Below are 113,383 nucleotides of genomic sequence, written 5' to 3' on the forward strand. Positions count from 1 at the left end.
GGACCTCCTTATAGACGGCCAGCCACCGCTCGTGGCTTGCGATGCTCGCCACTCTCTCGGCATGCGGGCGCGGGAAGGCTCGGGTGCGTCGGGGTGCGATGGCCGATGCGTCGGTGTGGACCGGCGGCAACCGGCGAAGCCGCCCATGGACGGCGAAGAGTCAGCGTTCAAGCATCTGGCGCGTATTGGCGAGCAGGTGCCATCGGTCGGCAACCTGGGTCGCTTGACCAGCGCCGTTGGTGGCGGCACGAGCATATTCGGCGGAGCGATCCCGCGCCACCACGGCGATGCCAGGGTGGTCGCGCAACCAGCCTGCAACAGTGTTGGCGGATCGATCGGCCAGCAGGTCGAGGACACGACGAAGTTCCAGGTCGACGAGGATCGTGCCATAGGTCCGCCCCTTGCGCAGCGCCCAGTCATCCACCCCAACGACGCGTGGCGGTTCAACGGCCGGCAGGGGCAATGCCCGGATGACGCGTAGCAGGCTGTCCCTGCTGACGGGCATTCCAAGCCCACGGGCGAGCCGCGCCCCCGCAGCACCCCCGAGAGCAATCCCGACCCGGCCCAGTGCTTTGGCCAGCCGCCCGGTGCGGCGGGCGTGAGGCTCTACAGCGCCTGCAAAGCGCTCGGCGAACGTGCGTTTGGGGCAGGTCGCTTGCCGGCAATAGAACCGCCGGACCAGCAAGGCAACACGGAGCTCATGCCCAAAGGCCGGCAGGTCGGCAGGAGATCGCCGGTACCGGCTGTGAACCACGCGGCTGACGGCGCCACAGTGCGGGCAACGAGCACTGCCTCGGCGGCTATCTGCGAGAATGACAAGGGAGCCGCGGCTGCCGCGCTCGATCTGAAGCACGCGGCAGCCCGGAAAGAAAGAGAACATCTGCATGCTCCTTCCATGTGGGCAATACCCGGTCTGCTCGCTACCGCAACCAAGACCATCCACGCAAACTGCGCAAGAACCACCGAAACGGGGCAAGATCAAAGCCCGGTTACTCCGACTTGGCGATCATGACGGAACTGATGCTGCGCGGTCTTTCGGCTGGCGCTGCACCAGGATCAGATCACCGCAAGCAGGCCGCCATCGACGGTCAGGGCGTGACCGGTGACGTAGCTGGACAGGTCGGAGCCGAGATAGGCCACCGCATCGCCGATCTCCGACGGCTGCCCCAGACGGCGTAGAGGCGTGCGTTGGCGGAAACCTTCGGCGGCTTCGGCAATGCCGGGGGCGGTGCGCAGCAGCACCGTGTCGATGGTGCCGGGGGCGACGGCGTTCACGCGGATCCCGTCGGGACCGAGCGCATCTGCCAGCGACTTCGCCATCAGGACCACGCCACCCTTGCTGGTCGAATAGGCCACCGTGGTCCCGGCACCGACGATGCCGCCCATGCTGGCCATCAGGACGATGCTGCCGGCCTTGCCCTTCGCCTTCATCTGGCGGGCCGCCGCTTGGGCACCAAAGAGGACACCGTCCAGGTTCACCGCCATCAGCCGCCGGTAGTCCTCCTCCGGCACCTCGGCGCCGTCGGTGCGCAGCGTGATGCCGGCGTTGGCGACGAAGACATCGACGCCGCCGAATTCCTCCGCCGCGGCGACCAGCGCGTCGTTCTCGGCGCGCTTGCTGACGTCCGTCTTCACGAAATGGGCGGGCACGTTCAGCGCCCTGATCGCATCGGCCGTCGGTTCGCCGCCTTCGCGCGGCGTCTCCGTCACATCGGAGACGATCACCGCGCGGGCGCCATGCTCGGCCGCGCGCAGTGCGATCGCCCGGCCGATTCCGCTCGACGCGCCGGTCACCACGACGACCTTGCCGTTCAGAATGTTGCTCATCATGGACCTCGTGGAGGAGAGGAGGGCGCGCCGGATCAGGCCGACACACCGGCGGGCTGGGCCGGAGGCTGAGCTGTGGGCAAGGCGCCCAACTGTTCCAGCAGCTTGTAGAGGTTGGCGACGCCCCAATGCTCGACGATGCGGCCGTCGCGCACGCGCATGGCGTCCACCGTCTCGAAGGCAATGGCCATGCCGGTGGGAGCTATGCCGAGGAACGGCCTCTGGTGGGTGCCGTGATAGGTCTTGAAGGTGGTGACCAGATCGTCGTCGGCGACCTGCCAATGGATGTCCGCATGGAAATCCGGGAAGGCTGCGCGCAAGGCCTTGTACAGGCGCAGCGTACCGGCCCGGTCGGATGTGCCGCCCGGCTGCGGCGTGTGGTCGATGTAATCGGAGGCGAAGAGTTCCTCGAACAGGGCGTAATTGCCGCGGCCCTGGACCTCTTCGGTGTTGAGACGCACGACGGCGATCGCCGCCTTGCTCTGGGGCGTGTTGGACATTGCGGAACTCTCTGTGATGGCGGAAGGTCAGCCGAACAGCTTGGCCGCGGTGAGGGCGACGAGTTCACCCTGGTGGCGGGCACCGCCCAGGTCGATTTCGGACGGCTGGCGGGACCCGTCGCCGGCGGCAACCGTGGTGGCGCCATAGGGTGCGCCGCCGACGATCTCGTCCGCACTCATCTGGCCCTGGTGGCTGTAGGGCAGGCCGACGATGACCATGCCGAAATGCAGCAGGTTGGTGATGATGGAGAACAGTGTGGTCTCGTTGCCGCCATGCTGGGTGGCGCTGGAGGTGAAGGCCGCACCGACCTTGCCGTTCAGCGCGCCGCGGGCCCACAGCCCACCGGCCTGGTCGAGGAAGGCCGCCATTTGCGAGGAGATGCGGCCGAAGCGGGTGCCGGTGCCGACGATGATGGCGTCATACTGCTCCAACTCCGCCACGGTGGCGACCGGGGCGCTCTGGTCCAACTTGAAATGCGCGTTCTTCGCCACCGCTTCCGGCACCGTCTCGGGCACGCGCTTGACGTCCACCGCCGCACCGGCGCTGCGCGCGCCCTCGGCAATGGCGTAGGCCATCGTCTCGATGTGGCCGTAGGACGAATAATAGAGGACGAGAACCTTGGCCATGAAAGCGATCCTTTTCGAGTTTGTGCGGATTGCGGTGGCGGCCTGGGGGCGGAGCCGCTGGTGCCGTGGCAATCCCGCCGGCATGCAGTCACCGTCACGATGCTAAGCGGCCAGGCTAAGGTCACACGACCGACAATTCGTCACCGCGCGGATGACAAAGCGTCAGCTGCGCCCGAGGGTCAGGAGCGCAGATTGGCGAGGTGGAGGTCGAAGGCGCTCTTCATCGTCGCGAGCGGATCGGCCGCCATGGCCGGGGAAACACAGCGTCCCTCGCGGAAGGCCGAGGACAGGCCGTAAAGCTGGGCGCCGCTCGCGACGGCGGCGATGCTGGGATCGGGATCGCCCCTCAGCGCACCCGAGGCCGCCGCAGCACCGAACCATGCGAACCAGTACCCGATCATCTTGTCGATCTGGTGCTGAGCATCCGCCGACCGCGGCAGGTTGGCACAGGATGCGGTGATGATCTGCATGTGGACGGGGTGGGAGTATGACCAGGAGAGATAGGCATCGCCGGCTGCGCGGACGCAGTCCAGGGGATCGGATTCGGACAGGAAGGACGCTTCGACCGCGATCCTCAGGCTTTCGACCGCCTTGTCGACGACGGCCAGCATCAGGTCAGCCCGGTTCCTGAAATGCTTGAACGGTGCGGAAGGGGACACGTTGGCGCGCCGCGCCGCTTCGCGGACGGAAACCCCCTCGATCCCCTTCTCCTGGACGATGTCGAACGTCGCGCTGACCAGCGCTTCTGCCAGTTTGCCATGGTGATAGGGGCGCAGCTCGCTGGCAGGGCGTTGGTTGCGGAGGGTCATCCGATGCTCCGGAGTGCAGCGTCCGATGTCAGGGCCGGGATGTGGCCCGGCTCGAAGGCCCCCAACGGAGTGTGCGTGGCGAATGCATTGCTCGCGGTCCTCAGATGCTTGAGAAGCGCGTCGGTCCTGGCGTTGGGGGCGCTGCCGGGCTGGCGATACACATAGGTGCAGGCGAAGCCCGCATGCCAGTCGCCCAGGATGCGGACCAGCCGCCCCTCCTCCAACTCGGTCGCGGCGACGAAGCGGGGGAGCTTTGCGATGCCGCCGCCCTGAACCGCCGCCATCAGGACCATCATCGGCGTGTTGAAGCTCAGATGTCGGCTGGCCTCAATCGCGACCTTCTGCGTGCCGCGGGTAAAGAGCCAGGGAGTTCGGCGGCGTTCGTTGGTTTCGTCGAGCAGAAGCGTGTGCCCCGCACCGGTCAGCTCCGTCGGTGTCGTCGGCGCCGATTTGGACCGCAGATAGCTGCGCGATGCGCAGAGAATCGATTCGCTCTCTAAAAGCGGTTCCCCGACCGCGCTTGGCCAGTCGGCATCGGCGAGGTGCATCGCCAGATCGAAGGGCCCGGCAGCAGGATCCAATGGCCGTTCCTGCACCTCCAGCCGCAGGTTCACCTCCGGATGGGCTTCGGTGAAGCTGCGGATGACGGGCAGGAGGAAATGGCTGGAGGCGGAATCGGCGTTCAGCCGGATGGTGCCGGCGAGGCAGCCGTTTGACGGCCGTACGGCGCTTGCGGACTGTGCCAGCTGTTCAAGCAGGGGCAAGGTCTGTTCGTAGAACCGGCGGCCATCCTCGGTGATCCGGATTCCTTGCGGTGTGCGATGAAAAAGGCGGGTGCCCAGGCGCTCCTCGAGCCGGCCGATCGCCCGGCTGACTCCGGAGGTCGTCAACCCGACGACCTCCGACGTCCGGACGAAGCTCCCCGTCTCGACAGCGGCGGCAAACACCCCGACGCCGCTGATTACCCTACCGTCGAACCGTGTCATCTGACCTCTCCCGGTCTTTTGTTTGAACCGGCGGCCGACTGCGTTCTTCGACGCGGTCCGGAGCGCGGTCTCTAACCCAGGATAGGGTGCATGCGATCGGCAGGACGGTGCCAGCAACGATCGAACCCGAGTGACGAAACTTTAAAAATTATCTTATTTCAATGCGTTAAGCTTGATCTGGGCTTGGGAAGGCTCACTAACCCCCAACGGAGGCGTTGCCAAAGTAAGCATTTGAACACATTGTTTCCGGCGACCTGCATGATTTGGTGAATGAGGGTTCATGCTCCACTCCACGGCCGTCGTCCCCCGTTCGCCCGGCAAGGGTGAGCATTCCGCTCCGTTGTCGGGTGCATGGCGATGAACACCGAGCCCGAACTCGGCGTCGATATCGGGGCGCTGTCCGCACGGATTCGGTTCAATCCAGAAGACGGCTGCATCTGGCTCGAGCGCGAGCGCATGATGCTCTTGCATCTCTCCGCCTACGCCGCCTTCCGCAAGGAGTTGATCGAGACGGTGGGGCAGGAGGCTGCGAAGCGGATGCTGATGCGCATGGGTCATGCCTGTGGCAGTTCCGACGCGGCGCTGGCCCGACGCGCCCGGCCGGAATCGGACATGCTGACCAACTTCCTGGCCGGCCCGCGGCTGCACGCGATCGAAGGCATGGTGGTGGTGGAGCCCGTCGCCCATTCCTTCGATCCAGCGACGAACTTCCACGCCGGAGAATGGATCTGGCGAAACTCGATCGAGGTCGAGGCGCATCTGAAGGAATATGGCCTGAGCAAGGAGCCGGTGTGCTGGAGCGCCATCGGTCATGCGACCGGCTACACCAGCGTCTTCATGGGCCGCCCGATCTTGTACCGGGAGGTCGAATGTCGGGCGATGGGCCATGCCCATTGCCGCATCGTCGGCAAGCCGGCGGAGCTTTGGGAGGATGGCGCCCGCGACGACCTGCAAAATGGCCTGTGCCTGTCCGAACCATGGAACAGCGACACCGATCAGTGGGAGCGGACGGCCGGTGTCGCGGCTCCGGCGTTGGAATGGTCGGACGGCCGGCTGCTCGGCATGTCGCCGAACTTTGTCTCCACCATGGATCTGATCGGCAAGGTCGCGCCGACCGATGCGCCGGTGCTGCTGGTCGGCGAAGCGGGTGTCGGGAAGAAGGCGAGCGCCCGCGCCCTTCACCGGTTGAGCAAGCGCGCGCGTCAGCCCTTCGTCCATTTCAGCTGTTCGGAGGCGGCCGGCGACGTGCTGGACGCGGAGCTTTTCGGCGTCGAGAAGGGAGCGTTGGCCGGAGTCGCAACGTCGCGCAACGGCCGCGTGGAGCGGGCCAACGGCGGAACCCTATTCCTGGAGGACGTCCATTGCCTCGACGCACGGGCGCAGTCGAAGCTGCTGCGGGTGCTGCAGGCCGGCGAGGTGGAGCGGCTTGGCGGCGGTCAGCCGCGCCCGGTGAAGGTGCGCATCGTCGCAGCCTCGACACCGAGGCTGATGGCGGCGGTGCGGGACGGCTGCTTTCGCGAGGATCTCTATTACAAGCTCAGCGCCTTTCCGATCCGTCTGGCCCCCTTGCGTGAACGGCGGTCGGACATCCCATTGCTGCTGAAGCATTTCGTGACGGAATTTGCCTGCCGTCACGGCAAGCAGATCCGGTCGGTCGCCCAGAGCGCCATCGCCTTCCTGCTGACTTACGAGTTTCCCGGCAATGTCGCCGAGTTGGAGAGCATGATCGAGCGCGCGGTGATCCTCGCACCGGAGGCCGGGACAATCGACCTGTCGCATCTCTCCTCGCCGCTCGACCAGGACAGCCCGCGCTTCTTCAGTGTTTCGCGGGCGGGCCGCCTGTCGATGGGCGGGACCGAAGAGCCGGCGGCGATGGAGAGCGGCCCCTCGTTCGACCAGCTACTTGATGGCAATTTCTCGCTTGAGACCTTCGAGAATGAGATCATCGCCAGGGCGGTCGAGCGTGCTTCCGGCAATCTCAGCGCCGCCGCCCGTGAATTGGGAATGACGCGCCCCCAGCTTGCCTACCGATTCCGCAAGAGCCGCGAGGTGGGGGAGGATGAAGCCAAGGACATGTTCTAGAACAGCAAGGTTCTGTCATTCCGGCGCGAACCCGCCGATCGTCATCCCGCCATCCACCACCAGCATGTGGCCATAAACATAGCTGGCGCGGTCGGAGCACAGCCAGACCGCGGCTTCGGCGACTTCCCGCGGGTGGGCGGCGCGCCCGGCCGGGATCGCCGCAGTGGCGTTGGCGGCAAAGGCCGGATTCTGCGCGCTGTTGGCGACGACCATCGGGGTTTCCGTGAAGCCGGGCGCCAGCGTGTTGACGCGGATGTTCCGTGCCGCGTTCTCCATGGCGGCGACCCGCGTCAGGCCGTGCACCCCGTGCTTGGATGCGGCATAGGCGCTCATCCCGCCGGGGCCGGTGAGTGCGGCCACCGAGGCGGTGTTGCAGATGGCGCCGCCGCCGCTGCGCAGCATCAGCGGCACCTCGTGCTTGATGCCCAGGAAGATGCTGCGCAGGTTGATGCCCAGCACCCGCTCGAAATCCGCCACCGGGTAGTCCTCCACCCGGTGGGTACCGCCGGTGACGCCGGCATTGTTGAAGGCGGCATCAAGACGGCCGCCTTCGCATTCGACATGGGTGAGCAGGGCCGCGACCTCGCTTTCGTCAGACACGTCGGTCCGGCGCACCGACGCGCGGCCGCCAGCCCGGGCGATATGCTCCAGCGTCTCCATGAGGCCCGCCTCGTTCAGGTCGGCCCCGAACACATGCGCACCACGCGCCGCAAAGATCAGAGCCGCTTCCCGGCCGATGCCGGAACCCGCACCGGTGACCAGCGCCACCTTGCCGGTGAAATCGTCCATGATATGCATTGCTGGGCTCCAGCTGTGATTGTGCAGACTGCAACCTGCGGAATCCGCTTACTCGGGGATCAGGACGTGCTTGGCGCCGGCGTCGCCAGCGGCCACCGCCCGATAAGCATCGACGGCCTGCCGCAGCGGCCAGTTGCGGATCACCGGCGGTTTCAGCGTGCCGATGTCAAATCCTTCGCGAAGACGGTCCAGGATCCGGGCCACCATCGGTCCGGTCAGCTTGGCGGTGTCGACGCCGATCAGGCGCAGGCGCTTGTGGTAGAAATCGATCAGGTCGAATTCGACGCGGCGATTGCCGACGCTGGTGATCGCGACATGCCGCCCGTCGAGACCAAGCGACTGCTGGACCTTTTCGAAGACCGGGCCGCCGACCGCATCGAGGGCGATGTCGACGCCCTTCTCCTCCGTGGCGTCGCGCACGGTGGCGACGAGGTCCTGGTGGCGCAGGTCGATCCAGGTGTCCGCCTCCGTCCGCCCGTCTGCGATGTCGGCACCGATGACGCGGGCACCGATGGAGTGCGCGATCTGGGTCGCGGCCCGGCCGACCGCTCCCAACGCCCCGGTGACGAGCAGCGTTTCGCCCTCGCGCAACTGGCCGGCATCGACCAGCGCGCTCCAGGCGGCGACGAAGGGCGCGCCGACGCCGGCGGCCTGTTCCATCGACAGGGTCTTCGGCTTGGCCGAAAGCTCGTCGATCGGGACGACGACGTAGCGCGCGTGGGCGCCGTCGCGGCGGAAGCCGAAGCCGGCCCCGCTGCCCCAGACTTCTTTCCCCTCCCAGCCGTCGCCCTGCACGACCCGACCGGAATAGTCCCGGCCCGGCGTGGCGGGGAGCCGGGGCGAGAAGGCGCCGCCGACGATCTTGACGTCGCTCGGGTTGATCGCCGCCGCATGGACCTCGACGAGGGCCTCGCCGGGACCGGGGACCGGCGCCGGCAGGTCCCTTAGGGACAGGACCGACGGATCGCCGGTCCGTTCGAAACGTAGCGTTTGCATGACGATGTCCTCCGGCCACCACGGAAGCCTTGAACCGTGGTCTTCGGCGGCGGCCTTGAGCGGGGCTTCAGGGGATCAGCAGGAGCAGACCATCGCGGTTGCGCGATGCGACGTCCTCGTGGGCACGGGCGGCCTGGGCCAGCGGATAGCGGCTGAGGCGCAGCGTCCCGAACACGCCCCGGCGGTGGGCGTCAAAGACCTCCGCGCTTGCGCTGGCGAGAAGCGGCCCCCGGACCAGCTGGGCCGTGCTGCCGCCCGACAGGCGGATCCGGCGGCTCGCCAAGGTGTCGCGGTCGACCTCCGGTCGGCCGGATGCGGCGCCGATCATGACGATCTCGCCGCCGTCGCGAGCCGCCGCCACGGAGGTTGGGAAGGTCGCCCGGCCCACGAATTCGCAAACCAGATCGAAGCCGCCGGGGACCATTCGGCGCAGCTGGTCGGCCAGATGCGGATCATGGGAGTCGACGCTGTTGACGTGCGACCCGTTCAGCACATCCAACTTGGTGGCGGAACCGGTGCCGACGACCTGGGCGCCAAGCGCATCCGCCCAGCGCGCGGTGAGCGACCCGACGCCCCCGGCGGCACCCTGGATGAGGACCGCTTCGCCCGGTTCGACGGGATGCAGATGGCGGATCGCCATCCAGGCGGTCAGTCCCTTCGTCATGATTGCGGCGGCATCGTCGAAGGCGGTGTCGTCCGGCAGCCGGATCAGCACCTCCGCCGGGACGTTGCGCAGCTCGGCATAGCTGCCCGGCGCGAAGAAATAGCCGACGCGGTCGCCGACGGCATGGTCCGTCACGCCCGGACCGACCGCGTCGATGACGCCGGCGGCTTCGACCCCGCCGACCGCCGGAAAGGCGGTGTTGAAGCTGCCGTCGCGTAACGCGGTGTCGACGAAATTGACGCCGATGGCGCGCGCACGGAAACGGACCTCGCCTGGGCCGGGCGGGGGGATGTCGTCATCCTCAAGGACGAGCACCGATGGCGGGCCGGGGTGATGGAAACGGTCGACGGCGCTCATCGCGAGGCCAGCCGCGGCTTTGCGCCGGGCTGCTTCGTCGAAGGGTTGGCATCTGACATGGGGCTGTTCCTTGCAGCTGGGGCGCCATTGCGGTCCCGGGGGGCGCCTGGGTTGCGGCGCCGTCGTGGCCGCCGCTGCGGTTGCACGGCTTAGGCGGCGGTGGCCGCCGCGTTCAGCAACTGCAGTTCCCAGGCCAGCGCGCTGGCGCTGGCGCCGCCATGCTCCAGGATGATCTCCGCGGTCCTCGCCGCCTGTTCAGTCCGTGCCCAATCGCGCTGCAGTTCGGAAATGAAGACGATAGTCGTCATCGGGACGGCTCCGGCCTGGACCATGCGGGCGATACCCATCTCGTGGGCTTCCTGGCTGGTGCCGCCGGATGCGTCGGTGACGAAATAGACCTCGTACCCGTCGCCGAGGGCGTGGATCACCGGGAAAGCGAGGCAGACCTCGGTCCACAGCGCGGCGAAGACCAGCTTCTTGCGACCGGTGCGCCGCACCCACTCGACGCAGTTTTCGTCCTCCCAGGTGTTGATGAAGGTGCGGTCGATCGGCGTCTGTTCCGGGAAAACCTCCGCCAGCGGCTTCAGGATGTTGCCGCCGCGGTCCTTGATGACGCTCGTCAGCAGAGTCGGCACTCCGAAGGCCTTCGCCGACTTCGCGAGCGCCACGACATTGTTGATCATCAGTGAAACGTCGATGTTCTTCACGCCGGCGACCTGGAAGGGCTGATGGTCGATCAGTATCAGGGCGCAGTTATCGGGCGTCAGCATGGTGCCGAGGCCGGTCTTTTGAAAGGAGGCGCTGTTCATGATGGGAACCTTCGTCAGGTGATCCGCTGCGGCGCCATCGCCGCCTGGAAGCCGATGAAGGAAACCTACGGGGCAGCGTGTCCTCCGGCGAACGCGGTTTGGTCACGCGCCGTTGCCTGGACGGCAACCAGTGGTCAAAGGGTTCCGGTCTCGGTTTGCACGGTGGTGACGAAGTCCTCGGCTGCACGGCTGACCCAGCCGGCAAGGCGCGGGGCTGTCACCGACTGAACCTCACCCCAGCAACTCTTCCCCTCTCGGCCGGTGGCGCGTGGTGCGCTGGCGCCTTTCATGGCGAACTGGAAGCTGAAAGCTTCGGTCGCTCCCGACCAGCAGAAGCAGGCCGAGCGACGCGGCGACGATGCCGATGCAAAGCATGAGGGCATCTCTCCTGTCGTAACGGTGATCTTGCCCAATCCCCCAGAACAGGAGCGGTCGCGGTCAAAATGGCCGCGACCGTTCCCGGCGGCATCAGGCAGCGAAATCGGTGCCGACCGAGCGGTCCCGCCACGCGGTGATTTCGGCGCGGCGTCGGTCGATCACTCCATTGGCCATCTCCACGGCGTCGGAGCCGGCCAGGAAGTGACGGGGCGGTTCAGGTGTGTTGGCAAGCGCGACCATGGCGGCGGCCAACTTGGCCGGGTCGCCCGGCTGTTTGTGGCTGTAGCCGTCATAGGTGGACCGCTGCTCGGCGGAGTGGGCGGCGTAATCCGCGATCTGCTTGGAGCCGTAGCGAACAGAACTGCCGTCCAGGAAATCAGTGCGGAAGAAGCCGGGCTCGACCACTGTGACGTGGATGCCGAAAGGCGCCACCTCCGGGGCCAGCGAGTCCGAGAAGCCCTCCACCGCGAATTTCGCCGCGCAGTAGACCGAGGCGCCGGCGAAGCCGAGAACGCCACCAATGGAGGAGAGATTCTGGATATGCCCGGACCGTTGCCGCCGCATCACCGGCAGGACGGCGCGGGTGACGTGGAACAGGCCGAACACGTTGGTGGCGAATTGCCGTTCGATATCCGCGGCTTCGATCTCCTCAAACAGGCCAAGCTGGCCGAAGCCGGCATTGTTGACCAAGACGTCGATACGGCCGAAGCGGTCGATCGCCGCCTGCACTGCCGCCGCCGCCTGCTCTTCGTCAGCGACGTCGAGCGTCACCGGCAGCACGCGGTCGCCATGGTCGGCATAGACCGCACGCAGCTGGTCGAGTTTACGGCCGGTGGCGACCACCCGGTCGCCGGCGGCCAACGTCGTCTTCGCCACCTCCGCCCCGATGCCGCGCGCGCTGCCGGTGATGAACCAAACCTTGCTCATGTCCGTCTTCCTTCTTCGCTGGAGAACCGCTTTCGGGTGCGGTCTCGATGAAGAGAGGATAGGGCCGGATGGCCTTCACCCTGTAGAGCGGAGGTCCGGCAGAATTGCACGATCCTCCAGAACTGGTCGTCAGGCTTGGGCGGCCCGCCGTGCGCCTGCATCGTCGCTGGTCATGGAGGTGCGCAGGCGGGCGGCGTCGCGAATGGGCGGGAACCCGAACAGGCGGGCATATTCGCGGCTGAACTGGGATGGACTGCCATACCCCACCGCAAAGCTGGCGCTGGCGGCGTCGGCCAGATTGGCCAGGATCAGCCGCCGCGCCTCCTGCAGGCGCAGCTGCTTCTGGTACTGAAGCGGGCTGAGTGCCGTGATTTCCTTGAAGTGCTGGTGGAAGGCCGATGGGCTCATGTTGGCCTTGGCGGCCACAGTCTCGATGCGCAGGGGCTCGCGGAAATTGTCCTTGATCCATTTGATCGCGCGGCCGATCTGCGCGGTGCGGCTCTCGCCCAGAGCGATCCGGTGGAGAAGGGTGCCCTGGTCGGCGGTCAGCAGCCGGTAGAGCAGTTCACGTTCCACCAGCGGCGCCAGCACCGGAATAGCCTCGGGCGTTTCCAGCAACCGCGCCATCCGGGCCGCCGCGTCGATCATCTCTGCCGTGGCAAGGCTGGCCGTCAGGGCAAGCCCCTGTTCCGTCTGCGGTGGAACCCTCAATCCCGCCTCCAAGATCAGGCCACTCAGCAGTGCCGGATCGAGCGTCAGGCGCAAACAGAGATAGGGGTTCTCTGCCGTCGCCTGCGTCACTTGCCCGATCACCGGCAGGTCGAGCGATACCGCAAGATACTGGCCTGCCCGATAATCCAGAATTCGGTCACCGGCGATGGTGCGCTTGGCTCCGCGCGCGATAAAGCACACGGAGGGCTCATAGACCGCGTGGAGCTGTTCGGTCGGGCTGCCGGCGCGGATCACCGCCAGCCGGGGGATTTGCGTTGGGTGAACGCCGTCACCCAGGTCGGAGGTCACACGGTCCAGAATCAGCGAGAACTCGGTCTCCTTGAACATGGAAGCTCCCGTACCTGTCAATCCGCAGCCCGTCAATCTAGCGTGCAGGCGCCGATGCTCACAGGTCCCAAGGAGGATCGTGCAAACATCGGCGAGGAATGAACCGGAGAGCCGGGCCTTGCCGTTTCCTCAGGGGAACTCAGCGCGGGCAGAAGTTCGAGGTGAGCCGCTGTGCGCTGTGTGCGGAAACCCCGCCGGCGCACAACCCGGACAGTTCGGCCATGAAGGCTTGCACATAGGGCGTACGCATATGGGCGTCGAAGTCCTCACCGGTCGCCCAGTTCTCATAGACGAACCACTGGTTGGGATCCCCGTCGCAACGGTGAACGTCGTAGCGCAGGCACCCGAGTTCGCTCCGGCTTGGTTCGACCAGGGCCAGGAGACGGGCGCCCAGCGCCTCTCCCTGCCCGGGTCTTGCGGTGAAGAATATCAGCTTGGTCAGGACGTTCATTGCGGATCGGCTCTGTGCTGAAATGAAGATGAAAGGGAGAGGGCGCCTCAGCCGGCGGTGACGGTCATGCCGCCGTCGGCCATCACGACCGCGCCGACGATGAAGCTCGCCCGCTCCGACGCCAGGAAGGCGACGACCTCGGCGATCTCCTCGGGCTGGGCGGCGCGGCCGATGGGAGCGGCCTTGCCGTGGTCGGCCAGGAATTCGCGGCCGTTGTCCATGAAGTGATTGAGGATGTTGGTCACCACGTCGCCGACGCCGATGGCGTTGACGCGGATGCCGTGCGGGATCGCCTCGAGCGCCTGGGTGCGGGTCAGCTGCGCCAGCGCGCCCTTCGAGGCGGTGTAGGCGGCGATCCCGGGGAAAGCGAAATAGGAGGCATAGGAGGCGATGTTGACGATGGCGCCGCTCTTCCGCGGCATCATCACCTTCATCGCTTCGCGGGAATGTAGGAAGGCGCCGGTGACGTTGGTCGCCAGGATGCCGTCCCAGTCCTCGCGGCTGGTCTCGGTCAGCGGCTTGTAGATAATGCGGCCGGCATTGTTGACGAGGATGTCGAGCGCGCCGAAGCGCTCCACCGCCAGTTCCACCGCCCGTTCGGCGCTGCCGTCGGTGGCGATGTCGGCGACCAGCGGAACCAGACCCGGACGGGCCAGTTCCTCCACCGCGGGGTTGATGTCCTCCGCGATCACCCGCGCGCCGCGGGCGTGCAGCAGTTCCACGGTGGCGCGGCCGATGCCGCTGGCCGCACCGGTCACGATGGCGACCTTGCCTTCGACTTCGTTTACCGTGTTGAAGATGCTGGTCATGATGGCTGCCTCTTCGTTGCTGGTTCGGGTGCCGGTCAATCGGCCGGCCTGGTCCAGAAGTTAGCGGCGGGGGCCGGCCGGAATAATCGGCCGGGATTCGAATGGCTTGTTCGGATCCGCCGCATAATCGACGGGTGGGCAAACGGGGCTTCTGACATGCGGTCGACTGGGAACGCCGATCTTCGCGCCTTCATCGCGGTTGCCGAGCTGGGCAGCTTCACCCGCGCGGCGGAGCAGCTGGGGCTGGCGCCCTCGTCGCTCAGCCAGACGATCCGTGGGTTCGAGGAGAGGCTGGGCGTGCGCCTGCTGCACCGGACGACGCGCAGCGTGTCGCTGACCGATGCTGGCGAGCGGCTTCTGCTGCGCGCCCGCCCGGCGCTGGCGGAGTTGGACGCGGCGCTGGACGACATCGGCCACTTGCGCGACCGGCCAGCCGGCGTCGTCCGCGTCCGTTGCCTGCGCGCGGTGTACCGGCGCCACATCGAACCGATCCTGGCCGGCTTCCACCGGACCTATCCCGACATCACGCTGGACATTCTGGTGGACGATGCGGTGGTCGACCTCGTCGCATCCGGCTTCGACGTCGGTTTCACCCTGGGGGAGGTGGTGGAGCGGGACATGGTCGCCCTGCGGATGGGCGGCGACCTCCGCCAGATCGCAGTGGCGTCGCCCGACTATGTCGCCCGCCACGGCCGGCCGGAGACGCCGAAGGATCTGCTGTCCCACCGCTGCATCCGCTGGCGCTGGCCGGGCCGCATCGCCCCCTACAATTGGGAGTTCTTCGTCGACGACGCCTGGATGGAGGTGGAGGTGCACGGCCCCCTGGTGCTGAGCGACCAGCGCCTGACCATAGAGGCCGCCGTGCGGGGGATCGGCGTTGCGTTTTGGATCGAGCATGAGCTGAGTTCCCTGATCGCCGACGGAAAGCTGGTCCCCTTGCTGGAGGACTATTGCGCGCCCTTCCCCGGCTTCTTCCTCTGCTACCCGCAGCAGCGCCAGATGGCGCCGGCGCTTCGTGCCTTCATCGATGCCGTCAAGGCGGGATACCCTGCGGCGGATGCCGGTTGCGGGAGGGAAATGACGCAACCGGATGCCCGTCGGTAGTTGGATGACTCCGACCATTGCGGTCGAAAATTCGAACGATCAGCCCTGCTTGATCAGGCTGTGGACCATCAGTGCGCCGCCGAACTGCTGCAGGCGGCCACCTTCGGCGATGCGGCCCAGCGTGATGGGGGCGTAGCCCAGTCGCTCAATCAGCCCGGCCACTTCGGCGTTGGCGCCCTCATCGTCGCCGGACAGGAAGAGAACACGGCGTCCGTCTTGCCGGAGGCCATTCTCCTGCGGTTCCTTCGCCAGAACCGCGGCCGGTAGGGTGTTGAAGGCCTTGACGACGCGCGCACCGGGCACGGCATCGGCGACGATGTGGGTGGACGGCCGGCCGCCCAGCTCACGGGGGGTGAAGGCCGGGAAGTCGATGGCGTTGGTGGCGTCGACGACGATGCGCCCGTTCCAGGCCGGCGCCCCGTGTACGGCATCGCGAACGGCGTCATAGGGCACCGCCAGGATGAGGATGTCGGCGGCGAGCGCGTCCTGCACCGTGGCGGGGACGACGCTCGGCCCCAGATCGTGGGCGAGATCCGCCAGGGTTTCCGGCCCGCGGCTGTTGGCCAGCAGAACCTCGATACCCTTGCGGGCGAACTGGCCGGCGACGGCGGCGCCGATGGCGCCCGAACCCAGGATGGCGTAGGTGGTCATGATGATGGTCCTTTCGAGATAAGAGATTGGATGGATTGATCAGGCCGCGCGGGATGCCGCGGGCTTCGAAGTCGGTTCTGGAAGCGGGATGAAGTCGGTTTCGCCGGGGACGGCGGGGAAGCGGCCCTCGCGCCAGTCCTGCGCGGCCTGTTCGATGCGCTCGCGCCGGCTGGACACGAAATTCCAGTGGATGTGCCGGCGTCCGTCGAGCGGTTCGCCGCCCAGCAGCATCAGCCGGGCCGGACCGACGGCGCGCAGCACGATCTCCGCCCCCGGTTGGAAGACGATCAGCTGATCCTTGCGGAAAAGGCCGTCTTCGGACACCACCTCCACCGTGCCGTCGACGACATAGGCGGCGCGCTCGATATGCTCGGCGTCGACGCGCAGCCGGGCGTCGTCCTGCAGGACGACATCGGCGTTGAACAGATCGGAGAAGGTGTGTGTCGGCGCTCGCCGGCCCAGCAGCGAGCCGGCGATCAGACGCAGGTCGATGCCTTCGCCTTCGATCCGCGGCAGCGCGTCGGCCGCCACATGCTGGAAGCCGGGATCGGTCTCCTCATGCCGCGTCGGCAGGGCGATCCAGCTTTGGAAGCCGAACAGCCGGTGTCCGCTGCGGCGGGTGGCGGGGGCGGTGCGTTCGGAATGGACGATGCCGCGCCCGGCGGTCATCAGGTTCACCGCCCCCGGCTCGATGGTCTGGACGAAGCCCTCGCTGTCGCGGTGGACGATCTCGCCCTCGATCAGATAGCTCAGGGTCGATAGGCCGATGTGCGGGTGGGGGCGGGTGTCCATGCCCTCGCCGGCGGTGAAGGTCACCGGGCCGAAGCTGTCCAGGAAGATGAAGGGGCCAACCGACCGGCGCATGGCCGACGGCAGGGTGCGGCGGACCTGAAATCCGTCGCCGATGTCGCGGACGGCCGGCAGCAGGATGTGTTCGACGCCGGCGGCAGGGCGGACGGTCATGGCGGGAACTCCCGATTTTGGAAGATGCGGCGCCGGGCTGGCTTCTTTGGAAGTGCGGCCCGGCATCGCTGGTGAGGGAAAGCTAACGCCGCTGGACCTTCGGGAAAACTGGGATAAGATGGATCGAAACGTTCGAGAAATTGGAAATGTCAGATCCCGGCACCCCGACCTTCGACCAGCTCCGCGTTTTCCTGACCGTGGTTGACACCGGCAGTTTTGCCGGAGCGGCGCGCAAGCTGGGGCGGGCGACCTCCGTCATCAGCTATTCCATCGCGAATCTGGAGATGCAACTGGGCGTCTCGCTGTTCGACCGTGAGACCACCAAGCGGCCGCAGCTGACCGACGCCGGCCGCGCCCTCCTTTCGGAAGCGAGGACCATCGCCAATGGCATGGGCAGCCTGCGCGCCAAGGTGAAGGGCCTGATCGAGGGGCTGGAGTCCGAGGTGCTTCTGGCGCTCGATGTCATGCTGCCGGCCTGGCGGGTGGTCGATGCGTTGAAGGCCTTCCGCGAGGCCTACCCGACCGTGACGTTGCGTCTGCACGTCGAGGCGCTGGGTGCGGTGACCCAAATGGTTCTCAATCGCGCGGCGACGATCGGCATCAGTGGGCCGCTGGACATGGAGATCGACGGGATAGAGCGGATCGGTGTCGGCTTCGTCGAGTTGGTGCCGGTCGCCGCCCCCTCCCACCCGCTGGCGATGGCCGGGCGCAATCCGCCCGGCGCGGGGCGCGAGCATGTGCAGCTGGTGCTGACCGACCGCTCCACCCTTACGCAGGGCTGGGAATTCGCGGTCATCGGCACGCGCACCTGGCGGCTGGCCGATCTGGGTTCCAAGCACATGCTGCTGCGCGAGGGGATCGGCTGGGGCAACATGCCCCTGCCGATGATCCAGGAGGATCTGGACGCCGGGCGGCTGGTGCTGCTGGACATGCCCGACTGCAAGGGCGGTCCCTACCGGTTGCAGGCCGTCCATCGCACCGACAGCCCTCCGGGTCCGGCCGCGTCCTTCCTGATTTCCCGTTTCGAAAGCCAGACTGCGGAGTCAGAGCGTTCTGTCTTTTGATTGTTCCCATAGCTGCAACGGATTTCTTCCGACCGCTTTGTTTATCGCTCGCATAAGAACGTTTAGCGTCCTTGCATTGACCGGCACGGCAATCCGTTCGCGTCCGGCCCGATCCCGATCTCTCCCAAGGATCCAAGGACGCGGATCATGAGCCAGTCCACTTCCCTCTGCGTCGCCGCCGGCGACACCCTGTCGGCCCTCTCCTGCAAGCTGCACAGCGCCGGCTGCTCCGTTGTCCGCGGGGTGCTCGACCTGCTGATGATGCCGTCGGGCAACCAGCGCCTCCTCAGCTGGCTGGGCAACCACCTGCTGTCGATTGCCGGCCAACTCGGCGGCGGTGCGTCTGACCTGATTCCGGCCCATGCCATGGCTGTCGGCCCTTTCCTGGCCGCCATCGGCTGCGCGGCGATCCTGGCGCTGCGCTCACTCGGCACCGCGGTGATGCTGGCGGTCGTCATGCTGATCGGCGCGCATGTTCTGGTCCTGCAAATGCCGCCGGAACTCGCCGGGTCGATCAAGGGCGTCGAATTCCTGATGATCGCCGGCTTGCTCGCGATCGGCGCCGCTCTCCGCCGCCCGACACACTGACCACATTGCCCCGCTTGACAGGCAATTTATAACTTATAAGATTGGCGCATCGGATGGTCCGGTGCGGCGGGACGTCGCCGGCCATCCGGATCCCAACAAGGAGGGTCGGATGACGACGAGACGGGCAGGGCGCCTTTGTGCGCCCGTAGTGTTCGCCCTGCTGATTGCGTCCAGTTCGTCGCATGCGCGCGACCTGACCGTCGTCGGCTTCGGCGGATCGTTGCAGGACGCGATGCGGACCGCCTATTTCGAGCCCTTTGCCAAACAGGCGGGCACGCCGCTGATCGAGGAGTCCTATACCGGCGGCATCGCCAAGCTGAAGGCGATGCACCAGTCCCGGACGGTCACCTGGGACGTCCTGCAAATGGACGAGAACGAGATGACGCTGGCCTGCGACGAGGGGCTTCTCGAACCCTTCGACTGGAAAAGCCAGTCGAACGCCGCGGACATCATTTCACAGGTCAAGGCGCCCTGCGGTGTCGGCGCCTTCATCTGGTCGAAGGTGCTTGCCTTTGATCCGGCCAAGACCCCCGGCGTGCAATCCTGGGCCGATTTCTGGGACCTCAAGCGCTGGCCGGGCGAGCGCGGCTTGCGCAAGCAGGCGCGCATGACGCTGGAGATCGCCCTGCTGGCCGACGGCGTCGCCCCGGACAAGATATACGAGACGCTGGCCACCAAGGCAGGGGTTGACCGCGCCTTCGCCAAGCTGGACCAAATCAAGCCGCATATCCGCTGGTGGGTCAGCGGCGCGCAGCCGGTCGAATGGCTCGCGGCCGGCAATGTCGTGATGACCTCCGCCTACAACGGGCGGGTCGCCGCCGCGAAGAAAGACGGGCGGATCTTCACCATGCTGTGGACGCAGCAGCTTTATTCCGCCGATTACTGGACAATCCCCAAGGGCACCGACAAGCTGGCGGCGGCCAGGGAATTGGTCGCCCACATGACCAGTGCCGACGCGCAGAAGCGCTTTGCCGAGACGATCCCCTACGGCGTCACCAACGGGCGCGCCTCCGCCCTGATCGACCCCAAGCTCCAGCAGGACCTGCCGACCGCCCCGCAGAACATGGCGGGCGCGCTGATGATCGACACGCCCTTCTGGGTGAACAACGAAGACGAGTTGCAGCAGCGCTTCGAGCGCTGGGTCGCCCAATAGATCCGGGTTCACCGGACCGGGTGCTGAGCCGACCGCAACCCATTTCCGAACAGGTGAGAGTCATGACGCTTCACGCAACGCGCATCGTCGGATGCGCGCTGGCTGCCGGACTTCTGTCCGCGCCGGCCCTGGCGCAATCTCCCGCACAAGCCGAACAATTGACCGTCGTCGGCGCCGGCGGCGTGCTGCAGGACGCCGAACGCGCGGTATTCTTCCGCCCCTTCGCCGATGCCAACAAGGTGCAGCTGACCGAGGATTCCTATTCCGGCCAGATGGCGAAGGTCCGCGCCATGGTCGATACCGGCAGCGTCAGCTGGGACGTGCTGCAGGTCGAACAGAACAGCCTGCTGAGCGGGTGCGAGGAAGGGTTGTTCGAGAAGATCGACTGGACCGGCATCGGCGACCGCGAGGATTTCATCGACGAGGCCTACAGCGAGTGTGGTGTCGGCGCCTTCGTCTGGTCGATGGTGATGACCTACGACCGCTCGCGGATCGCCGACGGTCCGAAGAACTGGGCCGACTTCTGGAACGTGCAGCGCTGGCCGGGCAAGCGCGGGCTGCGCCAGACCGCCAAGATGACGCTGGAGATCGCGCTGCTGGCCGATGGCGTGCAGCGCGGCGACGTGTACAAGCTGCTGGCGACCCCGGCCGGGGTGGAGCGCGCCTTCGCGTCGCTCGACAGGCTCAAGCCGGACATCCTGTGGTGGACCTCCGGCGCCGAGCCGATCGAACGGCTGGCCTCGGGCGACGTGGTGATGTCCGCTGCCTTCAACGGGCGGGTGGCGGCGGCCAACCAAGGCGGGCGGTCCTTCGCGCTCGCCTGGGATGGGCAGGTGCTGGGCGTCGATTACTGGGCGATCCCGAAGGGGGCGAAGAACCGCGCCACGGCGGAGCGCTTCATCGCCTTCGCCAGCCGGCCGGAGTTGCAGGCGCGCTTTCCCAGCCATATCGCCTATGGCGTGACCAACCGCAAGGCGAACCTTGCCGTCGATCCGAATCTGGCCGCCGATCTGCCGACGAGCCCCGCGAACTTCGCGCTGGCGGTCCCGCTCGACACCGCCTTCTGGGCCGACCATGGCGAGGCGCTGGAAGCGCGCTTCGCCAATTGGCGCTCCCGATGACCAGCAGGAAGGAGTGAAGACGCGCATGGCAACCACCACTGAAGCCATGGATGGGCCCGCGGCGCTGGCGCCGCCGTCCCTGTCGTCCCGTGCGAAAGCCCGGATGGTCTCGACCCTGCTTATCGCGCCGCTCGTCCTGTTCCTCACCCTGATCTTCGTGCTGCCCCTGGGCGGCATGTTGGTGCATGCGGTGGAGAATGGCGAGGTGAGCGAGGCGATGCCGGGCGTTGCCGCAGAGATGCGCGGATGGACCGGTGACGGTCTGCCGCCGGAGAGCGCCTATGCCGCGCTGGCCCGCGACCTGAAGGCCGTCTACGGCGACCCCCGCCTGGGCGAGGCGAGCCGGCGCCTGAATTACGAACGCGCCGGCTACCGCGCGCTGCTGACCAAGACCGCACGCGCCGTCCGCACCATCGACCGGCCGCAAGGGGGCTGGACGGAGGCGTTGACCGCCGTCGATCAGCGCTGGGGAGAAGCCGCTACTTGGGCGGCGTTGCGGCGGGCAAGCCCGGCGCTGACGCCCTATTACCTGTTGACGGCACTCGACCTGCGGATGGACGACAGCGGGTCGATCGCGCGGGCGCCGGCGGAGGAGCGGCTCTACATCGACACGCTTGGCCGCACCCTGTGGATCGGCTTCGTCACCACGCTTCTGTGCCTTGTGCTGGGCTTCCCGCTTGCCCATGCGCTGGTCAGCCTGCCGCGCGGTTTCGCGTCGGTCCTGATGGTCTGCGTGCTGCTGCCCTTCTGGACCTCGCTTCTGGTGCGGACCAGCGCCTGGATCGTCGTGTTGCAGAAAGAGGGCGTGCTGAACGGGTTGCTGACCGGGCTCGGCATCGTTGATGCGCCGCTGGAGTTGGTGTTCAACCGCTTCGGGCTCTATGTCGCGATGGTGCACATCCTGCTGCCCTTCATGATCCTGCCGATCCTCAGCGTGATGAAGGGCATCTCGCCCTCCTACATGCGGGCCTCGGCCTCGCTGGGTGCCCATCCGGCGGTCGGCTTCTTCAAGGTCTATCTTCCGATGACGCTGCCGGGCGTCGGGGCGGGCTGCCTGATGACCTTCATCATCGGCGTCGGCTATTACATCACGCCCAGCCTGGTCGGCGGCGCCCGTGACCAGATGACCAGCTATTTCATTGCCTACTACGCGAACACCACAATCAACTGGGGCCTGTCCTCCGCGCTGGGGGCGATCCTGCTCGCCTGCATCATGCTGCTCTACGCGACGGTCGGACGCCTGATCGGCGTCGGCCGCATCGCCGGCATTCAATGAGGTCCCCGCTTCCGGAAGAGAGACCGAACCATGTCCAGTCCGACCCGTGTTCTCCAATACGCCTTCTGCTGCGCGATGATGGTCTTCTTGGTGGGGCCGATCCTGACTGTCATCCCCATCTCCTTCAGCTCGGCCGGCTTCCTTTCCTACCCGATCCCCGGCCTGTCGCTGCAATGGTACGACAAGGTGCTGGCGGCCTCCGGCCCCTGGCTGCCGGCGCTGCGCAACAGCCTGATCGTCGGCACCGGCGCCATGGTGCTCGCCACGCTGCTCGGCACGCTGGCGGCGCTGGGGTTGGCGCGCAACGACCTGCCGGGGCGGTCCTTCCTGCTCGGCCTGCTGATCGCGCCGATGGTGGTGCCGGTGGTGATCAGCGGCGTCGCCATGTATTTCCTGTTCGCGCGGATCGGCCTGACCGCATCCTATCTTGGCCTTATCCTGGCCCATGCGGCGCTGGGCGCGCCCTTCGTCGTCATCACGGTGACGGCGACCTTGCGCAACTTCGACACCACACTGGTGCGGGCAGCCTACAGCCTGGGCGCCTCGCCGGTGCGGGCCTTCTTCACCGTGACTCTGCCGCTGATCCTGCCAGGTGTGCTGTCCGGCGGCCTGTTCGCCTTCATCTTTTCCTTTGACGAGGTGGTGGTGGCGCTGTTCATCGGCGGGCCGGAGCAGCGGACCCTGCCGCGCCAGATGTTCGACGGCATCCGCGACACCATCGATCCATCCATCGTGGCGATGTCGACCCTGCTAGTCGGCGTCACCGTCATCTTCATGGTCCTCCTTGCCCGGCTGGGGCGGGGGGCCGGTTCAAAGCCTGGGAGCAACGCATGATCATCGTTACCGGCGGCACGCACGGCATCGGCCGCGCCTGCGTGGAGCGCCTGACGGGAGAGGGGCAGACCGTCCTCTTCACCGGCCGCGATGAGGCGGCGGGGGCGGACCTCGCCGGCCGCTGCCCGGGCGCCGTCTTCCAGCGGGGCGACGTCGCCTCGCCCGACGACTGCGCCCGGGCGGTCGGGCGTGCGATGGAGCTCGGTGGCGGCCGGATCGACGGTCTGGTCAACAATGCCGGCATGTCGCGCCGCGTCGCCTTCGCCGAGGCGCAGGTGGAGGATTGGGACCAGGTGATGGCGGTGAACGCCCGCAGCGCGTTCCTGTTTACCCGCCTCGCCCTGCTGGGGCTGCGGGCAGCGCGCGGCGCGGTGGTGAACGTGGCCTCGGTTGCCGGCAAGATCGGCGAGGAGGGGCTGGCGATCTACTGCGCGTCGAAGGCGGCGGTGATTGGTATGACCCAGGCGCTGGCGCTGGAGTTCGGCGACGAGGTCCGCTTCAACGCCGTCTGCCCGGGCCAGATCGACACCCGCATGATGCAGGGCATCAAGACGCAGGAGATCAAGCGCCGCCGCCTGGAGCAGCGCATCCCCGCCGGCCGCTTCGGCGCGCCGGAGGAGGTCGCCGACGCGGTCGCCTGGCTGCTGTCGGAGCGGTCGAGCTACGTCAACGGCACCGTCCTGACCATCGACGGCGGCGAGACCGCCGGGATGCGCACCCCGCGCGGCCTGGACGAAGACTGAAGAAACTGCTCCCCGGCGCCGGTCAGGCCGGCGTCAGGGATTGGCCGACCTTTTCCAGATACGGGATCAGGCTCTCGCCGCCGCGGATGATGTCGCGCTCGATGGCGGCCCGCGCGGCGGGGCCGTCATGGGCGCGCAGTGCGGCGATCAGCGCCAGATGCTCGTCGGCGCCGGCGTAATCGTCGTGTTCGACCTCGTTGTAGAACACGTTCAGGATCGGACCCATCGAGACCCACAGGCTTTCGATCTGGCCGACCAGCATCTCCATTCCCGACAGCCGGTAGACCGCGAAGTGGAAGTCGCGGTTGTGTTGAAGCGCCGCGGTGACGTCGCGCGCGCGCTCCGCCGCGTCGAACTTGGCATGGGCCTCGGTCAGGCGGGCGATGTCCTCCGCCGTGGCATGGGCGGCGCCGAGTTCGGCCGCCAATCCTTCCAACGCGATGCGGATGGTGCGGATTTCCAGATAGCGCGACAGGCTGAGCCTGGGCACGCAGACGAAGCGGCCCGATCTCAGCTCCAGCCCCTGTTCGCTGACCAGCCGAAGGCAGGCCTCGCGCACCGGCGTTATGCTGGTGCCTAGCTCGTCCGCCAGATCCTGCATGACCAGCCGCTGACCCGGCTTGAAGCTCCCCGCAATCAGCGCTTCGCGCACTGCCACATAGGACCGCGCCGACAGGTTTCCCGGTTCGATCGGCTGCATTCGCACGACGTCATCTCCTCACACACGGACGAACGGCAGGGGTTGCGCCTTGGGCCCGCCCCTGCCGTCCTATAAGCTATAACACAGAAAAATCAGGCGCCGACGCGCATAGCCGGATGCAACGCATGCAGTGTCTCGGCGATGGCATCCAGCGTGCGGTCGATCAGCGCCTCGTCATGGGCGGTCGACAGGTAGAGGCGCTTCAGCGGCAGGGGCTGGAAGATGAACCGTTGCTCCACGAGCCGCCGGCGGAAGGCGAAGTCGGCGGCGTTGTCGTTGCGCAGCAGGTCCTCGTAGCGCTGGAAGGCGCCCTCGAAGAAGTAGAGGAGCCAGACCGAACCGTAGCCGGCCGGCTGCGCCGGGATCCCCAGCCGCTCCACGATGGCGGACAGGCCGGTCCGCATGCGGTCGCCGAGCGCGAACAGCCGCTCGTATGTGCCCGGCCGTTCAAGCTCGCCGATGGTCGCCAGCAGGGCCGCCAGCGAGGGCGGCGTGCCGTTGAAGGTGCCGCCCATGAAGACGGCGCCCTCGCCCGTCCGCCCCAGCCGTTCCATCAGGTCGGCGCGGCCGGCCAGGATCCCGACCGGATGGCCGGAGGCCACCGCCTTGCCGAAGGTGGCGAGGTCGGGCGTTACCCCGACGATGGACTGGTAGCCGCCCAGCGCGTGGCGGAAGCCGGTGATGACCTCGTCGAAGATCAGCACGGTTCCATGGTCGGCGGTCAGCCGGCGCAGGTCGCGCAGGAAGGCGTCGTGGGCGATCACCGATCCCATATTGTGGGCGATCGGCTCGACGATCACCGCGGCGACCTCGCCTGGATGGGCGGACAGGTAATCCTCCACCGCCTGGGCGTCGTTGTAGGGCAGCACCACGGTGTGCCGCGCGGCGTCCAGCAGGATGCCGTCGCACACCGGGTCGTACCGACCGATGCGGTCGGCGGGCGATTGCACGTTCATGGCGACATAGTCGTGCCAGCCGTGATAGCCGCCCTGGAACTTGATGACGGTCCGTCGTTCGGTCACCGCGCGGGCCAGCCGCAGCGCGTGGTAGGTCGCCTCCGACCCGCTGCTGCAGAAGGCCACCTGATCGGCGCAGGGGATCAGGCGGACCAGCGTTTCCGCCGCCTCGATCTCCAGGTCCAGCGCCGCGGCGCCGATCAGGTCAATGCGTTCGGACACCGTCGTCACGCGGTCGCGCACGGCGGCGGCGCAGTGGCCCAGCATGTTGGCGCCGAATCCGCAGTGATAATCGATATGCTCGTTGCCGTCAGCGTCGTACAGGTACGGTCCGGCGGCGCGCACGAACACATAGGGGTGCGCCAATTGCCGGCTGGGGCTGAGCAGCCCGCCTGGCATGACGGCCCGCGCCCGCGCGGTCAGCGCGGCGTTGTCGGTCTCGATGGGCATGAATGGTCCTCGTCAGGGCTGCCGGGACGGACAGCGGATCGGCCCGTCCCGGCCGGCGGTCTCAGGCCAGGATGTCGCGGATGACCGTCTCGATGCCGGCGGCGTCGATCTGGTAATGGCGGTAGAGGTGCGTCGGCGGGGCGATCAGGCTGTACTCGTCGCGGATGCCGTGGCGGATCAGCACCGCCTTCGTGCCGGCCTCCGCCATCACCTCCGCCACCGCACCGCCGAGCCCGCCGAGGATGTTGTGCTCCTCCACCGTCAGGATGATGCGGGAGCGTTCGGCCGCCGCCAGCACCGCGTCCCGGTCCAAGGGCTTGATCGTGTGCATGTCGATCAGCCCGACCGACAGGCCGGACGCCCGCAACGCCCGCACCGCCTCGCGGGAGGGGTGGACCATGGTGCCGCAGGCGATGATGGTCAGGTCGGTCCCCGTCTCATGCTCGATGGCTTTACCGAACCGGAAATCCGGCAGGTCGTGATAGACGTTCGGCTCCTGCCCACGACCGATGCGGAAATAGATCGGTTCCGGATGGTCTGCCGATGCCTTGATCGCGGCGGCCAGCTGCGGGCCGTCGGCCGGATTGACCACGGTCAGCCCGGCGATGGAGCGCATGATCGCCAGATCCTCGGTCGCATGGTGCGAGGTGCCGTAGAAGCCGAGCGCAATGCCGGCATGGTGCCCGATCAGCCGCACCGGCAGGGCCGAGTAGGCGACGTCCATGCGGATCTGCTCGCAGCACAGCAGGCCGAGGAAGGAGGCGAAGGTCGCAACGAAGGGCATCACGCCGGTGGTGGCGATGCCCGCCGCGGCCGATACCATGTTCTGCTCCGAGATGCCGAACTGGATGAAGCGGTCGGGATATTTGGCCGCGAAGCGGGCGAGGCCATTGGAATATTGCAGGTCGGCGGTCCCGGCCATCACCGGGTGGCCGGCCTCCACCAGCGCCGACAGCGCGTCCGACAGGTAGGACAGTCCAGGTGCGCGGGCATTGAGCTGCCGGTATTGCCAGCTGCCGGGATTGACCGGTCCGGTGAGGGTGGCGGTGGCGGTCATCGGGCGTCTCCCTGGACGATGGCGGGGCCGGCGGGCTGTCCCATGATTTCGGCAATGGCGGCGGCCTCATCCTCCGGCGCCAGATAGCCCAGGTGCCAGCCGGCCTCCCGCTCCATGTAGCCGACCCCCTTGCCCTTCAGAGTCTTGGCGATGACACAGGCCGGCTTCTCGCGGGTCTGGTCCTGCTTCAGCCGGCGGAACAGGGTGGCGAGGGCGGCGACGTCGTGGCCATCCACCTCATGCACCTCCCAGCCGAAGGCGCGCCATTTGTCGGCCAGCGGCTCGATTCCCATCACCTCGTCCACTTGTCCGTCGAGCTGATAGCCGTTGCGGTCGACGATGGCGATCAGGTTGCCGGCCTTCTGGTGGGCGGCGGCCATCGCGGCCTCCCACACCTGCCCCTCCTGCATCTCGCCGTCGCCGAGCATGACGTAGACGTCGAAGCGCCGGCCCATCATCCGGCCGCCCATCACCATGCCAAGTCCGGCGGACAGCGCGTGGCCGATGGAGCCGGAGCTGAAATCCACCCCCGGCACCTTGGTCATGTCCGGGTGGTCGCCCAGCGGGTTGCCGAGCCGGGTGTAGCCGTCCAGCAGATCCTTCGGGAAGAAGCCCCAGTCGGCCAGCAGCGGGTAGAGCCCGACCGCAGCGTGGCCCTTGCCCATCAGGAAACGGTCGCGGTCCGGCCAGCGCGGCTCGCCGTGCCGCAGGCGCATGGCGTCGTAATAGAGCGTCGCGAACAGCTCTGCGCAGGAAAAGGTCGAGGAATAGTGGCCAACCTTGGCGATGGCGATCAGCCGGATCGTCTCCAGCCGGACATGACGGGCGCGTTCCTCCAAATGGGCAACGGTTTCGGGTGCCAGGATTTCGGGCGTCAAGGGGCGGCCGGCGCCCATGGGATCGGGCGCCGGTCCGGCGATGGCGGTCGTTGGCATGGTCATCCTGTCAGCGGATCGGCGCTGGATCGTAAACGGCGGGGTGCAAGGGCGCGCCGAATTGCCCTCGACAACTTATAACTTATAAGATACAGATTGGGAATGGCAAGCGCGACGTTGTTGCCCGTCCCGCCGCGACTCGCGGCCGAACCGCCGTCAGCGCCCCGCACTCACTCCCCGCACTCAGGAAGAGCCGATCCCATGACCAACGCCCTTCGTGCCTTGGACATCGACCTGCATCTGCATTCGCAAACCAATGCCCGTGCCCACGAGGATTGCGGACCGCTCGCCCTGGTACGGGGCGACGGCGTCCATGTCGTGGACGACTCCGGACGCCGCTATATCGAGGGGATGGCCGGGCTGTGGTGTGCGTCGCTCGGTTTCGACGAGGCGCGGCTGGCCGAGGTTGCCGCCCGCCAGATGCGGAAGCTGGCGACCTACCACACCTTCAACCACCGCACGAACGACGCCTGCGTGGCGCTGGCGGAAGCCATCTCGGCCATCTTGCCGATCAAGGGAGGCAAGATCTTCTTCGCCAATTCGGGGTCGGAGGCCAACGACACCATGGTGAAGCTGGCCTGGTACTACAACGCCGCGCGCGGCCGGCCGGAGAAGCGCAAGATCATCAGCCGCACCGGCGCCTTCCACGGCAGCACGGTGATGGGCGCGGCGCTCAGCGGCCTGCCGCATATGCACCGGGCCTTCAACCTGCCGGACCAGGGCGTGGTCTTCACCGCCTGCCCCAACCATGCCCGCGATGCCATGCCCGGCGAAAGCCAGGAGGATTACGCGACGCGGCTCGCCGCCGAGCTGGAGACGCTGATCCAGGCGGAGGGCGCCGACAGCATCGCGGCGATGATCGCCGAGCCGGTGATGGGGGCGGGCGGGGTGATCCTGCCGCCGGAAACCTATTTTCCCAAAATCCAGGCGGTGCTCGCCCGTCACGACATCCTGCTGCTGGCCGACGAGGTGATCTGCGGGTTCGGCCGCACCGGCAACTGGTTCGGCAGCCAGACATTCGGCTTCCTGCCGGACATGATGTCGATGGCGAAGGGGCTGTCGTCGGGCGCCATTCCCATCGCCGCGGTGGCGCTGAGCGACCGCATCTATCAGGCGATTGCCGACCAGAGCGCGGAGATCGGCGTCTTCGGCCACGGCTTCACCTATTCCGGCCACCCGGTGTCGGCGGCGGTCGCGGCGGAGGCGATCCGCATTTATCACGAGATCGACGTGGTCGGCCGCGCCCGCCGGTTGGGCGCCCATCTGCGCGCTGCGCTGGACGAGGCGCTGGCCGGGCACCCGCTGGTCGGCGAGGTCCGCAGCGTCGGCCTGCTGGCCGGCATCGGCCTGACCGCCGACCCGGCGACCGGCCGCGACTTCGACCCCACCCTGCGGGTCGGTGCGCAGGTGGAGCGGCGCTGTCTCGCCCATGGCGCGATCATCCGCAACATGGACGACAACATCGCGCTCTGCCCGCCCTACGTCATCGAAGCCGGCCAGATCGACGCGCTGGTGGAGCGGCTGCGCGCCGCGCTGGACGATGTCGCCGACACGCTATCCCGCGACAGCTTCGCCGCCTGAGGGGACCCGCCATGCCCTATCTCGACCTGCTCGACCAAGCGCGCCTGATCCGGGACGGAGAGATCAGCGCTGCCGACGTGCTCTATGCCACCATTGCCCGCATCGAGGCGGTGAACCCGGTGCTGAACGCGGTCATCCTGCCGCTCTACGATCAGGCACGCGCCACGCTGAAGACGGGGGAGGCGTCGTCCGGCCCCTTCGGCGGCGTGCCCTTCCTGATCAAGGATCTCTACTGCCATGTCAGCGGCACGCCGACCACCGGCGCCTCCCGGCTGCTGGCCGGCGCTGTCGTCGACCATGACAGCGAGTTGATGGCCCGCTACCGCCGCGCCGGTCTGCTGACGGTCGGCAAAACCAACCTGTGCGAATTCGGCACGCTCGGCACGACCGAGCCGGTGCTGTTCGGCCCGACGCGCAACCCCTGGGACATTACCCGCTCCAGCGGCGGGTCGAGCGGCGGTGCCGCGGCGGCGGTGGCCGGCGGCATGGTGCCGGCGGCCCACGGCGGCGACGGCGCCGGGTCCATCCGCATTCCCGCCTCTTGCTGTGGCCTGTTCGGTCTGAAGCCGACGCGGGGGCGTATCACCATGGGGCCCGACCTGGGCGACAGCCTCGGCGGGATGGTCAACGAACATGTGCTGACCATGACCGTGCGCGACAGCGCGGCCCTGCTCGACGCCACCCACGGGCCGATGGCCGGCGATCCCTACAGCGCGGCGCCGCCGGCGGACAGTTTCCTGTCGCAGGTCGGCCGCGAGCCGGGGCGTCTGCGCATCGCCGTCACCGACCGGTCGCTGCTGGGCACCGACGTCGATCCTGATTGCGTGGCGGCGGTGCGCGAGACCGCGCGTCTCTGCGCGGAACTCGGGCACGACGTCGAAATCGCGGCGCCGGTCTTCGACGCCGAGCAGTACCAGTCGACCTACCGCCGCTTCTGGTCGATGACGGCGACGCGCAGCCTGTGGAGCATCGGCCGAGCGACCGGCCGCTCTCCCGCCGCGCTGGCCGACGATGTCGAGCCCTTCAACCGGCATCTGTTCGAGCACGGCAGCCGCATCCTGGCTGCGGACTTCGTGACGGATCTCGCCTGGTTCCACGACTTTGCCCGCATCCTTGGGCGCTTCCTGGAACGCTACGATGTCTGGCTGACACCGACGCTGGGCTCGCCGCCGCCGAAGCTCGGCCATTTCGACGCAGGGCTGCACGGCGGGGAAGCCGTGATGGATCGCTTCATGCAGTTCCTGGCCTTCACCACCTTCGCCAACATGGCCGGCCTGCCGGCGATGAGCGTTCCGCTGTCCTGGAATGCCGAGGGGCTGCCGGTTGGCTCCCAGTTCACCGGTCGCTCGGGCGACGAGGCGACGCTGTTCCGTCTTGCCGCCCAGTTGGAACGCTCCCGCCCCTGGCGGGACCGCCACCCGCCCGTCCACGCCGCTTGATCCCGGAGGATATGATCATGGAAAAGCAGGGATTTGTGGAGTTCGCCGGCGTCCAGAAAAGCTATGACGGGCGCACTCTGGTGATCGAGGGGCTGGACCTGTCGATCCCGAAGGGGGAGTTCCTGACGATGCTGGGGCCGTCCGGCTCCGGCAAAACCACCAGCCTGATGATGCTGGCGGGATTCGAGGCGCCGTCGCGCGGCGAAATCCGCGTGGCCGGCAAGCCGATCCAGAACGTTCCGCCGCACCGCCGCAACATCGGCATGGTGTTCCAGAACTACGCGCTGTTTCCCCACATGACCATCGCCGAGAATCTGGCTTATCCGCTGAAGGTGCGCCGGATGGGGCGGGCGGAGACGGAGCGGCGGGTGACCCGCGCGCTCGACATGGTGCAGATGGGCGCTCTAGCGCAGCGCCGTCCCTCCCAGCTTTCGGGCGGGCAGCAGCAGCGGGTTGCGCTGGCGCGGGCGCTGGTGTTCGAGCCGGATTTGGTGCTGATGGATGAGCCGCTGGGGGCGCTGGACAAGAACCTGCGGGAGCACATGCAGTTCGAGATCAAGCATCTGCATGAGCGTCTCGGCGTGACCATGGTCTATGTCACCCACGACCAGGCGGAGGCGCTGACCATGTCCGACCGCATCGCCGTCTTCAACCGCGGCCGGGTGGAACAGCTGGCGACGCCGGAAGAACTGTACGAGGAACCGGCCACCGTCTTCGTCGCCGGCTTCATCGGCGAGAACAACCGGCTGTCCGGCGTGCTGGCCGACCGGCAGGTCGACCGCGGGACCGTCCGGCTGGAGGGCGGTTCCGTGGTGCAGGCCCGTGTCGCCGCCGGGCTGGAGGCGGGGGCTTCGGTCACCGTGTCACTGCGGCCCGAGCGTGTCCGGCTGGTGCCGGCGGAGGCGGCTGGCGGGGCTGGAGGAGGGAGCGGCCTGTTCGGGCATGTTTCCGAACTGATCTATCTGGGCGACCACATCCGCGTGCATCTGTCGGACGGTCCGGCCGGTGGGCTGGTCGCGAAAATTCCCAACAACGCCGACCATCAGCATGTGCGTCCGGGCGGCCGTTATCGGGTGGAATGGGGACCGGCCGACGCCATCGCGCTACCGGTGGGGCACTGATCGACACGATATTCAGCTGGCGGGGGAGGCGTTTCGGCGCCTCCACACCGTCGGGCAGTTTGTTCAGCGGCGGGCATCCAGGCTAAAGCGGCCGGCACCGAAGGCGACGATCTGCAGCAGGCCGCCGGCGATCGAGATGTTCTTGAAGAAGTGGAAGTACTGAGCGAGGTCGGCGAGGTTGTTGTGGAAGATCACCGCCGTCGCGACCGTGAAGACCGCCATGGCGAGCGCCACCAGCCGGGTCTGGAAGCCGACGGTCAGGGCGAGGCCGCCAGCCAGTTCGACTAGCAGCGCCATCACATAGGACAGTTCCGGCGCTGGCAGGCCGACCGATTGGATGTAGCCGATGGTCATCGTCGGTGCGATCAGCTTGCCATAGCCGGAGACCAGGAACAGGCCCGCCAGCAGGACGCGGCCGGCCAGCGGAGCCGCATCGGCGGCGACCGAAGCCATCGGTAGGAACGAGGTCGAAGCGGTGGGGGCGGAGATGGTCATGTCAATCATCCTTCGTTGATCGGATTTCGGTGTTCGGGGTTTCCGGATCGGCGCTCCGTTTCTTCGTCGGCGCCGGGGATGACAGAGATCTACGCTCCTTCTGCATTCAGGAAAATCGGGATAAAATGGAGCGTAACGTTCGAAAATCTCGACAGGGAGCCAAGCGCTACCACCCTTGCTGCGATTGCCCGGACGAGCCGGGCTGCGTCATACCGGAAGCTCCGGCGGAGCATTGGTCGCGGACTCATCCGCCCCACGCAGAAAGGCGCGGTAGCTCATGGCGTTGTTCGAGAGCACGTTGATCCTGCTTCTGATTGCGGTCCTGCTGCTCCAGCTCTCGCGCCGGCTTTCCGTTCCCTATCCCACCATCCTGTGCCTGTCTGGCGTCGCAGTGGCGGCGCTGCCCTGGGCGCCCAATATCCCGGCACCCGACATCACGCTGGATCCGCAACTGGCGCTGGCGCTCTTCGTAGCGCCGGCCCTGGTCGATGTGGCCTATGACACGCCTTTCGCGGCACTCCGGCGCAACTGGGCGCCGCTGCTGGCCCTGGCGGCGGTGGCGGTCATCCTGACGACCGCGGCGGTTGCGTGGGTTGGCATCGCGCTGGCTGGACTTCCCATCGCCGCTGCCATCGCCATGGGCGCCATCGTGGCGCCGCCCGATGCCGCGGCGGCGGCGGCAATGCTTGGGCGCTTCGACCTACCGCGGCGGACCGTCACCGTTCTACAGGGCGAGAGCCTTCTGAACGATGCGGTCGCCCTGCTGATCTTCAGCGCTGCGGTGGCGGTCCAGTCCGGGATGACGGGCGGCGCCATTCCGGAGCACCTGCTTCCGCAGCTCGTCCTGGCGGTGCCCGGCGGCCTGTTGGTCGGCGTTCTGGTCGGTCGCATCTATGTTCTGCTGGCGCCCCGGCTGGCCGGGACACTCAGCGGCACGATCTTCGAATTCCTGACCACCTTCGGTACTTGGGTTATCGCGGAGCGCCTGCATTTCTCGGCGATTCTCGCCACTGTCGCCTTCGCCATGACGGTCGCGGGATCCGCGCCGGAACGCCAGCCGCCCCGTGACCGTGTCCATTCCTATTCCGTGTGGGAGGCGGTGGTCTTCCTGCTGAACGTCCTGGCCTTCCTTCTGATGGGATTACAGGCAAGGGCGATCATCGGCCGTCTGGAAGGCGAACGTTTCTGGCAGGCGGCCGGCGTCGCGGCGGCGGTGTTCCTAGCGGTGGTGATGGTGCGCGTGGTCTGGGTTCTCGTCTACAACCGTGCTTCCGCTTTCATCTTGCGGCAGCGAGGCGCGGGCGATGTTCCGACGGTGGGGCAGGGGCTGGTGGTCGCCTGGTGCGGCATGCGAGGAATGGTGACGCTGGCCACCGCACAGGCCCTGCCGCCGACCTTCCCCGAGCGCGACCTGATCGTGCTATGCGCCTTCGCCGTTCTGCTCGGCACCCTGGTGCTGCAAGGCCTGACACTGGGACCTTTGATCGTCCGCCTGCGCTTCTCGCCGGACCACTCCTTCGACCGGGAACTGTCCGCCGCTCGGATTGCTCTGATCGATGCCGTCATCGCGGCGCTCGAGGGGCGGGAGGACGAGGCGGCGCGGGCGCAGCGGAATTCTCTCTGGGCGGCACGCGCGGCCACGGTTGCCGGACAGCATCCGCGGGAGGTCAGCGAAAGTGACCGCCTGAAGCGGGACATGATCGCCGTGAAGCGGCGCAGGCTTGCCGAACTGCGTCGCGCGGGTGCCATCGATGACGATGTGTTCCACGCGCTGGAGCAGGAGCTTGACTGGTCGGAACTCGCCTCTTCCCCGCCCGAACGCCTGCAACTCGTGGAAGGGTGAGGGACCGTCAAGCTGTGCGGATAGAAATACCGTAGGGCGATTGGATCGCAACATGCGACAGATTGGAATAGAGTTGTCGCTCAGCGTCCATGACATGTTCGGTAAAGGCCAAATCCTGCCCCCGCAACCACCGACAGTTGGCAGCCCGCTTCCCACGAGGCGGGCTGTCGGCGTTTCGGATCCGCTTCGGCGCACGCCTCCAGGATTGCCAGCAGGTCGCCATGAAGCTGCGCCTCCAGCCCGGCGCCCGAGGGGCAAGGGGACAGCACGACGCGGTCGACCACAACATTCCTCCCCCTGAAGCTGAGGCGTAAAGTTGTAACAAAACGAAAAACATCTCCAATGAGATGTGCCTCAAACCAAACGATCTCCAGCAAACCCGGTGCGGTTCACGGCGCGGGTGCTGCGTTTAAGTCATGGTCTACAGCGCATTCTTGCGGCGATCGGCTCCGGCATCGGCGTCCGACGCGTCCTCGTCGAGCGTGTGCAGGACGGCGCCGGCGGCCAATGTCCGAGCCTCCTCCCCAGCCGGGGCTCCGATCGGACCACTGGCGGGGCCGGTCGCCGTCGCCTCGCCGGCGAAGCGGACCGTCACCTCGCGGTGGGCGAAGCGGATGCCCTCCCGGTGGAACAGGGCGTGGATCTCCTGGAATACCCGCTTGCGGACATCCCACTGGTCGCCGGGACGGGTCATGAACTTCACGCGCAGGATCATCGCCGAGTCCTCCATCTGGATGACGCCCTGCGACTTCAGAGGTTGCAGGAACTTCGGTCCCAACTCCGGATCGTCGAGCAGCGCCTGCCCGAGTTGCTTGATGTGCTTGCGGAGCTTTTCGACATCGGTGTCGTAGGTGATGCGCAACGGCAGCTTCATGATCACCCAGTCGCGCGAATAGTTGGTCAACTGGTGGATCTCGCCGAAGGGAACGGTGTGAAGCGGGCCGCGATGGTGGCGAAGCTGCATCGAGCGCACCGAGATCTTCTCCACCGTGCCGCGGATGGAGCCGATCTCGATGTACTCGCCCTTGCGGAAGGCGTCGTCGATCAGGAAGAAGGCGCCGGAGAAGATGTCGCGGATCAGCGTCTGTGCGCCGAAACCGATGGCGATGCCAGCGACCCCCGCCCCGGCGAACAGCGGTGCGATGTTGACGCCAAGGTCCATCAGCACGCTGAGAAGGATCGTCCCCACGATCGACAGCAAGGTGACGTTGCGCACCAGCGGCAGCAGCGTCGCCAGCCGGCTGGCCGAGGCGTGGCCGCCGCCTTCGTCGCCGGGAATGGTGCCGGGCACCGGCCCCTCGTCCGCGATCCGGCGGTCGATCCAGATGCGGACACTGTGATAGGCGACGTAGCCGATCAGGCAGACCGTCATGATGCTGATGAGCCGATCGGCGGCATCGCCGTGCAGGCGCGGGATGTTCCATACCGACAAGGTCACGGCCACCCCGGCGGCGGCGGCGAGGATGCCGGCCACCCGCCGGGCCAGCGCCTCAAAGCTGTCCAGGGAGGTGGGTTGCGGGAGGCCCGCGGGGTGGGCGCTTCCGTCCGGTGCCGCGTCCTGACCGTCGTCGGCCGGCCGCCATAGGCTCCGCCGCTGGTGGAACAGCCATTCGGTGGCGTAGGTGACGGTGGCGTAGACGGCCAGAATCGCCCCGGCCACCGCGTAGGCGCCGAGCAGCAGCGGCAGCTCGGTCGGCGAGCCCAGGATGAGACGGTTGACCAGCGCTCCCCAGGCGTAGGCGAAATAGACCACCACCACCGGAAACCACAAGCGCAGGCTCAGCCGTTCCAGTGGAGCGACCGTCTTTGCCGGCCGGCCGGCGAGGAACGCACGCTCGACCGTCTGACGGTTGCCATACAGCGCGCCGATTGTCGCCAGCACGGTCAGCAGGCCGCACAGCGCGACCAGCACCGCGTGCGGATCATAGGGCATCCCGAGCGCCTCGAGCCAGATCGTGCCGGTCATCAAGGCGATGCCGAGGGCGCCGCTGGCGGTCATGGCCCTGCGCAGCCGGCGGATTGACGGAGCCAACCCACCGTCCGTCGCCTCATCGGGCGGCATCACCAGCCGCCAGAACAGGGCGATGGTCCAGACCAGCAGATAGCCGGCGCCGGCGAGGATGACGGTCTTCTCGGTCATCGGCGTCGGATCCGGGACAATCGCGGTGACCAGCCCAAACCCGATCAGGGTGGCGAGGATCATGCCTCCCAGCGTCAGCAGCGCGCGGACCACCAGACGGGGGAAGCGGGCGGCCAGCGCCGAGCCGCCCGGTCGTGCTTCGGTGCGTCGCGGCAGCAGGCGTCGGGCGATCAGCCGTTCATAGACAAGATGCTGTGCCCCGTGACCAGCCGCCATCAGGGCAAGCGACAGGGCGATGACCCGCAGGAAATAGCCGGGCTCGCCGGTCGGGCTTTGAGCCGTCAGGGTCGCCGCAATAGCGGTAGGAATTTCAGGCGTGGCACGCAGCCGCATGGAGAGCTTGCCACGGAACCCCGCCATGCGGTCGCGTCCCTGGCTGAGCATCGTCATCATCATCCCATCGGCGGTGCTTGGTACTGTCGTGCCCGGCACTGCCACGGCCGGCGCAGCCGTGCTCGAATTGGAAGCGGCGGTCGACGCCTGCGGCGGTTCCGTCTGGGCCGATGCCGCGGCGGTGGACAGCAGCGCCAGCAGCAAAAGCGGCACCACGGCGAGGAACCGGACCGTCCACCGCGAATGCGAGGGAAAGGCGCGGGGCTTGAGCGAGACGGTCTGCATGGCGGAGCATCCCGATGCGTGGCATTCAACCCCGCCAGAGTAGCCCAGATCGCGCAGCCGGGAAGGGATTCGTGCCGCGACCTGGCGGAACTGCGACGCAGCTTTCCGCCGTGATCGGGTAAGTCTTGAAGTCCAACGCGAAACCGGCCATGGTCGGCAAATCATGATGTCGCCCTTCCGCCATTTCCGCACTCTTCTGCGCGCCGGTCGTGTCCACGCAGGCCCGCCCGCCCCGGATCTGGTCGCCTGAAGCAAGGCTCCCGGACCGTCCGGGGCCATAAGCACTCGCAACATCCACCACAACTGTTCCGGATCGCCCAGACAGGGCGGCCGGGCGTCCAAGTATGATTTGCCGCCGGCTGAGCAGGCGCCCACCGGGAGGCGCGCCGCGCCGCTGGTGCGTGCGATCACCGGCAATGACAGGAAAACCAAGATGCGTTCCGCAGGCCAGTTTCCGCCCATCACCCTCACCGCGATCGATCATGATCGCCTTTCCGGCTTGGCCGAGGCCATCGCCGATACGGTGCCCGATGTCCACGACTATCTCGCGGCGGAACTGGACCGCGCGGTCGTGGTAAGTCCCGGCGAAATCGCCCCATCGGTGGTCACGATGAACGCGCGCGTGACATTCCGGGACGAGGTGGCAGGGCAGGAGCGGACCGTCACCCTGGTCTATCCGCAGGAGGCGGACGTTGCAGCCGGACGGGTGTCGGTGCTGACCCCGATCGGCGCGGCGCTCATCGGCGTCGCCGAGGGGCAATCCATCACATGGTTCACGCGTGACGGAGTGGCGAAAACCCTCACCGTACTGGAGGTCGAGCATTCCCAAGCAGGGGAAGGCGCCGGCACTGCCTGACGGCGGCCAGGTCAGTCCTGTAGCCGGCCGGTCCGCACTCCCGACCACCCGACGATCCTTGTCGCCTAGCTGAAGCGATAGAGGTCGTCGGATGCGCCAGGAGCTACCGTATCCGGACGGCTACTCCTTCGCCTCGAAGCGATAGCGGAAGTCGCAGTGATCGGCGCCCTGCATGATGGTCTGCGTCCGCTCCATCTTGATGCGCGGGTCGTAGCCGGTGCAGAAGGCGGCGTCGCGGTTGCAGGACAGCAGATGTCCGATCGCCCCCAGTCCCATTTCCCGGTACATCTCGGCGTAACGGCAGCGGGTGACGTTGTAGTCGAAATGCGTCTCGTCCTGCCGCTTCACGTCCAGGCGCAGCGCGTCGTCCTTGGTCCACAGCGGCTGAAGATCGGCGAAGCTCTTCAGGCTGGTGCCCTCCGGCTCGGTCACGGCGAAGGACTTGGCGGCGGCCAGGGCGGCCTTGGTGATCGCGGCACCCAGGATTTCCTGAGCCGTGGCCTCGCCCAGCCGGGCGACCATCTCCTCATAGACCGGCTTCAGGATCTCCGCTTCGATGCGGCGGCGTTCCAGAATGCCCATGGACTGGGTCATGACAGGCTTCCTTGCGTCAGGTGGCGTCAATGGGCATGGCCGCCGAGATAGGCCTCGGCAATGCGCGGGTCGTCCCGCAACTGGTCGGCCGGACCGGCCAGCACGATCCTACCATCCTCCAGCACCGCGGCGTGGTCGGCGATGCGCAGCGCCGCGCGGGCGTTCTGCTCGACCAGCAGGATCGACACGCCTTCGGCCCGGATGCGGCCGATCAGGTCGAAGATCTGCGCGACGATCTTCGGCGCCAGTCCCAGCGACGGCTCGTCGAGCAGAAGCAGCGTCGGACGGCGCATCAGGGCACGGGCGATGCACAGCATCTGCTGCTCGCCGCCGGACAGCGATCCGGCATTCTGGCGCAGGCGTTCACGCAGCACCGGGAACATCTCCAGCACGCGGTCCAACTCGCCCAGCCCGACGTCGCCGCCGCCAAGCACCAGATTCTCCCGCACATTCATGTTGGAGAAGATCTGCCGCCCCTCCGGCGCCTGCAGCAGGCCGAGTTGGACGATACGGTGGGCCGGCAGGTTGGTGATCGGCTGGCCGCGGAAGGTGATGCTTCCTTGGCGAGCCCTGTAGATGCCGGACACGGTGCGCATCAGCGTGGTCTTGCCGACGCCGTTCGAGCCGAGCACCGCCACGATGGCGCCTTGGGCCACGTCCAGGCGGACGCCGTGCAGGATCTCCTGCGGCCCCATGGCGACATGCAGGTCCGTGATCGAGAGCAGAGGCGCGGTCATTCGTCCACCCCAAGATAGGCTTCGAGAACAGCCGCATCGCTGCGGATCGCGTCGGGCGTGCCGTCGGCGATCTTGCGGCCGGAAGCCAGCACCAGAATGCGCTGGCAGATGCCCATGACCAGCGTCATGTCGTGCTCGACCAGCATGATCGTCAGGCCCTGACCGTGCAGGCGCTTGATGAAGGCGGCCAGATCGCGCGTTTCGGTGTCGTTCAGGCCGGCGGCCGGTTCGTCCAGGATCAGGAAGCGCGGCCGCATGGCGAGCGCGCGGGCGATCTCCAGATATTTGCGCTGGCCGTAGGGCAGGTTGGCCGCCAGTTCCGCTGCGGCGTGCGTCAGGCCGACCGCCTCCAGCGCTTCCCAGGTGCGGCGGCTGATCTCGGCGGATTGGGCCCGGCCGCCCTTGTGGAAGGGGCCGAAGAGGGCGCCGAACGCCCCCTGCGGCAGCGCGCCGACGGCACCGACCGACACGTTGTCGAAGACCGACATGTTCGGGAAGACGCGCAGATTCTGGAAGGTGCGGCTGATGCCCAGCCGCGCCACCTGATTGGGCTTCAGTCCGCTGATGGTCTTGCCGGCGAAGGCGACCGTTCCGCCGGACAGCGGCGTGAAGCCGGAAATCAGGTTGAACAGTGTGGTCTTGCCCGCCCCGTTCGGTCCGATCAGGCCGACCAGTTCGCCCTCGTCCACATGGGCGGTGACGTCGCCGACCGCCTGCACGCCGCCGAAGCGGCGGCTGACGTTGCGGATTTCAAGAAGATGGGTCATCGCCAGCCGATCCCTTCGCCCTTCCCGTTGCCCTGGCCGGTGCTGCGCCATGCCGCGCCCAATTGGCTGCGCACGAGCCGAAGGGCGGAAACCTCGCCCAGCAGGCCCTTCGGCAGCAGCAGGATGGACAGGAACATCACCAGCCCGACCATGATGTTGCGGAAATCCCCCATGCCGCGCAGCCCTTCCGGCAGCAGGATCAGCAGCAGCGCGCCGATGATCGCCCCCGGCAGGCTGCCCAGGCCGCCGACCACCACCATCGCCAGGATCAGGATGGATTCGGAGAATTTGAAGTCGCCCGGCGAGATGTAGCCGGTCATGTGCGCCCACAGGCCACCCGCCACCCCGGCGAAGAAGGCCGACAGGGTGAAGGCCTCCATCTTCAGCCGCACGGTGCTGACGCCCATGGCGTCTGCGCACTGGTCATCCTCGCGGATCGAGCGCAGGGCATTGCCGTAATAGGAATGGCTGAGCCGGTGGATCGCGACGACCGAGAGCGCCACGACCGTAGCCACCGTATAATAGGCGGCCAGACGTCCGGACAGGCTGATGCCGAACAGCTCGAACCCCCTGGTGACGATGATGCCGTTGGGACCCTTGGTGAAGTCCACCCAGTTCAGCATGACCAGATACAGCATCTGCCCGATGGCGAGAGTCGCGACGGCGAAATAGATGCTGACCAGCCGCATCGTCGGCAGCGCCACCAGGAAGGCGACCAGCGCCGCCACCAGCCCGGACAGCGGCAGCGTGACGGTGAAGCCCAGTCCGAGCTTGGAGGTCAGCAGCGCCGCCGTATAGGCGCCGACGCCATAGAAGGCGGCATGCCCCAGATGCAGCAGCCCGGCCACCCCCGTCACCAGATGCATGGAGGCCGACAGCAGGACGAAGATCAGCGCCAGATTGGCGATCTGGTAGAAATAGCCCCGGTCGAAGCCGGCCAGCAGCGCCGGGAATGCGGCAAAGACCAGCAGCAGGATCAGCGCCGGAACCAGCCAGCCCCGGCGACCGGCGTGATTGGCGGGCGCCGCAGTCTCAAACGCGTTCACGGCGCGCTCCGAACAAACCGTTGGGGAAGAAGATCAGCGTCAGGATCAGGAAGCCGTAGGCCACCATGTCCGACCAGCCCGAAGAGACGAAGGTCGTCGCCATGCTTTCCGAAATGCCGAGGATCAGCGCGCAGATCACCGCACCGGGGATGGAGGACAGGCCGCCCATCACCATGGCGACGAAGGCCTTGATGCCGGGCGTGAAGCCCATGGCCGGGAACACGGCGCCGTAATAGAGCCCCATCAGGATGCCCGCCGCCGCGCCCATCATCGATCCGACGACGAATGTGGTGATGATGGTGCGGTCGGTGTCGATGCCCACATATTTGGCGCCCAGCGGGTTGTTCGACACCGCGCGGATCGCCAGCCCGACGCGGGTGCGGGTCAGCAGATACTGCAGGCCGATCAGCATGGCGGCGGCGACGCCGAAGATGATGAAGTCGCCGGTCACCAGGATCACCGGGCCGACGCGCACCGGCGTGTTGATCAGGTAGTCGAAGGGGACCGAACGCATCTGCGAACCGAAGACGATCTCCAGCGCCTCGCGCACCACGATGGACACCGCCAGCGAGGAGAGCAGGGTCGATTCCCGCATCGCCCGCGACTTCAGCGACGCCTCGTCGGTGAAGCGGCGGAACGGCTTGAAGGCGATCCGCTCCAGCGAGAAGCCCGCCAGAGCCCCGATCGCCAGCGCGCCCAGGATCACCGCCACAATGGGCGGCGCCGTGGCCGAGATCAGCACCAGCCCGGCGAAGGCGCCCAGCGTGTAGATCTCGCCATGGGCGAAGTTGACGACGTTCAACACGCCGAAGATCAGCGTAAAGCCGATCGCCATCAGCGCGTAGGTCATGCCCAGCGACAGGCCGATGGCAAGCTGCTGGAGATAATAGGGATCGAACATGCGGGCTCTGTCGTTGGGGAGTGGGCGCTGGAGATCGGTTGCCGGATCGTCAGTCGGCGACCGGAACGAAGGCGCCGCCCTTGACCTCGACCTTCACCAATTCCTTTTCGGCCTCGCGGTCGGCGCTGAAGCTCGTCTTGCCGGTCACGCCGGGGAAGTCCCTGGTCTGGGCCAGCGCGTCGCGCACCTTCTCGCGGGTCGGGTTGGGCTGGGCCTTCTCCACCGCCGCCAGCATGATGCGCACCGCGTCATAGGCCTGGGCCGGGAACTGGCCGGGGACGGCTCCGTCGGAGCGCTTCTTCCACTCGTCGACGAAATGCTGGACGTTCGGCGACGGGTCGGTCGGCAGGAAGTTGGAGGTCAGATGCACGCCCTCCGCCGCCTCGCCGGCCAGTTCGATCAGCTTCGGGCTGTAGGCGGCCGAGGTCGAATAGACGGGGGTCTTGATGCCGAGCTGCTGCAGCTGCCTCAGGAACTGCGCGCCGTCCTCATAGAAGAAGCCGGTGTAGATCGCGTCGGGTTTCGCACGCTCGATCTTGCTGATCAGCGACCGGTAGTCCTTCAGGCCACGGTTGAAGAACTCCGAGAAGACGACGGTGCCGCCATTGCCCTTCACGGCTTCGGAATAGCCGCCGACCACCGACTGGCCCCAGTCGGTCTGCTCGGCGATCACCGCGACCTTCTTGAAGCCCTTGGCCGCCATCCATTTGGCGTTGTAGGGGCCTTCCTGTGCCTGGGTGGCGATGTTGCGGAACTGGTACTTGGAGATCTTGGTATAGTCCGGGTGCGAGGCGGTCTGCGACAACTGCGGCATGCCGGCGTCCTTGTAGACCTGCGCCGCCGCCATCGACACGCCCGAGGTGAAGTCGCCGAGCACGCCGACGATCTCCTTGTCGTCCACGAACTTGCGGGCGATGTTGGTGCCTTCCTTGGCGTCGGACCGGCTGTCCTCGAAGACGATCTCGACCTTGAACGGCTTGCCCGCGGCGTTGAATTCGGCCAGCGCGATCTCGGCGGCCTTGCGGAAATCCTGGCCATACTGCGCGGTGTCGCCGGTCAGCGGCAGCTGGTAGCCGAGCTTGACCGTGTCGGCGGCGAAGGCCGAACCGGCGATTCCGGCGGCGGTGAGGGTCGTGAGCGCGAGGCGGCGGAAATTCATGGCGGGGACACCCTCTTTTTGTACGTCGTTGCAGGCTTCGCTAGGATGCGCACTCATTCGGCAGGCTGGGCGCCCGGCAGGACCTTCAGCCGGCAACAGCCCTCGTCGCCCGGCTTCCAGGTTTCGCCCTTGAAGACGAAGCCGGCCGCTTCGAACAGTCCGCCGTCGATGGCGCCGGCCATCTTGCAGAGCAGTTCCAGATCGGTGTCGGAGCGGCCCTGGGCCTGCCAGGCTTCCTTCAGCGGGCAGCGGTGGAAGTGGATTTCCAGCGCCTCGCCGTCGCACCGCTTGATCTCCGGCGCGAACATGCTGTCGCGGTTGGGGATGCCGTCGAGGAACGCATGGCACAAGCCGGTCAGGTCGTCCGGGCCGTGGCCCGCATACTTCACGCCCATCGTCTCGCCGAGACGGCGGGTGGCCTCCTGGCCGACCTCCAGCGCGGTATCGGTGCCGAAGCGCTCGCGCAGCACGTCGAACATGTGGGCGTAGGATGCCGCGCGCATCGCGTAGGCATTGCGCAGAAGGGTGGGGTAATCGGGGGTGTCCGACATGCCGGCCGTCTCCTTGATTAGAGTGCGATCGGTTCAAGCGGAGTCGCTTGAAGCGTGAATCACAGGGAAAACCATAAGCTTAGAGTCCGTCTGGTGCTTATCGAAGCACCAGACGGACTCTATACTTCGCGGGCGTCGTTCCAGCGGTATTGCAGGATCTTCAGCGGCCCGATGCGTTGCAGCAGAGCATTGAAGGGCAGGGGCGTCGGCTGTGTGAAGGGCAGGGCAAGGTCCTTCGGGTCCTGGCCGATGGCCGCCCGCGCCAGTTCCCGTCCCAGCGAGATCGACAGCGCCACGCCGCGCCCGTTGCAGCCGGCCCAGGCGAAGCCGTTCGGACCCAGCTGATGGACGCGGGGGAAGTAATCGGCGGTCATGGCGATGCGGCCATTCCACACGTAATCGAAGGCGACGCCGTTCAGCGCCGGGAACATGCCGGCCAGACGGGTGCCGACGATGCGCTTCAGCCGTTCCGCCCCGTTCACCGGGTTCAGCAGCGCGCCGCCGGTCACCAGCCGGTTGTCGGCGGTGTAGCGCATGAAGCGCAGGTCGCCATGGGTGTCGGACATCGCCTGCCGGCCCGGCAGGATAGTCTTGCGGATGTTGTCGCCGAGCGGCGCGGTCGCCATCTGCCAGGACAGGACCGGCACCACCTCCGTCCGAATTTCCGGGAAGACGGCGGCGGCATAGCCGTTGGTGCCCAGCACCAGCGCGTCGGCGGTCACCACGCCTTGCGGGGTGCGGGCAACCCAGGACTCGCCGCGGCGCTCCACCGACACTGCGGGGGAGTTGACATAGACCGCCGCCCCGGCCGCGACCACCTTGGCGGCGAGTCCGCGCACCAGCGCCAGCGGGTTGATGTGCCCGCCGGTCCTGTTCATCCAGCCGCCGAAATAGGCATCGGTGCCGAGGATGGCGGAGACGGCGGCGCGGTCGAGCAACTCGACATCGGCGCCGAATTTGCCCCATTGCGTTGCCCGACGCTCGGCGATCTTGATGCGGCCCGGCGAATGGACCGGCTGGACCCAGCCGGTCTGCTCGGCGGCACAATCGATGCCCAGGCGGCGCACCAGATCGAACAAGGTGGAAGCGCTGTCGCGGATCAGCCCGACGAAGCGCTCCCCGGTTTCCCAACCGAAGCGATCGATGAGGTTGGCAGGGTCGGGACGGGTCAAGGTCGGGATGACCTGACCGTTGTTGCGGCCGGAAGCGCCCCGGCCCAGTTCGGACGCCTCCAGCACCACCACGCGTTTGCCGGCCTCCGCCGCGTGCAGGCCGGCGGACAGGCCGGTGAAGCCGCCGCCGATCACCAGCACGTCGGCCTGGACGCTGTCCTGCAACACCGGCAGGGCCGGCGGCGGTGGAGCGGTGGCCTCCCACAGTGAGTCCGGGCGTTGCCAGATGCCGCCCCGGCCTGGAAGATCCTGCGCTTGGCCTGCCGCCTGGTTCGCCGCTTGATTCGCCACGTAACACCCGCCCCGTTCAGCTAAAGCCCATTGGGCCCTATCCTTTCCGGGATGAGGGCCGTTCATTTCCCTCCGAACTATGGGGCAATGGGCACACGTACGCAATTCCCAAGATTTTTCCGCGGAAATTTTTTCATGTCATGCCCGCGACTTGGGAATCAGAACCGCTTGTACGTGGTTTGGATCATTTCGGCAGGACGGTTTCCGCAAGCCGTACCCAATAGCTGGTACCGATCGGCAGCACCGCATCGTTGAAATCATAGTGCGGGCTGTGCAAATTCCGCCCCTGGTCCGACGGCCCCGCACCAACCCAGACGTAGCAGCCGGGGCGCTTTTGCAGCATGAAGGAGAAGTCCTCCGCCCCCATGCTGGGCATCGGATCGAGATCGAGCTGCTTCTCTCCGACTGTGAGTGCCGCCGCCCGCCGGGCCAGTTCCGTCTCTGCGGCGCTGTTGGTGGTGGGGGGATAGCGCCGCTCGTAACGCAGATTGGCCTCGACTCCGAATCCGCCGGCGATGGCGGTCGCCACTTCGCCCATGCGGCGTTGCACCAGATCCTGTACCTCCGGCCGGAAGGTCCGGACGGTGCCGCGTAGAACGGCGGTGGCAGGCAGGACATTCCACGTATCACCTGCGTGGAATTGCGTGACGCTGACGACCGCCGAATCGATGGGATGGACGCTGCGGCTGGCGATGGTCTGGAAAGCGGACACGATCTGGCTGCCGACCATGATCGTGTCGGTTCCCATATGCGGCATGCCCGCGTGGGTGCCCTTGCCGGTCAGGGTCAGTTCGAAGATATCGTAGGCAGCCATCAGCGGACCCGGCCGCACGGCGATGCGCCCGACCTCCAGCCCCGGCCAATTGTGCATGCCGAAGACCTTTTCGACGGGGAAGCGGTCGAACAGCCCTTCCTCCACCATCACGCGGCCGCCGCCCTCATTCTCCTCCGCCGGTTGGAAGATGAAAGCGATGGTGCCTTGGAAGGTGTCGGGGTTTTCGGTCAGGTAGCGCGCCGCGCCCAGCAGCATCGCCGTGTGCCCGTCATGCCCGCAGGCATGCATGCGGCCTGGATTGCGCGAGCTGTGGGGCAGGTTGGTTTCCTCGTGGATGTGCAGCGCATCCATGTCGGCGCGGAAGCCGACCGTGGGCCCGTCGCCATTGCGCAGGATCCCCACCACTCCGGTCTTGGCGAGGCCGCGATGCACCTCCAACCCGAAGGAGGTCAGCTTGTCCGCAACGAAGTCGCTGGTCCGCTGCTCCTCGAAGGCGGTTTCCGGATGGGCGTGCAGATCGCGCCGCCATGCCGTCATCTCCGCCGTCAGTTCATCCAACCCAGCCACCGTCCCGATCATCGGTTCTTCCTCTTGTTTCGCCAAAGCGTTAGGGCAATCCTGCCCAAAATGCCCCCGCGCCGAAACAGTGTTTTTCGCAGGAGCCACCGTTGCACGGAAGTGGCCGGTATCGTCGGGCCGGTTTGCAATCGCGGCTCAAGAGCGGCGTTCCTCCTTTCCTCTCCTGCCGCAATTCTGCTATGGCCGCGATGACGGACGGGAGTAAGACCTCGCCCGGTCGAAAGGAGTGGGCGTCATGCGGCCCCTGGACTGGATAAGCCATTCTCTGCCAAGCACCCTGCGCGGCAAATTGCTCCTGTTTTCCCTTGCCGTGGTGGTTCTGCCCATTTCGCTGACCGGCTACCTGTTGGAACGGGAAGGGCGGCAGGCGCTGGTTCACGAAAAGTCGGAAAAGCTCTTCGGTCTGACGCGCCTGCTCGACGTGCATCTCGGTCCCGGCTTCGATCCTCTTCTGGCCGATATGGGCGTCGAAACCAGCGACCGGGGCGCTGCCGTCCGGGCGCTGTCAGGTCGTTTGACTCCCTTCACCGACATGATCGCCGAGGCGAACCCGGGCGTGGGTGTCGGCTATTACAGCAGGGCGCTCAACGCCATCATCACCTATGGACCCAGCCGGGATTACGCCGCGACGGTCGGCGCCAGCATACCGCCGGAACATCCGGGCTGGCATGTGCTGGAAAGCGGGAAGCAGTCGGTCGAAAGCGGGCGGCAGGTGCGCGGCTTCATCATGAATGCGATGCTGCCCATTGTCCGTGACGGTGCCGTGATCGGCTATATCTGGGCCAATGAGCTTTCCGATGATGTGGAGCGGCAAACGGCGGCCATGGACCGTGCGGTTCTGACGGTCAGCATCGGAGGGATCCTGCTCGGGCTTGCGCTGACGCAGCTGCTGGCGCGCGGGGTCGGCCGCGACATCAGGCAGATCATTGATGGCTTGCTCCGCATGCGCAGCGATCTTGGAGAGCCGATCCAACCGCCACCGGGCGAAGTCGGCGCCATCGCGGTCGAGGTCAACGCCATGGCCCGCGCCCTGCTGGACGCCAGGTCGCTGACCGAGAACATCCTGCACAGCATCGCCGACGGCGTGATCGCCGTCGATTGGGCCGGACAGGTCACCGCGTTGAACCCGGCGGCCGAAGCGATGCTGGGGATCACGGCGGCCGACGTGATCGGCCGGCCCTACGAATCGCTGTTCAAACCGGAGGGCCGTTTCGCCAGCCCGCTGCTCGACACGCTGAAGACCGGCCGGCACCATGTCGGCGTGACGCTGGATTTTCCGGGGACCAGGCAGACGCTTCATCTCACGGTGTCGAGCAGCCTTCTGCGCAACAGCCGCGGGGATGCGATCGGCGCGGTCGTGGTGCTGAGGGATCTGACCGAGCAGCAGCGGCTCCGCACCCAGATCATGCGCGCCGACCGGCTGGCCGCGCTCGGCGAACTGGTCGCCGGTCTTGCCCACGAGGTGCGCAATCCTTTGACCTCGATCCGCGGCTTCATGCAGTTCCTTGAAAGCTCGGACGATGTCGCGGAATGGCAGCGCTATGCCCCGCTGATCGTGCGACAGGTCGACAGCCTGAACCGCCTCGTCACCGAATTGCTGGAGTTCGGCCGGCCCCGCCCGCCGGCCTTCCACCCGGTGCAACTGAACGATCTCATTCGCGAGGTGTCGCTGCTGGCGGGGCGCAAGTCGAACGCGCGCATCGCCCTGCATCTTTCCCCCGACCTGCCTCTGGTCGAAGCCGATGGCGAGGCGCTGAAGCAGGTCATGCTCAACCTGATCATCAACGCGATCCAGGCGACCGCCGAGACCGGGGAAATCACCATTGCCACCGCCACCTCGGCGCAGGACGGCCGCGAAGCGATCGTCACGGTGGCGGACGACGGCGACGGGATCGCGCCGGAAAACCTCGACAAGGTGTTCGATCCCTTCTTCTCGACCAAACCCCAGGGGACCGGACTGGGGCTGGCGATGGCGCACCGGATCGTGGATGCTCACCACGGAACCATCGCCATTGCCAGCGTGCCGGGGGCCGGCACCACGGTGACCTTGCGGATTCCCTTCGTTCACAGCCAAACGGTTGACGTATGACGACCCCGTTTCCGACCGTGCGGACCACGCCGGCGCCTGCCGTCCTGGTGGTGGATGACGACGAGGCGATCCGCGAGATGCTTGCGGCGGTTCTGTCGCGTGACGGGCTGTCGGTGACCACCGCCGCCGACGGCGTGGAGGCCGTCGCCGCCTTCGCGGCGCAACGGCATGCCGTGGTGCTGATGGATGTCCGCATGCCGCGGATGACCGGGCTGCAGGCGCTGGCGGAGATCCGGAAGCTCGACCGCTCCACCGCGGTGATCCTGATGACGGCCTTCGCCGAGGTCGGATCGGCGGTCCAGGCGATCAAGGACGGGGCCTTCGACTACGTCATCAAGCCCTTCGACATCGCGGAGATCCAACTGCAGGTCGGGCGGGCGCTGCAGATGCGCCGGATGCGCGACGACATCGCGACCCTGCACCGCGAGCTGTCCAGCAGCTATCACACTGACCGTATCCTGACCGCCAGTCCCCGCATGAGCGAGCTTCTGCAGACCATCGCCAAGGTCGCCAAGAGCAACGCGACGGTGCTGGTGACCGGCGAGAGCGGCACGGGCAAGGAACTGGTGGCGGCGGCCATCCACTACAACAGCCCGCGCAATGCCGGACCCTTCGTCAAGGTCAACTGCGCCGCGGTGCCGGAAGGGCTGCTGGAAAGCGAGTTCTTCGGCCATGAGAAGGGCGCCTTCACCGGTGCGCAGGCACGCCGCCGCGGCCGGTTCGAACAGGCCGAGCACGGCACCCTGTTCCTCGACGAGATCGGCGACATCTCTCCCAGCCTGCAGGTGAAGCTGCTGCGCGTCCTGCAGGAGCGCGAGTTCGAGCGGGTCGGCGGAACCGAGCTGGTGCGCACGGACGTGCGCGTCGTCGTCGCCACCAACCGGAATCTGGAGGAGATGGTCCGGCAGGGGCTGTTCCGGCAGGATCTCTATTTCCGTTTGAACGTCGTGACGCTGAAGACGGTGCCATTGCGCGAGCGGCCGGAGGATATCCGCCTGCTCGCTACCCATTTCCTGCAGCGCTTCGCCGCCGAGAACCGGATCGAGGTCGGCGGCATCGACGAGCAGGCGATGGAGCGCCTGCTGGCCTATCGCTGGCCCGGCAACATCCGCGAACTGTCCAATGCCATGGAGCGCGCAGTGGTGATGAGCACCGGCGCGATGATCGTCGCGGAGGATCTTCCGGAACAGATCGCCGGCCGTGTGGACGATGCCGATCCCGTGGCCGGGATCGAGGCCTCAGCGTCCGTTGCCGGCGGTGGCGCCCTGCGCGAACAGGTCAGCCGCTTCGAAGCGCGCGTGGTGGCCGAGGCGCTGGCCCGCAACGACGGCAACCGCATGAAGACCGCGCTGGAGCTTGGGATCAGCCGTCGTTCGCTGCTCTACAAGCTCCAGGAATACGCCATTTCCTGAACAGGGCAGGGCTTCGTCATCGCTGCGCAAAATTTTGCGCAGCACGCACAAAGTTGCGCACCCGATGGCGCCGGTTGTTGACGATTCCGCACGCTGCCTGACCCGCTCCGTGGCCCGAGGCCTTGGATTCCACGCTATCGGCGATGGCCCCGCAGGCTGGCACATCCATTGCAAATATGTGGGTATGCCGGTTGGCCCCGACCATCCCATGCAACTGCGTGGGGGTCGCAGGCCTTCCGATCGCAGCGCTATGAAACCAAGAATGAGCGTGCGGTTCGTCTTTCCGGTCCCGCTTTGGACCGGGGGGCGGGCTCCGCGCCCGCGGGGTCGCGGCGGGAATGCCCTGCTGCGCCCCGACGTCCAAGGGAGACGTCGAATGAGTAAAGTGCGAAAGCTGGAAGACACCGTCGCCATGATTCCCGATGGCGCGGTTTTGATGATCGGCGGGTTCATGGGGGTCGGCACGCCGCCCCACCTGATCGACGAGTTGCTGCGCCAGAACAAGCGTGGCCTGACCGTGATCGCCAACGACACCGCCCGACCCGCCGTGGGAATCGGCCGGCTGATCGCCGCCAAGGCGGTGCGCAAGGTGATCGCCAGCCACATCGGCACCAACCCCGAAACCCAGCGCCAGATGATCGCAGGCGAGACGGAGGTGGAGCTGGTGCCGCAGGGTACGCTGGCGGAGCGGGTGCGGGCCGGCGGCTTCGGGCTGGGCGGCGTGCTGACCCCGACCGGCGTCGGCACGGTGGTTGAGGACGGCAAGCAGCGCATCGAATTGGACGGAACCGTTTATCTGCTGGAAACCGCGCTGAAGGCCGACTTTGCCCTGATCGCCGCCAAGCGGGCCGATTACCTGGGGAATCTCGAATACGCGCTGACCGCGCGCAACTTCAACCCGCTGATGGCGATGGCCGCCGGAACGGTGATCGTCGAGGCCGAGGACATCGTGCCGGTGGGCGTCATTCCGCCCGACAGCGTCGTCACCCCGAATGTGCTGGTCGACTGCTTGGTCGCCAAGGAGCATCGCCATGGATGAGAAAACCCTGATCGCCAAGCGCGTCGCGCTGGAACTGCGGCCGGGCAACCTGGTGAATCTCGGCATCGGCCTGCCCACCATGGTCGCCGCCCATCTGCCGGCCGGCGTCAACGTCTTCTTCCAGTCGGAGAATGGGATCATCGGCATGGCGCCGGTGCCCGAGCCGGGGGCGGAGAACGAGGATCTGAGCGATGCCGGCGGCAGCCCGATCGGCGCCGTTCCGGGTGCCGCCTCCTTCGACAGCGCGATGTCCTTCGGGCTGATCCGCGGCGGGCATCTGGACGTGACCGTGCTCGGCGGCCTACAGATCGACGAGGAGGGCCGGCTCGCCAACTGGATGGTGCCCGGCAAGATGGTGCCCGGCATGGGCGGCGCGATGGATCTGGTTTCCGGCGCCAAGCGGGTGATCGTCGCCATGCAGCACAGCGCCAAGGGCACGCCCAAGATCGTCAAGCGCTGCGAACTGCCGCTGACCTCGGTGCGGCGGGTCGACCTGATCGTCACCGAACTGGCGGTTATCGAGCCGACGGACAAGGGGCTGGTGCTGCGGGAGGTCGCTCCCGGCGTCGCGGTCGCCGACGTGCTGGCCCAGACCGGCGCCGAGCTGATCGTCCCGTCCGCCGTGCCGACCATGCCGGTCGGCGCCTGACCGTCGCCATCCAAGCATCGTGAGCATCGGGGAGCCACTTGCCCCCGCGCCGCCCGGCAAACCTGTCTGGCGGCGCGGGAACGCCCCCCTCGTGCCGGAGACCCACCATGAGCGTCACCACAGCCCCCCCGCCGGCGCCGGACGCCAGCGTCCGCTTCAACCCGATCACGCCGATTTCCCGCGCCCTGACCTGGCTGGTCAGCCGTTATCTGCCCGACCCGCTGATCTTCGCCATTATCCTGACCGTGCTGACCTTCGGCTTCGCCTGGTGGCTGACGCCGAGCGGGCCGGTCGATCTGGTGCGCATGTGGGGCAACGGCTTCTGGAACCTGCTGGCCTTCTCGATGCAGATGGCGCTGGTGCTGGTCACCGGCCATGCGCTCGCCAGTTCCGAACCGGTGCGCAACGTCATGGGACGGGTGGCCTCCATCGCCAAGACGCCGGCCCAGGGCGTCATGCTGGTCTGCTTCGCCGCCGCCGTGACCAACGTCGTCAACTGGGGCTTCGGCCTCGTCGTCGGCGCCATGTTCGCCCGCGAGGTGGCGCGCCGCGTTCCGAAATCCGATTACCGGCTGCTGATCGCGTCGGCCTATATCGGCTTCATGACCTGGCATGGCGGCTTCTCCGCCTCGGTTCCGCTGGTCGCCGCGACCAAGGGCAACCCGATGGAGAAGACGGTCGGCCTGATCCCGATCGCCGATACCATCTTCACCACCTACAATGTCGGCATCACGCTGGCGCTGATCGTCGTCCTGCCGCTGATCTGCTGGATGATGCACCCGAAGCCGCATGAGGTGGTGGCGGTCGACCCGGCCCTGTTGAAGCCGGAACCCTCGACCAAGCGCGTGCTCGGCCCCGACGCCAGCCCGGCCGAAAAGCTGGAGGAGAGCCGCGTTCTCGGCTTCGTCGTCGCCGCGCTGGGCATCGGCTACCTGTTCCTGCATTTCCAGGCCAAGGGTTTCGATCTCAACATCAACACGGTCAACCTGATCATGCTGGTGGCCGGCCTGATCCTGCACGGCACGCCGATGGCCTATGCCCGCGCCGTCGCCAATGCCGCCCGCGGCACCGCCGGCATCATGGTGCAGTTCCCCTTCTATGCCGGCATCCAGATCATGATGGAGCATTCCGGCCTGGGCGGCCTGATCACCAACCTGTTCGTCGACATCGCCAACAAGGAAACCTTCCCGGTCCTGGCATTCCTGTCGTCGGGCCTGATCAACTTCGCCGTCCCGTCGGGCGGCGGCCACTGGGTGGTGCAGGGCCCCTTCATCATGCCGGCGGCCCAGCAGCTCGGCGTCGATCTCGGCAAGGCCGCCATGGCCATCGCCTATGGCGAGGAGTGGATGAACATGGCCCAGCCCTTCTGGGCGCTGCCGGCGCTTGCCATCGCCGGGCTGGGGGTGCGCGACATCATGGGCTACTGCGCGACGGCCCTGGTCATCACCCTGCCCATCTTCCTGGTCGGCCTTTACTTCTGACCCTTTGCGACCAACCGGCCGCCGCGCTCCCCGAACGGACGCGGCGGCCTTCCTTCCTGCAAGACACAATGTTCCGGAGGAGTCCTCCATGACCGAGATCGTCATAGCCAGCGCGGTCCGCACCGCCATCGGCAGCTTCAACGGCGCGCTGGCCGCCGTCCCCGCCCATGAGCTCGGCGCCGCCGCGATCCGCGAGGCGCTGTCGCGCGCCCACACCGACGCCGCCGAGGTGAGCGAGGTGATCCTGGGCCAGGTGCTGACCGCCGGCCAGGGCCAGAACCCCGCCCGCCAGGCCGCGGTGAAGGCCGGCATTCCGGTCGAGAAGACCGCCTTCGGCATCAATCAGGTCTGCGGCTCCGGCCTGCGCTCCGTCGCGCTCGGCTGGCAGGCGATCCGCTGCGGCGACGCCGAGGTGATGGTGGTCGGCGGCCAGGAGAACATGAGCCTGTCGCCCCACCTCATGCATCTGCGCAACGGCACCAAGATGGGCACGGCCGAGATGCTCGACAGCATGATCAGGGACGGGCTGTGGGAGGCTTTCCACGGCTACCACATGGGCACCACCGCCGAGAATGTCGCCCGCGCCTGGGATCTCAGCCGCGAGCGGCAGGACCTGTTCGCGCTGGCCTCGCAGCTGAAGGCGGAAGCGGCGCAGAAGGCCGGCCGCTTCCGGGACGAGATCGTGCCGGTGACCATCAAGGGCCGCAAGGGCGATGTCGTCGTGTCGGAAGACGAGTACCCGAAGCACGGCACCACGCTGGAAACTCTAGCCAAGCTGCGCCCGGCCTTCGCCAAGGACGGCACGGTGACCGCCGGCAACGCGTCCGGCCTCAACGACGGGGCTGCCGCGCTGGTGCTGATGACGGCGGAGAACGCCGAGCGGCGCGGCGTGACGCCGCTGGCGCGCATCGCCTCCTGGGCGACGGCGGGCGTCGATCCGGCCATCATGGGCACCGGGCCGATTCCGGCCTCGAAACTGGCTTTGCAGAAGGCCGGCTGGTCGGTGGACGAGCTCGACCTGATCGAGGCGAACGAGGCCTTCGCGGCGCAGGCTCTGGCGGTCAATGCCGGGATGGGCTGGGACGAGGCGCGGGTGAACGTCAATGGCGGCGCCATCGCGCTCGGCCATCCCATCGGCGCGTCGGGCGGGCGCATCCTGGTCAGCCTGCTGCATGAGATGGCCCGGCGTGATGCCCGCAAGGGTCTCGCCACCCTGTGCATCGGCGGCGGCATGGGCGTCGCCCTCTGCGTCGAGCGCGGCTGATCCAAGAGATCGACCCCGGCAAGAGGCGGAGCCGCCGCCGATCCCACCAGCATGGTGGCGGCTCCGCGACCATTTGTACCCTGTTGCAGGATGGTAGTATGGCAGAGATTGTCGAGGTGTCCGTCACCCTGCGCATCGCGGTCGCCGACGCCCCCGACGGGCGGGCCCTCGCCCTGCGGGCGGCGGAACAGTTCAGCCATGTCAGCCATGCCCGGATCGCCGCGTTCAACGAGGTGAACCGGGTCCATTCGGCGGACCATGGCACCGTCGAAGCGGTCACCAGCACAATCGTTGGCGCAGGCCGCGGCTCGTAACGTCGGTCCGGCCCCACTGGAGCAGGCCGGAAAGAGGGAAGACTCAAATCATGCGTTTGTCGGAGCTGCCGTTGCGGTGGCGCATCGGATTTCTCGCCTCGCTGTCGATCATCGCCGCCGGACTGGTGGCGGCGGTCGGCGGCCATTTCGTCAACCGTGCGCTGGTCGAGCAGCGGATGAACAGCGTCCGCTTCATCGCCGAGAGCGGCGGCAGCATCGCCGCCCGCTTCCATAAGCTGGCGCAGGACGGCGTGATGAGCGAGGAGGATGCCAAGGAGCGCGCGAGGACGGCGATCGGCGCCATGCGCTACGCCGACGGAGAGTATCTGTGGATCTGGACCTCGCAGATCATCAACGTCATGCATGCCAACCCGGCGCTGATCGGCAAGAGCGGTGCCGAAATCCGCGACCGCAACGGCGTCTATGTCATTCGCGAGGCGGTGCGCGGCGCCCTGACGCCGGTTCCGGAGTTCGTGACCTACGAATGGCCGCGGCCCAACGATCCGAAGGGGCCGACCTACGAAAAGCTGGCCTATTCGGTCCATTTCAAGCCGTGGGACTGGGTCATCGGCACCGGCGTCTTTACCGACGACCTGCGCTCCGCCTTCCTCGGCATGATGACCGTGTTCGGACTGGTGGTGGCCGGGCTGTCGGCGCTGGCCCTGCTGCTGGGTTGGGCGGTCGCGCGCAGCGTGACGCGCCCGCTGTCGCGCGTACATGGAGTCATGCTGCGGCTGGCGGACCAGGATCTGGATGCCGAGGTGCCGGAACGCGGGCGGCGGGATGAGATCGGCGGCATGGCGCGCACGCTCGAGGTCTTCAAGGAGAACATCCTGCGCAACCGGCAGATGGAGCAGGAGCGCCGCAGCGTCGCCGCCCAGGCGTCCGCGGAAAAGCGGGAAGCGGTGTTCGATCTGGCGAGCCGGTTCGAGAGCCGGGTCGGCCGCATCGTCGACCAACTCGGCCAGTCCGCCAAGGGCTTTCAGGAAACTGCATCGCACCTGTCCATGGCGGTCCAGAAGGCCGAGCAGGAGTGCACGTCGGTGGCTTCGGCCTCCGAACAGGCGTCGGTCAATGTCCAGGCCGTCGCATCCGCCGCCGAGGAGATGTCGACGGCGATCCGCGATCTGTCGGGACGGGTGGCGCAGGCGGCCCAGCGGTCGAAGACGACCGCCGAACGGGCGGAGCAGGCCCGCAGTCATATGGACGCATTGTCGACCGCCATCGAGCAGGTGGATCAGGTCGTCGCATCCATCAATGCGGTCGCTTCGCAGACCAATCTGCTGGCGCTGAACGCCACCATCGAGGCAGCGCGCGCCGGTGAGGCCGGCAAGGGATTTGCTGTCGTCGCGAGCGAAGTCAAGAATCTGGCCAGCCAGACGCATGCGATGACCGAGCAGATCGGGCAGCAGATCAACACCGTGAAAGCCGCGTCCGACCGGACAGTGGAAGGCATGCGCGCGATCATCGGCCAAATCGAGCACATCGACCAATCGGCCGCCGAGATGGCGGCCTCGGTCGGGCAGCAAAGCGCGGCAACCGACGAAATTAGCTGCAATGCTCAGCAGGCGGCGATCGGAACCAATGATGTTTCACGCAGCGTGGTCGACATCCGAAAGGCTGAGCAGGAGAGCGGAATAGCCGCTAGGCAGGTCATGCAGTCGGCCGACGCCTTGGCCGCCGACGCTGACTTGCTGAAGCATGAACTCGAGGCATTTCTGGCGGAGATCCGCGCGGCCTGACATGGGTCGCCCCCTCGACCTGAAGCCTGTCCGTTAGGGAGGCCCCGTTCGGCAAAGGCCCAATCCTGCCCCCGCAACCTCGCCGATTGTGGCGCCGGCTTGCGAGCGGGCGGGCGCCCTGGATGGAGCAACTCGTCATTCTTGAGACACTGCGGGTTTCAATGGCCTGGAACGACCCCATGTCTACGGCTCCCGGCCGAGGGCTCCCGATCAGGGGCTCCCGCTTAGGAGCTCCCGGCCTTGGCCGGGCTTGGTCTTTCCTGCGTCAGCCCTTGAACCCCAACGAGGAAGGGAACGATGAGCAATCTGAGCAAAGTCCTCGGCGTCATCCTGGCCAACGGGCTTGCCGGCCGCACGGGCCGGGGGCCGGCCTTTGCCGCTGCGATGCCTCTGCTCCTCGGCAAGAAGGGCAAGAAGAAAAAGAAGCACTTCTACGGCCACGGCTATGGTGGTCCGCATGGAATTCCCCATGGACCGGCCGCAGGGATGGGCGGGCTGGCCGGCGGGCTGGCCGGCGGATTGGCGGGCGGCCATGGTTCGGGGCTGCTTCAGAAGGCGGGGCTCGCCTCGCTGGCTTATCTCGCCTACCGCGCTTATCAGGACAGCCAGAAGCCGGCGCCGACCGGATCGCGGCCTCCTCCTCCCGCTGCCAGCGGTCCGCTGGGCGGCATCCTCGGCCGGTTGGGATTGGGTGGGATCTTTGGTGGTGCCATGGGAGGCGCCATGGGCGGCGGTACCATGGGCGGCAGCGTCCTGGGCGGCGGTGCGGCGGGCGGTCTCGGCGATCGTCTGGCCGGGGTGCTGCGCGGGGGCACGCCGGAACCCGATCTTGGCGATGCCAAGGCGCTTCTGCTGATCCGCGCCATGATCGCCGCGGCGAATGCGGATGGCCGGATATCGCCCGATGAGCAGCGCCACATCCTCGACAGCCTGGACGCCGCCCAGGCCGATCTGGAAGACCGGCGGATCGTCGAGGCGGAGTTGCGGTCCCCGCGCCCGATGGACGACATCGTCCGCGAGGTGCGCGACCCCGACACGGCGGAGCAGGTCTATCTCGCCTCCGAACTGGCGGTGCGCGGCGGCAGCGAGGTCGACCGCCAGTATCTGGCCTACCTCGCCGCCCGCCTCGGCCTGTCGGACTCCCGGCGCCGGGAGTTGGACTCGATGGTTTGAACCAGCGCTTGTTCGGTCAGGGGCGTGCCGGCGGGTCGGTGACGATGCGAACCGGAACGCCCTTGGCGGCGGGGGTCTCCGAGGCCTCGTCATGGTACCAGAGCGGGATCAGCGGGTTCATCTCCGGATAATAGGAACCGACGCAGCCGCGCGGCAGACGGAAGGGCGTGACCGTCAGCCCGTTCACCCGCCGGTCGACTCCGTCGCCGGCATCGCCGGCAAGCCCGACCACCTGCCCCTCCCACAGCCCGGCCGCGGCGATGTCGGCCGGGTTCATCAGCAGCACGTCGCGCGTGCCCTCGATCCCGCGCAGCCGGTCGGAATAGCCGTAGATCGTGGTGTTGAACTGGTCGTTGGAGCGCATGGTGATCAGCCGGAAGCGGCCCGGCGCGTCTTCGAACCCGATCGCGCGCAGGTGCCCCGGCGGAGTGAAGTGGGCCTTGCCCGACGGGGTCTTCCAGATCCGTTCGCGCGCGGGATTGCCGCGATAGAAGCCGCCCGGCGTGAAGACCCGTTCGTTGAAGCGGTGGAACTGGTCGGGATAGGTCTCTTCGATCAGGGCACGGATGCGGCGATAGTCGGCCACCCATTCGTCCCACTTGACCTTCGGGTTCGGCGGCAGGGTCGCCTTGGCCATGCCGGCGACGATGGCGACCTCCGATTTCAGATCGGGGCTGGCAGGCGTGTTGTTGCCGAGCGAACCGTGGATGCAGCTCAGGCTGTCCTCCATCGTCACCGCCTGGGCGCCGCTTTTCTGCAAGTCCTCTTCCGAGCGGCCGAGGCAGGGCAGCAGAAAGGCGACCTCGCCGTTGATCAGGTGGCTGCGGTTCAGCTTGGTCGCGATCTGGACGGTCAGGCGCATGCGGGGCCATGCCGCCTCCATCCGGTCGCGCTCCGGAATCGCGCGGACGAAGTTGCCGCCCAGTCCGATGAAGGCCTTGACCTCGCCCGACAGGATCTTCTCGCAGGCCTTGACGGTGTTCAGCCCTTCCTTGCGCGGCGGCTCGAAACCGAACTGTCCGGCCAGCCGGTCGAGCGGCACCAGCTCCGGCTTTTCGGAAATGCCGACGGTGCGCTGACCCTGGACGTTGGAATGGCCGCGGACCGGCGAGACGCCGGTGCCGTCGCGCCCGATGTTGCCCTTCAGCAGCCACAGGTTCACCAGGGCTGCCAGCGATTCGGAGCCCCGCACATGCTGGGTCAGGCCCATGCCGTACATGGCGATGGAACGGTCGGCATCGATGTAGATGTCTGCGGCCTGCTTCAGGTCTTCACGGGTCAGGCCGGATTCCCGTTCGATCTCGTCCCAGCCGATGGCCTCCACCCGCGTCTTCATCTCTTCGAAGCCGACGGTGTGCTGCGCGATGAAGTCGGGGTCGATGACATGCCGCTTCCGGCTGGTCCAACGCGCATCCTCGGCGGCCAGCACATGCTTGATCAGGCCGGTGATCGCGGCGATGTCGCCGCCGGCCTTGACCTGGAAATAGAGCGTCGAGATTTGCGTGTCCTTGCCGGTCAGCATCTCCAGCGGGCTCTGCGGATTGCGGAAGGTCTCCAGGCCCTTTTCGCGCACGGGATTGAAGGTGACGATCTTCGCGCCGCGCTTCACCGCCTGCTGCAGCGGGTGGAGAAGGCGCGGGCTGTTGGACCCGGTGTTCTGGCCGAAGAAGAAGATGGCGTTGCAGCTGTCGAAATCGTCCAGCACGCAGTTGCCGACCGGCGATCCGATCACCTTCTTCAGGCCGACAGAGGTCGTCTCGTGGCACATGTTGGAGCTGTCGGGCAGGTTGTTGTGCCCGTACAGCCGCGCGAACAGCGCGTACAGGTAGGAGGTCTCCAGGCTGGCGCGGCCGGAGGCGTAGAAGACCGCCTGCTCCGGGGCGATGGCGCGCAGTTCCGCACCGATGGCGGCGAAGGCTTCCTCCCAGCCGCAGGGCACATAGCGGTCGGTGGCGCGGTCGTAGCGCATGGGGTGGGTCAGCCGCCCCTGCTGTTCCAGGTCGTGGTCCTTCCAGCCCTTCAGTGCACTGACCGTATGTTCGGCAAAGAACTCCGGCGTGCAGCGCCGGCTGGTCAGTTCCCAGATCGTCGCCTTGGCGCCGTTCTCGCAGAACTCGAAGGTGTGCGGTTCGGCCGGCTTGCCCCAGGCGCAGGATACGCACATGAAGCCGCCGGGCTTGTTCTGCCGGCGCAGCGTGTCGAGTACTGCAGGTGTCGGCCGCTCCTCTCCCATGATCCGGGCCATGGAGCCGACCGAGCCCCAGCCGCCGGCGGGCGCGTCGTAATGCGGGGTGTTCTCGTCGTCCGACAGTCCGTCGATGCTCATGGCGCGGGTCTTTCAGCGGATTGGTCTTAAGGTCAGGCCGGGCATGATCTTTGGAAGCGGCGTGGCCGCCGGCCTTCCGGTTAAATCCAACCGGCCGGATGGCGACAGGTTCCGCCGTAGCGCCGCGCGGTCGGAGCGTCCCCACCCCTCAGGCCCACGCTACCACGACGATATAAGCCTTCCGTTGAGCGGGGGCCGGGCGTAATGGAGCCGCGCCGGTCCTGTTGGCGAAGGGGACAGGCGGCCGCAATGGTCGCGGTGGCCTCCGGGGAAAAGCCCTCGGAAAGAAATCCTCAGGTCAGTGGAGAACCATCCATGCCCAACGCCAAAGACAACCTGATCGCGTGGCTGCGCGATGCCCACGCCATGGAAAGCCAGGCGGTCGAGATGCTTGAGCGTCAGGTCGACCGCATCAAGAACTATCCGGAGATGCTGGCGAAGGCCCAGGAGCATATTGACGTTTCCAACCGTCAGGCGGAACGGCTGAGCCAGTGCCTGCAGTCGCTCGGCAGCAGCACCTCCTCGATCAAGACCGGCGTCGGCATGCTGATCGGCAATGCGCAGTCGCTGTCGGGCGTGTTCGCCGACGACGAGATCGTGAAGGCCGGAATCTTCAACTATGCCTTCGAGCATTTCGAGATCGCCAACTACCGCGCCCTGATCGCCGCCGCCAACCGGGCCGGCGAGCCGGAGATCGCCCGCACGCTCCAGCAGAGCTTGGACGAGGAGATCGAGATGGCCTCCTGGCTGGAGCAGCGCCTGCCGCAGGTCACCGAAACCTTCCTGACGCGCCAGGAAGCCGGGGCGCCCGCCGAAGCCAAGCGTTGACCAGCCGGGTGCCGGGGGCCGGGCCATGCGGTCCGGTTCCCGGCGGCCCTTTTTGCAAATCAGCGCTTCTTCCGTTCGCTGGTCCGCTTGACCTCCGGTTTAGAGAGCGGAATTTCTGCCTCGAATAACCTGGCCGCAACATTGTCGGGTATGAATAATTTATACCCAATATTATTTGATAGCTTGAGCAGCAGGTTTGGCGCACCGTGTATCATCGGTAGGGTGGAAGGGCCATGGTGTCATGGCGGATGTGCATGGATCAGGAGCGAAGCGCGCTCGCAGCGCAAAGCCGTTGATCGTTCAGCCGGTCTGGGACCGGCTAGACCACGCGGTCATCGTGACGGATTGCAATCTGACGGCACCCGGTCCCACCATCCGTTATGTGAACAGGGCCTTCACCCGCCTTACCGGCTACCGGGCGGACGAAGTGATCGGCCGGTCGCCTCGTCTTTTGCAATGCTCCCGCACCGATCCTGCGGTGACGGCCACCATCAAGCGCGATCTGCACGATGGTCAATTCGCCCGCGCCACCCTCGTCAACCGCCGCAAGGACGGAAGCGAGTATCTGTGTACCCTGATGATCACTCCACTCATTGGCCCCACCGACGAAGCCGATCACTTTATATGCCTTGCGGATGACCTGAAGGAGGATCATTCGCCATCGACAATCCCGCAAGCCCCGGCCGAACGCCACAAGGCCGTATCCACTCCGTTGGAAGAGGTGCAGGAACGTCTGGGGCCGCGCGCGATGGACGGGAAGCTGCGCGCCGCACTGGAGCAGCTGGAAGAGGCGAATGCGGCTCTGTCCCGCACCAGGGAGGAGTTGAGCCGCATTCAAGCCGCCGACGCTGAGAAGCTCCGGCTGCTCGCCTCGGCCAGCCACGACCTGCGTCAGCCGGTCATGTCGATGGGACTGTTTCTGGATGTGTTGCGCCACCGTATAGGGGAGGCCGAACGTCCAATTCTCGGCGGGCTACTGGCTGCGCATGTCTCGATCCGCACTCTGCTGGACGGTATGCTGGATACCGCAAGGCTCGACGCCGGCGTGCTCGAACCAACCATCGAGCCGGTGCCGATGCCGGTCATGCTGGATCTTATCCATAACGAATTCTTGCTCCAGGCGGAAATGCGCGGGCTTCGGTTCCGTGCGATTTCCTGCGCCGCGGTCGTGCTCAGCGACGCCCAGCTTCTGGAGCGCATCCTGCGGAACCTCGTCGCCAACGCGCTGAAATACACCACGGCTGGCGGTATTCTCCTGGGCTGCCGCCCGTGCCGCGACGCCGAGGGTGGCAGTCAGCTGCGCATCGAGGTGTGGGACACCGGCCCCGGCATCGACGCGCATAACCTGAAATCGATTTTCGATGAGTTCCGGCAGCTCGACAACCGTGACCGGGACCAAAGGCGCGGCGTCGGGCTTGGTCTGGCCATCGTGTCACGGCTGGCCCGCCAACTGAACCATGAGGTCGGCGTCCGGTCATGGCCGGGGCGTGGTTCCGTCTTTTCGGTGACTGTTCCGCTTGCACCGAAGCACGGTACCGGTCGTGGCCGGTCGCGGGCGGGACGAGCCAGCTGAAGCGGCGGTGTCTTCACGCCGCCTCGGCTCCTTCCGTGTGTGTGATGCCTATCCCTATGCACCTTCAGGTTAACCGAAGGGATGGTTCATCCTGTTGCCAGGTTGATACCAAGGTTGCTGTGCAGCCCGGCGGGTGTCGGCACTTTGCGCGAAGGAAGGGGAACAAACGTGGATCAACACGCACAGCATGTCCATGGCTCCGCGGAGCAGGAGCCGGTGTCCGACCGCCGGGTCACGTCGGATGATCCTTTCAAGTTCCTGATCGTCGACGACCATGCCCTCGTCCGGTCCGGGTTGTCGCTGGCGTTGAAGCAGCGCTATGAAGGGGCGGTGATCGTGGAGGCGGGATCGCTGGCCGAGGCGATGCGCAAGGCCCGCGCCGAAAGCGACCTCACCGCCATTCTCTACGACCTGCAGATGGGCGACAGCGACGAGCACAGCGGCCTTGCCGATATGCTGGAGGCGGCAGGCGACGTGCCGCTGATCGTGGTGTCGGGGGCGACCGACGGCACCGTCATCGCGTCCTGCATCCGTGCCGGAGCCCGCGGCTTCGTCCACAAGGGCTGTGAAGGGGTGGTGCTGGACCAGGCGCTTCCCATTGTGCTGGACGGCGGCATCTTCGCCCCGGCGCCGCCGGGAGCGCGCGACGGCCGACCTGTGCGCATCGCCATGGCCGCATCGGCGCCGGTGAAGACCGAGATCGACGCCGTCAACGGCCTGACCGACCGCCAGCGCGAGGTGCTGCGGCTGCTGCTGGAAGGTCAGTCGAACAAGGAGATCGCCCGTGCCCTGGGCGTGCTGGAGGGGACGATCAAGGTGCATCTGCGCACGGTGATGCAGCGGTTGGGCGTGCGCAACCGCACCCAGCTGGCGCTTGCCACCGTTCGGGCAGGTATCAAGCTGCAGTCCTGATCCGCCGCCGATAGCGCCGCCCTTATGAAGCGGCGGGGCCGATCCCGCGCTGCTGGGCGGCGTCCAGCAGGCTGATCAGTTCGCCCGACACCCACCAGCGGCATTTGCGCCGCTCTTCCGTCGCGACGGTCACCACGCGCTCGATCAGCCGGTTTTCCCCGGTATTGAGTTCACGGCCGTCACGCAACGCCTGCTCGACGATGGCCAGCAGGGTCTTGTCGATGGCGGTGATCTCGATGGGGTAGCCGGTCTCCTCCGCGAGTTCGCACAGGTCGGCCATGACGGACAGCGCGTCGTCGCGCCCATAGCTGCCGATCTGGCGGAACAGGCCGGCCAGATGCTCGCCGATGGCGGTCAGCCAGGGGTTGGTCGAGGCGGCGATGCCGCGGCGGCGCAGCCGGTGATTGAAGCCGTTGATGAAGCGCACCGGTTCGATCAGCGGGCGGGCCGACGCGCTGGCGTTGAGGGTCAGCAGGCGATGGCTCAGCACCGGCACCACCTCTCCTTCCACCAGACCGGTGACGCGGCCGACGGCGGCGGACACCGCGGCCCAGTTCCGGCTGCCGCGCTCCACCCCGAAACTCTGCAGCGCGTCGTACCAGCGGAAGGCGCGTTCCTGCAGTCGGTCCACCGTCTCGCCTGCGGTCAGCTGCGGCGGGGCAGGGCGGCCGAGATGGAGATCCTCCAGCTTCTGGCGCAGGCATTGCCAGGCGAACTGGACATGGCCCACCGCCGCCTCCACCAGCGGCGAGTTCGGGAACAGGCCGTAGAGAGCCAGCGCCTGGTCGGGATCGCGCGACCCGTTCACCAGGGACAGGGCGTAGAACAGGGCACCATCCGGCGTTCCGGCATGCTGCGCCATCTCCGACACGGCGTGAAGGATGCCGATGGTGTCGCGCGGGCGCACCGCGCCGCGCCACAGCGGCGCGTGCTCCAGCATCGCGTCCAGCATCGCCAGATCGCCCATCGACAGCGGCGCCACGCTGGCCAGGCCGCGCTTGCGCAGCAGGGTGATCCGCTCGGCATTGGCTGTCGCCAGCAGCGTGCCGGCCCCGCCGCGCTGGCGCAGAACCGCAAGGGAACGGACGCGAAGCTCCTCCGCCCACTCCGCCGCGGCGGGGGAGGCGAGGACGGCATCGAGCGGATGCTCGCTGGCCCGCGCGGCGATGTCGGTCTGCACCCGGCCGGCCAACTCGCGCAGGTGCGGCAGCAGGGCGAACCACCAGGCGCTGGCATCGACCACATGCATGCAGCCGGGTGGCCGCGTTTCCGCCAGCATCAGCGCATCGGTGCGCAGCATCACCGGGTCGAACCATCCGGTCCAGATGCGGCGGGCATGTTCGGTGCGCGGTCCGTTCAGCATGGCGACGATCAGGCGGCCGATCTCCACCGTCATCTGGTCGTCTTCCAGATGCCCGGCCTGCACCAGTTCGAACAACTTGGATTTCTGCGCGCGGTCGAGCGGGGCCAGGATCGCCTTGACCTTGTCGAGGCTGACGGCCGCCGGATCGGGTTCGGCAGCGTGAATCTCGACAGTCTGAAGGGAGGCGCTGCGGTTTGGGCGGCCGGCCATGGCGTTCACGGGCGCTGCTGAATTGACGCAATTTTAGGTACAAGCAGTGATTATTGCTACTGATATGTGGTGACATATTCTGTCGAGCTGTGTCGGATCGCTGCCGTGCCGCGTACGTCGCGGCCGTTCGGCGCCTGCGGATCGACATTGAAACGAATTGTATCAAATGCTGCCTAAATTTATTTCATTTAAGGGCTAAATCGCGTCTTCCCGCGCAGTGGTTGTGAGCCCATTATCCGGACAGGCAACGCGTCCAGCATAAAGGCCGCCTCCATGGTCCCGCAGCAAATCGCCGACACCACCCTCAGGTTGTTTCCCGTCATGAGCCAAGCCGATTCCAGCAAGGCCCAACAGGTCGTTGACGAAGTCGTCGCCCGTCTGGCCGGCGCCGGCCTGTCCGAGGCCGAGCGTGCGGAGGCTTGCGAAGCGGCACTGAAGCAGCTGATGGGATACCTGATCGAGCGCGAAGGCTGGGTGGCGGAGGAATTCACCGCCATCGCCCGTTCGCTGGGCGCCTACTGACCGCCGGGACGGTTGCGTACGGCAAGACCGCCTTTCCGCCTGTTGCAAGCCTCCTCCGTCGCAGGCAAGGTCCGATGACGTCGTCGGTTGCGGAGCGGAACAGCGTGTCGCAGAAAGTCATCGGCCTCATCGGGGGCATGAGCTGGGAAAGCTCGGCCGAATATTACCGCATCATCAACGAGCGGGTGCGCGACCGCTTGGGCGGGCTGCACTCCGCTCGCTGTCTGATGTGGTCCTTCGACTTCGCCGAGGTCGAGGCGCTCCAGCATGCCGGCCGCTGGGACGACGCGACGGCCCTGATGATCGACGCCGCCCGGCGGCTGGAGCGGGGAGGGGCCGACTTCGTCGTCATCTGCACCAACACCATGCACCGCATGGCCGATCAGGTGCAGGCGGCCATCGGCCTGCCGTTGCTGCACATCGCGGACCCCACAGCGGAGCGCATCCGCGCCGCCGGCCTGCGGCGCGTCGGCCTGCTGGGCACCGCCTTCACGATGGAACAGGACTTCTACAAGGGCCGCCTCGTGCAGAAGCATGGGCTGGAGGTCCTGGTCCCTGACGATGCGGACCGCGCCACCGTGCACCGGGTGATCTACGACGAACTGGTCCAGGGACGCATCGAGGAGGCATCGCGGGAGGCCTACCGCGGCGTGATCGCACGGCTCGTCGAGCGTGGCGCGGAGGCGGTGATCCTCGGCTGCACGGAAATCATGCTTCTGGTCCGTCCGGAAGACAGCCCGGTGCCGCTCTACGACACCACGGCCATCCACGCCGAGGCCGCGGTGGAGCTGGCGCTTTCCAACCTGTAAAGCCAGCATCCACCGCCGTCCGTGCGGCTACCCGTTCGGCATGTCACCCGTTCTGCCCGCCCACGCCCGCGAGGTCGGGGTGGATGCCCAGGACCTCCGCGGCCATCCTGGCGACGTTGCTGTCGACGGGGGGCGGGGCGATGTTGACGCCCTCCTTCAGGGCGGCGGTGACCGTCTCGAGCACCTTGATGCGGGCATGCCATTTGGAGTTCGCCTCCACCGCATGCCAGGGCGCGTGGGGGGTGGAGGTGCGGTCGAACATCGCCTCCGCCGCCTTGACGTAGTCGTCCCATTTGGAGCGGTTGCGCAGATCCTCCTCCGTCAGCTTCCAGCGCTTGTAAGGGTTCTTCATCCGCTCGCGGAAGCGCTCCAGCTGTTCTTCCGGAGTGATGTGCAGGAACAGCTTGACGATGCGCACGCCGTCGTCGGTCAGCAGCCGTTCGAACTCGTTGATCTCGTCATAGGCGCGCCGCCACTGGTCCTTGGTCGCGAACTTCTCCACCCGCTCCACCAGGACGCGGCCGTACCAGGACCGGTCGAAGATGGCGAAGGTGCCGGCGCCCGGCAGCTTGGTCCAGAAGCGGTAAAGGTAATGTTTGCTCTGCTCGTCCGCCGTGGGGGCGGAGATCGGCCACACATGGAAGCCGCGGGGGTCGAGCGGCTCGGTCATGCGGCGAATTGCCCCGCCCTTGCCGGCGGCATCCCAGCCTTCGAAGACCACGATGGCCCGGCGCTTTTCATGCCAATAGGTCTGCTGGATGCGCAGCAGTTCCTTCTGCAGCTTGCCGAGTCGGCGGTCGTATTCCTCCGCGCTGTCGTACCTCGTCGTGTTCTGGTCCAGTTTACCGAGGCGGATCTTCGCGACCTTGCCGGGCTTCTCGGCCATGCGGGGCATCCTGTTCTGGTGGGTTCGGTTGGTGTGTCGCGCGCGGCGGGCGGAACCTTCACCGCCCCGCCGGGTTGACCGGCGGGGGCATGTGCCGGCCGTGGCGCCGGTCCGGGTGCCTCCGCTGGGGAGAGGAGTACAACCCGTACGGTTGATCCCACAACGGGACCGGCGGGCTGTCAACGGAGAAGCAGGCCAAGTAAGGGGGTTCCATGAGCATCGCCGGACCGCGCATCTACAACCTGTTTCCGACCCTGGCTGGTCCCGTGCGCGATTGGGCCGGGCACCTGCCGCGGATCCAGGGGATGGGATTCGACTGGATCTTCCTGAACCCGATCCACCAGCCGGGCTTCTCCGGCAGTCTCTATGCCGTCAAGGATCCCTACCGGCTGCACGACGCGCTCCGCGGCGGATCGCATGAAAGCGATGACGAGCTGCTGCGCCGCTTTACGGCCGATGCCGGGGCGCACGGCCAGTCGGTGATGATGGACTTCGTCATCAACCACACCTCCCGCGATGCGCTGCTGGTCGACCGCCACCCCGACTGGTACAAGCGCGGCGCGGATGGCGACCTGCATCGCCCGGGCGCAGTCGATCCCAACAACACGGCGCATGTCACGGTGTGGGGCGACCTCGCCTCGCTGGACTACGACCGGGCGGACTCGCGCGCTGGGCTGATCGGCTACTGGTCCGACTATCTGCGCCATTACATCGGGCTGGGCGTTAAGGGCTTCCGCTGCGACGCCGCCTATCAGGTGCCGGCGGAGGTGTGGAAGAGCCTGATCGACGCCGCCCACGCCGTAAATCCGGAGGTGAAGTTCTTCGCGGAGACGCTGGGCTGCACGGTGGAACAGGTGCGCGAGCTGTGCGGTGCCGGCTTCGACTTCCTGTTCAACAGCGCCAAATGGTGGGATTTCAAGGCCGACTGGCTGCTGGACCAGTATGACGAATTCCGCTGGATCGCGCCGTCCATCGCCTTCCCGGAAAGCCACGACACCGACCGTCTGGCGGCGGAGGTCGGCAGCCAGGACGCGGTAAGGCTCGCTGCCCAGTTGAAGATGCATTACCTGTTCGCCGCCAGCTTCTCCACCGGCGTGCTGATGCCGGTCGGCTACGAATACGGCTTCACCCGCAAGCTGGACGTGGTGCGGACCAGCCCCGCCGATTGGGAGCAGCCGAAGCTCGACCTGACCGGCTTCATCGGCGCCGTCAACGCCATGAAGGCCGCAACCCCCGCCCTGAACGTCGAGGGGCCGCAGCGCCGCGTGACCTCCCCCCACAGCCCGGTGCTGGGGCTGATCCGGCAGGTGGACGGCGCCGCGCTCGACCAGCCCGACGGCTGCGCCATCCTGGTGCTGAATCCGGACGAGAACCGGCCGCACACGCTGGACGTCGGCCCGATCCTGGCCGCCACCGGCGGCACCTGGGAGGCGTTCGAGGATGTGACGCCGGAGGCCGATCCGCTGCCGATGGAACCCGGCGCGCCGATGATGCTGCGCCCGATGGAACTGCGCGTCTTCCGTGCCCGCGCCGCCCGCAGCCACCCGGTCGAACTCCACGACGTGGAGGAGCGGGAGTGGATGGATTCCATCGCGGCCGGCCGCATGACTATCGAGAACGTCTATCCGGAGCTGGACGGCGGCCGCTTCCCCATCAAGCGGGCGGTCGGCGACATGATGGAGGTGTGGGCCGACATCTACACCGACGGCACCTTCGTCCTCGCAGCCTCCGTCATGTACAAGGCGGACGGCGATGACGAGTGGAGCGAAGCGCCGATGCGCTTCCACGAGAACGACCGCTGGGTCGGCCGTGTGCCGCTGACCCGCAACGCCCGCTACACCTACAGCATCGAGGCCTGGCGCGACGTCTGGGAAAGCTGGCGCGCCGACTTCAAGAAGAAGGTCGATGCCGGCATGGTCGTCGACCTGGAATTGGTGGAGGGCCGCCGCTTCGTCGAGCAGGCGTTGGACCTGAACCATGGTGACGGGCGCGCCGCGCTTGAGGCGGTCATCGAGCGGATGCAGTCGCTGGCCGGCCGCGAGGCCATCGACTACGCCCTGTCGGACGAGCCGCGCCGCGTCATGGCGCTGTATGGCGAGCGGCAGTACAAGTCCCGCTATGTGCGCGAGCTGGAGGTCTATGTCGATCGCACCGCCGGCGCCTACTCGGCGTGGTTCGAGATCTTCCCGCGCTCGGCGTCGCCCGATCCGTCGCGTCCCGGTACGTTCGACGACGTGGTGAACCTGCTGCCCATGGTGCGCGACATGGGCTTCGACGTGCTGTACTTCCCGCCGATCCACCCCATCGGCCGTGCCTTCCGCAAGGGCAGGAACAACACGCTGAACCCCGGCCCAGATGATCCCGGCGTGCCCTATGCCATCGGCGCGGAGGAGGGCGGGCACGATGCCATCGACCCGATGATCGGCGATTTCGACGGCTTCCGCCGGCTGGTCCGCGAGGCCAAGCGCCATGGCATCGAGATCGCGCTGGATTTCGCAGTCCAATGCTCCCCCGACCATCCCTGGGTGAAGGAACATCCGCACTGGTTCTATTGGCGGCCCGACGGCACCATCCGCTACGCCGAGAATCCACCGAAGAAGTACCAGGACATCGTCAATGTCAGCTTCTACCGCCAGTCCTACCCGGACCTGTGGTACGCGCTGCGCGACGTGGTGCTGATGTGGTGTAAGGAGGGTGTGCGCATCTTCCGCGTCGACAACCCGCACACCAAGCCCTTCCCCTTCTGGGAATGGATGATCCGCGAGGTGCAGGACCGCTATCCCGACGCCCTGTTCCTGGCAGAGGCCTTCACCCGTCCGAAGCTGATGAAGCGATTGGCCAAGGTCGGCTTCACCCAGTCCTACAGCTACTTCACCTGGCGCAACACCAAGCCGGAGCTGACCGAGTACCTGACGGAGCTGACGCAGGGTGAATCGCGGGAGTACATGCGTCCCAACTTCTTCGCCAACACCCCCGACATCCTGCCGAAGATCCTGACGCAGGGCGGCCGGCCGGCGCACATGATGCGGGCGGTGCTGGCGGCGACGCTGGCGGGCGTCTACGGCCTGTACGGTCCATACCTGCTGTGCGAGGCGGAAGCCTATCCCGGCAAGGAGGAATACAACCACTCAGAGAAGTACGAGATCCGGCACTGGGATTGGAACCAGCCCGGCAACATCCGCGACTACGTCACCGCGATCAACCGCATCCGCCGCGAGAACCCGGCGCTGCAGCAGTTCACGAACCTGCGCTTCTACAACGCCTTCGACGACAACATCCTGCTCTACGGCAAGATGACGGCGGCCAAGGACAACGTGATCCTGATCGCGGTGAACCTCGACCCCTACAACGGCCATGGCGGGACCATCGAAGTGCCGCTGTGGGAACTGGGCTTGCCGGACGGCGCCCATGTCCAGGTGGAGGATCTGTTCAGCGGCCACCGCTTCACCTGGATCGGCAAGTTCCAGCATGTCTGGCTGGACCCCCGCCGCAACCCCGCGGCGATCTGGCGGATCGTGCCGCCGGGGGTGTGAGGGTCTCGTTGAGATGCCCCCACCCCGACCCTCCCCCGCTGGGCGGGGGAGGGGGACAGGAGCTTTGTCGGTGTTCGGCGGCAGTCCCTCCCCCGCCCTGCGGGGGAGGATAGGTGGGGGTCTAACCTTGCAGTACAGCCAGATACAAAAAAAGCGGCCCCGCAGGGCCGCTTTTTTCAATTCAGTCCACTCACCGATCAGCGGCGGCGGATCATCGTCACGCCGCCAACGGTCTTGTCGAGAAAGGCGATCATGGTGTCCGGCTTGTGGCCCACTGATGAGGCGGCGAAGGCCATCCACCAGCGCGCCATCGGCGTCGTCCAACCGTAGCGGTCGGCGATAACCTGAACATCCAGGGTAGAAGTCATGGTCGTCTGGGCAGTCGTCGTGGCGCCGGCGCGGGCCGCACCGGACGGGGTAACCTGGGATTCGACGCTGTGCATGGTTCCTCCCAACGGGGACATTCGGTGTCCGCCTGCGCGGTACCTTATCCCTCAACCGCCGGAAGGGGCAGAGTTGCTTTGGTCCTAACGGGTACTATACCTTTGGCTGCAAAGCCGAATGGTGCCGGGGCATCCTTCGGATAGGCGCATCAGATAATATTAGCGTTTCCAATGCGCTGACCGAGGTGCCCAGGCATGGTGGCGGCAGCCGATTGCCCGACCTTTCTATCGGAGCATGTCACCATGTCGCAGCTTTGTCCCACGGCCTCTCACTTGGCGGCGAGCAGAGCCCGCGGCGCGCGGTCGGCGCCGCTCGCCAGAGGCATCTTCGGGTTGCCGATCCAGGCGACGATGTCGTTCACCACCAGCCCGCCCTTCAGGTCGCGCAGCAGCATGTGATAGCCGTCGGGATAGACCGCGACGACGTGCCGGCCGCCGGCCTCGAAGTCCTTCAGCGCACGCTCCACCGGCCGCGGCGGCAGCACCTCCTCATGCGCGCCGTAGAGCACCAGCGACGGCGTCTGCAACTGCTGACAGGCGTCGAGCGCGGCCCCCATCAGGTCGGTCAGCCCCTCCAGCGCATCGACGCGCGAGCCCTTGATGACCAGCGGGTCGCGGCCCAGCGCCCGCAGCATCTCGATGTTGTCGGATGGCTTGATGTTCATGTCGCGTGGCGGGTGCAACACCATGCCGGGCACCAGATTGTAGGTGACCCACAGGGCGGCGCGCGGGAAGAAGCCCATCGCCTGCCGGCCCCAGACCGCGGGAGCCACAAGGATGGTGCCGTCGACCTTGGGTGGGTTGGGACCGGTCATGGATGTGAGCACCACCGCACCGCCCATGCTTTCGCCCATCAGGTAGACCGGCACGCCGGGATGGCGCTTGCGCACCATCTCCACCGCGGTGCCGGCGTCGCTGACCAGGGTCGGCGTGCCGGCCCACACGCCGCGGTCGCGGGTGGCGCCGAAGCCGCGCTGGTCGTAGGCGTAGGTGGCGATGCCGGCCGTGGCGAACTCGCGGCCTGCGCCGTCGAAGGCGTTGGAATAGTCGTTGTAGCCGTGCAGGGCCACGACGGCGGCCCGCACCTTGCCGTCGGCCGGAAGCCAGGACCGCATCGGCAGTTCGAAGCCGTCGGCGGCGATCAGCACCTTGTCATTCAACTGCGGCTGGACGACGGCCGCTCCCATCGGCTGGAAATCCGCGGCACAGCCGCCAAGCAGAAGTCCCAACCCGAGAACAGCCGCCAATCCGCTACGCCGCATGGACTACCCCTGTGTTGCCATGTGCACCACCCGTCAGTTGGAGGAATATATCCTCCAGATCCGATTCCTCGGTCGTGACATCGATGATCCCGATGCCTGATGCGGCCAGCGCCGACAGGATGGCGCCCGCGCGCTGCCGGCTGGGCTGGTAGCGGACGACCATCCGCCGCGGCTCCGGCAACTCAACCGTGTAGCCTTCCAGCGAGGGCGGGGCGGCGGACAGGTCACGCTCCAGCGTCAGGCACAGCGCCTTGTTGTCGACACGGCGCAGCAGGGTCCGCTTCGGTTCGCAGGCCACCACCTGCCCATGGTTGATGATGGCGATGGTGTCGCACAACTCCTCCGCCTCCTGGAGGTAGTGGGTGGTCAGCAGCACCGTGGTGCCGGACTTGTTCAGCGTGCGCACATAGTCCCAGAGCTGTCGGCGCAGTTCCACGTCCACGCCGGCGGTCGGCTCGTCCAGGATCAGCACCGGCGGGGTGTGCACCATCGCCTTCGCCACCATCAGCCGGCGCTTCATGCCGCCGGACAGGGAGCGGGCATGGGCATCTGCCTTGTCGGCCAGCCCGACGGCGTCCAGCAGCTCCTCCGTCCGGCGCTCCTTCTTCGGCACGCCGTAGAGGCCGGCCTGAAGCTCCAGCATTTCGCGCGGGGTGAAGAAGGGGTCCATGTTCAGTTCCTGCGGCACCACGCCGATGGAGGCGCGGGCGCGGCGCGGCTGCTCCGACACCTCGTGGCCCCAGATGCTGGCGGTGCCGCCGGTCTTGTTCACCAGCCCGGCGAGGATGTTGATCATCGTCGACTTGCCGGCGCCGTTGGGGCCGAGCAGCCCGAACAGCGATCCGCGCGGAATGGCGAGGTCGATGCCCTTCAGCGCATGCTTCGGCCCGGCCTTGCCGGTCGGCTGGTAGATCTTGGTCAGGCCGCGCAGCTCCACCGCGTTGGCCGGGAGCGAGACGGGCGTGGGGGTATCGGTGGGCGCGGCCATTGATCCTGAACCATGATGATTGCGGTTGGCGAAAAAGCCCGGCGATCCGGTGGTTTCCCCCGTTGATCCGCGGCGCGCGATGGGTATCATCCGGCCCGCGCGCGCGGAACCCTGAACGGGGGCCCGGACAGCGGGCGTGTCCACGATGGCGTGAACCGGCGCGCCTGTCAAAACAGAGGATGACTGCCATGCAGCCGACCGAGACGATCCTTGTTGAAACCTCGACCGTCGGGTGCGACGGCGGCGGCGGCGCGCTGGGCCATCCGCTGGTCTACCTGACGCTGGATCGCGAAGGGCAGGTGGAATGCCCCTACTGCTCGCGCATCTACAAGCTGAAGGAAGGCGCCAAGGTCGCCCACGGTCATTGACCCAAGGGCATTAACTGGCCTTCGGCCGGGCCGCCCCGGTTACGGGCGGCCGGCCAGCAGGACCAGCACGGCAAGCGCCAGCAGCGCCGACAGCCCCTGCCAGAAGGCCAGCGGGTTGCGGTCGATCAGCGGCCGGCGCCGCGCGCCCTGGCCATGCTTGCGCGGGTGGCGCAGGTCGAACAGGAACTCCGACAATTCCTGATAGCGCTTGGCGGGGTCCGGATGGACCGCCTTGCGCAGCACCTCGTCCAGCCAGATGGGAATGTCCCGCTCGTCGTGCAGGGCGGTGCGGTAGACCAGCTTGCGCTGGCGCGCCCGCGTGGTGGCCGTCGCCGCATCGCCGCCATAGGGCAGGCGGCCGGTCAGCATCTGGTAGGCGATCACCCCCAGCGCATAGAGATCCGACGCGGGCGTCCCGCCTTCCCCCAGGAAATATTCCGGCGCCGTGTACTGCACGGTGCCCAGGATTTCACCGCGGTCGGCGTCGGGCATGGTCTCCAGGATGCCGGGCACCAGAACGGAGCCGAAATCGACGATCTTCACGGTTCCGGTGCGGTCGATCATCACGTTGTCGGGCCGCAGGTCCTGGTGCAGCATCTCCAGCCGGTGGAAGGCCTGCAGCCCCTTGCCGATCTGCTCGACGATGGCGCGCACGGCGGGCAGGTCGGGACTGGGATGGTCGCGCATCCACTGAGTCAGCGTCTGCCCCTCGATATACTCGGTCGCGATATAAAGGTGACGGCGCGGACGGCTTTGCGGCGGCGGTTTCAGCACATGCGGGCTGTTCACCCGCCGGGCGATCCATTCCTCCATCAGGAAGCGACGCAGGTGCGCGCGGTCGTCGCGCCGGTCGATGGCGGGAATCTTCAGCACCACCGCCGGGCCGCCGTCGCCATCCTGGGCCAGATAGACGTGGCTGCGGCTGCTGGCGTGCAACTCCCGCAGGATCCGGTAACCCTCGAACTCCGCCCGCGGCTCCAGCAGGGGCGGCAGCGGAAGGTCGGACAGGCGGTGGAACAGGTCGACGGCATCCGGATCGGGCACGGCGTCGATGCGCAGGATCTGGATCGTCAGATTGTCCGGACTGCCGCGCCGTAGCGCCTCATCGACCGCGAGTCGCGCCGCCCGGTCCAGATCGTTCGAGTTTTCGGCGATCGTGCTGATTAAAAAATCGGCATCGATATGCTCGTAGACACCGTCGGTCGCCAGCAGGAAGACGTCGCCCGGCTCCACTGCCACCTCGCGGTAGTCGATCTCCAGATGCGGCGCCACGCCCATCGCCCGGCCGAGATAGCTGACCTCCGACGAGACGACCACCCGGTGATCGGTGGTCAGCTGCTCCAGCGACCGGCCGGCGATGCGGTAGATGCGGGAATCGCCGACATGGAACAGGTGCGCCGTGGCCGATTTCAGCACAAGCGCGCTCAGCGTGCAGGCATAGCCGCGGTCCTGGTCGTAGCGGTATTCGCTGCGCCGGTTCTGGGCGTGCAGCCAGGAATTGGTCGCGGCCAGCACGCGCTGCGCCGCCGTCTTCACCGACCAGCTTTCCGGCGTGCAGTAATAGTCGGTCAGGAAGCTCTTCACCGCGGATTCGCTGGCGATGTGGCTGACCGGGCTGCTGCTGATGCCGTCGGCCAGCGCCACGGCGATGCCCTTCATCCCCAGTAGCGGGGCCACCGGGATCAGGGCGCCGTGAAAGTCCTGGTTGGCGTCCTTCCGTCCCTTGTCGGACGATTGGCCGATCGATATCCGCAACTCTTTCACAATGCCGGTTCCGTCAAGGAAAACCCCGGCCCGATCCGGACCGGGGTCGCTCAAGGACTGTAGGAGGGAAGAGGGGCCTTACTCGGCCGGCTGCAGACCGGTCTGCTGCAGGCGGCGCTTCGGCGCGGTGCGGACATGGGTGGCGTAGAGCGTCAGGCCGGTGAAGGCCAGTCCGCCGACCAGATTGCCGAGCACGGTCGGCAGCTCGTTCCAGATCATGTAGTCCATGACCGAGAAGTTGCCGCCCATCAGCATCGCCGACGGGAACAGGAACATGTTCACCACCGAATGCTCGAAGGTCATGCCGAAGAACAGCATGATCGGCATCCACATGGCGATCACCTTGCCGCTGACGGAGGTGGAGATCATCGCCCCCACCACGCCGGTGGAGACCATCCAGTTGCACAGCACGCCGCGCAGGAAGATGGTCAGCATGCCGGCCGCGCCATACTGCGCGTAGCCCAGCGTCCGGTTTTCCCCGATGTGCGAGATGACCGAGCCGACCTTGTCCGGCGGGGTGGAGAAGCCGTAGGTGAAGACGATCGACATCATCACCGCCACCGTCAGCGCGCCCAGGAAGTTGCCGAGGAAGACCAGCCCCCAGTTGCGCAGGATGCCGCCGACGGTCACGCCGGGCCGCTTGTCGATCAGCGCCAGCGGCGTCAGCACGAACACGCCCGTCAGCAGATCGAAGCCCAGCAGATACAGCATGCAGAAGCCGACGGGGAACAGGATGGCGCCGATGATCGGGAACCCCGTCTGGACCGTGACCGTGACGGCGAAGACCGCTGCGAGCGCCAGGATCGCACCCGCCATGAAGGCCCGGATGACGGTGTCGCGGGTGGACATGAAAATCTTGGATTCGCCGGCATCCACCATTTTGGTGACGAACTCGGAGGGCACCAAATACGACATGACAAGTCCCCTTGGAACATGTGCTGAAGGAACGGCAAGCAGCGTCGGGTCCGACCCGCGCGGCACCGGTCCGGTGCGGGGGCCAGGGAATGGCAGACGCGTTGCGTGTGGTTTTGGGTGCGAGCCGAGCCTTTGGCCTCGCGCTGGTCAAGCCGCCGTTGGCTTGCCGCCGACAACCCTGCACGGGGCATGCCAGTCCGCCGAATGCGCGGAAATGGAGCGATTTCCACAGCCGGGTGGATTGTCGATGCCGACGCCGGCTGTGGCGATTGCTCAAACACTGTGCGGTGGTGAGTAAAAATCAGCCATTCGCATAGGAATGACTGTGATCGTAGGGCAGGGGGCACCATCCTCCACTCGGGGCCAAGTCTTTCAGTTTTTCAATATAGTGCGTACAAATGACCTTTACCGATCAATGGCTTGCCTCCTTGCATCGGCAAGACCCCTGCTCATTGGACAGGATGGGTTACCTTTTTGTTATATTTTCCCTTCGTACTATGCCACAGTATGACCGATGACGCTTGACGGGCGTTGTCGGGCCGACGTCTACTTTGCCGCATTGCGGAAAGGTGGAGATTCCACAATCGTTGTTTGAGTTGTACGCTTATGTTGTTTCCAGGCGGTTCGGGATTGGCGTCGGATGAGGCGCGTGCAATGAGTCACGAGACGGAAGAGCAGTACCGCAGCATCTTCGAAAATGCCGTCGAGGGCATTTATCAGACCACCGTCGACGGGCGATACCTTCGGGTCAATCCGGCGCTTGCCGACATCTATGGCTACGCGTCGCCGGAAGACCTGATCGCCAACCTCACCGACATCGCCTGCCAACTCTACGTCGATCCCGGCAAGCGGGAGGCCTTCGCCGACCTGATGGCCCGCCAGGACCGCGTCCACAGTTTCGAGGCGCGCGTCTTCCGCCGCGACGGATCCATCATCTGGATTTCGGAGAGCGCGCGTTGCGTGCGCGATACCGACGGCCGCATCCGCTATTACGAAGGCACCGTTCAGGACATCACCGAGCGCAAGCAGCACGAGGAGAAGATCCGGCTGCTCGCCACCGTGTTCGACAGCGTCGCCGACGGCATCCTGATCGTCGATCCGGAACTGACGGTCCAGGCGATCAACCCGGCCTACGAGATCATGACCGGCTTCCAGCGGGAGGAACTGCTGCGCCGGCCGCTGGTCCTCTTCGCCCCCGGCTCGCACGAGCGCGACTTCATCGACGCCATCTGGACCACCGCCCGCCAGTCCGGCCGCTGGCAGGGGGAGGTCACCAGCTTCCGCCATTCCGGCGACGCCTTCGCCGCCGCCCTGTCGGTGACGTCGGTCCGGGCGCCGAACGGCGTGCTGGAACATTACGTCCTCACCATCGCCGACATCAGCCAGCGCAAGTCGCAGGAACACCAGATCCGCTATCAGGCCAGCTTCGACCGGCTGACCGACCTGCCCAACCGCTGGCTGGTCTGCGAGCGGCTGGAGGAGGCGATCGTCCGCGCCCAGCGCAGCAAGAGCAAGGTCGCGGTCGCCTTCCTCGACCTCAACCGCTTCAAGCAGGTCAACGACACGCTGGGCCACCATGCCGGCGACGAGTTGCTGAAGCTGGTGGCGCGGCGCCTGCGCAACTGCACCCGCATGACCGACACCGTCGGCCGGCTGGGCGGGGACGAGTTCCTGATCGTCGCACCCGACGCCGCCGACCGCTCTGCCGGCGCCCGGCTGGTGGAAAAGGTGCTCTATTCGATGGACGAGCCCTTCGCCGTCCACAATCAGGAGCTTTTCTGCGGTGCGTCCATCGGCATCGCCTTCTATCCCGACGATGGCGAGACGGCGGATCAGCTTCTGCGCAACGCCGACCTCGCCATGTATCACGCCAAGCGCAACCCGGAGCACAAATACGTCTTCTATGACGGCGGGATGCGCGAGCGGTCGGGCTTCACGCTGGGGCTGGAGAGCGACCTGCGCCGCGCCAGCGGCGGCGGCGAGTTCGAGTTGCATTTCCAGCCGAAGATCGACCTTGCCGGAAACCGCACCATCGGGGCGGAGGCGCTGATCCGCTGGCGCCACCCGATCCGTGGCATGGTCAGCCCGGCGGAGTTCATCCCGCTGGCCGAGGAAACCGGCCTGATCTGGGAAATCGGTGCCTGGACGCTGATCGAATCCTGCCGCCGGCTGGCCGACTGGATAAGGCGCGACCTGCCGATCCCGTCCGTCTCGGTCAACCTGTCGCCGCGCCAGTTCCAGGACGCCCGCCTCGTGGGCTTCGTCCGCAGCGTGGTGGAGTCCGCCGGCATCCCGCCCGGGCGGCTGGAGCTGGAACTGACCGAGGGCGCGATGATCGGCGACATCGAAAAGGCGGTGACCATCCTGAACGGGCTGAAGGACATCGGCGTCCGCCTGTCCATCGACGATTTCGGCACCGGCTATTCCTCGCTGGCCTATCTGAAGCGATTCCCCATCGACACGCTGAAGATCGACCGCAGCTTCGTCCGCGACATCGTCAAGTCCACCACCGATCCGGCCATCGTCGGCACCATCGTAAACCTCGCCGAAAGCCTGGGCTTCGACACCATCGCCGAGGGGGTGGAGACGCAGGAGCAGGCCGACATGCTGCGCCAGCAGCGCTGCACCCGCATCCAGGGCTTCCTGATCAGCCGGCCGCTGCCGGTCGACCAGTTCGAAGCTTTTCTCGGCAACAGCGTGGTTCCGGCCTGAGACGCCGGCGGGTTGTGGGCGGCGCATTTCACCGTCATCCGCACAACCCTATGCCCAATGACAGGATCGACGAAATTTAGATAGTGGTAGGGTTTCCTTTACGTTTAGGGTGCGAACCTTAAGTAGACACATTATTTCGCTCCCGGCGACATGATGCGTCGGAAACCGCCTGTCCCACAGCGATCCCTGTCGAGGCCCCATGACATCGGACGTCGCACGCTTCCTCGGCTTCGCGTTCGCCAACGCGGACGTGCTGATCGAGGTGGATGCGCGCGGGACCATCGGATTTGCCGCCGGGGCCTTGCAGAATCTCCTGGGCATCACGGACACGGAGCTGATCGGCCAGCCCATCGACCGGGTGGTGGCGGCCGGCGACCGCGGGCTGGTGCGGCGCCTGCTGCGCACCGCCGGGTCCAACCGCCGGCTGCAGCCGCGTGCCGTCGAGCTTGCCGGCGGCGTCCAGGCCAACCTGTCCGGCTACAGGCTGGGCCGTTCCCCCAACGTGCAACTGACGCTCACGCGGTCGGAGAGCGGCGCCGGCAGCACGACGCAGCCGGCCCGCGATGCGGAGACCGGGCTTCTCGACCCCGACGCCTTCCAGGCGCAGTTGGGCGAGCGATTCGGCGTCCATGTCGGCAACGCGCCGCCGAAGCTGACGCTGATCAAGATCGCCGATTTCGGCGAGGTGAAGTCGCGGCTCGGACCCGAATTGACATTGCGCCTGCTGGGGGAGGTGGGGGCGCTGCTGCGCGTCCACGCCGCCGACGACACGCTGGCGACCCGGCTGGGAGAGGACCGATTCGGCCTCGTCCATGGCAGCGACGTGTCGGCCGGCGCGCTGGCGAGCGAGATCGCGGTGACCGGAGCCGGCCTGCTGCCGGACGGCCTGCCCGTGGCTTCGGAGAACCTGACGCTCGACATGGCGGCGCCCGGCCTCAGCCGGGAGGATGCCGGGCGCGTGCTGATGTTCACGGTGAAGAGCTTCGCCGAGGATGGCACCGGCTTCGACATCGCCACCATGCATGACGCGGTGAAGCTGCTGGTCGACCAGACGGTGACGCGGGTGACCAGCCTGCGCTCCACACTGACCGACGACCGGCTGAAGCTGCAGTTCCAGCCCATCGTCTCGCTCGCCACCCGCGGGCTGCACCATTACGAGGCGCTGGCCCGTTTCCCCAACGGCGCCCCCGGCCCGACCATCGCCTTCGCCGAGCAGGTGGGCATGGTCCATGACGTCGACCTGCTGGTCTGCGAGAAGGCGCTGGAGGTTCTGGCCGCCGATCCCGGCCTGCAGATCGCCGTCAACATGTCGGCAGCCTCGCTGGGCAGCGACATCTTCGTCGTCGCCTTCCAGCAACTGGTCGCCCGCAATCCGGCGCTGCGGTCCCGCCTGCTGGTGGAGGTGACGGAGTCGACCGGCCTCACCGACCTGCCGCGCGCCGCCCGCATCCTGGAGGATCTGCGCCGCGCCGGGCACCGCATCTGTCTGGACGATTTCGGCGCCGGTGCCGCCTCCTTCCCCTATATCCAGGCGCTGCCGGTCGATTTCGTGAAGATCGACGGCAGCTATGTGAAGCGGCTGGGCGGCAGTCCGCGCGACGACGCCATTCTGAGGGCCATGGTGGGGCTGTGCCGGGAAGTCCGCGTGCAGGTGATCGCCGAGATGGTGGAAACCCCTGATCAGGCGGCGCAGCTCAACGCCTGGGGCTTCGAACTGGCCCAGGGTTATCACTTCGGCAGGCCCGCCGACCAGCCCGTGTATCAGGCACCCGGCCTGTTCACGCCGCCGCGCCCGCGCCCCGGCTTCGCCGACGGCCGGGTCTGACCGCTCCGACCCAGGTCGTAGGACGAAATCTTTTTCGCAGAGGTGGAATGAAAGCGGGGGCCTTCGCGTTCATCCGATCAAAGGGGAACAACCGCTTCCCGACACCAGGAGGACGCCGGAATGACTGGCCGTTTTGGGTTTGGATTGAAAGCCGTGGTTCTGGGCGCTCTGGTCGCCGGATCGATGCTGGGCGTGACCGTCAGCCAGGCGGAAGCGCATGACGGCTGGCGCGGGCGCGGCGATCACGGCCGCGAATGGTATGGTCCCGGCCGTGGCGGCCCGGAGTGGCGCCGCTGGGATCGTCCCCGCCATCACCACAGGCATTGGCGCGAGCGCGACGTCTATTATGCCCCGCCCCCGGTCATCTACGCCCCGCCCCCGCCGCCGCGGGTGATCTATGCGCCGCCGCCGCCGGTCATCTATGCGCCGGCGCCCGTCGCCCCCGGATTCGGCTTCAGCGTCAACATCCGCTGATCGGGCGGCCGGCCTCCACCGGCGAAAAAGGACGGCTTCCGGCCGGGCGCGTGCCGCATTATGGTGCGCCCGGTTCGGACAGCCGCCCCGCCGGGGCGCAGCAGCCAGGGAGACGGCCTTTGCGGGTTCTTAGTGTGTGTGCCGCGGTGGCGGGAAGCCTTCTGATCGCCACCTCCGCCAGCGCGGCGGAGCCCCGCCTGATGGCGGCGCTCGGCAACACGATTCTGACGATGACCGATATCGGGCCGAAGCACACGCAGGTCTCGGTCAACGACAAGCCGGTCTTCGAGGACAAGGAGAGCGACATGCTGTCCTTTGTCGGCGCCTATTCCCTGAAAGACCGCTGGATCGCCCTGTTCCAGGCCGACACCGGCGCCAAGGACTGCCCGACCCGCTTCCGCATCCTTGAGGTCGGCGGGCCGCAGCCGGTGGTCTCCTATCCCTTCGGCTCCTGCAGCGACGCCGCCCAGGTCACCATCGACAACGACATGCTGACCGTTTCGATGCCGCAGCCGGCAGGCGGCGGCGAAGCCGCCTGGACCTACCGCAACGGCAAGATCGGCCGCACGAAGTAGTCGGCGGGCAGAGGTGTCGGCAGGGCTGCGCATCCGGTGTGGCTGGGCGTCGCTGCCGGTCGATTGACGGGCGGGGGCGCAGCTTTTAAGGTCCGGACCTCCGCACATTCCCGTTCCGGGACAGGAAGTCCGCCCATGAAGATCAGCCAGCCCAGCCGCCGCCCCAACAATCCGCTCTTCTCCTCGGGTCCGTGCGCGAAGCGACCGGGCTGGTCGCTCGATGCGCTGGATGGCGCGCTGCTCGGCCGCTCCCACCGCTCCAAGCCGGGCAAGGCCAAGCTGAAGGAGGTCATCGACCTCACCCGCGCGGTTCTTGCCATCCCCGGCGACTACCGCATCGGCATCGTCCCGGCCTCCGACACCGGTGCGGTGGAAATGGCGCTGTGGTCGATGCTGGGCGCCCGCGGCGTCGACATGCTGGCCTGGGAAAGCTTCGGCAAGGAATGGGTGACGGATGTCGCCAAGCAGCTGAAGCTGCCGGACGTTCGCAACCTGATCGCCCCCTACGGCGAACTGCCGGACCTGTCGTCGGTCGATTTCAGCCGCGACGTGGTCTTCACCTGGAACGGCACCACCGCCGGCGTCCGCGTGCCCGACGGCGACTGGATCGCGGACGACCGCGAAGGGCTGACCATCTGCGACGCCACCTCCTCGGCCTTCGCCATGGCGATGCCCTGGAACAAGATCGACGTCGCCACCTGGTCCTGGCAGAAGGTGCTTGGCGGCGAGGCGGCGCACGGCATGCTGGTGCTGAGCCCGCGCGCGGTGGAGCGCCTGGAGAGCTTCCAGCCCGATCGGCCGCTGCCGAAGATCTTCCGCCTGACCAAGAACGGCAAGCTGATCGACGGCATTTTCGAAGGCGACACCATCAACACCCCATCGATGCTCTGCGTCGAGGATGCGATCGACAGCCTGCGCTGGGCCTTGTCGGTTGGCGGCCTGACCCAGTTGATCCGCCGGTCGGAGCAGAACCTGCGCATCGTCGCGGAATGGGCGGAGGCCAGCAGCTGGGCCGGCTTCCTCGCCAAGGAAACCGCGACCCGCTCCTGCACCTCCATCTGCCTGCGCTTCACTGATCCGGAGGTGACCGCCCTGTCGGAGGAAGCCCAGGCGACCTTCGCCAAGAAGCTGACTGCGCTGCTGGAGAAGGAGGAGGCCGCCTTCGACACCGGTTCCTACCGCGACGCCCCTCCGGGCCTGCGTCTGTGGGGCGGGGCGACGGTGGAGAACGACGATATGGAGGCGGTGCTGCCCTGGCTCGACTGGGCCTTCGCTACCGTCAAGGCGGAGATGCTCGGCCCCAAGTAGGCCTGATGCTGCGCGCAGCAGAGCACGAAGCGTAAGCCGGGCCTTAGTCCACAGGCCTGTCCGACTCGGATCCTGAGCCCCGCCGTGGCGTGAATGCCACAGCGGGGCATTTTGCGTTGAGCGTTTTTGTGCTGTGCAGCAAAGGATCCGGCCAAGGAACCATACGTACACAGCAGCATTTCTGCACCAGTGTGTCCGGCCCGACGCGGCATGCGGGCTGGCAAGCTTGACCATGGTTATCCACAGAACCGTGGACAAGGTGGTGGATAACCCTGTTGAACCATCGGTCGCGCCTATCCGGAAACCGCAGTGGCCGAAGCGGGGCCGATTCGCCCCCTGAGTCGCCGAACGGGCGGCGCGGATCCCCGGTTGAGGCGCGGCCCTATCCCGAAGATGGGCTGGCGATCCTGCGGTTGTGTCCCGAACCTTAGGGTGGGAATTCCGGCGGCTCTGCTGCGCTGCGGCGGGACCGGTCACAACGAAGGAAGGGCTTGGACGGACCATGGCGCACTACCTCATCACCGGCGGCTGCGGTTTCATCGGCTCGCATCTGGCCGACCGGCTGCTGGCCGACGGGCATCGGGTGACGATCCTCGACAACCTGTCGAGCGGCCGGCTGGACAACAAGCCGGAGGCGGCGAAGCTGGTGGTGGGCGACGTGGCCGATCCGGATGCGGTGCGCGAGGCGATGGCCGGCGACCATGGCGAAGGGGTGGACGGCGTCTTCCACCTCGCCGCCGTCGCCTCCGTGCAGAAATCGCGGGAGCTGTGGGCGGAGACCCACCGCACCAACCTGCTGGGCACCGTCACCGTGTTCGAGGCGGCGCGCGACGCCAAGCGCGGCGGCCCGATCCCCGTGGTCTACGCCTCGTCCGCCGCCATCTACGGCGACAACACCAACACCCCGCTGAAGGAGGATGAGCTTCCGCGTCCGCTGTCCGCCTATGGCGTGGACAAGTTGGGCTGCGAGATGCACGCCCGCGTCGCATGGTCGATCCAGGGGGTGCCGACGGTCGGCTTCCGCTTCTTCAACGTCTATGGGCCGCGGCAGGACCCGATGTCGCCCTACAGCGGCGTGATCTCCATCTTTGCCCGCCGGGTGGCGCGCGGCGAGGATGTGGAGATCCACGGCGACGGCCAGCAGGTCCGCGACTTCGTCTTCGTCGGCGACGTGGTGCGCATCCTGGCGCTGGCGATGGAGCGGCGTTTCGCCGGCGCGCAGGTGTTCAACCTCTGCACCGGCCGCGCGACCTCCCTGGTCATGCTGCTGGACGTCCTGCAGGAGCTGTGCGGCAGCCAAGTCCGCCGCCGCCACTCGGAGCCGCGGGCCGGCGACATCCGCGTGTCGATCGGCGACCCGTCGCTGATGCGCTCCACCTTCGACACCGTCTGTCAGGTCGGCCTTCTCCAGGGGCTGAGCGCAACCCTGACCGGCCGCATGCCTTGAGGTCGGGGCCGCTACCGGAGTATGAGGGGGACGGAAGATTCAGGTGAGCAGAGCATGACGAGGGTGGCGACGGAATCCTCCTCTCCCCCCTGGGGAGAGGGCCAGGGAGAGGGCCGGGGTGAGGGGGATGCGCCGCGACATGCGTTCGGCCATCGGACCCCCCTCACCCTGACCCTCTCCCCGAGGGGGAGAGGGGATTGGCCCTGGGTGCACTGACGTGGCCCGCCGCCGTTCCCTGACCCTGCGGGGTCTGTTCGTCGTCCTCGCCGTGCTTGCCGCCGTCGCGTTGGCGGAGCGTCTGCACATCCTGCCGCCCGGCACGCTCGATGACCTGCTGGGCCAGGAGACGCAGCGCCCCCGCCAGCCGCGCAAGCAGGAGACCGCCGAACCGCCGCCGCCGATCATTGCCCGTGCATCCGACCGGATCGATTATGCCGAGGTGACCCGCCGGCTCGACTCCATCCGGGTGGAGCCCGAACGGGGCCGCGGCTACGAACGCTCGGAATGGCCGCACTGGCTGGCGCTGGAGGGCGGTTGCCTGAACGCGCGCGAAAAGGTTCTGATCCGCGACTCGCGCCGCCCGGCGACGCTCGACGCCAAGGGGTGCAGCGTGAAGTCCGGCGACTGGCTCGACCCCTACACCGGGGAGCGCTTCACCGATCCGCAGATGGTCGACATCGACCACCGGGTGCCGCTGCAGGAGGCCTATGCCAGCGGCGGCTACGACTGGAGCCGGGAACGCCGCGCTGCCTACGCCAACGACACCAGTGATCCGCTGACCCTGCTGGTCTCCGGCCGGGAGGCGAACCGCGCCAAGGGCTCCAAGGGGCCGGAGGACTGGCTGCCGCCGAAGCGCGACGGCATCTGCCTCTATGTCGCCGACTGGATCCTGGTGAAGGCACGCTGGGGCCTCACCATGGACGAGCGGGAACGGGTGACCGTCGGCAACATCCTGAACGACTGCCGCGCATCGGCCGGCAGCCAGCGCTGACGGCGCTCGGCATTGTTTCGCATACCACTGGTTTCGCGCTACGGTTCGGGCCGGAAACGGGAGGATGCAGTGAGCGAAGGACGAAGCGCCCCGTGGCGGGAAAGTGCTGCCGGCCTGGCGGCAAGACTGGCGCGGCGGGAACTGTCGGCGCGGGAGGCGGTTGAGGCGCATTTGGCGCGCATCGCGGCGATGGAGCCGGCACTGTCCGCCTTCATCACCGTGGCCGCCGACGAGGCGCTGGCCCGTGCCGAGGCGCTGGATGCGGCCCCGGCACCGGTGGGGCCGCTGCATGGACTGCCGGTGGCGGTGAAGGACCTGACCGACACCGCCGGCATCCGCACCACCTACGGCTCGGCGCTCTATGCCGATCATGTGCCGTCCACCAGCGACATCGCCGTCGCACGGATCGAGGCGGCGGGCGGCATCGTCATCGGCAAGACCAACACGCCGGAATTCGGCTTCGGCGCCGTCTGCCGCAACCGCCTGTATGGGCCGACCTGCAACCCCGTCGATCCCGTTCTGACCTCCGGCGGGTCGAGCGGCGGATCGGCGGTGGCGGTGGCCGTCGGCATGGCGCCGCTGGCGCACGGCACCGATTTCGGCGGATCTGTGCGGGTTCCGGCGAGCTTCTGCGGCATCGCCTCGATCAGGCCGACACCGGGGCTGATCCCGGCGCCGGGCCGCGCCCTGGGCTGGGACACGCTGGCGACGCACGGCGTCCTCGCACGCGACACCGCGGACTGCGCGCTGCTGCTGTCGGCGATGGCCGGCAGCGACCTGCGCGACCCGACCTCCCTGTTCGGCGACCGGGATGACGGCTCGGAGTCGCGGCTGGGCGCCACCGCCGATTTCGGCGTGGCCACGGTGTCCCAGGCCGTGCGCGAGCGCTTCGCCGCGGCGGTCGACCGGCTGGAGCGGACCGTCGGGCCGGTGGCGCGCCGCCACCCCGACTGTGGCGACGCCATGGCGACCTTCCGCACGCTGCGCGCCGCGCAGACCCGTCACGCCTTCGGGCCGATGCTGGCGAAGCATGGCGCTGACCTGACCGACACCATCCGCTGGAACATCGAGGCCGGCGCCGGCATCACCGCCGATGCCTATCTGGAGGCGCAGGCCGCCCGCACCGCCCTCTACCGCCGCTTCGCGGCGCTGTTCGAGGACATCGACGTGCTGGCGGCACCGGCCTGCGGCGTGCTGCCCTGGCCGAACGCAGAGGGCGAGGTGACGGAGATCGACGGCCGGCCGCTGGAGACCATCCTCGATTATCTCGGCGTCACCGCCATCATCACGATGGTGGGATTCCCCGTGCTGACCCTGCCAGTGGGCGGGCCGGTCGGCGGGGAGGATTTGCCCTTCGGCATCCAGCTGATCGCCCGGCCGGGCGAGGAGCGGCGCCTGATCCGCCTGGGACGGCTGTTGGAGCGGGAGGCGGGCTTCGTCCACCATTGGCCCGAAACTTGAGACCGGTAGGGGGGCGGTGCCACGACGGCAAAGCCCCCCTCTTCCCCATCTGCCGCATTTATGGTAAATAGGCGCGCATGGTAGAGACCCGACGCACCGGTGATCGTTCGAACGAGCCGATCCGCCCCGACCCCGGCGGCGGGCGGGTTCCCGCGGCCGGTGCGCGTGCGCGGGCCGACGGAATCGTCCCGCAGGGGCGGCAGCGCATCCCGAGCCTGCGCGAACTGGCAGCCCTGGTGGTCAACGGGGTGCTGACCCTGCCGCGCAACTACCGTCGCGGCATGTTCCTCGACGTTCAGGTGTAGGCCGCCACGTCCGGCCCGAACAGGCGCTCCATCAGCACCGGCGGAAGCTCGTACTGCGGCAGGCATAGGCTGGTGCTGCGGGCGTGCAGCGTGTGCAGGCATAACCCCTCCGCATCCGGGAATGTGCCGACGCGGAAGCGTTCGCGCGCGGCCTTCACGAACGGCGCATCCTCGCAGGCATTCACCGCAGGAAAGCGCTCCGCTTCCCAGACCACACGGCGGTAGGCGTAGGAGAAACCGTAACCGTCCAGATTCTCCGGCGAGGGTGGTGCGTCCGGCGCCTCGACATAGCTGCAGCCCTGCCGTCCCCAGCGATGGTGTGAACCGCCTTGCGCGGTATCCCAATAGCCGAACCGGCGGTGCGGCGCGCTGTAGAGGAACCAGCCGGACAGCTTCACCAGATCGTAGCCTTGCTCCAGCCGGTCCAGCATCCGCTCCACATAGGTGGGCGCATAGAAATCGTCGTCGTCCATGTGGACGATCACGGAACCCTTGGAATGTTCGGCAAGGATGTTGCGCTTCTCGCCGATCGCGTAGCGACTGGGGGAGTAGAAATACTTCAGCCGCGGGTTCGCCAGCGGCTTGAGATAGGCCGACGGGCGCGGACTGTCGTCGAACACCAGCCATTCGATCTCGGGATGGGTCTGCGCCTTGATGCAGGCATGCAGGCGGGGCAGGAAATCCTCCCGCTGCCACGTGGGCGTGATGATGCTGACGAGCGGGGTAGCCGGGGAGGGGATCGTGGTCATGGTCGTTTCTTGCCCGTGCGGGCGCCCTGCGTGTAGACAGGCGTCAGGATAGCACCGCCCGTGGGCCGGTGGTGATCGGAAGGAAGGGAAGAACGTCCGTGGGAGTGACCGACCGCATCTGGATCGTCTTCGCTGCGCTGAACGGTGCCGTCGCGGTCGCCGCCGGCGCCTATGCCAGCCATGGTCTGGCGGGCCAGCCGCAGGCGCAGGAGTGGTTCCGTACCGCCGGGCTGTATCAGATGGCGCATGCGCTGGCGCTGGTGCTTCTGGTGGCGCTTGCCGGCCGGCTGAGCGGCCGGGCGGGTGGACAACTGGCCCTGCGGATCGCGGGGTGGCTGTTCTGTGCCGGAATCCTGCTGTTTTGCGGCACGCTCTATGTGCTGGCCACGGTCGGGCCGTTGCCGGTGCCGATGACGGCGCCAGCCGGAGGATGGAGCTTCATGCTGGGATGGGTGGCGCTGGCGGCCGCGGCGCTGCTGGCGCGCGACTGAGGCTTGCGCCCCTCATGAGGGTATGCCGTCCGGCTGTTCAGCCGGCTGCGGCCGCACGCAGGTCGGAGCAGTCGCTGCCGGGATCGTTGGCAGACTCGCCGTCGCGGCCGTCGGCCGCATTCTCCGCCGTAGTGCAGTAGAGGCCGTGCAGCGTCGTCATGATCGTCTGCGCCTCGTGCCCGTTCAGCGAGTAGTAGATGTTCTGGGCGCTGCGCCGCGTGCGGACCAGATTGTCGTTGCGCAGCCGGGCCAGATGCTGCGACAGCGCCGACTGGCTGAGCCCGACCAGATCCTCCAGTTCGCCCACCGACCGTTCGCCCTGGCTCAGGTGGCACAGGATGAGAAGGCGCCGCTCATTGCACATCGCCTTCAGCAGGGCGCTCGCCCGGCGGGCGTTTGCCTGCAAATCCTCGATCTTCATCGCTTTCCCGTTGCCCTGTCCGTTCCGATTCGTTTTACAACCGGGCTGTCGTTATGCGGCCCGGCAAAGAAAAATGCTCGTATCCTAGTATATTCGTACCGCACGGGAATTGTCCACCTGTGGGATTCCGTCATTCCGACGCTGGCACCGATTGTCACCGTGCCGACTTGGGCGTTGCCATTACCGCCGATCAGCGCTTTTTTCTCGCATAACGGAACAATAGGCGGAAGGATGAGACATCCGGTGGTTGCGTTTGTCAGTCCGACGCTCCATGTCCATCATCTGCCGATGACACCGTATTTCAGGTGGGATAGCATTTCGTTCATGATCGATCATCCGTTGGATACCAAGGGCTTGCAATGCCCGCTTCCCGTCCTGCGCGCCCGCAAGGCGATCAGGGCCATCGCGATCGGCGACACCCTGACCGTGGAGGCGACCGATCCCGGCGCCCGCAAGGACTTCCCCGCCTTCTGCGAGGCGACCGGCAACCGCCTGCTGTCGGTCGGGGAGGAGGGCGGCATCCTCCGCTTCGTCATTGAACGGACGGCGTGATCCCTGCCCGCCGTTCCTGTCGGCCCATCGATCCGTCGCCCCATCGTTGCCGTTACCATCGTATCGTGTCACGGATTGCCCCGGCTCCCGAAAGTGGGCTGTGACGAATCGTCCTGGATTCAGCCTGTACTTTCATTAGCGATCCGGGAAGAATGGTTTTCGGAAACGCTGCGAACGCCGCCCGAAAATCAACGATAACGACCGAAAAATCGATGTTCACCACCCTGTTCACCCACCCGGCGTGCCTGGAGCACGACACGGGTCTCGGTCATCCCGAATGCTCCGACCGCCTGCGCGCCGTGCTCGCCGCGCTGGAGACGGAGGAGTTCCATATGCTGGAACGGCAGGAGGCGCCGTGCGCCACGGTGGAACAGCTCCTGCGCGCACACCCGCAGTCGCACATCGACCGCGTGCTGTCGCTGATCCCCGAGGTGGAGCATGCCGGTGTCGATGCCGACACGGTGGTCTCGCCCGGGTCGGGGGAGGCGGCGTTGCGTGCGGCCGGCGCGGTCTGCGCCGCGGTCGACGCGGTGGCGACCGGCCAGTCGCGCAACGCCTTCTGCGCCGTGCGCCCGCCCGGCCACCATGCGGAGCGGGACAAGGCGATGGGCTTCTGCCTGTTCAACAACGCCGCTGTCGGTGCCTATCACGCCCGCGCCGCGCACGGACTGCAGCGTGTGGCGGTGATGGATTTCGACGTCCACCACGGCAACGGCACGCAGGACATCCTGCAGCACGACCCGGACATGCTCTATTGCTCGACCCACCAGTCGCCGCTCTACCCCGGTACGGGGGATGCGGGTGAAAAGGGCGAGTATGGCAACTGCGTCAACGCGCCGCTGCCGGCCATGGCGGGATCGCCGGAGTTCCGGCATGCCATGACCCACGTCATCCTGCCGGCCATCGACCATTTCAAGCCGGACCTGCTGATCATCTCCGCCGGATTCGATGCCCATTCGCGCGATCCGCTGGCCGGTCTGCACCTGATCGACGACGATTTCGTCTGGGCCACCCGCAAGCTGGGCGAACTGGCCCGCACCCATTGCGGGGCGCGCATCGTCTCGGTGCTGGAGGGGGGCTACAACCTGCGCGCCCTTGCCTCCGCCAGCGCTGCCCATGTGCGCGAATTGATGTACTGCTGACCGGCTGCGTTCCTATTGGGCGGGCGCCCCATTCTCCCGAAAGGGGGAGGGGCTGCCCGAACGCATAGGCCGCACATAGGCCGCAATGGCCGGGGTAGCGGAGTGCCTCGGGCCTTGCGCCGGACGTGGGCGGGGCATACCTTCGCGGGCTTGAGGTCCCATCGATGGTTCTGCCCCACATGCCCCCTTCCACGACGTCTTCGCCCCCTGTTTCAGGCGCCGCCATTCCGCCCGACATCGCCGCCCTCAGCTTCGAGGATGCGCTCGCCGAACTGGAGCGGATCGTCCGCCAGCTCGAGGAAGGGCGCGGCAAGCTCGACGACGCCATCTCCTCCTACGAGCGGGGCACGGCGCTGAAGCGCCATTGCGAGATGAAGCTGCGCGAGGCGCAGGCCAAGATCGACCGCATCACCGTGAGCGCCGACGGCTCCCTCGGCACCGAACCCGCCCGGATCGACTGACGTGCAGACCATTTCCCAGACCGAGTTCAAAGCCGCGCTGGCCGACATCGCCGAGGCGGTCGAGCTCAAGATCAACGCATTGCTGCCGACCACCGACCTGGCCGAGGCGCGGGTGTTCGACGCCATGCGCTATGGCTGCCTGAACGGCGGCAAGCGGCTGCGCCCCTTCCTGGTGATGCAGTCCTCCGCCCTTTTCGGCGTCAACCCGGACTGCGCCATCCGTGCCGCCGCGGCCGTCGAGATGGTCCACAGCTATTCCCTGATCCACGACGACCTGCCGGCGATGGACGATGGCGAGCTGCGGCGCGGACGTCCGACCTGCCACCGCCAGTTCGACGAGGCGACCGCCATCCTGGCCGGCGACGGGCTGCTGACCTTCGCCTTCGAGGTGCTGGCGGATCCGGCGACGCACGAGGATCCCAACATCCGCTGCCAGCTGGTGACGGCGCTGGCCAAGGCGTCCGGCGGCCACGGCATGGTCGGCGGCCAGATGCTGGACCTGATCGCCGAGCATGAGACCTTCGACCTCGGCACCACCACCCGGCTGCAGCGCATGAAGACCGGCGAGATGATCGCCTTTTCCTGCGAGGCCGGCGGCATCCTGGGCAAGGCCAATCCGCCGCAGCGCACGGCGCTCCGCGCCTATGCCCACGACCTCGGGCTCGCCTTCCAGATCGTCGACGATCTGCTGGACGTGGAAGGCACGGCGGAGGAGACCGGCAAGACGGTCGGCCGCGACGCCCAGGCCGGCAAGGCGACCTTCGTGTCGATCCTCGGCCGCGACCGTGCCCGTGCCCAGGCGGAAATGCTTGCCAATCAGGCGTCGCAGCACTTGGACATTTTCGATGGGCGTGCCGATATGTTGAAGGCGGTCGCCGACTTCGTCGTCGCGCGCCGCGCCTGACCAGAGCTTGAGGACCATCACGACGTGACTGCCACCAAGACTCCGCTGCTCGACCTTTGTCCGACGCCAGCCAAGCTGCGGGCCCTGAAGCCCGAGCAGCTCCGCCAGTTCGCAGACGAGTTGCGCACCGAGACCGTGGACGCCGTATCGGTGACCGGCGGCCATCTCGGTGCCGGGCTTGGGGTGGTGGAGCTGACGGTGGCCCTCCATTACGTGTTCGACACGCCCTATGACCGGCTGATCTGGGACGTCGGGCACCAGTGCTATCCGCACAAGATCCTGACGGGGCGGCGCGACCGCATCCGCACGCTGCGCATGGGCGGGGGCTTGAGCGGCTTCACCAAACGGTCGGAGAGCGAATACGACCCCTTCGGCGCCGGCCACAGCTCGACCTCCATCTCCGCCGGGCTCGGCATGGCCGTCGCCAGCAAGATCAAGGGGGAGCAGCGCAACGTCATCGCCGTGATCGGCGACGGCTCGATGAGCGCCGGCATGGCCTACGAGGCGATGAACAACGCCGCCTCCACCAAGTCGCGGCTGATCGTCATCCTCAACGACAACGACATGTCCATCGCCCCGCCGGTGGGCGCGATGAGCGCCTATCTGTCGCGGCTGATTTCCTCCAAGCCCTATCTGTCCCTGCGCCATCTGGCGAAGGAGATCGCCGACCAGTTGCCGCGCCCGCTGCGCAACGCCGCCCGCCGGGCGGAGGAGTATGCCCGCGGCATGGTCACCGGCGGCACCCTGTTCGAGGAGCTGGGCTTCTACTACATCGGCCCGATCGACGGCCACAATCTGGACCATCTGCTGCCGGTGCTGCAGAACGTCCGCGACGCCGACGACGACAAGCCGGTGCTGATCCACGTCGTCACCAAGAAGGGCAAGGGCTACGGCCCGGCGGAGGAGTCGGCCGACAAGCTGCACGCCGTCGCCAAGTTCGACGTGGTGACCGGCACCCAGTCCAAGCCGAAGTCCAACGCTCCCACCTACACCCGCGTCTTCGCCCAGAGCCTGATTGCGGAGGCAGCGGCCGATCCGACCATCGTCGGCATCACCGCCGCCATGCCGTCCGGCACCGGGCTGGACCTGTTCGGGGAGCGCTTCCCCGACCGCTGTTTCGACGTCGGCATCGCCGAACAGCATGCGGTGACCTTCGCCGCCGGCATGGCGACGGAGGGGTTCAAGCCCTTCTGCGCCATCTATTCCACCTTCCTGCAGCGTGCCTACGATCAGGTCATCCATGACGTGGTGCTGCAGCATCTGCCGGTGCGCTTCGCGCTCGACCGCGCCGGTCTGGTGGGGGCGGACGGGGCGACCCATGCCGGGTCCTTCGACACCGCCTATCTCGGCTGCCTGCCCGACATCGTGATGATGGCGGCGGCGGACGAGCTGGAGCTGATGCACATGGTGGCGACCCAGGCGGCCATCGACGACCGCGCCTCCGCCCTGCGCTATCCGCGCGGCGAGGGGGTCGGTCTGGAGCTTCCCGACCGCGGCAGCATCCTGCCGATCGGCAAGGGCCGCATCCTGCAGGAAGGGACCAAGATCGCCATCCTCAGCTATGGCACCCGGCTGGGGGAGGCCCGGCGAGCGGCGTCGGAGCTGGCGGCACGCGGCTTGTCGACCACCCTTGCCGACGCCCGCTTCGCCAAGCCGCTGGACGAGGATCTGGTCCGCCGCCTCGCGCTCGAGCATGAGGTGCTGATCACGATCGAGGAGGGATCGGTCGGCGGCTTCGGCAGCTTCGTGCTGCAGTTCCTGGCGACGGCGGGCCTGCTGGACGGCGGTCTGAAGATCCGTCCGATGGTTCTGCCCGACCTCTATCTCGACCATGATTCACCGGCCAAGCAGTATGAGACGGCCGGCCTCACCGCCCAGCACATCGTCCGTACCGCGCTGCAGGCTCTGGGCATCGAGAGCGCAGCGGCACGGGCCTGATCCCCTCTCCAGGCGGCCACTCCAGACCGCAAGTCCACCCGAAACCACCCGAATGTCGTAATGCCATTTGTCTAGGGAAGTTTCGGGTTGTTGGACTGGTGCCGAGCACGAGCGACGCCTTACACTGCCCGGGCTGGAATGGTAGCTCCTCCGTAACGGTGGATGCGTCGGCAGCATGCGGGACGGCTACGGGATCAGGAGCGATGGCGCACATCATGGCGGTCACGGCGTACCGGAACGCGGAGTTCGGGACGGATCCCGGCGCGGGACGGGCGGCGGAAGCCAGCGGCTCCGGCCTCGACGATCCGGCGCTGCTGCGTTGCCTGCTGGACCAGACGCCGACCCCAACCGCCCTGGTGGAGGGGGAGGGCGACTGCTGCAGCTTCGCCAACGCCGCCTTCCGCGCCCTGGGAGTGGTTGCGGGCTCCGGCATGACGGACAGCTTTCCCGCCCTGTCCCCGGCGCTGCTGGCGGAAGCGCGCAACAGCGGCCGGCCGCAGCGCAGCCGGGCCGCGAGCGACCGTGCGCCGGACGGTGAGCGATTCTGGGATGTGCGCGTGACCCCGATGCTGGGCCTCAACGGTGTCGTCCGTGCCCTGATCGTCACCGCGGATGAGACACCGGAGTCGGTCGCCGAGCATGACCGGCGCCTGCGCGACGTCAGCCATCGGCTGAAGAACACGCTGCAGCTCGTCTCCAGCCTGCTGACCCTGCAGACGCTGTCCAGCAAGGATCCCGAGGTTCGCCGCGCCCTTCAGAGCGCCGGCGGCCGTGTCGGCATCGTCACCCAGGCCCATCAGCGCACCCACGGCGCATTGCGCGCCGGCACCGTCGACATGGCGCCGCATCTGCGCGAACTCTGCCAGGAGTTGGAGGCGACGCTTCCCGGCGCCCACCGCATCCAGGTCGCCGCGGAGGCGACGGAGATGCCGGTGGATTCCATCATCCCCTTCAGCCTGATCGTCAGCGAACTGGTCGGCAACGCCGCACGCCACGCCTTTCCGGCCGGAGCGCCCGGAACCATCGATGTGCGGCTCGGCCGAGCCGGCGACGGTACCGTCCGCCTGGAGATCTCCGACCGCGGCACCGGCCTGCCGGCCGGGCTGGACATCACCCGTGCAGCCACGCTGGGGCTGAAGGTGGTCCGTGCCTTCGTCGGCCAACTGCGCGGCAAGCTGACCGCGGACAGCAGCCCCTATGGCACCCGTGTGACCGTCGACTTCCCCGCCGCCTGACGAATCCGGTCCCCGGGGCTTGCCCTTCCGGCCGTTCCGCGTCAGGAATGCGCCGGCAAAGGGCATGAGCGAAGGGCTGACGGCATGGCACGGATAAGGGCGGATGTGGCGCTGGTGGAGCGCGGGCTGGCGGAAAGCCGGGCCAAGGCGCAGGCGCTGATCCTGGCCGGGCTGGTCTATTCCGACACCAAGCGCATCGACAAAGCCGGCGACCTGATCGCGGCGGAAGCCCCTCTGGCGGTCAAGGGGCAGGATCATCCCTGGGTATCGCGGGGTGGGTTGAAGCTGGTGAAAGGGTTGGACGCCTTCGCCATCGATCCCGCCGGCCTGACCGCGGTCGATGTCGGCGCCTCCACCGGCGGCTTCACCGACGTGCTGCTGACCCGCGGCGCGGCCAAGGTCTATGCCGTCGATGTCGGCCACGGACAGCTGGCCTGGAAGCTGCGAAACGATCCGCGCGTGGTGGTGCTGGAGAAGACCAACGCCCGCCATTTGACCACGGCCGAAATCCCCGACCCGATCGACCTCGTCGTGTGCGACGCCAGCTTCATCGGGCTGGAAATCGTGCTGCCGGCGGCATTGGATCTAGTGGTGTCCGGTGGCCGGCTGGTCGCCCTGATCAAGCCGCAGTTCGAGGTCGGGAAGGGCCGCGTCGGCAAGGGCGGCGTGGTGCGCGAACCGGAACTGCACGGGGAAGTCTGCGATCGCATCCGCACCTGGCTGGACACGCGGCCGGGCTGGCGTGTGCTGGACATCACCGAAAGCCCGATCACCGGGCCGGAGGGCAACAAGGAATTCCTGATCGGGGCGGTGAAGGACCGCGTCTGATCCGGATGGAACCATAAGCGCTTACGAGAGCGCCCATAATCCAGCGCTGCCGGAGCTCTTGGTGGTCCGGGTCGCTCCGGTGATGGCGCTGGTCCTCTCGCCGGTGCTGTTCTTGCCGACCATAATTCCTGACCTGATCCCAGGGCCGTGTCGAAACCCGGCTTGTGACGCTCTGGAGCCAGCATTTCAGGGCGTCACACCCTGTTTTTCGTGATCGCAGGCCCATATAGTCCGAGAAACGCTGTCTGCGGCAAAATGGCAGGCATGGAGCAGCTCTGACAGAAATCGAATAAGGACAGAATTCCATGGTGGAAAAGACGCAACCCTCTCTTCGGCGCCCAATTTCCATTTTCAGGGAATTCATGAAAAGCGAAGCGTCGGGCGGTATTCTTCTGATGGTCGCCGCGGCGCTTGCCTTGATCGTTGCGAATTCTCCCCTGTCGGGAGTCTATTTCGACACGCTGCACAGCTATGTCTTGGGGCTGAGCATCGGGCATTGGGTCAATGACGGACTGATGGCGGTCTTCTTCCTGCTGGTCGGGCTGGAGATCAAGCGGGAGATGCTTGATGGGCAACTCTCCTCATGGTCGCGCCGGATTCTGCCGGGCGTGGCGGCGGCTGGCGGCATGTTGGTGCCCGCCCTCATCTATGTGGCCTTCAACAGCAGCGATCCGGAAACGATCCGCGGCTGGGCCATTCCGGCGGCGACGGACATCGCCTTTGCCCTGGGCGTCCTGTCGCTCCTTGGGCCGCGCGTGCCGACCTCCCTCAAGATCTTCCTGACGGCCCTGGCCATCATCGACGATCTCGGCGCCGTCATCATCATCGCCCTGTTCTACACCGCCGACCTGTCGATGCCGGCCCTGGGTGCGGCGGCGCTCATCCTGGCGGCGCTGATCGCCTTGAACCGCTTCGGTGTCCAGACGCTCTGGCCCTACCTCATCCTCGGCGCGGGCCTGTGGGGTGCTGTTCTCCTGTCGGGCGTCCATGCGACGCTGGCGGGCGTTACCCTTGCGCTGACGATTCCGCTTCGCCCCGCGCCGGGCAAGCCGGACGACATGCACTCCCCGCTGCACCGGCTGGAGCACGGCATCCACGGCTGGGTGGCCTACCTGATCGTCCCCGTCTTCGGCTTCGCCAATGCCGGCGTGTCCTTCACCGGAATGGACGCGTCGATCCTGACGGGCTCTCTCCCGCTGGGGATCGCGCTCGGCCTGTTCCTGGGGAAGATGGTCGGCGTGTTCGGAACCGCCTGGCTCACCATTCGCCTGGGGTTCGCCGACATGCCGGCCAATGCGAACACGGCGCAGCTTTTCGGCGTTTCCCTGCTGTGCGGCATCGGCTTCACCATGAGCCTGTTCATCGGAGCCTTGGCCTTCCCCACGTCGCCCGAACTCGGCGATGCGGTCAAGGTCGGTGTCTTCACCGGTTCGCTTCTCTCCGCGACCGCCGGCGCCCTGCTTTTGCGCCTCGTGTCGCGGAAAGCCGGGGATCCGGCGCCCCAGTACGCGAAAGCCGATCGGAACGCCGCGTGACGTCGGCCCGTGAAAGGCGCCTCCGCACCCGGGGGCGCCAGCCGGCGGGACAATGTCTAGGCCGTCGGCTTCCCGTCTAGACGGTCCAAAATCTCCTGCGCCTGGGTGAGGAGCGAGTCTCGCGCGGCCGACAATCGCTCAAGGGCTGTTTGCGACTGCCTGATCGTCCATGTCGCGTGGTAGATCTGCTGATCGAGAACATCGATGTCCTTCTCGATGAACATCAGCCAGTCGCGATCTGTCTGTATGTCGCGGTCGTTCATGATCGAATCTCCCTTTTCCTTTATTGTTTCCGGCTGTGGGCATGCCCTCCTGAGTTCAAGATGGCCGGATATTCGGGAGACGGCCCGCCATTCAGCGGCGGGCCGCCTCCCCAGACACGTCAGTGCTTAGGCTTGGCGAGATCGAAGCGGTCGGCGTTCATGACCTTCATCCAGGCGGCAACGAAGTCCTTCGCGAACTTCTCGTGGGAATCGCCGCACGCATAGACCTCCGCGAAGGCCCGGAGCTGTGAGTGCGACCCGAAGATCAGGTCGACGCGGGTGGCCGTCCATCTGCTCTCCCCGGTCTTGCGGTCCCGCCCTTCATAGATGCCGTCGGCGTTCGGGGGCTGCCATTCCGTGGCCATGTCGAGCAGGTTGACGAAGAAGTCGTTCGTCAGCGTCTCCGGCCGGTCGGTCAGAACACCGTGCCTGGAGCCGCCGGAATTGGCGCCGAGCACGCGCAGCCCGCCGACAAGAACGGTCATTTCCGGCCCGGTCAGCCGCAACAGTGCCGCCCGGTCCACCATGGCCTCCTCCGGGATCATGAACTGCTGCTTCTTGCTGTGGATATAGTTGCGGAAGCCGTCGGCCCGCGGTTCGAGCGCCGCGAAGGAGTCGACATCGGTCTGGTCCTGCGATGCGTCCATGCGTCCGGGGGAGAACGGGACCTGCAGGGTCAGGCCGGCATCCTGTGCCGCCTTTTCGATCGCTGTACCGCCGGCAAGGACGATCAGGTCGGCGAGTGAGATCCTCTTGCCGCCGGCGGAGGCGTTGAAGTCGGTCTGGATGGCCTCCAGCGTCTGCAGCACGGTCTGGAGCTGCGCCGGCTCGTTCACCTCCCAATCCTTCTGCGGAGCAAGGCGGATGCGCGCACCGTTGGCGCCGCCGCGCTTGTCGGACCCGCGGAAGGTGGAGGCCGACGCCCAGGCCGCCGAGACCAGCTGCGAGACCGAAAGGCCGGAGGAGAGGATCCGCGCCTTGAGCGCCGCAACGTCGGCATCGTCGACCAGCGCATGATCGACCGGCGGGATCGGATCCTGCCAGATCAGCGTCTCCTTCGGAACGAGCGGACCGAGATAGCGCACCACCGGCCCCATGTCGCGGTGGGTCAGCTTGAACCAGGCGCGGGCGAAGGCATCGGCGAACTGGTCCGGATTCTCGTAGAACCGCCGGGAGATCTTCTCATAGATCGGGTCGAAGCGGAGCGACAGGTCGGTCGTCAGCATCGTGGGCAGGCGCTTTGCCGATCCGGGGCAGGGGCCCGGGATCGAAGGCTCCGCATCCTTCGCCTGCCATTGCCACGCACCGGCCGGGCTCTTGGTCAGTTCCCATTCGAATTTGAAGAGGTTGTCGAAGAAGTGATTGCTCCATGTCGTCGGCGTCTGGGACCAGATCACTTCCGGGCCGCCGGTGATGGCGTCGGCTCCATACCCCGTTCCGTGCTTGGATTTCCAGCCGAGGCCCTGGTCCTCCAGCGCTCCGGCTTCCGGTTCCGGACCCATGAAGGAGGGGTCGCCCGCGCCGTGCGTCTTGCCGAAAGTGTGGCCGCCGGCGATCAGCGCGACGGTCTCCTCATCGTTCATCGCCATGCGGTAGAAGGTTTCGCGGATGTCCTTGGCCGCCGCCACCGGGTCCGGATTGCCGTTCGGCCCCTCCGGATTGACGTAGATGAGCCCCATCTGCACCGCGCCCAGCGGATCGGCGAGCTGGCGTTCGCCGCTGTAGCGCTCGTCGCCGAGCCAGGTTCCTTCCGGACCCCAGAACAGCTCCTCCGGCTCCCACGTATCCACGCGGCCGCCGGCAAAGCCGAATGTCTTGAAGCCCATCGATTCCAAAGCGACGTTGCCGGCCAGGACCATCAGGTCGGCCCAGGACAGCTTGCGCCCGTATTTCTGCTTGATCGGCCAAAGCAGGCGGCGCGCCTTGTCGAGATTGGCGTTGTCCGGCCAGGAGTTGAGCGGCGCGAAGCGCTGCTGGCCTGTGCCGGCGCCGCCGCGGCCGTCGGTGATGCGGTAGGTGCCGGCGCTGTGCCACGCCATGCGGATCATCAACCCGCCGTAATGGCCGAAATCCGCAGGCCACCATTCCTGGGAGTTCGTCATCAGGGCGTTCAGATCCTTGATCACCGCATCGAGATCAAGGGACTGGAATTCCTTGGCATAGTCGAAGTCCCTGCCCATCGGGTCGGACAGCGGCGAATTGCGGTGAAGCATCTCGAGATCGAGGGCATTCGGCCACCAGTCGCGATTCCTGTGGCTGCGGCCACCGCTTCCGCCTCCGTTTCCACCCCCGGTAAATGGACATTTGCCTGCGCTATCGTCGGTCCTCGCGTCCATCGTTTCCTCCTGCAACGCTTATGGGTTCACGTCTCGGCATTCACAGGGCGGCAAGTTTGCTTCAAAGCAAAACTGTATGTCTGACCAATGATCAGGTAAAATGGTCTTTGTTGATCGCTGCGATAAGGTGATCTTATGATTCCCGGTTCCGTGACTCTCCGGCAGCTTCGCTATTTCGATGCGCTGGCGCATCACGCCCATTTCGGGCGTGCGGCAGCCGCCTGTGCCGTTTCACAGCCGGCCCTGTCGATGCAGATCAAGGAACTGGAAGAGGCATTGGGGGCCGCACTCGTCGAGCGGGGCAGCAGGAGCGTGCGGCTGACGGCCTTCGGGCAGGAGGCGTCCCTGCGCGTCCGCGACATCCTGCATTCCGTCGATCAGTTGGGGGAGCTTGCTCGGCTGTCGAAGAACCGGATCAGCGGCCGGTTGCGCATCGGCATGATCCCCACGATCGCACCCTATCTGCTGCCGGCGGTGATCGCGGTCGTCAAGCGGGAACACCCGCATGTCGAGATCGAGGTGCGTGAGGCGCTGACGTCGAAGCTGATCGAAGAATTGGCCGAGGGGCGGCTCGACGCCGCGATCACCGCATTGCCGGTGTTCGAGCCGTCCTTGACCGAGGCGGTGCTGTTCACGGAGGATTTCCTGCTGGTCCGGCCGGCCGCGGAAGCGGGAAAGCCGGTGCCAAATGGAGAAATGCTGCGCGAGATGCGACTGCTTCTGCTGGAGGAGGGGCATTGCTTCCGCAACCAGGCCCTGTCCTTCTGCAACATGCCGTCCTCGTCGCCACGCAAGGCGCTGGAGGCGAATTCATTCTCCACGCTCGTCCAGATGGTCAGGGCCGGAATGGGCGTGACGCTGGTCCCGGAGATGGCCGTCGATATGGAGACCGGCTCCGGCACGGTGTCGGTGGTCCGCTTCAAGGACCCGCAACCGTCGCGGACCATCGGCATGATCTGGCGTAAGACAAATCCTCTGGCCGCACAGTTCCTGCAGTTGGCGAAACTGCTGGGCCAGCCGGTTGACCAGAATAGCCCGGAAGCCGGAGGGGCACCGCGGCCGGCCGCGGCGCCCGTCAGCCGTCAGTCGAAGCTGAAGCCCTGATCCTTCATGTAGACGTTCTTCACCTTGCACCAGTCGACGCTGAACTTCTCCGATTCATAGCCGACCCAGTCGACCTTGAACGGAACGACGCAGTTTCCTTCGTCGCTGCCCCAGTCCATCTCGGCGGATTCGCCGGGCTTCAACTTGAAGTCGATCCAGTTCTTGCTCCACGCCCTGCCTTCGAAGGTGCGGAAACCGTTGATGACGTACTCGGACGATTTGTTGTGGAGATTGAATTTGTAGGTGTCCGCGGCCTGGGCGGAAGCGGCCGCGCCGGCCAGGGCGGCGAAAACGGCGAGAAAAGCGAATCTGCGCACGGTCGACCTCGTCGTTGAGAGCCCGCCATCACTGGCGGTAATCCATACGATGACGAAGCAATAATCCCAACGGAAGGGGATATATGACATGCGAGCTTCAGCGCTGCCCTGTCGCCAGTTGCCCTTCGGACCGCGCCTCTTATGATTGGCGGCAATGACCGCATGGACGGTCTCGCAAGACGAAGGGTTCGGGACATGAATGACGCAACGGCGGGCTGGATCGAACTCCAGGCCGCGGACGGCCATCGGCTTCGCGCCTATCGCGCACCGGCCAAGGGCGAGGAGATCGGGCGCCTGATCGTGGCGCCGGAGATTTTCGGCATCAACCACCATATCCGCAGCGTGTGCGACGGCTTCGCCCAGCAGGGATTCACCACCGTGGCGCCGGATCTGTTCGACCGTGCCGAACGCGGGGTGGAACTGCCCTATGACGAGGCCGGCATCCAGCGGGGCATCGCGCTGAAGGGAGCGGTGCCGACGGCGGACGCGCTACAGGACGTCGCGGCGGCGCTGGCCCATCTGGGCGGTGACGGGGCTGCTGCCATCGTCGGCTATTGCTGGGGCGGCAGCATCGCCTGGGCCTCGGCGGCGATCCTGCCGGTGCGGGCCGCCGTCGGCTATTACGGCGGAGATATCGGCAAGACGCTGGACAGCGCCCCGCGGGTGCCGACCCTGCTGCATTTCGGCGACCAGGACCACGCCATCCCGCTGTCGGTGGCGGAGGGCGTGCGCTCGCGCTATCCATGGTTGCCGGTGCATGTCTACCCGGCCGGCCATGGTTTCAACTGCGACGAGCGGGGGAGCTTCCATCCGGAAAGCGCGGTTCTGGCGCTTCGCCGGACCGTGGGGATGCTGCGGGCCGTGTTCTGACCGAACTGGTTCTGACCGGTCCCGTTCCGACCCGCGGCTCCTTCCGGCGTCCGAGCCGGATCGGCCAGCGGCGGAAGGCCAGCAGCCCGATGCAGATCAGCGCATAGACCAGCGGCGCCGTCTGCCAGCCCTTCACCAGCATGACGAAGTGCAGGCAGGCGGCCAGTCCGGCGACGAATACACCCTTATGCAGGGCGCGCCACCGCCTGCCGCCCAGCCGCTTCACCATGCCGTCGGTGGAGGTCGCGGCCAGCGCCGTCAGGATCAGGAAGGCGCCCATCCCGACCGTGATGTAGGGCCGCTTGACGATGTCCTTCCAGATCGCCGCCCAGTCGAAGAACTGGTCCAGCCCGACATAGGTGGACAGGTGGACCGTGGCGTAGAAGAAGGCGAACAGCCCCAGCATCCGCCGGAAGCGCGCCAGCCCAGCCACCCCCGTCAGCATGCGCAGAGGCGTCAGCGCCAGGGCGATCAGCAGGAAGCGCAAGGCCCACAAGCCGCTGGCCTTGACGCTTTCCAGCACCGGCTCCGCCCCCAGCTCGCCGGTGTAGGCGAGCCGGACGGTCCAGGCCAGCGGGACGAGGCAGAGGATGAAGACGGCGGGCTTGGCCCAACGCGACGCGAGCGCAGCGTTGGCGGCGGCGCGCAGATCGACGCCGCCGGCGGCGGATGCAGGGTCGGCCATAGTCAGTAGTTCGCCTTCAGGTCCATCCCGGCATAGAGCGACGCGACCTCCTCGCCATAGCCGTTGAAGGGCAGGGTCTTGCGGCGGGAGAATTCGCCGACGCGCCGCTCGGTCGCCTGGCTCCAGCGCGGATGGTCGACCTCGGGGTTGACGTTGGAGTAGAAGCCGTATTCGCGCGGCTGCGACTTGTTCCAGGCGGTCGGCGGCTGGTCCTTCACCAGCGTGATCCTGACGATCGACTTGATCGACTTGAAGCCGTACTTCCACGGCACCACCAGCCGGATCGGCGCGCCGTTCTGGTTGGGCAGCACCTCCCCATACATCCCGACGGCCAGCAGGGTCAGCGGGTGCATCACCTCGTCCAGCCGCAGTCCTTCGGTGTAGGGCCAGTCCAGCACCCAGGAGCGCAGGCCCGGCATCTGCTTGGGGTCGTTCAGGGTCTGGAAGGCGACGTATTTGGCGTTGCCGGTCGGTTCCACCCGCTTCAGCAGTTCGGCCAGCGAGAAGCCGACCCAGGGGATCACCATCGACCAGCCTTCGACGCAGCGCAGGCGGTAGATGCGCTCCTCCATCGGGAATTTCAGCAGGTCTTCGATGCCGATGGTCATCGGCTTGGCAACCTCGCCGCCGATGGCGATCTCCCAGGGCATTGTCTTCAGCGTGCCGGCATTGTCGGCGGGATCATCCTTGCCGGTGCCGAACTCATAGAAGTTGTTGTAGGTCGTGGCCGACTTCATCGGCGTGGTCGGGTCGAACTTCGGATCGGCCGGCTTGATCGTGGTCGGCACCTGGAAGGACGCTGCCAAGGCGTTGCCGCTCCACACCGGCAGGCTGCCCAAGGCCATCGCCGCGGCACCGCCGGCCATCAGGCTGCGGCGGGTAAGAAACAGGTCCCGCGGAGTCACCTCGTCCTCGCGGGCCTGCGAGGGGGCGGGGAATTTGAACAGCATCGACCTCTCCCGAACGGACCATTCCTGCCAGTAACCATAGGTCTGCGGCAGGCCGCCGGCAAATCACGCTCTCTACACGATTGCGTGAGCGGTCGATGAAAACGCTTCAGCGCCGGCCGAGCGGGATCACGATGGCGGGACCGCCGAGGCCGCCGCCGCGCGCCACCCGCCGCACCGGGAAGGGCAGCACGTCCGCCGCCGGCCTGGGCGGGCCGAGCGCCGGCAGTCCGGCAAAGGAGTGGGCCAGGGCTGCGCCGCTGTTGCAGGCGCGCATCCAGGAAAGCATGCAGTACATCGATGCCTGCATGGGAATCGTCCAGAGAATCATGGTCAAGCCCCGGGCTGTGACGACAGTCGAATTGGTCTCGCCCTGCGGGAGATGGCTCCGTGCCGAATGATCCCGCTGTGGTTCGGATCCATAACGAGGTCGGCCACTGAATCGTTCCGGCCCTTATACGATGGTTGAGCAGGGCATTTCCGATGGGCAAGTTCGTGGCGTCGATGGCCTGTGCCAGCGAATGAAATTTCGCCGTTTAAAGCGAAGGTTGTCTTGTTCTGTGGTAAATCGCGTGAGAAACGCAGCCAAGCTGAAGAAACTCCAACCTCCATCCTAAGTCATAGGCATGGTCACTACGCCGGAAGTCGGATTTCCTACGAAAGGCTAAATTGACCGGAATCGCCTTTACTTCATCGTGCGGGGATGTAGGACTGCGCGGTCACTCGCCGGCTCAGGCTCGGGCGCGCGCAGGCTTGCTGCGGGTATTCGGTTTTCTGGCTGAGACGGGTTGCATTTACTGGATCGTACTCCGGGATGGTGCCGGGGCGGTCCATTGCTGTGGCGGAATGCGGCCCATGGTGGGCCGGCGCGCTAATGGGGAACGGCATGACGGCGATGGTGGAGACGGCGGACGCGTTGGATCCGAAGGTTCTGCTGATGGCCTTGCGGCAACTGCGCAAGGGCGACTTCTCCGTGCGGCTGCCGCTCGACCTGACGGGCATGGACGGCGAGATCGCCGCCGCCTTCAACGACGTGGTCGAGCTGAACCAGAACATGACCACGGAGGTCAGCCGGCTCAGCGTCGCCATCGGCAAGGAAGGCCGCATCAGCCAGCGCGCCAAGCTGAACAACGCATCCGGCGGATGGGAAACCTGCGTCGACAGCATCAACACGCTGGTCGGCGACATGATCCAGCCGACGACGGAAATCGCGCGCGTGATCGGTGCCGTCGCAAAGGGCGACCTGTCCAAGACCATGGCGCTGGAGATCGAAGGCCGTCCGCTGCAGGGCGAGTTCCTGCGCACCGCCCGCAACGTCAACACCATGGTGGACCAGCTCGTCACCGTCACCACCGAACTGACGCGCGTCGCGCGCGAAGTCGGCATCGAGGGCAAGCTGGGCGGACAAGCCCAGGTGAAGGGCGTCGCCGGCACCTGGAAGGATCTGACGGAGAACGTCAACGTGATGGCCGCCAACCTGACCGGTCAGGTGCGCAACATCGCGGAGGTGACGACGGCGGTCGCCAAGGGCGACCTGTCGAAGAAGATCACCGTCGACGTGAAGGGCGAGATTCTCGAACTGAAGTCCACCATCAACACCATGGTGGACCAGCTGAACAGCTTCGCTTCGGAAGTGACGCGCGTGGCGCGCGAGGTGGGTTCCGAAGGAAAGCTCGGCGGGCAGGCGAAGGTCGAGGGTGTCGGCGGCACTTGGAAGGATCTAACCGACAATGTGAACATGATGGCGGCCAACCTGACCGGTCAGGTCCGCAACATCGCGGAGGTGACGACGGCGGTCGCGAAGGGCGACCTGTCGAAGAAGATCACCGTCGACGTGAAGGGCGAGATTCTGGAGTTGAAGTCCACCATCAACACCATGGTGGACCAGCTGAACAGCTTCGCCTCGGAAGTGACGCGCGTGGCGCGCGAGGTGGGTTCCGAAGGAAAGCTGGGCGGTCAGGCGAAGGTCGAGGGCGTCGGCGGCACCTGGAAGGACCTCACCGACAGCGTGAACATGATGGCGGCGAACCTGACCGGTCAGGTCCGCAACATCGCCGACGTGACCACCGCCGTCGCGACGGGCGATCTGTCGAAGAAGATCACCGTCGACGTGAAGGGCGAAATCCTTGAACTCAAATCCACCATCAACACCATGGTGGACCAGCTGAACAGTTTCGCCTCGGAAGTGACGCGCGTGGCGCGCGAGGTGGGCTCGGAGGGCAAGCTCGGCGGTCAGGCGCGGGTCGAGGGCGTCGGGGGCACCTGGAAGGACCTCACCGACAGCGTGAATTTGATGGCGGCGAACCTGACCGGTCAGGTGCGAAACATCGCCGACGTGACGACGGCGGTCGCCAACGGCGACTTGTCGAAGAAGATCACCGTGCCGGTGAAGGGCGAAATCCTTGAGCTGAAGAACACCATCAACACCATGGTGGACCAGCTCAACAGCTTCGCCTCGGAGGTGACGCGCGTGGCCCGAGAGGTGGGCTCCGAAGGCAAGCTGGGCGGTCAGGCGCAGGTGAAGGGTGTCGGCGGCACCTGGAAGGACCTCACCGACAGCGTGAACGCGATGGCCACCAACCTCACGGGGCAGGTGCGAAACATTGCAGAGGTGACGACGGCGGTCGCCAATGGCGACTTGTCGAAGAAGATCACCGTCGACGTGAAGGGCGAAATCCTTGAGCTGAAATCCACTATCAACACCATGGTGGACCAGTTGAACAGCTTCGCCTCGGAAGTGACGCGCGTGGCGCGCGAGGTGGGTTCCGAAGGCAAGCTGGGCGGTCAGGCCCAGGTGAAGGGGGTTGCCGGCACCTGGAAGGACCTGACCGACAATGTGAACGCGATGGCGACGAACCTGACCGGTCAGGTGCGAAACATTGCGGAGGTGACGACGGCGGTCGCCAACGGCGACCTGTCCAAGAAGATCACCGTCGATGTGAAGGGCGAAATCCTTGAGCTGAAATCCACCATCAACACCATGGTGGACCAGCTGAACAGCTTCGCCTCCGAAGTCGCCCGCGTGGCGCGCGAGGTGGGCATCGAGGGCAAGCTGGGCGGTCAGGCCCAGGTGAAGGGCGTTGCCGGCACCTGGAAGGACCTGACCGACAACGTGAACATGATGGCCGCCAACCTGACCGGTCAGGTGCGAAACATCGCCGAAGTCACCACCGCGGTCGCGAAGGGCGACCTGTCGAAGAAGATCACCGTCGACGTGAAGGGCGAGATCTTCGAACTGAAATCCACCATCAACACCATGGTGGACCAGTTGAACAGCTTCGCCTCGGAAGTGACGCGCGTGGCGCGCGAGGTGGGTTCCGAAGGCAAGCTGGGTGGTCAGGCGAAGGTGGAGGGTGTCGGCGGTACCTGGAAGGACCTGACCGACAATGTGAACATGATGGCGGCCAACCTGACCGGTCAGGTGCGCGGCATCGCCAGCGTCGTCACCGCGGTCGCCGACGGCGACCTGAAGCGCAAGCTGGCGGTGGACGCCAAGGGCGAGATTGCGGCGCTGGCCAACACCATCAACGGCATGATCGACACGCTGGCGACCTTCGCCGATCAGGTCACCAACGTGGCGCGCGAGGTGGGCATCGAAGGCAAGCTGGGCGGTCAGGCCCGCGTGCCGGGCGCCGCCGGCCTGTGGAAGGATTTGACGGAGAACGTGAACCAGCTGGCCGCGAACCTGACCACCCAGGTGCGCGCCATCGCCGAGGTCGCCACGGCGGTGACCAAGGGCGACCTGACCCGCTCCATCACCGTCGAGGCGATGGGCGAGGTCGCGGCGCTGAAGGACAACATCAACGAGATGATCCGCAACCTTCGCGACACGACGCTGAAGAATGCGGAGCAGGATTGGCTGAAGACCAACCTCGCGAAATTCACCCGCATGCTGCAGGGCGAGCGCGATCTGGTCACCGTCTCCAACATGATCCTGTCGGAGATCGCGCCGCTGGTGAATGCGCAGCATGGTGTCTTCTACGTCGCCACCCGCGACCGCGACGAGCCGCTGCTGGAACTGGTCGCCTCCTACGCGCTGAAGGAGCGCAAGAACCTGTCCAACCGCTTCCACCTGAAGGAAGGTCTGGTCGGGCAGTGCGCCTACGAGAAGAAGCGCATCCTGCTGACCAACGTGCCGCGCGATTACGTGTCCATCAGTTCCGGCCTGGGCGAGGCGCCGCCGTTGAACATCATCGTCCTGCCGGTGCTGTTCGAAGACGACGTGAAGGCGGTGATCGAACTGGCGAGCTTCGGCCGCTTCAGCGAGACGCACCAGAGCTTCCTGGAGCAGCTGACCGAGAGCATCGGCATCGTGCTGAACACGATCGCCGCCAACATGCGCACCGAAGGTCTGCTGAAGCAGTCGCAGCGCCTGACCACCGAACTGCAGAGCCAGCAGGAGGAACTGAAGACCACCAACGAGCGGCTGGAACAGCAGGCCGCCTCGCTGCGCAAGTCGGAAGAGCTGCTGAAGGCCCAGCAGGAGAAGCTGACCACCACCAACGAAGCGCTGGAGGAAAAGGCCGAGCAGCTGGAGAAGCAGAACATCGAGGTGGAGCGCAAGAACCGCGAGGTCGTGCTCGCCAAGGCGGCGCTGGAGGAGAAGGCCGAACAGCTCGCCCTCACCTCCAAGTACAAGTCGCAGTTTCTGGCGAACATGAGCCACGAGCTCCGCACGCCGCTGAACAGCCTGCTGATCCTGTCCAAGCTGCTGGCCGACAACCCCGACACCAACCTCTCCGACCGCCAGGTGGAGTTCGCCCGCACCATCCACTCCGCCGGCTCCGACCTGCTGGGCCTGATCAACGACATCCTAGACCTGTCGAAGATCGAATCCGGCACAGTCACGCTGGAGATCGGCGAGGTCGTGCTGGGCGACCTGCGCAACCATGTGGAGCGCACCTTCTCCCAGGTGGCGCAGGAGAAGAAACTGGCCTTCACCATCGAGATGGACCAGACGCTGCCCGCCAGCATCCAGACCGACGAGAAGCGGCTGGCCCAGGTGCTGAACAACCTGCTGTCCAACGCCTTCAAGTTCACGGACGCCGGCGGCATCACCTTCCGCGTCGCCCCGGCGACGGAGGGCTGGAGCGCCGCGCACCCGACGCTGAACGCGGCGTCGTCGGTGCTGGCCTTCACCGTGGTCGACACCGGCATCGGCATCCCCGAGGACAAGCAGCGCATCATCTTCGAGGCGTTCCAGCAGGCCGACGGCACCACCAGCCGTAAATACGGCGGCACCGGCCTCGGCCTGTCGATCAGCCGCGAAATCGCCCGCCTGCTGGGCGGCGAGATCCGGGTGACCAGCACGCCCGGCAAGGGCAGCGCCTTCACGCTCTATGTCCCGCGCAGCTATGACGTCGCGGAGGAAACCGCCAACCCGCTGGTCGCCGCGGCCAGCACCGCGCTGGCGCCCGCCGGCCTGCTGACCAGGCGGCCGGAGGCGGGCACCCGCCCGGTGGTGGCGTCCGGCCCGCAGGAAGGGCTCGCCCTGCTGGAGATGCAGCCGGCCGGCGACGACCGCGAACGCATCCGCGCCGGCGAGCCGGTGGTGCTGATCGTGGAGGACGACGCCACCTTCGCCTCCATCCTGATCGATCTGGCGCGCGAGAAGGGCTTCCGCACGGTTCTGTCGGCCGGCGGGGCGGCGGCGCTGCCGCTGGCGCGCAAATACCGGCCGGACGCCGTGCTGCTCGACATCGGGCTGCCGGACATGGACGGCTGGGCCCTGCTGGACCTGCTGAAGCGCGACCCGCAGACCCGCCACATCCCGGTCCACGTCATCTCCGCCAAGGACGAGCGGCGGCGCGGCCTGTCGATGGGCGCCTTCGATTATTCGGAGAAGCCGGTGGAGCGCGAAGCGATCTTCGACGCCCTGAACCGGGTGAAGAGCTTCAAGGAGCGCGACCACCGCAAGCTGCTGGTGGTGGAGAAGGACAATCCGCAGCCGGGCGCCGTCGCCGCCCTGATCGGCAACGGCGACGTGGAGACCCACACCGTCACCTCCATCGAAGCGGCGATGGCGGCGCTGTCGGCTGACCGCTTCGATTGCATGGTGCTGGATCTGTCCAGCCCGGCGCTGCCCGGCCCCTCCGCCGCCGACTTCGAACTGGTGGAATGGCTGCGCACCCGCGACACGCTCGCCTGGATGCCGGTGGTGGTCTATGTCGCCTCCGACATCACGGCGGAGGACGAGGCGCGGCTGCGCCGGCTGGCCGAGACCGTGGTGCTGAAGAGCGCCCGGTCGCCCGCCGGCCTGCTCGACGAGACCGCGCTGTTCCTGCACCGTGCCGTCGACAAGCTGCCCGACGACAAGCGGCGCAGCATCCTGGACCTGCGCCAGCATGATCCGTCGTTGGCCGGGAAGCGGGTGCTGGTGATCGACGACGACATCCGCAACATCTTCTCGCTCGCCAGCGTGATGGAGGCCCACAGGATCGAGGTCCTGCATGCCGAGAGCGGTCGCGAGGGGATCGAGCGGCTGCGCGCCGACCCGGGCGTCGACGTGGTGCTGGTCGACATCATGATGCCGGAAATGGACGGCTACGAAACCATGCGCACGATCCGCAGCATCGACGAGTTCCGCGGCCTGCCGATGATCGCCGTCACCGCGAAGGCGATGAAGGGCGACCGCGACAAGTGCATCGAAGCCGGAGCGACCGACTATATCGCCAAGCCGGTGGACATCGACCATCTGCTGTCCCTGCTGCGGATCTGGACCGCCAAGGGCGGCAGGCCGCAGCCGCGCGGCGGAGTTCAGGCATGACCCGGCGCAAGCTGCGCCCGGCGAGGGTGGCGCGGCGCGGGCCGTTCGTGCCGCCGCCCGCTTTCCCGGTGCCGGCGGTCCGCCGCTCGCGGCTGCTCGGCACCACCAGCGTCCAGCCGGCCAGCGCCGACCAGGACGCCGTCCGCCAGACGCTTCTTCCGCCGGATGTGGCGCTGCCTGCGGCCGCACCCGTTCCGGCCGCCACACCCGCACCGGCGGCCGGTGCCCCCGCGGGATGGGAAAGCATGACCACCGACGTTCCTCCGCAGCCTGACAAGGCCGACGTGGCGATCCTGATCGTCGATGACGACCCGCGGAACCTGTTCGCCGTGCGCGAGACGCTGGAGGACATGAACGCGCAGCTCGTCCTGGCGAGGTCGGGTGAAGAGGCGCTGAAGCACCTGCTGCGGCAGGACTTCGCGCTGATCCTGCTCGACGTCCATATGCCGGGAATGGACGGCTACGAGACGGCGGAGCTGATCCGTCTGCGCGAGAAGTCCCGCCACATCCCCATCATCTTCCTGACCGCCATCAACAAGGACGAGACGCACATCTTCCGCGGCTATGCCAGCGGCGCCGTGGATTACATGTTCAAGCCGGTCGATCCGCACATCCTGAAATGCAAGGTGTCGGTCTTCGTCGACCTCTACCGCAAGACGGAGGCGGTGAAGCGAGAGGTCGAAGCCAAGCAGCGCCTGCTAGACGAGAACGAGCGGGTGCGGCGCGAGATGCGGCAAGCCGAACAGGCGTTGCGCCGGTCGGAGGAGCGGCAGGCGCTGATCCTGGGGCAGCTGCCGATCGTGCTCTACACCGCGGATTTGACGCCGGGCATTCCCTTCCGCTACCTGTCCGACACGGCGCAGTCGGTGCTGGGCTGTCCGGCCGCCCGCTTCATCGATGATCCCGGCTACTGGGAAGCGGGACTTCATCCGGACGACCGCAACCGCGTGCTGCGCCAGTTGGAGTCGATCCACGACACCGGGCTGACGACGGTCGAATACCGCTGGCGCTGCCCGGACGGCAGCGAGCGCCATCTTCTGGACCAGGCGGTGGTGGTGCGCGACGAGGACGGCCAGCCGGCCGAGCTGTTCGGCACCATCCTGGACGTGACCGAGACGCGCCAGGCCCAGCGGCAGCTCGCCCACGCCCAGAAGATGGAGATGGTCGGCCAACTGACTGGCGGCATCGCCCATGACTTCAACAACATGCTGATGGTGGTGATCGGCAGCCTCGAACGGCTGGTCCCCAGCCTTGCCGAGGATCCGAAGGCGGCGAAGCGGGCCGAGATGGCGCTGCAGGCGGCGCTGCGCTGTTCCGACATGACGCGGCGCCTGCTGACCTTCGCGCGGCGCCAGCAGCTCCACCCGGAGCCGGTCGATCTCGGCGCGCTGGTCGCCGGCATGGGCGAGCTGATGGAGCGCACGCTGGGCGGCGGCGTCGGCATCGCCATCGAGGCGCCTGCGGCCGATGCGGAGCCGCTGTGGACCGCGTCGGTCGACCGGTCGCAGGCGGAATCAGCGCTGCTGAATCTCGTCATCAACGCCCGCGACGCCATGCCCGGCGGCGGTACCCTGCGCATCCGCACGGAGAACGCCCGCTTCGAGGATACGCAGTCCGCTCACGGCATGTCCGTCCCGGCCGGCGACTACATCCTGCTGTCGGTGTCCGACAGTGGATGCGGCATGCCGCCGGACGTGCTGGAACGCGCCTTCGAGCCCTTCTTCACCACCAAGGAGGCGGGGAAGGGAACCGGTCTCGGCCTTGCCATGATCCATGGCTTCGTCAAGCAGTCGGGCGGGCTGATCGGCATCGACAGCACTCCGGGTGTCGGCACCACCTTCCGCCTTTACCTGCCGAGGGCGGCAGTCGACACGGTCCACGGTACGGCCTCCGACGACGAAGACGCCGACGAGGCGTTCGCCGGTCGCGGCGAGACCGTGCTGGTAGTGGACGACGACGCCGACGTGCGCGCCGTCGCCGTCCAGGCCGTGGGTGCGCTGGGCTACCGCGTGCTGGAAGCCGATGGTGGGGAAGCGGCGCTGACCCTGCTGGATCGACAGCCGGTCGATCTCCTGTTCACCGATATCGTGATGCCGGGTGGCCTGAACGGGCGCGAGCTGGCGCGCGAGGGGCTGCGCCGCCACCCCTCGCTCCGGGTGCTGTTCGCCTCGGGCTATGCCAACGGAACCAGTGCGCCGGAGCCGGAGGCCGGCGCCGCCATGCCTGCAGACGACGGCACGGATCCGGGTGCCGTGCTTGGGGCGGTGTTGGGCCGGGCGGAGACGCTGGCCAAGCCCTATCGCGACGGCGATCTCGCCCGCGCGCTGCGCCGCGCGCTGGATCTGCAGTCCCCCCTCGCGCCGGCGGAGGCCGTCCGGGGCTGACGAGGGGGATCGATGGCGGGGATCGATGGCGGCGCCGTCCCACGCCGCTGGTTGTGCACATCAGGTCAGGTTTTGGTTCATGGTTTTGTCCGACGATGCGCTTGCCCTGCTTCGAAGCTCGATCCGTTCGGTATGGGCGCTCGAACTTCTGCT

The 113,383-nt window shown here is 66.9% G+C and carries 101 protein-coding genes and 1 pseudogene (2 of these 102 only partly in view); 54 read left to right on the plus strand and 48 right to left on the minus strand.

The window, feature by feature from the left end; translation table 11 throughout:
• The 6 genes and pseudogenes from ACWPKK_RS22530 to ACWPKK_RS22555 all read right to left on the minus strand — a co-directional run.
• Positions 1-886, minus strand: a pseudogene (locus ACWPKK_RS22530) (ISL3 family transposase); it reaches 761 nt to the left of the window's first position.
• 170 nt (positions 887-1,056) lie between these two features.
• A complete protein-coding gene (locus ACWPKK_RS22535) occupies positions 1,057-1,827 on the minus strand; it encodes an SDR family NAD(P)-dependent oxidoreductase (protein ID WP_452008681.1) in 771 nt (256 codons plus the stop codon).
• A gap of 35 nt (positions 1,828-1,862) precedes the next feature.
• Positions 1,863-2,327 (minus strand): ester cyclase, encoded by a 465-nt coding sequence (locus ACWPKK_RS22540; RefSeq protein WP_452008683.1) that lies wholly within the window; start codon positions 2,325-2,327, stop codon positions 1,863-1,865.
• Between the two features lie 27 nt (positions 2,328-2,354).
• Complete coding sequence (gene wrbA / locus ACWPKK_RS22545) at positions 2,355-2,954, minus strand: NAD(P)H:quinone oxidoreductase (protein ID WP_452008686.1); 600 nt, start codon at positions 2,952-2,954, stop codon at positions 2,355-2,357.
• Between the two features lie 179 nt (positions 2,955-3,133).
• Positions 3,134-3,763: a TetR/AcrR family transcriptional regulator gene (locus ACWPKK_RS22550; RefSeq protein ID WP_452008689.1), complete on the minus strand. Its 630-nt coding sequence runs from the start codon at positions 3,761-3,763 to the stop codon at positions 3,134-3,136.
• A complete protein-coding gene (locus tag ACWPKK_RS22555; protein ID WP_452008691.1) occupies positions 3,760-4,749 on the minus strand; it encodes a LysR family transcriptional regulator in 990 nt (329 codons plus the stop codon). Before ACWPKK_RS22555 ends, ACWPKK_RS22550 begins: the two co-directional genes overlap by 4 nt.
• Before the next feature lie 357 nt (positions 4,750-5,106).
• Here ACWPKK_RS22555 and ACWPKK_RS22560 point away from each other — a divergent pair, with 357 nt between their 5' ends.
• Complete coding sequence (locus ACWPKK_RS22560; protein WP_452008694.1) at positions 5,107-6,831, plus strand: sigma 54-interacting transcriptional regulator; 1,725 nt, start codon at positions 5,107-5,109, stop codon at positions 6,829-6,831.
• 15 nt (positions 6,832-6,846) lie between these two features.
• Here ACWPKK_RS22560 and ACWPKK_RS22565 read toward each other — a convergent pair whose 3' ends face one another.
• From ACWPKK_RS22565 to ACWPKK_RS22605, 9 genes are all read right to left on the minus strand, one after another.
• The gene (locus tag ACWPKK_RS22565; protein WP_452008696.1) at positions 6,847-7,620 is read right to left on the minus strand and encodes an SDR family NAD(P)-dependent oxidoreductase; all 774 of its coding nucleotides are present in this window, start codon (positions 7,618-7,620) and stop codon (positions 6,847-6,849) included.
• 57 nt (positions 7,621-7,677) lie between these two features.
• Entirely contained in the window at positions 7,678-8,625 is a 948-nt protein-coding gene (locus ACWPKK_RS22570) for a quinone oxidoreductase family protein (RefSeq protein ID WP_452008698.1), read from the minus strand.
• A 67-nt stretch (positions 8,626-8,692) separates the two neighbouring features.
• Positions 8,693-9,646: an alcohol dehydrogenase catalytic domain-containing protein gene (locus tag ACWPKK_RS22575; RefSeq protein WP_452008700.1), complete on the minus strand. Its 954-nt coding sequence runs from the start codon at positions 9,644-9,646 to the stop codon at positions 8,693-8,695.
• 149 nt (positions 9,647-9,795) lie between these two features.
• On the minus strand, positions 9,796-10,455 hold the full coding sequence (locus ACWPKK_RS22580; protein WP_452008703.1) for a hydrolase: 660 nt from the start codon (positions 10,453-10,455) through the stop codon (positions 9,796-9,798).
• Positions 10,456-10,686: 231 nt separating this feature from the next.
• Positions 10,687-10,830 carry a hypothetical protein gene (locus tag ACWPKK_RS22585; protein WP_452008706.1) on the minus strand — a complete coding sequence of 48 codons (144 nt, stop codon included), beginning with the start codon at positions 10,828-10,830 and terminating at the stop codon, positions 10,687-10,689.
• Between the two features lie 93 nt (positions 10,831-10,923).
• Complete coding sequence (locus ACWPKK_RS22590; protein ID WP_452008708.1) at positions 10,924-11,760, minus strand: oxidoreductase; 837 nt, start codon at positions 11,758-11,760, stop codon at positions 10,924-10,926.
• A gap of 129 nt (positions 11,761-11,889) precedes the next feature.
• Positions 11,890-12,819: an AraC family transcriptional regulator N-terminal domain-containing protein gene (locus ACWPKK_RS22595; protein WP_452008711.1), complete on the minus strand. Its 930-nt coding sequence runs from the start codon at positions 12,817-12,819 to the stop codon at positions 11,890-11,892.
• Between the two features lie 139 nt (positions 12,820-12,958).
• Positions 12,959-13,270, minus strand: coding sequence for a putative quinol monooxygenase (locus tag ACWPKK_RS22600; protein ID WP_452008714.1), 312 nt, complete (start codon positions 13,268-13,270; stop codon positions 12,959-12,961).
• A gap of 47 nt (positions 13,271-13,317) precedes the next feature.
• Complete coding sequence (locus tag ACWPKK_RS22605) at positions 13,318-14,079, minus strand: SDR family NAD(P)-dependent oxidoreductase (protein ID WP_452008717.1); 762 nt, start codon at positions 14,077-14,079, stop codon at positions 13,318-13,320.
• A 156-nt stretch (positions 14,080-14,235) separates the two neighbouring features.
• Between ACWPKK_RS22605 and ACWPKK_RS22610 the strand changes: the two genes are divergently transcribed.
• Positions 14,236-15,183, plus strand: a complete 948-nt coding sequence (locus tag ACWPKK_RS22610; protein ID WP_452008720.1) for a LysR family transcriptional regulator — start codon at positions 14,236-14,238, stop codon at positions 15,181-15,183.
• A gap of 39 nt (positions 15,184-15,222) precedes the next feature.
• On the opposite strand, the gene ACWPKK_RS22615 is transcribed toward ACWPKK_RS22610, so the two are convergent.
• Together ACWPKK_RS22615 and ACWPKK_RS22620 are read right to left on the minus strand one after the other, a co-directional pair.
• Positions 15,223-15,834 (minus strand): NADPH-dependent F420 reductase, encoded by a 612-nt coding sequence (locus ACWPKK_RS22615; protein WP_452008723.1) that lies wholly within the window; start codon positions 15,832-15,834, stop codon positions 15,223-15,225.
• A 39-nt stretch (positions 15,835-15,873) separates the two neighbouring features.
• Complete coding sequence (locus ACWPKK_RS22620) at positions 15,874-16,797, minus strand: pirin family protein (RefSeq protein WP_452008726.1); 924 nt, start codon at positions 16,795-16,797, stop codon at positions 15,874-15,876.
• Between the two features lie 146 nt (positions 16,798-16,943).
• Between ACWPKK_RS22620 and ACWPKK_RS22625 the strand changes: the two genes are divergently transcribed.
• The 7 genes from ACWPKK_RS22625 to ACWPKK_RS22655 all read left to right on the plus strand — a co-directional run bounded on the left by ACWPKK_RS22625 (position 16,944) and on the right by ACWPKK_RS22655 (position 23,576).
• The gene (locus tag ACWPKK_RS22625) at positions 16,944-17,861 is read left to right on the plus strand and encodes a LysR family transcriptional regulator (protein ID WP_452008728.1); all 918 of its coding nucleotides are present in this window, start codon (positions 16,944-16,946) and stop codon (positions 17,859-17,861) included.
• A gap of 147 nt (positions 17,862-18,008) precedes the next feature.
• The gene (locus tag ACWPKK_RS22630) at positions 18,009-18,449 is read left to right on the plus strand and encodes a hypothetical protein (protein ID WP_452008731.1); all 441 of its coding nucleotides are present in this window, start codon (positions 18,009-18,011) and stop codon (positions 18,447-18,449) included.
• A 109-nt stretch (positions 18,450-18,558) separates the two neighbouring features.
• A complete protein-coding gene (locus ACWPKK_RS22635) occupies positions 18,559-19,602 on the plus strand; it encodes an ABC transporter substrate-binding protein (RefSeq protein ID WP_452008734.1) in 1,044 nt (347 codons plus the stop codon).
• Between the two features lie 62 nt (positions 19,603-19,664).
• Entirely contained in the window at positions 19,665-20,723 is a 1,059-nt protein-coding gene (locus ACWPKK_RS22640; RefSeq protein WP_452008736.1) for an ABC transporter substrate-binding protein, read from the plus strand.
• Positions 20,724-20,748: 25 nt separating this feature from the next.
• On the plus strand, positions 20,749-21,999 hold the full coding sequence (locus ACWPKK_RS22645) for an ABC transporter permease (RefSeq protein WP_452008739.1): 1,251 nt from the start codon (positions 20,749-20,751) through the stop codon (positions 21,997-21,999).
• Positions 22,000-22,029: 30 nt separating this feature from the next.
• Positions 22,030-22,833, plus strand: a complete 804-nt coding sequence (locus tag ACWPKK_RS22650; protein WP_452008741.1) for an ABC transporter permease — start codon at positions 22,030-22,032, stop codon at positions 22,831-22,833.
• Entirely contained in the window at positions 22,830-23,576 is a 747-nt protein-coding gene (locus ACWPKK_RS22655; protein WP_452008744.1) for an SDR family NAD(P)-dependent oxidoreductase, read from the plus strand. Before ACWPKK_RS22650 ends, ACWPKK_RS22655 begins: the two co-directional genes overlap by 4 nt.
• A 22-nt stretch (positions 23,577-23,598) precedes the next feature.
• On the opposite strand, the gene ACWPKK_RS22660 is transcribed toward ACWPKK_RS22655, so the two are convergent.
• From ACWPKK_RS22660 to ACWPKK_RS22675, 4 genes are all read right to left on the minus strand, one after another.
• Entirely contained in the window at positions 23,599-24,276 is a 678-nt protein-coding gene (locus ACWPKK_RS22660) for a GntR family transcriptional regulator (protein WP_452009626.1), read from the minus strand.
• Positions 24,277-24,368: 92 nt separating this feature from the next.
• Positions 24,369-25,682 carry an aspartate aminotransferase family protein gene (locus tag ACWPKK_RS22665; protein ID WP_452008746.1) on the minus strand — a complete coding sequence of 438 codons (1,314 nt, stop codon included), beginning with the start codon at positions 25,680-25,682 and terminating at the stop codon, positions 24,369-24,371.
• A gap of 61 nt (positions 25,683-25,743) precedes the next feature.
• Positions 25,744-26,739 (minus strand): transketolase family protein, encoded by a 996-nt coding sequence (locus ACWPKK_RS22670; RefSeq protein ID WP_452008748.1) that lies wholly within the window; start codon positions 26,737-26,739, stop codon positions 25,744-25,746.
• Positions 26,736-27,635 carry a transketolase gene (locus tag ACWPKK_RS22675; RefSeq protein ID WP_452009628.1) on the minus strand — a complete coding sequence of 300 codons (900 nt, stop codon included), beginning with the start codon at positions 27,633-27,635 and terminating at the stop codon, positions 26,736-26,738. Before ACWPKK_RS22675 ends, ACWPKK_RS22670 begins: the two co-directional genes overlap by 4 nt.
• A gap of 240 nt (positions 27,636-27,875) precedes the next feature.
• Here ACWPKK_RS22675 and ACWPKK_RS22680 point away from each other — a divergent pair, with 240 nt between their 5' ends.
• Genes ACWPKK_RS22680 through ACWPKK_RS22690 form a run of 3 tightly spaced genes read left to right on the plus strand, consistent with a single transcriptional unit; the run spans position 27,876 to position 31,815 of the window.
• Positions 27,876-29,255 (plus strand): aminotransferase, encoded by a 1,380-nt coding sequence (locus tag ACWPKK_RS22680; protein ID WP_452008751.1) that lies wholly within the window; start codon positions 27,876-27,878, stop codon positions 29,253-29,255.
• A gap of 11 nt (positions 29,256-29,266) precedes the next feature.
• Positions 29,267-30,694 carry an amidase gene (locus ACWPKK_RS22685; RefSeq protein ID WP_452008753.1) on the plus strand — a complete coding sequence of 476 codons (1,428 nt, stop codon included), beginning with the start codon at positions 29,267-29,269 and terminating at the stop codon, positions 30,692-30,694.
• 17 nt (positions 30,695-30,711) lie between these two features.
• The gene (locus ACWPKK_RS22690) at positions 30,712-31,815 is read left to right on the plus strand and encodes an ABC transporter ATP-binding protein (protein ID WP_452008756.1); all 1,104 of its coding nucleotides are present in this window, start codon (positions 30,712-30,714) and stop codon (positions 31,813-31,815) included.
• 63 nt (positions 31,816-31,878) lie between these two features.
• On the opposite strand, the gene ACWPKK_RS22695 is transcribed toward ACWPKK_RS22690, so the two are convergent.
• Positions 31,879-32,268 (minus strand): DoxX family protein, encoded by a 390-nt coding sequence (locus ACWPKK_RS22695; protein WP_452009631.1) that lies wholly within the window; start codon positions 32,266-32,268, stop codon positions 31,879-31,881.
• A gap of 319 nt (positions 32,269-32,587) precedes the next feature.
• On the opposite strand from ACWPKK_RS22695, the gene ACWPKK_RS22700 reads away from it, so the two are divergent.
• Positions 32,588-34,153 carry a cation:proton antiporter gene (locus tag ACWPKK_RS22700; RefSeq protein ID WP_452008759.1) on the plus strand — a complete coding sequence of 522 codons (1,566 nt, stop codon included), beginning with the start codon at positions 32,588-32,590 and terminating at the stop codon, positions 34,151-34,153.
• Positions 34,154-34,574: 421 nt separating this feature from the next.
• Here ACWPKK_RS22700 and ACWPKK_RS22705 read toward each other — a convergent pair whose 3' ends face one another.
• The gene (locus ACWPKK_RS22705) at positions 34,575-36,653 is read right to left on the minus strand and encodes a mechanosensitive ion channel family protein (protein WP_452008762.1); all 2,079 of its coding nucleotides are present in this window, start codon (positions 36,651-36,653) and stop codon (positions 34,575-34,577) included.
• On the opposite strand from ACWPKK_RS22705, the gene ACWPKK_RS22710 reads away from it, so the two are divergent.
• Together ACWPKK_RS22710 and rnk are read left to right on the plus strand one after the other, a co-directional pair.
• On the plus strand, positions 36,652-36,954 hold the full coding sequence (locus ACWPKK_RS22710; protein WP_452008764.1) for a hypothetical protein: 303 nt from the start codon (positions 36,652-36,654) through the stop codon (positions 36,952-36,954). The genes ACWPKK_RS22705 and ACWPKK_RS22710 overlap by 2 nt on opposite strands.
• Before the next feature lie 354 nt (positions 36,955-37,308).
• Positions 37,309-37,767, plus strand: coding sequence for a nucleoside diphosphate kinase regulator (gene rnk, locus ACWPKK_RS22715; protein ID WP_452008767.1), 459 nt, complete (start codon positions 37,309-37,311; stop codon positions 37,765-37,767).
• A gap of 120 nt (positions 37,768-37,887) precedes the next feature.
• Here rnk and ACWPKK_RS22720 read toward each other — a convergent pair whose 3' ends face one another.
• From ACWPKK_RS22720 to ACWPKK_RS22760, 9 genes are all read right to left on the minus strand, one after another.
• A complete protein-coding gene (locus tag ACWPKK_RS22720; protein ID WP_452008770.1) occupies positions 37,888-38,361 on the minus strand; it encodes an L-2-amino-thiazoline-4-carboxylic acid hydrolase in 474 nt (157 codons plus the stop codon).
• Between the two features lie 26 nt (positions 38,362-38,387).
• A complete protein-coding gene (locus tag ACWPKK_RS22725) occupies positions 38,388-39,098 on the minus strand; it encodes an ABC transporter ATP-binding protein (protein ID WP_452008772.1) in 711 nt (236 codons plus the stop codon).
• Positions 39,095-39,865 (minus strand): ABC transporter ATP-binding protein, encoded by a 771-nt coding sequence (locus ACWPKK_RS22730; RefSeq protein WP_452008774.1) that lies wholly within the window; start codon positions 39,863-39,865, stop codon positions 39,095-39,097. Before ACWPKK_RS22730 ends, ACWPKK_RS22725 begins: the two co-directional genes overlap by 4 nt.
• Positions 39,862-40,911 (minus strand): branched-chain amino acid ABC transporter permease, encoded by a 1,050-nt coding sequence (locus ACWPKK_RS22735; protein WP_452008776.1) that lies wholly within the window; start codon positions 40,909-40,911, stop codon positions 39,862-39,864. The genes ACWPKK_RS22730 and ACWPKK_RS22735 overlap by 4 nt, the downstream gene beginning before the upstream one ends.
• The gene (locus ACWPKK_RS22740) at positions 40,898-41,812 is read right to left on the minus strand and encodes a branched-chain amino acid ABC transporter permease (RefSeq protein WP_109448152.1); all 915 of its coding nucleotides are present in this window, start codon (positions 41,810-41,812) and stop codon (positions 40,898-40,900) included. The genes ACWPKK_RS22735 and ACWPKK_RS22740 overlap by 14 nt, the downstream gene beginning before the upstream one ends.
• A gap of 49 nt (positions 41,813-41,861) precedes the next feature.
• Complete coding sequence (locus tag ACWPKK_RS22745; protein ID WP_324864749.1) at positions 41,862-42,971, minus strand: ABC transporter substrate-binding protein; 1,110 nt, start codon at positions 42,969-42,971, stop codon at positions 41,862-41,864.
• A 53-nt stretch (positions 42,972-43,024) separates the two neighbouring features.
• Positions 43,025-43,522, minus strand: a complete 498-nt coding sequence (locus ACWPKK_RS22750; protein WP_452008780.1) for an L-2-amino-thiazoline-4-carboxylic acid hydrolase — start codon at positions 43,520-43,522, stop codon at positions 43,025-43,027.
• Positions 43,523-43,641: 119 nt separating this feature from the next.
• Entirely contained in the window at positions 43,642-44,922 is a 1,281-nt protein-coding gene (locus tag ACWPKK_RS22755; protein ID WP_452009633.1) for an NAD(P)/FAD-dependent oxidoreductase, read from the minus strand.
• Between the two features lie 247 nt (positions 44,923-45,169).
• Entirely contained in the window at positions 45,170-46,339 is a 1,170-nt protein-coding gene (locus tag ACWPKK_RS22760) for a M20 aminoacylase family protein (protein WP_452008782.1), read from the minus strand.
• A gap of 235 nt (positions 46,340-46,574) precedes the next feature.
• Here ACWPKK_RS22760 and atoS point away from each other — a divergent pair, with 235 nt between their 5' ends.
• From atoS to ACWPKK_RS22805, 9 genes are all read left to right on the plus strand, one after another.
• Positions 46,575-48,428: a two-component system sensor histidine kinase AtoS gene (gene atoS, locus ACWPKK_RS22765; protein WP_452008785.1), complete on the plus strand. Its 1,854-nt coding sequence runs from the start codon at positions 46,575-46,577 to the stop codon at positions 48,426-48,428.
• Positions 48,425-49,840: an acetoacetate metabolism transcriptional regulator AtoC gene (gene atoC / locus ACWPKK_RS22770; RefSeq protein ID WP_452008788.1), complete on the plus strand. Its 1,416-nt coding sequence runs from the start codon at positions 48,425-48,427 to the stop codon at positions 49,838-49,840. Before atoS ends, atoC begins: the two co-directional genes overlap by 4 nt.
• Positions 49,841-50,216: 376 nt before the next feature.
• Complete coding sequence (locus tag ACWPKK_RS22775; RefSeq protein ID WP_452008790.1) at positions 50,217-50,879, plus strand: CoA transferase subunit A; 663 nt, start codon at positions 50,217-50,219, stop codon at positions 50,877-50,879.
• Complete coding sequence (locus ACWPKK_RS22780) at positions 50,872-51,528, plus strand: 3-oxoacid CoA-transferase subunit B (protein ID WP_452008792.1); 657 nt, start codon at positions 50,872-50,874, stop codon at positions 51,526-51,528. The genes ACWPKK_RS22775 and ACWPKK_RS22780 overlap by 8 nt, the downstream gene beginning before the upstream one ends.
• Positions 51,529-51,635: 107 nt before the next feature.
• Complete coding sequence (locus ACWPKK_RS22785) at positions 51,636-53,009, plus strand: TIGR00366 family protein (protein ID WP_452008795.1); 1,374 nt, start codon at positions 51,636-51,638, stop codon at positions 53,007-53,009.
• 88 nt (positions 53,010-53,097) lie between these two features.
• Positions 53,098-54,273: an acetyl-CoA C-acetyltransferase gene (locus tag ACWPKK_RS22790; RefSeq protein WP_452008797.1), complete on the plus strand. Its 1,176-nt coding sequence runs from the start codon at positions 53,098-53,100 to the stop codon at positions 54,271-54,273.
• Between the two features lie 98 nt (positions 54,274-54,371).
• The gene (locus ACWPKK_RS22795) at positions 54,372-54,587 is read left to right on the plus strand and encodes a hypothetical protein (RefSeq protein ID WP_324864767.1); all 216 of its coding nucleotides are present in this window, start codon (positions 54,372-54,374) and stop codon (positions 54,585-54,587) included.
• Between the two features lie 50 nt (positions 54,588-54,637).
• Positions 54,638-56,329, plus strand: coding sequence for a methyl-accepting chemotaxis protein (locus tag ACWPKK_RS22800; RefSeq protein ID WP_452008800.1), 1,692 nt, complete (start codon positions 54,638-54,640; stop codon positions 56,327-56,329).
• 297 nt (positions 56,330-56,626) lie between these two features.
• Entirely contained in the window at positions 56,627-57,502 is an 876-nt protein-coding gene (locus tag ACWPKK_RS22805) for a tellurite resistance TerB family protein (protein ID WP_452008803.1), read from the plus strand.
• A 16-nt stretch (positions 57,503-57,518) separates the two neighbouring features.
• Here ACWPKK_RS22805 and ACWPKK_RS22810 read toward each other — a convergent pair whose 3' ends face one another.
• Complete coding sequence (locus ACWPKK_RS22810; protein WP_452008805.1) at positions 57,519-59,828, minus strand: FdhF/YdeP family oxidoreductase; 2,310 nt, start codon at positions 59,826-59,828, stop codon at positions 57,519-57,521.
• 315 nt (positions 59,829-60,143) lie between these two features.
• Here ACWPKK_RS22810 and ACWPKK_RS22815 point away from each other — a divergent pair, with 315 nt between their 5' ends.
• From ACWPKK_RS22815 to ACWPKK_RS22825, 3 genes are all read left to right on the plus strand, one after another.
• Positions 60,144-60,656: a ferritin-like domain-containing protein gene (locus ACWPKK_RS22815; RefSeq protein ID WP_324864774.1), complete on the plus strand. Its 513-nt coding sequence runs from the start codon at positions 60,144-60,146 to the stop codon at positions 60,654-60,656.
• 241 nt (positions 60,657-60,897) lie between these two features.
• On the plus strand, positions 60,898-62,229 hold the full coding sequence (locus ACWPKK_RS22820; RefSeq protein WP_452008809.1) for a PAS domain-containing sensor histidine kinase: 1,332 nt from the start codon (positions 60,898-60,900) through the stop codon (positions 62,227-62,229).
• 168 nt (positions 62,230-62,397) lie between these two features.
• Complete coding sequence (locus ACWPKK_RS22825; RefSeq protein ID WP_452008812.1) at positions 62,398-63,141, plus strand: LuxR C-terminal-related transcriptional regulator; 744 nt, start codon at positions 62,398-62,400, stop codon at positions 63,139-63,141.
• Between the two features lie 22 nt (positions 63,142-63,163).
• On the opposite strand, the gene ACWPKK_RS22830 is transcribed toward ACWPKK_RS22825, so the two are convergent.
• Complete coding sequence (locus ACWPKK_RS22830; protein ID WP_452008815.1) at positions 63,164-64,714, minus strand: hypothetical protein; 1,551 nt, start codon at positions 64,712-64,714, stop codon at positions 63,164-63,166.
• Positions 64,715-65,035: 321 nt separating this feature from the next.
• Between ACWPKK_RS22830 and ACWPKK_RS22835 the strand changes: the two genes are divergently transcribed.
• The gene (locus ACWPKK_RS22835; protein WP_452008818.1) at positions 65,036-65,236 is read left to right on the plus strand and encodes a hypothetical protein; all 201 of its coding nucleotides are present in this window, start codon (positions 65,036-65,038) and stop codon (positions 65,234-65,236) included.
• Positions 65,237-65,310: 74 nt separating this feature from the next.
• Positions 65,311-66,045: an aspartate/glutamate racemase family protein gene (locus tag ACWPKK_RS22840; RefSeq protein ID WP_452008820.1), complete on the plus strand. Its 735-nt coding sequence runs from the start codon at positions 65,311-65,313 to the stop codon at positions 66,043-66,045.
• A 43-nt stretch (positions 66,046-66,088) separates the two neighbouring features.
• Here the strand turns inward: ACWPKK_RS22840 and ACWPKK_RS22845 are convergent, their stop codons facing one another.
• A complete protein-coding gene (locus ACWPKK_RS22845; RefSeq protein WP_452008822.1) occupies positions 66,089-66,931 on the minus strand; it encodes a polyphosphate kinase 2 family protein in 843 nt (280 codons plus the stop codon).
• A gap of 212 nt (positions 66,932-67,143) precedes the next feature.
• On the opposite strand from ACWPKK_RS22845, the gene ACWPKK_RS22850 reads away from it, so the two are divergent.
• The gene (locus ACWPKK_RS22850; RefSeq protein ID WP_452008824.1) at positions 67,144-70,464 is read left to right on the plus strand and encodes a maltotransferase domain-containing protein; all 3,321 of its coding nucleotides are present in this window, start codon (positions 67,144-67,146) and stop codon (positions 70,462-70,464) included.
• 197 nt (positions 70,465-70,661) lie between these two features.
• Here ACWPKK_RS22850 and ACWPKK_RS22855 read toward each other — a convergent pair whose 3' ends face one another.
• The 3 genes from ACWPKK_RS22855 to ACWPKK_RS22865 all read right to left on the minus strand — a co-directional run bounded on the left by ACWPKK_RS22855 (position 70,662) and on the right by ACWPKK_RS22865 (position 73,157).
• The gene (locus ACWPKK_RS22855; protein ID WP_324864789.1) at positions 70,662-70,907 is read right to left on the minus strand and encodes a hypothetical protein; all 246 of its coding nucleotides are present in this window, start codon (positions 70,905-70,907) and stop codon (positions 70,662-70,664) included.
• A 269-nt stretch (positions 70,908-71,176) separates the two neighbouring features.
• The gene (locus ACWPKK_RS22860; protein ID WP_452008826.1) at positions 71,177-72,094 is read right to left on the minus strand and encodes an alpha/beta hydrolase; all 918 of its coding nucleotides are present in this window, start codon (positions 72,092-72,094) and stop codon (positions 71,177-71,179) included.
• A 64-nt stretch (positions 72,095-72,158) separates the two neighbouring features.
• On the minus strand, positions 72,159-73,157 hold the full coding sequence (locus ACWPKK_RS22865; protein ID WP_324864793.1) for an ABC transporter ATP-binding protein: 999 nt from the start codon (positions 73,155-73,157) through the stop codon (positions 72,159-72,161).
• A 179-nt stretch (positions 73,158-73,336) separates the two neighbouring features.
• On the opposite strand from ACWPKK_RS22865, the gene ACWPKK_RS22870 reads away from it, so the two are divergent.
• Positions 73,337-73,525 carry a zinc-finger domain-containing protein gene (locus ACWPKK_RS22870; RefSeq protein ID WP_149225818.1) on the plus strand — a complete coding sequence of 63 codons (189 nt, stop codon included), beginning with the start codon at positions 73,337-73,339 and terminating at the stop codon, positions 73,523-73,525.
• Positions 73,526-73,564: 39 nt separating this feature from the next.
• On the opposite strand, the gene ACWPKK_RS22875 is transcribed toward ACWPKK_RS22870, so the two are convergent.
• Both ACWPKK_RS22875 and ACWPKK_RS22880 read right to left on the minus strand, forming a co-directional pair.
• Positions 73,565-75,280, minus strand: a complete 1,716-nt coding sequence (locus tag ACWPKK_RS22875; protein WP_452008830.1) for a protein kinase domain-containing protein — start codon at positions 75,278-75,280, stop codon at positions 73,565-73,567.
• Between the two features lie 87 nt (positions 75,281-75,367).
• Complete coding sequence (locus ACWPKK_RS22880; RefSeq protein ID WP_149225819.1) at positions 75,368-76,204, minus strand: formate/nitrite transporter family protein; 837 nt, start codon at positions 76,202-76,204, stop codon at positions 75,368-75,370.
• Between the two features lie 654 nt (positions 76,205-76,858).
• Here ACWPKK_RS22880 and ACWPKK_RS22885 point away from each other — a divergent pair.
• The 9 genes from ACWPKK_RS22885 (at position 76,859) to ACWPKK_RS22925 (ending at position 87,302) form a co-directional block, all read left to right on the plus strand.
• The gene (locus tag ACWPKK_RS22885) at positions 76,859-78,916 is read left to right on the plus strand and encodes a sensor domain-containing protein (protein ID WP_452008833.1); all 2,058 of its coding nucleotides are present in this window, start codon (positions 76,859-76,861) and stop codon (positions 78,914-78,916) included.
• 199 nt (positions 78,917-79,115) lie between these two features.
• A complete protein-coding gene (locus ACWPKK_RS22890) occupies positions 79,116-80,741 on the plus strand; it encodes an EAL domain-containing protein (protein ID WP_452008835.1) in 1,626 nt (541 codons plus the stop codon).
• A gap of 120 nt (positions 80,742-80,861) precedes the next feature.
• Positions 80,862-81,215, plus strand: a complete 354-nt coding sequence (locus ACWPKK_RS22895; protein ID WP_324864805.1) for a hypothetical protein — start codon at positions 80,862-80,864, stop codon at positions 81,213-81,215.
• A gap of 146 nt (positions 81,216-81,361) precedes the next feature.
• Positions 81,362-81,790 (plus strand): hypothetical protein, encoded by a 429-nt coding sequence (locus ACWPKK_RS22900; RefSeq protein ID WP_452008837.1) that lies wholly within the window; start codon positions 81,362-81,364, stop codon positions 81,788-81,790.
• A gap of 135 nt (positions 81,791-81,925) precedes the next feature.
• Entirely contained in the window at positions 81,926-83,098 is a 1,173-nt protein-coding gene (locus ACWPKK_RS22905) for a phosphoserine transaminase (protein WP_452008840.1), read from the plus strand.
• A gap of 502 nt (positions 83,099-83,600) precedes the next feature.
• Positions 83,601-84,545 carry an SDR family NAD(P)-dependent oxidoreductase gene (locus tag ACWPKK_RS22910; RefSeq protein ID WP_452008842.1) on the plus strand — a complete coding sequence of 315 codons (945 nt, stop codon included), beginning with the start codon at positions 83,601-83,603 and terminating at the stop codon, positions 84,543-84,545.
• Positions 84,546-84,762: 217 nt separating this feature from the next.
• Positions 84,763-85,536, plus strand: a complete 774-nt coding sequence (locus ACWPKK_RS22915) for an HNH endonuclease family protein (protein ID WP_452008844.1) — start codon at positions 84,763-84,765, stop codon at positions 85,534-85,536.
• Positions 85,537-85,605: 69 nt separating this feature from the next.
• The gene (locus tag ACWPKK_RS22920) at positions 85,606-86,997 is read left to right on the plus strand and encodes an amidase (protein ID WP_452008846.1); all 1,392 of its coding nucleotides are present in this window, start codon (positions 85,606-85,608) and stop codon (positions 86,995-86,997) included.
• Positions 86,998-87,074: 77 nt separating this feature from the next.
• Positions 87,075-87,302: a hypothetical protein gene (locus ACWPKK_RS22925; RefSeq protein WP_324864817.1), complete on the plus strand. Its 228-nt coding sequence runs from the start codon at positions 87,075-87,077 to the stop codon at positions 87,300-87,302.
• Here ACWPKK_RS22925 and ACWPKK_RS22930 read toward each other — a convergent pair.
• Positions 87,293-88,051: a glycosyltransferase family 2 protein gene (locus ACWPKK_RS22930; RefSeq protein ID WP_452008849.1), complete on the minus strand. Its 759-nt coding sequence runs from the start codon at positions 88,049-88,051 to the stop codon at positions 87,293-87,295. The genes ACWPKK_RS22925 and ACWPKK_RS22930 overlap by 10 nt on opposite strands.
• A 98-nt stretch (positions 88,052-88,149) precedes the next feature.
• Between ACWPKK_RS22930 and ACWPKK_RS22935 the strand changes: the two genes are divergently transcribed.
• Entirely contained in the window at positions 88,150-88,542 is a 393-nt protein-coding gene (locus tag ACWPKK_RS22935; RefSeq protein ID WP_452008852.1) for a DUF423 domain-containing protein, read from the plus strand.
• A 37-nt stretch (positions 88,543-88,579) separates the two neighbouring features.
• On the opposite strand, the gene ACWPKK_RS22940 is transcribed toward ACWPKK_RS22935, so the two are convergent.
• Complete coding sequence (locus ACWPKK_RS22940) at positions 88,580-88,963, minus strand: ArsR/SmtB family transcription factor (RefSeq protein WP_452008855.1); 384 nt, start codon at positions 88,961-88,963, stop codon at positions 88,580-88,582.
• Between the two features lie 324 nt (positions 88,964-89,287).
• Here ACWPKK_RS22940 and ACWPKK_RS22945 point away from each other — a divergent pair, with 324 nt between their 5' ends.
• From ACWPKK_RS22945 to nhaA, 8 genes are all read left to right on the plus strand, one after another.
• The gene (locus tag ACWPKK_RS22945; RefSeq protein ID WP_452008857.1) at positions 89,288-89,515 is read left to right on the plus strand and encodes a sulfurtransferase TusA family protein; all 228 of its coding nucleotides are present in this window, start codon (positions 89,288-89,290) and stop codon (positions 89,513-89,515) included.
• A gap of 212 nt (positions 89,516-89,727) precedes the next feature.
• Positions 89,728-90,657 (plus strand): histone deacetylase family protein, encoded by a 930-nt coding sequence (locus tag ACWPKK_RS22950; RefSeq protein WP_111069145.1) that lies wholly within the window; start codon positions 89,728-89,730, stop codon positions 90,655-90,657.
• A 179-nt stretch (positions 90,658-90,836) separates the two neighbouring features.
• On the plus strand, positions 90,837-91,118 hold the full coding sequence (locus ACWPKK_RS22955; protein ID WP_247883929.1) for an exodeoxyribonuclease VII small subunit: 282 nt from the start codon (positions 90,837-90,839) through the stop codon (positions 91,116-91,118).
• 1 nt (position 91,119) lies between these two features.
• On the plus strand, positions 91,120-92,022 hold the full coding sequence (locus tag ACWPKK_RS22960) for a polyprenyl synthetase family protein (protein WP_324864831.1): 903 nt from the start codon (positions 91,120-91,122) through the stop codon (positions 92,020-92,022).
• A gap of 24 nt (positions 92,023-92,046) precedes the next feature.
• Positions 92,047-93,960 (plus strand): 1-deoxy-D-xylulose-5-phosphate synthase, encoded by a 1,914-nt coding sequence (gene dxs / locus ACWPKK_RS22965; RefSeq protein WP_452008861.1) that lies wholly within the window; start codon positions 92,047-92,049, stop codon positions 93,958-93,960.
• 203 nt (positions 93,961-94,163) lie between these two features.
• A complete protein-coding gene (locus ACWPKK_RS22970; protein WP_452008864.1) occupies positions 94,164-95,195 on the plus strand; it encodes a sensor histidine kinase in 1,032 nt (343 codons plus the stop codon).
• Positions 95,196-95,279: 84 nt separating this feature from the next.
• Positions 95,280-96,023, plus strand: coding sequence for a TlyA family RNA methyltransferase (locus tag ACWPKK_RS22975; protein ID WP_452008866.1), 744 nt, complete (start codon positions 95,280-95,282; stop codon positions 96,021-96,023).
• A gap of 305 nt (positions 96,024-96,328) precedes the next feature.
• Entirely contained in the window at positions 96,329-97,558 is a 1,230-nt protein-coding gene (nhaA, locus tag ACWPKK_RS22980; protein WP_452008869.1) for a Na+/H+ antiporter NhaA, read from the plus strand.
• Between the two features lie 56 nt (positions 97,559-97,614).
• Here nhaA and ACWPKK_RS22985 read toward each other — a convergent pair whose 3' ends face one another.
• Both ACWPKK_RS22985 and katG read right to left on the minus strand, forming a co-directional pair.
• Positions 97,615-97,821, minus strand: a complete 207-nt coding sequence (locus tag ACWPKK_RS22985; protein ID WP_324864840.1) for a hypothetical protein — start codon at positions 97,819-97,821, stop codon at positions 97,615-97,617.
• A 119-nt stretch (positions 97,822-97,940) separates the two neighbouring features.
• Complete coding sequence (gene katG, locus ACWPKK_RS22990) at positions 97,941-100,157, minus strand: catalase/peroxidase HPI (protein WP_452008872.1); 2,217 nt, start codon at positions 100,155-100,157, stop codon at positions 97,941-97,943.
• A gap of 135 nt (positions 100,158-100,292) precedes the next feature.
• Between katG and ACWPKK_RS22995 the strand changes: the two genes are divergently transcribed.
• Positions 100,293-101,261, plus strand: a complete 969-nt coding sequence (locus ACWPKK_RS22995) for a hydrogen peroxide-inducible genes activator (RefSeq protein ID WP_452008874.1) — start codon at positions 100,293-100,295, stop codon at positions 101,259-101,261.
• Here ACWPKK_RS22995 and ACWPKK_RS23000 read toward each other — a convergent pair.
• The gene (locus ACWPKK_RS23000; protein WP_452008876.1) at positions 101,240-101,578 is read right to left on the minus strand and encodes a hypothetical protein; all 339 of its coding nucleotides are present in this window, start codon (positions 101,576-101,578) and stop codon (positions 101,240-101,242) included. The two genes, ACWPKK_RS22995 and ACWPKK_RS23000, sit on opposite strands and share 22 nt — an antisense overlap.
• A gap of 195 nt (positions 101,579-101,773) precedes the next feature.
• Between ACWPKK_RS23000 and ACWPKK_RS23005 the strand changes: the two genes are divergently transcribed.
• Positions 101,774-102,448: a dienelactone hydrolase family protein gene (locus ACWPKK_RS23005; RefSeq protein WP_452008878.1), complete on the plus strand. Its 675-nt coding sequence runs from the start codon at positions 101,774-101,776 to the stop codon at positions 102,446-102,448.
• On the opposite strand, the gene ACWPKK_RS23010 is transcribed toward ACWPKK_RS23005, so the two are convergent.
• From ACWPKK_RS23010 to ACWPKK_RS23020, 3 genes are all read right to left on the minus strand, one after another.
• On the minus strand, positions 102,360-103,133 hold the full coding sequence (locus tag ACWPKK_RS23010; RefSeq protein ID WP_452008881.1) for a sulfite oxidase heme-binding subunit YedZ: 774 nt from the start codon (positions 103,131-103,133) through the stop codon (positions 102,360-102,362). The genes ACWPKK_RS23005 and ACWPKK_RS23010 overlap by 89 nt on opposite strands.
• A 2-nt stretch (positions 103,134-103,135) precedes the next feature.
• Complete coding sequence (gene msrP, locus ACWPKK_RS23015) at positions 103,136-104,083, minus strand: protein-methionine-sulfoxide reductase catalytic subunit MsrP (RefSeq protein WP_452008884.1); 948 nt, start codon at positions 104,081-104,083, stop codon at positions 103,136-103,138.
• A gap of 106 nt (positions 104,084-104,189) precedes the next feature.
• On the minus strand, positions 104,190-104,390 hold the full coding sequence (locus tag ACWPKK_RS23020; RefSeq protein ID WP_452008886.1) for a hypothetical protein: 201 nt from the start codon (positions 104,388-104,390) through the stop codon (positions 104,190-104,192).
• Positions 104,391-104,975: 585 nt separating this feature from the next.
• On the opposite strand from ACWPKK_RS23020, the gene ACWPKK_RS23025 reads away from it, so the two are divergent.
• The 3 genes from ACWPKK_RS23025 to ACWPKK_RS23035 form a co-directional block, all read left to right on the plus strand.
• Positions 104,976-110,846, plus strand: a complete 5,871-nt coding sequence (locus ACWPKK_RS23025; RefSeq protein WP_452009635.1) for a HAMP domain-containing protein — start codon at positions 104,976-104,978, stop codon at positions 110,844-110,846.
• A complete protein-coding gene (locus ACWPKK_RS23030; RefSeq protein ID WP_452008889.1) occupies positions 110,843-113,230 on the plus strand; it encodes a response regulator in 2,388 nt (795 codons plus the stop codon). The genes ACWPKK_RS23025 and ACWPKK_RS23030 overlap by 4 nt, the downstream gene beginning before the upstream one ends.
• A 79-nt stretch (positions 113,231-113,309) precedes the next feature.
• Positions 113,310-113,383: the 5' end (the start) of a hypothetical protein gene (locus ACWPKK_RS23035; RefSeq protein ID WP_452008892.1), read on the plus strand. Its footprint extends 301 nt past the window's final position; 74 of the gene's 375 nt are visible here — the first part of the coding sequence; the start codon lies at positions 113,310-113,312; the stop codon falls past the right edge of the window.

This window comes from Azospirillum largimobile (assembly GCF_977007025.2).

Bases quoted from the DNA above. Each gene is read 5' to 3' on its own strand.
- ACWPKK_RS22670 (WP_452008748.1), bottom strand. From the start codon at position 26,739: ATGACCGCCACCGCCACCCTCACCGGACCGGTCAATCCCGGCAGCTGG.
- ACWPKK_RS22945 (WP_452008857.1), top strand. From the start codon at position 89,288: ATGATCGATCATCCGTTGGATACCAAGGGCTTGCAATGCCCGCTTCCC.
- ACWPKK_RS22865 (WP_324864793.1), bottom strand. From the start codon at position 73,157: ATGGCCGCGCCCACCGATACCCCCACGCCCGTCTCGCTCCCGGCCAAC.
- ACWPKK_RS22905 (WP_452008840.1), top strand. From the start codon at position 81,926: ATGAAGATCAGCCAGCCCAGCCGCCGCCCCAACAATCCGCTCTTCTCC.
- ACWPKK_RS22565 (WP_452008696.1), bottom strand. From the start codon at position 7,620: ATGGACGATTTCACCGGCAAGGTGGCGCTGGTCACCGGTGCGGGTTCC.
- atoC (WP_452008788.1), top strand. From the start codon at position 48,425: ATGACGACCCCGTTTCCGACCGTGCGGACCACGCCGGCGCCTGCCGTC.
- ACWPKK_RS22895 (WP_324864805.1), top strand. From the start codon at position 80,862: ATGACTGGCCGTTTTGGGTTTGGATTGAAAGCCGTGGTTCTGGGCGCT.
- ACWPKK_RS22540 (WP_452008683.1), bottom strand. From the start codon at position 2,327: ATGTCCAACACGCCCCAGAGCAAGGCGGCGATCGCCGTCGTGCGTCTC.
- ACWPKK_RS23025 (WP_452009635.1), top strand. From the start codon at position 104,976: ATGGTGGAGACGGCGGACGCGTTGGATCCGAAGGTTCTGCTGATGGCC.
- ACWPKK_RS22780 (WP_452008792.1), top strand. From the start codon at position 50,872: ATGGATGAGAAAACCCTGATCGCCAAGCGCGTCGCGCTGGAACTGCGG.
- ACWPKK_RS22635 (WP_452008734.1), top strand. From the start codon at position 18,559: ATGACGACGAGACGGGCAGGGCGCCTTTGTGCGCCCGTAGTGTTCGCC.
- ACWPKK_RS22605 (WP_452008717.1), bottom strand. From the start codon at position 14,079: ATGACCAGCATCTTCAACACGGTAAACGAAGTCGAAGGCAAGGTCGCC.
- ACWPKK_RS22890 (WP_452008835.1), top strand. From the start codon at position 79,116: ATGACATCGGACGTCGCACGCTTCCTCGGCTTCGCGTTCGCCAACGCG.
- ACWPKK_RS22680 (WP_452008751.1), top strand. From the start codon at position 27,876: ATGACCAACGCCCTTCGTGCCTTGGACATCGACCTGCATCTGCATTCG.
- ACWPKK_RS22655 (WP_452008744.1), top strand. From the start codon at position 22,830: ATGATCATCGTTACCGGCGGCACGCACGGCATCGGCCGCGCCTGCGTG.
- ACWPKK_RS22730 (WP_452008774.1), bottom strand. From the start codon at position 39,865: ATGACCCATCTTCTTGAAATCCGCAACGTCAGCCGCCGCTTCGGCGGC.
- ACWPKK_RS22840 (WP_452008820.1), top strand. From the start codon at position 65,311: ATGACGTCGTCGGTTGCGGAGCGGAACAGCGTGTCGCAGAAAGTCATC.
- ACWPKK_RS22835 (WP_452008818.1), top strand. From the start codon at position 65,036: ATGAGCCAAGCCGATTCCAGCAAGGCCCAACAGGTCGTTGACGAAGTC.
- ACWPKK_RS22690 (WP_452008756.1), top strand. From the start codon at position 30,712: ATGGAAAAGCAGGGATTTGTGGAGTTCGCCGGCGTCCAGAAAAGCTAT.
- msrP (WP_452008884.1), bottom strand. From the start codon at position 104,083: ATGCTGTTCAAATTCCCCGCCCCCTCGCAGGCCCGCGAGGACGAGGTG.
- ACWPKK_RS22750 (WP_452008780.1), bottom strand. From the start codon at position 43,522: ATGTCGGACACCCCCGATTACCCCACCCTTCTGCGCAATGCCTACGCG.
- ACWPKK_RS23005 (WP_452008878.1), top strand. From the start codon at position 101,774: ATGAATGACGCAACGGCGGGCTGGATCGAACTCCAGGCCGCGGACGGC.
- ACWPKK_RS22600 (WP_452008714.1), bottom strand. From the start codon at position 13,270: ATGAACGTCCTGACCAAGCTGATATTCTTCACCGCAAGACCCGGGCAG.
- ACWPKK_RS22595 (WP_452008711.1), bottom strand. From the start codon at position 12,819: ATGTTCAAGGAGACCGAGTTCTCGCTGATTCTGGACCGTGTGACCTCC.
- ACWPKK_RS22580 (WP_452008703.1), bottom strand. From the start codon at position 10,455: ATGAACAGCGCCTCCTTTCAAAAGACCGGCCTCGGCACCATGCTGACG.
- ACWPKK_RS22570 (WP_452008698.1), bottom strand. From the start codon at position 8,625: ATGCAAACGCTACGTTTCGAACGGACCGGCGATCCGTCGGTCCTGTCC.
- ACWPKK_RS22615 (WP_452008723.1), bottom strand. From the start codon at position 15,834: ATGACCACCTACGCCATCCTGGGTTCGGGCGCCATCGGCGCCGCCGTC.
- ACWPKK_RS22925 (WP_324864817.1), top strand. From the start codon at position 87,075: ATGGTAGAGACCCGACGCACCGGTGATCGTTCGAACGAGCCGATCCGC.
- ACWPKK_RS22575 (WP_452008700.1), bottom strand. From the start codon at position 9,646: ATGAGCGCCGTCGACCGTTTCCATCACCCCGGCCCGCCATCGGTGCTC.
- ACWPKK_RS22745 (WP_324864749.1), bottom strand. From the start codon at position 42,971: ATGAATTTCCGCCGCCTCGCGCTCACGACCCTCACCGCCGCCGGAATC.
- ACWPKK_RS22930 (WP_452008849.1), bottom strand. From the start codon at position 88,051: ATGACCACGATCCCCTCCCCGGCTACCCCGCTCGTCAGCATCATCACG.
- ACWPKK_RS22625 (WP_452008728.1), top strand. From the start codon at position 16,944: ATGTCAGATCCCGGCACCCCGACCTTCGACCAGCTCCGCGTTTTCCTG.
- ACWPKK_RS22610 (WP_452008720.1), top strand. From the start codon at position 14,236: ATGCGGTCGACTGGGAACGCCGATCTTCGCGCCTTCATCGCGGTTGCC.
- ACWPKK_RS22870 (WP_149225818.1), top strand. From the start codon at position 73,337: ATGACTGCCATGCAGCCGACCGAGACGATCCTTGTTGAAACCTCGACC.
- ACWPKK_RS22850 (WP_452008824.1), top strand. From the start codon at position 67,144: ATGAGCATCGCCGGACCGCGCATCTACAACCTGTTTCCGACCCTGGCT.
- ACWPKK_RS22845 (WP_452008822.1), bottom strand. From the start codon at position 66,931: ATGGCCGAGAAGCCCGGCAAGGTCGCGAAGATCCGCCTCGGTAAACTG.
- ACWPKK_RS22665 (WP_452008746.1), bottom strand. From the start codon at position 25,682: ATGCCCATCGAGACCGACAACGCCGCGCTGACCGCGCGGGCGCGGGCC.
- ACWPKK_RS22695 (WP_452009631.1), bottom strand. From the start codon at position 32,268: ATGGCTTCGGTCGCCGCCGATGCGGCTCCGCTGGCCGGCCGCGTCCTG.
- ACWPKK_RS22585 (WP_452008706.1), bottom strand. From the start codon at position 10,830: ATGCTTTGCATCGGCATCGTCGCCGCGTCGCTCGGCCTGCTTCTGCTG.
- ACWPKK_RS22785 (WP_452008795.1), top strand. From the start codon at position 51,636: ATGAGCGTCACCACAGCCCCCCCGCCGGCGCCGGACGCCAGCGTCCGC.
- ACWPKK_RS22805 (WP_452008803.1), top strand. From the start codon at position 56,627: ATGAGCAATCTGAGCAAAGTCCTCGGCGTCATCCTGGCCAACGGGCTT.
- ACWPKK_RS22720 (WP_452008770.1), bottom strand. From the start codon at position 38,361: ATGACCCAGTCCATGGGCATTCTGGAACGCCGCCGCATCGAAGCGGAG.
- ACWPKK_RS22675 (WP_452009628.1), bottom strand. From the start codon at position 27,635: ATGGGCGCCGGCCGCCCCTTGACGCCCGAAATCCTGGCACCCGAAACC.
- wrbA (WP_452008686.1), bottom strand. From the start codon at position 2,954: ATGGCCAAGGTTCTCGTCCTCTATTATTCGTCCTACGGCCACATCGAG.
- ACWPKK_RS22760 (WP_452008782.1), bottom strand. From the start codon at position 46,339: ATGATCGGGACGGTGGCTGGGTTGGATGAACTGACGGCGGAGATGACG.
- ACWPKK_RS22790 (WP_452008797.1), top strand. From the start codon at position 53,098: ATGACCGAGATCGTCATAGCCAGCGCGGTCCGCACCGCCATCGGCAGC.
- nhaA (WP_452008869.1), top strand. From the start codon at position 96,329: ATGGTGGAAAAGACGCAACCCTCTCTTCGGCGCCCAATTTCCATTTTC.
- ACWPKK_RS22985 (WP_324864840.1), bottom strand. From the start codon at position 97,821: ATGAACGACCGCGACATACAGACAGATCGCGACTGGCTGATGTTCATC.
- ACWPKK_RS22775 (WP_452008790.1), top strand. From the start codon at position 50,217: ATGAGTAAAGTGCGAAAGCTGGAAGACACCGTCGCCATGATTCCCGAT.
- ACWPKK_RS22650 (WP_452008741.1), top strand. From the start codon at position 22,030: ATGTCCAGTCCGACCCGTGTTCTCCAATACGCCTTCTGCTGCGCGATG.
- ACWPKK_RS22885 (WP_452008833.1), top strand. From the start codon at position 76,859: ATGAGTCACGAGACGGAAGAGCAGTACCGCAGCATCTTCGAAAATGCC.
- ACWPKK_RS22710 (WP_452008764.1), top strand. From the start codon at position 36,652: ATGCGGTCGCGTCCCTGGCTGAGCATCGTCATCATCATCCCATCGGCG.
- ACWPKK_RS22810 (WP_452008805.1), bottom strand. From the start codon at position 59,828: ATGAGCATCGACGGACTGTCGGACGACGAGAACACCCCGCATTACGAC.
- ACWPKK_RS22800 (WP_452008800.1), top strand. From the start codon at position 54,638: ATGCGTTTGTCGGAGCTGCCGTTGCGGTGGCGCATCGGATTTCTCGCC.
- ACWPKK_RS22975 (WP_452008866.1), top strand. From the start codon at position 95,280: ATGGCACGGATAAGGGCGGATGTGGCGCTGGTGGAGCGCGGGCTGGCG.
- ACWPKK_RS22910 (WP_452008842.1), top strand. From the start codon at position 83,601: ATGGCGCACTACCTCATCACCGGCGGCTGCGGTTTCATCGGCTCGCAT.
- ACWPKK_RS22740 (WP_109448152.1), bottom strand. From the start codon at position 41,812: ATGTTCGATCCCTATTATCTCCAGCAGCTTGCCATCGGCCTGTCGCTG.
- ACWPKK_RS22555 (WP_452008691.1), bottom strand. From the start codon at position 4,749: ATGACACGGTTCGACGGTAGGGTAATCAGCGGCGTCGGGGTGTTTGCC.
- ACWPKK_RS22550 (WP_452008689.1), bottom strand. From the start codon at position 3,763: ATGACCCTCCGCAACCAACGCCCTGCCAGCGAGCTGCGCCCCTATCAC.
- katG (WP_452008872.1), bottom strand. From the start codon at position 100,157: ATGGACGCGAGGACCGACGATAGCGCAGGCAAATGTCCATTTACCGGG.
- ACWPKK_RS22535 (WP_452008681.1), bottom strand. From the start codon at position 1,827: ATGAGCAACATTCTGAACGGCAAGGTCGTCGTGGTGACCGGCGCGTCG.
- ACWPKK_RS22995 (WP_452008874.1), top strand. From the start codon at position 100,293: ATGATTCCCGGTTCCGTGACTCTCCGGCAGCTTCGCTATTTCGATGCG.
- ACWPKK_RS22705 (WP_452008762.1), bottom strand. From the start codon at position 36,653: ATGGCGGGGTTCCGTGGCAAGCTCTCCATGCGGCTGCGTGCCACGCCT.
- ACWPKK_RS22970 (WP_452008864.1), top strand. From the start codon at position 94,164: ATGGCGCACATCATGGCGGTCACGGCGTACCGGAACGCGGAGTTCGGG.
- ACWPKK_RS22660 (WP_452009626.1), bottom strand. From the start codon at position 24,276: ATGCAGCCGATCGAACCGGGAAACCTGTCGGCGCGGTCCTATGTGGCA.
- atoS (WP_452008785.1), top strand. From the start codon at position 46,575: ATGCGGCCCCTGGACTGGATAAGCCATTCTCTGCCAAGCACCCTGCGC.
- ACWPKK_RS22950 (WP_111069145.1), top strand. From the start codon at position 89,728: ATGTTCACCACCCTGTTCACCCACCCGGCGTGCCTGGAGCACGACACG.
- ACWPKK_RS22955 (WP_247883929.1), top strand. From the start codon at position 90,837: ATGCCCCCTTCCACGACGTCTTCGCCCCCTGTTTCAGGCGCCGCCATT.
- ACWPKK_RS22815 (WP_324864774.1), top strand. From the start codon at position 60,144: ATGCCCAACGCCAAAGACAACCTGATCGCGTGGCTGCGCGATGCCCAC.
- ACWPKK_RS22645 (WP_452008739.1), top strand. From the start codon at position 20,749: ATGGCAACCACCACTGAAGCCATGGATGGGCCCGCGGCGCTGGCGCCG.
- ACWPKK_RS22685 (WP_452008753.1), top strand. From the start codon at position 29,267: ATGCCCTATCTCGACCTGCTCGACCAAGCGCGCCTGATCCGGGACGGA.
- ACWPKK_RS22560 (WP_452008694.1), top strand. From the start codon at position 5,107: ATGAACACCGAGCCCGAACTCGGCGTCGATATCGGGGCGCTGTCCGCA.
- ACWPKK_RS22725 (WP_452008772.1), bottom strand. From the start codon at position 39,098: ATGACCGCGCCTCTGCTCTCGATCACGGACCTGCATGTCGCCATGGGG.
- ACWPKK_RS22880 (WP_149225819.1), bottom strand. From the start codon at position 76,204: ATGTCGTATTTGGTGCCCTCCGAGTTCGTCACCAAAATGGTGGATGCC.
- ACWPKK_RS22860 (WP_452008826.1), bottom strand. From the start codon at position 72,094: ATGGGAGCGGCCGTCGTCCAGCCGCAGTTGAATGACAAGGTGCTGATC.
- ACWPKK_RS22620 (WP_452008726.1), bottom strand. From the start codon at position 16,797: ATGACCGTCCGCCCTGCCGCCGGCGTCGAACACATCCTGCTGCCGGCC.
- ACWPKK_RS23010 (WP_452008881.1), bottom strand. From the start codon at position 103,133: ATGGCCGACCCTGCATCCGCCGCCGGCGGCGTCGATCTGCGCGCCGCC.
- ACWPKK_RS22795 (WP_324864767.1), top strand. From the start codon at position 54,372: ATGGCAGAGATTGTCGAGGTGTCCGTCACCCTGCGCATCGCGGTCGCC.
- ACWPKK_RS22940 (WP_452008855.1), bottom strand. From the start codon at position 88,963: ATGAAGATCGAGGATTTGCAGGCAAACGCCCGCCGGGCGAGCGCCCTG.
- ACWPKK_RS22590 (WP_452008708.1), bottom strand. From the start codon at position 11,760: ATGAGCAAGGTTTGGTTCATCACCGGCAGCGCGCGCGGCATCGGGGCG.
- ACWPKK_RS23030 (WP_452008889.1), top strand. From the start codon at position 110,843: ATGACCCGGCGCAAGCTGCGCCCGGCGAGGGTGGCGCGGCGCGGGCCG.
- ACWPKK_RS22640 (WP_452008736.1), top strand. From the start codon at position 19,665: ATGACGCTTCACGCAACGCGCATCGTCGGATGCGCGCTGGCTGCCGGA.
- ACWPKK_RS22820 (WP_452008809.1), top strand. From the start codon at position 60,898: ATGGCGGATGTGCATGGATCAGGAGCGAAGCGCGCTCGCAGCGCAAAG.
- ACWPKK_RS22855 (WP_324864789.1), bottom strand. From the start codon at position 70,907: ATGCACAGCGTCGAATCCCAGGTTACCCCGTCCGGTGCGGCCCGCGCC.
- ACWPKK_RS23020 (WP_452008886.1), bottom strand. From the start codon at position 104,390: ATGCAGGCATCGATGTACTGCATGCTTTCCTGGATGCGCGCCTGCAAC.
- ACWPKK_RS22630 (WP_452008731.1), top strand. From the start codon at position 18,009: ATGAGCCAGTCCACTTCCCTCTGCGTCGCCGCCGGCGACACCCTGTCG.
- ACWPKK_RS22830 (WP_452008815.1), bottom strand. From the start codon at position 64,714: ATGGCCGGCCGCCCAAACCGCAGCGCCTCCCTTCAGACTGTCGAGATT.
- ACWPKK_RS22700 (WP_452008759.1), top strand. From the start codon at position 32,588: ATGGCGTTGTTCGAGAGCACGTTGATCCTGCTTCTGATTGCGGTCCTG.